General features: G+C 49.7%; 69 protein-coding genes and 1 tRNA gene (2 of these 70 running past the window's edge). 42 read left to right on the top strand and 28 right to left on the bottom strand.

Going from position 1 to position 115,343, the window contains the following annotated elements:
• Nucleotides 1-1,236, top strand: the 3' portion of a protein-coding gene (locus tag GmarT_RS25405; protein ID WP_002647205.1) for a Gfo/Idh/MocA family protein. The gene continues 135 nt to the left of window position 1, outside the view; 1,236 of the gene's 1,371 nt are visible here — the last part of the coding sequence; its start codon lies beyond the left edge, outside the window; the stop codon is at nucleotides 1,234-1,236.
• Between the two features lie 621 nt (nucleotides 1,237-1,857).
• Here GmarT_RS25405 and GmarT_RS25400 read toward each other — a convergent pair.
• A complete protein-coding gene (locus tag GmarT_RS25400; protein ID WP_002647206.1) occupies nucleotides 1,858-25,380 on the bottom strand; it encodes a Calx-beta domain-containing protein in 23,523 nt (7,840 codons plus the stop codon).
• A gap of 623 nt (nucleotides 25,381-26,003) precedes the next feature.
• Complete coding sequence (locus tag GmarT_RS25395; protein ID WP_002647207.1) at nucleotides 26,004-27,182, bottom strand: zinc-binding metallopeptidase family protein; 1,179 nt, start codon at nucleotides 27,180-27,182, stop codon at nucleotides 26,004-26,006.
• Nucleotides 27,183-27,498: 316 nt separating this feature from the next.
• Here GmarT_RS25395 and GmarT_RS25390 point away from each other — a divergent pair, with 316 nt between their 5' ends.
• The 11 genes from GmarT_RS25390 (at nucleotide 27,499) to GmarT_RS25335 (ending at nucleotide 46,551) form a co-directional block, all read left to right on the top strand.
• Nucleotides 27,499-28,830, top strand: a complete 1,332-nt coding sequence (locus GmarT_RS25390; RefSeq protein WP_002647208.1) for a peptidase MATCAP family protein — start codon at nucleotides 27,499-27,501, stop codon at nucleotides 28,828-28,830.
• Between the two features lie 1,180 nt (nucleotides 28,831-30,010).
• On the top strand, nucleotides 30,011-31,039 hold the full coding sequence (locus GmarT_RS25380; RefSeq protein WP_002647210.1) for an AAA family ATPase: 1,029 nt from the start codon (nucleotides 30,011-30,013) through the stop codon (nucleotides 31,037-31,039).
• A gap of 100 nt (nucleotides 31,040-31,139) precedes the next feature.
• Nucleotides 31,140-32,015, top strand: coding sequence for a DUF58 domain-containing protein (locus GmarT_RS25375; protein ID WP_002647211.1), 876 nt, complete (start codon nucleotides 31,140-31,142; stop codon nucleotides 32,013-32,015).
• Nucleotides 32,012-33,064 carry a hypothetical protein gene (locus tag GmarT_RS25370; RefSeq protein ID WP_149303405.1) on the top strand — a complete coding sequence of 351 codons (1,053 nt, stop codon included), beginning with the start codon at nucleotides 32,012-32,014 and terminating at the stop codon, nucleotides 33,062-33,064. The genes GmarT_RS25375 and GmarT_RS25370 overlap by 4 nt, the downstream gene beginning before the upstream one ends.
• Complete coding sequence (locus GmarT_RS25365; RefSeq protein ID WP_002647213.1) at nucleotides 33,064-34,134, top strand: vWA domain-containing protein; 1,071 nt, start codon at nucleotides 33,064-33,066, stop codon at nucleotides 34,132-34,134. The genes GmarT_RS25370 and GmarT_RS25365 overlap by 1 nt, the downstream gene beginning before the upstream one ends.
• A gap of 40 nt (nucleotides 34,135-34,174) precedes the next feature.
• Nucleotides 34,175-36,571 (top strand): VWA domain-containing protein, encoded by a 2,397-nt coding sequence (locus GmarT_RS25360; RefSeq protein WP_002647214.1) that lies wholly within the window; start codon nucleotides 34,175-34,177, stop codon nucleotides 36,569-36,571.
• Between the two features lie 25 nt (nucleotides 36,572-36,596).
• A complete protein-coding gene (locus GmarT_RS25355; RefSeq protein WP_002647215.1) occupies nucleotides 36,597-39,401 on the top strand; it encodes a BatD family protein in 2,805 nt (934 codons plus the stop codon).
• Between the two features lie 64 nt (nucleotides 39,402-39,465).
• Nucleotides 39,466-40,941, top strand: a complete 1,476-nt coding sequence (locus GmarT_RS25350) for a sensor histidine kinase (RefSeq protein WP_002647217.1) — start codon at nucleotides 39,466-39,468, stop codon at nucleotides 40,939-40,941.
• Nucleotides 40,938-42,311, top strand: a complete 1,374-nt coding sequence (locus GmarT_RS25345) for a sigma-54-dependent transcriptional regulator (protein ID WP_002647218.1) — start codon at nucleotides 40,938-40,940, stop codon at nucleotides 42,309-42,311. The genes GmarT_RS25350 and GmarT_RS25345 overlap by 4 nt, the downstream gene beginning before the upstream one ends.
• A gap of 434 nt (nucleotides 42,312-42,745) precedes the next feature.
• A complete protein-coding gene (locus GmarT_RS25340; RefSeq protein WP_044238579.1) occupies nucleotides 42,746-44,029 on the top strand; it encodes a DUF1552 domain-containing protein in 1,284 nt (427 codons plus the stop codon).
• Nucleotides 44,030-44,031: 2 nt separating this feature from the next.
• On the top strand, nucleotides 44,032-46,551 hold the full coding sequence (locus GmarT_RS25335; protein ID WP_002647220.1) for a DUF1592 domain-containing protein: 2,520 nt from the start codon (nucleotides 44,032-44,034) through the stop codon (nucleotides 46,549-46,551).
• A gap of 141 nt (nucleotides 46,552-46,692) precedes the next feature.
• Here the strand turns inward: GmarT_RS25335 and GmarT_RS25330 are convergent, their stop codons facing one another.
• Nucleotides 46,693-46,905 carry a hypothetical protein gene (locus GmarT_RS25330; protein WP_002647221.1) on the bottom strand — a complete coding sequence of 71 codons (213 nt, stop codon included), beginning with the start codon at nucleotides 46,903-46,905 and terminating at the stop codon, nucleotides 46,693-46,695.
• A gap of 381 nt (nucleotides 46,906-47,286) precedes the next feature.
• Between GmarT_RS25330 and GmarT_RS25325 the strand changes: the two genes are divergently transcribed.
• Nucleotides 47,287-48,285: a DUF1559 domain-containing protein gene (locus GmarT_RS25325; RefSeq protein ID WP_002647222.1), complete on the top strand. Its 999-nt coding sequence runs from the start codon at nucleotides 47,287-47,289 to the stop codon at nucleotides 48,283-48,285.
• A 74-nt stretch (nucleotides 48,286-48,359) separates the two neighbouring features.
• Nucleotides 48,360-49,739, top strand: coding sequence for a PepSY-associated TM helix domain-containing protein (locus tag GmarT_RS25320; RefSeq protein WP_002647223.1), 1,380 nt, complete (start codon nucleotides 48,360-48,362; stop codon nucleotides 49,737-49,739).
• A 124-nt stretch (nucleotides 49,740-49,863) separates the two neighbouring features.
• On the opposite strand, the gene GmarT_RS25315 is transcribed toward GmarT_RS25320, so the two are convergent.
• The 5 genes from GmarT_RS25315 to GmarT_RS25295 all read right to left on the bottom strand — a co-directional run bounded on the left by GmarT_RS25315 (nucleotide 49,864) and on the right by GmarT_RS25295 (nucleotide 58,221).
• On the bottom strand, nucleotides 49,864-52,641 hold the full coding sequence (locus GmarT_RS25315) for an ABC transporter permease (RefSeq protein ID WP_198139424.1): 2,778 nt from the start codon (nucleotides 52,639-52,641) through the stop codon (nucleotides 49,864-49,866).
• Nucleotides 52,638-53,408 (bottom strand): ABC transporter ATP-binding protein, encoded by a 771-nt coding sequence (locus tag GmarT_RS25310; RefSeq protein ID WP_002647225.1) that lies wholly within the window; start codon nucleotides 53,406-53,408, stop codon nucleotides 52,638-52,640. Before GmarT_RS25310 ends, GmarT_RS25315 begins: the two co-directional genes overlap by 4 nt.
• A 53-nt stretch (nucleotides 53,409-53,461) precedes the next feature.
• Nucleotides 53,462-56,353, bottom strand: a complete 2,892-nt coding sequence (locus GmarT_RS25305; protein ID WP_002647226.1) for an ABC transporter permease — start codon at nucleotides 56,351-56,353, stop codon at nucleotides 53,462-53,464.
• Nucleotides 56,350-57,147: an ABC transporter ATP-binding protein gene (locus tag GmarT_RS25300; protein ID WP_002647227.1), complete on the bottom strand. Its 798-nt coding sequence runs from the start codon at nucleotides 57,145-57,147 to the stop codon at nucleotides 56,350-56,352. Before GmarT_RS25300 ends, GmarT_RS25305 begins: the two co-directional genes overlap by 4 nt.
• A gap of 87 nt (nucleotides 57,148-57,234) precedes the next feature.
• On the bottom strand, nucleotides 57,235-58,221 hold the full coding sequence (locus GmarT_RS25295) for a DUF1559 domain-containing protein (RefSeq protein WP_002647228.1): 987 nt from the start codon (nucleotides 58,219-58,221) through the stop codon (nucleotides 57,235-57,237).
• A 450-nt stretch (nucleotides 58,222-58,671) separates the two neighbouring features.
• Here GmarT_RS25295 and GmarT_RS25290 point away from each other — a divergent pair, with 450 nt between their 5' ends.
• Together GmarT_RS25290 and GmarT_RS29620 are read left to right on the top strand one after the other, a co-directional pair.
• On the top strand, nucleotides 58,672-59,466 hold the full coding sequence (locus tag GmarT_RS25290) for a ZIP family metal transporter (RefSeq protein WP_002647230.1): 795 nt from the start codon (nucleotides 58,672-58,674) through the stop codon (nucleotides 59,464-59,466).
• Between the two features lie 237 nt (nucleotides 59,467-59,703).
• Complete coding sequence (locus GmarT_RS29620) at nucleotides 59,704-59,850, top strand: hypothetical protein (RefSeq protein WP_002647231.1); 147 nt, start codon at nucleotides 59,704-59,706, stop codon at nucleotides 59,848-59,850.
• A gap of 140 nt (nucleotides 59,851-59,990) precedes the next feature.
• Here GmarT_RS29620 and GmarT_RS25285 read toward each other — a convergent pair.
• A tRNA-Ser gene (locus GmarT_RS25285) sits at nucleotides 59,991-60,075 on the bottom strand.
• A 507-nt stretch (nucleotides 60,076-60,582) separates the two neighbouring features.
• Between GmarT_RS25285 and GmarT_RS25280 the strand changes: the two genes are divergently transcribed.
• From GmarT_RS25280 to GmarT_RS25245, 8 genes are all read left to right on the top strand, one after another.
• The gene (locus GmarT_RS25280; RefSeq protein WP_002647232.1) at nucleotides 60,583-64,233 is read left to right on the top strand and encodes a tetratricopeptide repeat protein; all 3,651 of its coding nucleotides are present in this window, start codon (nucleotides 60,583-60,585) and stop codon (nucleotides 64,231-64,233) included.
• A gap of 78 nt (nucleotides 64,234-64,311) precedes the next feature.
• Complete coding sequence (locus GmarT_RS25275) at nucleotides 64,312-65,358, top strand: tetratricopeptide repeat protein (protein WP_002647233.1); 1,047 nt, start codon at nucleotides 64,312-64,314, stop codon at nucleotides 65,356-65,358.
• 126 nt (nucleotides 65,359-65,484) lie between these two features.
• Nucleotides 65,485-66,417: a MotA/TolQ/ExbB proton channel family protein gene (locus GmarT_RS25270; protein ID WP_230682413.1), complete on the top strand. Its 933-nt coding sequence runs from the start codon at nucleotides 65,485-65,487 to the stop codon at nucleotides 66,415-66,417.
• A gap of 72 nt (nucleotides 66,418-66,489) precedes the next feature.
• Nucleotides 66,490-66,960, top strand: a complete 471-nt coding sequence (locus GmarT_RS25265) for an ExbD/TolR family protein (protein WP_002647235.1) — start codon at nucleotides 66,490-66,492, stop codon at nucleotides 66,958-66,960.
• Between the two features lie 58 nt (nucleotides 66,961-67,018).
• Nucleotides 67,019-67,531 (top strand): ExbD/TolR family protein, encoded by a 513-nt coding sequence (locus tag GmarT_RS25260; protein WP_002647236.1) that lies wholly within the window; start codon nucleotides 67,019-67,021, stop codon nucleotides 67,529-67,531.
• A gap of 737 nt (nucleotides 67,532-68,268) precedes the next feature.
• Nucleotides 68,269-69,282, top strand: coding sequence for a PIN/TRAM domain-containing protein (locus GmarT_RS25255; protein ID WP_002647238.1), 1,014 nt, complete (start codon nucleotides 68,269-68,271; stop codon nucleotides 69,280-69,282).
• A gap of 38 nt (nucleotides 69,283-69,320) precedes the next feature.
• The gene (locus tag GmarT_RS25250) at nucleotides 69,321-69,731 is read left to right on the top strand and encodes a (deoxy)nucleoside triphosphate pyrophosphohydrolase (protein WP_002647239.1); all 411 of its coding nucleotides are present in this window, start codon (nucleotides 69,321-69,323) and stop codon (nucleotides 69,729-69,731) included.
• A 168-nt stretch (nucleotides 69,732-69,899) separates the two neighbouring features.
• On the top strand, nucleotides 69,900-70,961 hold the full coding sequence (locus GmarT_RS25245; protein WP_002647240.1) for a GNAT family protein: 1,062 nt from the start codon (nucleotides 69,900-69,902) through the stop codon (nucleotides 70,959-70,961).
• A 32-nt stretch (nucleotides 70,962-70,993) separates the two neighbouring features.
• Here GmarT_RS25245 and GmarT_RS25240 read toward each other — a convergent pair whose 3' ends face one another.
• Together GmarT_RS25240 and GmarT_RS25235 are read right to left on the bottom strand one after the other, a co-directional pair.
• On the bottom strand, nucleotides 70,994-71,389 hold the full coding sequence (locus GmarT_RS25240) for an outer membrane protein assembly factor BamB family protein (protein WP_002647241.1): 396 nt from the start codon (nucleotides 71,387-71,389) through the stop codon (nucleotides 70,994-70,996).
• Between the two features lie 82 nt (nucleotides 71,390-71,471).
• Nucleotides 71,472-72,929, bottom strand: a complete 1,458-nt coding sequence (locus GmarT_RS25235) for a tetratricopeptide repeat protein (RefSeq protein WP_002647242.1) — start codon at nucleotides 72,927-72,929, stop codon at nucleotides 71,472-71,474.
• A 207-nt stretch (nucleotides 72,930-73,136) separates the two neighbouring features.
• On the opposite strand from GmarT_RS25235, the gene ispG reads away from it, so the two are divergent.
• Nucleotides 73,137-74,282, top strand: coding sequence for a (E)-4-hydroxy-3-methylbut-2-enyl-diphosphate synthase (gene ispG / locus GmarT_RS25230; RefSeq protein ID WP_044238582.1), 1,146 nt, complete (start codon nucleotides 73,137-73,139; stop codon nucleotides 74,280-74,282).
• 66 nt (nucleotides 74,283-74,348) lie between these two features.
• A complete protein-coding gene (gene zwf, locus GmarT_RS25225; protein ID WP_002647244.1) occupies nucleotides 74,349-75,908 on the top strand; it encodes a glucose-6-phosphate dehydrogenase in 1,560 nt (519 codons plus the stop codon).
• 29 nt (nucleotides 75,909-75,937) lie between these two features.
• Here zwf and GmarT_RS25220 read toward each other — a convergent pair whose 3' ends face one another.
• From GmarT_RS25220 to GmarT_RS25210, 3 genes are all read right to left on the bottom strand, one after another.
• Entirely contained in the window at nucleotides 75,938-76,348 is a 411-nt protein-coding gene (locus GmarT_RS25220; RefSeq protein ID WP_002647245.1) for a VanZ family protein, read from the bottom strand.
• A gap of 53 nt (nucleotides 76,349-76,401) precedes the next feature.
• Entirely contained in the window at nucleotides 76,402-77,670 is a 1,269-nt protein-coding gene (locus GmarT_RS25215; RefSeq protein ID WP_002647246.1) for a pyridoxal phosphate-dependent aminotransferase, read from the bottom strand.
• Between the two features lie 150 nt (nucleotides 77,671-77,820).
• A complete protein-coding gene (locus GmarT_RS25210) occupies nucleotides 77,821-78,438 on the bottom strand; it encodes a hypothetical protein (protein ID WP_230682414.1) in 618 nt (205 codons plus the stop codon).
• Nucleotides 78,439-78,663: 225 nt separating this feature from the next.
• Between GmarT_RS25210 and GmarT_RS25205 the strand changes: the two genes are divergently transcribed.
• Nucleotides 78,664-79,269: a methylated-DNA--[protein]-cysteine S-methyltransferase gene (locus GmarT_RS25205; protein ID WP_002647248.1), complete on the top strand. Its 606-nt coding sequence runs from the start codon at nucleotides 78,664-78,666 to the stop codon at nucleotides 79,267-79,269.
• A gap of 26 nt (nucleotides 79,270-79,295) precedes the next feature.
• Here the strand turns inward: GmarT_RS25205 and GmarT_RS25200 are convergent, their stop codons facing one another.
• Entirely contained in the window at nucleotides 79,296-80,132 is an 837-nt protein-coding gene (locus tag GmarT_RS25200; protein ID WP_149303403.1) for a hypothetical protein, read from the bottom strand.
• 347 nt (nucleotides 80,133-80,479) lie between these two features.
• Here GmarT_RS25200 and GmarT_RS25195 point away from each other — a divergent pair, with 347 nt between their 5' ends.
• Nucleotides 80,480-81,376 carry a YHS domain-containing protein gene (locus GmarT_RS25195; RefSeq protein WP_157158986.1) on the top strand — a complete coding sequence of 299 codons (897 nt, stop codon included), beginning with the start codon at nucleotides 80,480-80,482 and terminating at the stop codon, nucleotides 81,374-81,376.
• 143 nt (nucleotides 81,377-81,519) lie between these two features.
• Here GmarT_RS25195 and GmarT_RS25190 read toward each other — a convergent pair whose 3' ends face one another.
• Nucleotides 81,520-82,332, bottom strand: a complete 813-nt coding sequence (locus GmarT_RS25190; protein ID WP_002648423.1) for a DUF255 domain-containing protein — start codon at nucleotides 82,330-82,332, stop codon at nucleotides 81,520-81,522.
• Nucleotides 82,333-83,348: 1,016 nt separating this feature from the next.
• On the opposite strand from GmarT_RS25190, the gene GmarT_RS25185 reads away from it, so the two are divergent.
• The 10 genes from GmarT_RS25185 to GmarT_RS25140 all read left to right on the top strand — a co-directional run bounded on the left by GmarT_RS25185 (nucleotide 83,349) and on the right by GmarT_RS25140 (nucleotide 92,843).
• Complete coding sequence (locus GmarT_RS25185) at nucleotides 83,349-83,879, top strand: hypothetical protein (protein WP_002648424.1); 531 nt, start codon at nucleotides 83,349-83,351, stop codon at nucleotides 83,877-83,879.
• Between the two features lie 120 nt (nucleotides 83,880-83,999).
• Nucleotides 84,000-84,929: an MNIO family bufferin maturase gene (gene bufB, locus GmarT_RS25180; RefSeq protein ID WP_002648425.1), complete on the top strand. Its 930-nt coding sequence runs from the start codon at nucleotides 84,000-84,002 to the stop codon at nucleotides 84,927-84,929.
• Nucleotides 84,926-85,828 (top strand): HvfC/BufC N-terminal domain-containing protein, encoded by a 903-nt coding sequence (locus GmarT_RS25175; RefSeq protein ID WP_002648426.1) that lies wholly within the window; start codon nucleotides 84,926-84,928, stop codon nucleotides 85,826-85,828. The genes bufB and GmarT_RS25175 overlap by 4 nt, the downstream gene beginning before the upstream one ends.
• Before the next feature lie 399 nt (nucleotides 85,829-86,227).
• A complete protein-coding gene (locus GmarT_RS25170; RefSeq protein WP_149303401.1) occupies nucleotides 86,228-86,977 on the top strand; it encodes a peptidoglycan recognition protein family protein in 750 nt (249 codons plus the stop codon).
• 62 nt (nucleotides 86,978-87,039) lie between these two features.
• On the top strand, nucleotides 87,040-87,816 hold the full coding sequence (locus tag GmarT_RS25165) for an alpha/beta hydrolase (protein ID WP_002648429.1): 777 nt from the start codon (nucleotides 87,040-87,042) through the stop codon (nucleotides 87,814-87,816).
• A gap of 219 nt (nucleotides 87,817-88,035) precedes the next feature.
• Nucleotides 88,036-88,341: a hypothetical protein gene (locus GmarT_RS25160; RefSeq protein ID WP_002648430.1), complete on the top strand. Its 306-nt coding sequence runs from the start codon at nucleotides 88,036-88,038 to the stop codon at nucleotides 88,339-88,341.
• 339 nt (nucleotides 88,342-88,680) lie between these two features.
• On the top strand, nucleotides 88,681-89,427 hold the full coding sequence (gene recO, locus GmarT_RS25155) for a DNA repair protein RecO (RefSeq protein WP_002648431.1): 747 nt from the start codon (nucleotides 88,681-88,683) through the stop codon (nucleotides 89,425-89,427).
• A gap of 37 nt (nucleotides 89,428-89,464) precedes the next feature.
• On the top strand, nucleotides 89,465-90,913 hold the full coding sequence (bamD, locus tag GmarT_RS25150; protein WP_044239622.1) for an outer membrane protein assembly factor BamD: 1,449 nt from the start codon (nucleotides 89,465-89,467) through the stop codon (nucleotides 90,911-90,913).
• A gap of 47 nt (nucleotides 90,914-90,960) precedes the next feature.
• Nucleotides 90,961-91,482: an LPS assembly lipoprotein LptE gene (lptE, locus tag GmarT_RS25145; RefSeq protein WP_002648433.1), complete on the top strand. Its 522-nt coding sequence runs from the start codon at nucleotides 90,961-90,963 to the stop codon at nucleotides 91,480-91,482.
• Nucleotides 91,483-91,712: 230 nt separating this feature from the next.
• Nucleotides 91,713-92,843, top strand: coding sequence for a PASTA domain-containing protein (locus GmarT_RS25140; protein WP_002648434.1), 1,131 nt, complete (start codon nucleotides 91,713-91,715; stop codon nucleotides 92,841-92,843).
• A 54-nt stretch (nucleotides 92,844-92,897) separates the two neighbouring features.
• On the opposite strand, the gene smpB is transcribed toward GmarT_RS25140, so the two are convergent.
• Both smpB and GmarT_RS25130 read right to left on the bottom strand, forming a co-directional pair.
• A complete protein-coding gene (gene smpB, locus GmarT_RS25135) occupies nucleotides 92,898-93,392 on the bottom strand; it encodes an SsrA-binding protein SmpB (RefSeq protein ID WP_002648435.1) in 495 nt (164 codons plus the stop codon).
• Nucleotides 93,393-93,529: 137 nt separating this feature from the next.
• Complete coding sequence (locus tag GmarT_RS25130; RefSeq protein WP_002648436.1) at nucleotides 93,530-94,267, bottom strand: hypothetical protein; 738 nt, start codon at nucleotides 94,265-94,267, stop codon at nucleotides 93,530-93,532.
• A gap of 461 nt (nucleotides 94,268-94,728) precedes the next feature.
• On the opposite strand from GmarT_RS25130, the gene GmarT_RS25125 reads away from it, so the two are divergent.
• From GmarT_RS25125 to trhP, 4 genes are all read left to right on the top strand, one after another.
• Complete coding sequence (locus GmarT_RS25125; RefSeq protein ID WP_002648437.1) at nucleotides 94,729-98,016, top strand: PSD1 and planctomycete cytochrome C domain-containing protein; 3,288 nt, start codon at nucleotides 94,729-94,731, stop codon at nucleotides 98,014-98,016.
• Nucleotides 98,017-98,025: 9 nt separating this feature from the next.
• Nucleotides 98,026-99,474 (top strand): DUF1501 domain-containing protein, encoded by a 1,449-nt coding sequence (locus tag GmarT_RS25120; RefSeq protein WP_002648438.1) that lies wholly within the window; start codon nucleotides 98,026-98,028, stop codon nucleotides 99,472-99,474.
• A gap of 108 nt (nucleotides 99,475-99,582) precedes the next feature.
• Complete coding sequence (locus GmarT_RS25115; RefSeq protein ID WP_149303399.1) at nucleotides 99,583-100,512, top strand: sialate O-acetylesterase; 930 nt, start codon at nucleotides 99,583-99,585, stop codon at nucleotides 100,510-100,512.
• Between the two features lie 71 nt (nucleotides 100,513-100,583).
• On the top strand, nucleotides 100,584-101,951 hold the full coding sequence (trhP, locus tag GmarT_RS25110) for a prephenate-dependent tRNA uridine(34) hydroxylase TrhP (protein ID WP_002648440.1): 1,368 nt from the start codon (nucleotides 100,584-100,586) through the stop codon (nucleotides 101,949-101,951).
• Nucleotides 101,952-101,956: 5 nt separating this feature from the next.
• Here trhP and GmarT_RS25105 read toward each other — a convergent pair whose 3' ends face one another.
• The 10 genes from GmarT_RS25105 to GmarT_RS25060 all read right to left on the bottom strand — a co-directional run.
• On the bottom strand, nucleotides 101,957-102,682 hold the full coding sequence (locus GmarT_RS25105) for a BON domain-containing protein (RefSeq protein ID WP_149303397.1): 726 nt from the start codon (nucleotides 102,680-102,682) through the stop codon (nucleotides 101,957-101,959).
• A gap of 98 nt (nucleotides 102,683-102,780) precedes the next feature.
• On the bottom strand, nucleotides 102,781-103,677 hold the full coding sequence (locus GmarT_RS25100) for a hypothetical protein (RefSeq protein WP_002648442.1): 897 nt from the start codon (nucleotides 103,675-103,677) through the stop codon (nucleotides 102,781-102,783).
• 3 nt (nucleotides 103,678-103,680) lie between these two features.
• On the bottom strand, nucleotides 103,681-107,607 hold the full coding sequence (locus tag GmarT_RS25095; RefSeq protein WP_149303395.1) for a secretin N-terminal domain-containing protein: 3,927 nt from the start codon (nucleotides 107,605-107,607) through the stop codon (nucleotides 103,681-103,683).
• 365 nt (nucleotides 107,608-107,972) lie between these two features.
• Complete coding sequence (locus tag GmarT_RS25090; RefSeq protein ID WP_002648444.1) at nucleotides 107,973-109,871, bottom strand: cadherin repeat domain-containing protein; 1,899 nt, start codon at nucleotides 109,869-109,871, stop codon at nucleotides 107,973-107,975.
• A 54-nt stretch (nucleotides 109,872-109,925) separates the two neighbouring features.
• Nucleotides 109,926-111,413 carry a type IV pilus biogenesis protein PilM gene (locus GmarT_RS25085; protein ID WP_002648445.1) on the bottom strand — a complete coding sequence of 496 codons (1,488 nt, stop codon included), beginning with the start codon at nucleotides 111,411-111,413 and terminating at the stop codon, nucleotides 109,926-109,928.
• A 69-nt stretch (nucleotides 111,414-111,482) separates the two neighbouring features.
• On the bottom strand, nucleotides 111,483-113,174 hold the full coding sequence (locus GmarT_RS25080) for a type II secretion system minor pseudopilin (RefSeq protein ID WP_002648446.1): 1,692 nt from the start codon (nucleotides 113,172-113,174) through the stop codon (nucleotides 111,483-111,485).
• A 21-nt stretch (nucleotides 113,175-113,195) separates the two neighbouring features.
• Nucleotides 113,196-114,107 carry a hypothetical protein gene (locus GmarT_RS25075; protein ID WP_002648447.1) on the bottom strand — a complete coding sequence of 304 codons (912 nt, stop codon included), beginning with the start codon at nucleotides 114,105-114,107 and terminating at the stop codon, nucleotides 113,196-113,198.
• Nucleotides 114,104-114,571, bottom strand: a complete 468-nt coding sequence (locus tag GmarT_RS25070) for a type IV pilus modification PilV family protein (RefSeq protein WP_002648448.1) — start codon at nucleotides 114,569-114,571, stop codon at nucleotides 114,104-114,106. Before GmarT_RS25070 ends, GmarT_RS25075 begins: the two co-directional genes overlap by 4 nt.
• On the bottom strand, nucleotides 114,568-115,188 hold the full coding sequence (locus GmarT_RS25065) for a prepilin-type N-terminal cleavage/methylation domain-containing protein (RefSeq protein WP_044239625.1): 621 nt from the start codon (nucleotides 115,186-115,188) through the stop codon (nucleotides 114,568-114,570). Before GmarT_RS25065 ends, GmarT_RS25070 begins: the two co-directional genes overlap by 4 nt.
• Nucleotides 115,189-115,237: 49 nt before the next feature.
• Nucleotides 115,238-115,343: the final stretch of a type II secretion system protein GspG gene (locus GmarT_RS25060; RefSeq protein ID WP_002648450.1), read on the bottom strand. It continues 347 nt past the right edge of the window; the window shows 106 of its 453 coding nt (coding positions 348-453); its start codon lies off the right edge, out of view; it ends in the stop codon at nucleotides 115,238-115,240.

Below are 115,343 nucleotides of genomic sequence, written 5' to 3'. Positions count from 1 at the left end.
ACGATCGGGCTGCGGAACCAGGGGTGGGCGATTACCTCGAAGTCATTCAAATTTGCCGATTTTGCAGCACTCGCAGACGTGGACGCCAACGTACTTGGCGCGAATGTCGAAAAAACAGAAAAGAAACAGGGTAAGAAACCAGACGCTTACAAAGACTATCGCAAAGTTCTGGATCGCAAAGACATCGACGCAGTCATGATCGCGACACCCGATCACTGGCATACCAAAATCGCAGTGGAAGCGATGTACGCCGGGAAAGACGTCTACTGTGAAAAACCTTTGACACTCACGATTGATGAAGGCAAATTGATTGAAAAAGTCGTTAAAGAAACAGGCCGCGTCTTCCAGGTAGGTACCATGCAGCGTTCGGAATCAGGACAGCGGTTCCTGCAGGCGATCGCGTTAATCAGGGATGGTCGTATCGGTACGGTGAAAAAAGTAACCTGTGGCATCAATGGAATGGAAGGCTCTCCTGTCATTCCTGTGGCTTCTGTTCCTGAAGAACTGGATTACGAGTTCTGGCTGGGACCGGCTCCCAAGGTTGATTACCGTGCACTCCCCGAAATGCGCGAAGGATATGGCGGAGGCGTTCCGCTTTACAGTAACTGTCACTACTCCTTCCGAAACTGGCATGAATATTCTGGCGGGAAGTTGACCGACTGGGGCGCACATCATGTCGACATCGCCTGCTGGGCACTGGGCGCGAGCGATACCGGTCCCAGCAAAGTATCGCCGGTTGAGTATAAACTGCCTGTCGAATACAAGGATGGTTTCCCGACGGTGAACGATCAGTACAATGCTGCCACGGAATTCAAAATCAAGGTTGATATGCCCAACGATGTGGAAATGATTATCACCAGTGAAGGTGATAATGGTATTCTCTTCGAAGGTACAGAAGGCCGGTTCTTCGTCAACCGTGGCAAGATCGTCGGGGCACCTGTCGAAGCGTTGAAAGACAATCCGCTGCCGGAAGACGCGATCGAAAAAGTTTATGGCGGAAAGGTCAGCGCGAACCACACTGCCAACTTCATTGAAGCCATGAATTCACGCAAGCAGCCGATCTCCGATGTCTGGTCGCATAACCGCATGCTGGAAATCTGCCACCTCTCTAATATCTCCATGCGTCTGGGGCGTGACCTCAAATGGGATCCCAAAAAACGGGAAATCATCGACGACGCACAGGCAAACTCGTTCCTCTCGCGTGAAAACCGCAAGGGTTACGAAATCAACATGTGATTTGCAAAATAACGGAAGACAAAATCCACTGAAACCGGAATGGCCATCACAGGGACTCCATTCCGGTTTCAGTTGTCTTTCTCCGCGTCACCAGGGGAGATCAGGCCGTCATGGTTCTGGTCGAGTCGATCAAAGACGACAGGCCAACCGGTAAATTACCGGCGTGAAACATCTCCAGCCCTGTTACGATCCATCAGACGAAATCATTCGACTTCTGATGTGAAAGCTCTGGCAAGACTTTCTGGATATCCCCGGCTTACCACGAACAGTACCACATTGGGAATCCGGTCGAGTTGAACACGCTTTCCCGAAGTGTATGAGGCAGAATTCAATGACTTCCGGACGCTCCTCAGTTCTCGAACAGAGAGACCGTCGAAATTCTTTCTGGCGGTCAGTCTGGGCACGATGGCTGTTCTCCTGCTGTAAAAATTCAGGTGTATTCAATTGGTAACCCTTTTTATACAACAGTTGTGCCAGATCAATCACATGCAAATTCATACTGCATACTGATGGTTAACAGAAAAGACTCATCGAGATGAGCGCTGAAATTAACACCGCCCGAGTCGGGATTTACGATATATAAGGGAGAGGATGTGCTCGACAGACTTCGATGACGGTGCTTTACAGAACAATCAGGTCAATGTCTTCCGTCATATCCGAGAAGAAATCATCGATCTCATTTTCGGGCTGCTGAGAAGATTCATTCAGAGTTTCCAGGAACCCGGGCAGTTTACGAATGCCGGGATCCAGAGTATTCTGCATCACGCCTTCAGCTGCGTGGTCTACTCCGAGAATGTGACCGAGCTCGTGCATGATTACGGTCCAGAGATCAACCTGGTTCGCAGCCGGGCCGTCTTCCAGTGCAATGAGTGTTAAATCACTGGTATAAACAAATTCGGAGTGATCGAAAGGAGTCGTGTCGATAAACCAGCCATATCCTGCAGCATTCGCGTCAATATAAATCGTATTGGAAATAACATGCCCGAGCGCATCTCCCTGCAAATCGACGACCTGAATACTGACCTGTGCCAGTGAATTCTGTTGAACAGGATCAAGTTCTGGCTGAATTTGTTTCACAATCGAGGTCAGCGTATTTTCAGCAGCTGACTGGGTGACTGTTTCAGGATCCGGCTTTGCTTCTGTCAGGGTATTGACGAGTAAATGTTGATTCCAGACCTCGGGATAGTTGGCAGGGTAGGTGATAGTGCGATTGTCGGCTTTATTTTTTCCGTAGTTACCGACGAGTAGAATTAAATCCCGATAATTCACCTTGTTGTCCTGATTCAGATCAGAGATCCAGCTGTTTTGTGAATCAGACTCACTGGGGATATCACTATAATCGCCTGCTAAAAGAATCAGATCCCGGTAGTTGATTTTGTCATCATCATTGAAGTCAAACGGGTTGGCCCAGATATGCGTCTGAGAGAAGTTTGACACTGATGTATAGACGGGAACATCTCCACTCAGGGAGACCTGCTGGGAGGTGATATCAAACCCCAGGTGATAGGGGCCGATACTTTTGCCGTCCATATCGACGACAACCTGATCTGTTGCCAGCGGTTCAAACTTCAGTCGGGCAAAGAGCAGGAAACGGGATTCACCCAGATGATCTGTACTCGTTTCCGCATAAAGATCCGAGACGGTTCCCGCCTGATCATCGACGGTCCCTGACTGGTTCGTGTCAAAACCAGCTCCGTATTCAATTTCTGTAGCGGAAGTGAAAGCTGTATCGTAATGGAAATCCAACCCTGCCGAGAAGACGCCCTGGTTTACAGGTATGCTGGTATCAATCCAGAATTCTACCCAGTAGGTATCCCATTCACTGACATTGTTCAGATGTGTGGGTAAAGTATCAGATTCGCCGGAGAGTTCGGTAATCGTAGGAGTATCTACGACGCGAAGTTGAATCTCAGCCGACCCGCTTGCCTCATCCACGATGGTAACTTCCCCCAGATCATCTTCCAGCACGACATTTAATCCATTTGCCTGGAGCTGAGAGAGTTGTACCTGGAAGATTTCATCATTTTCAAAAATATCAGTGTCGGTAATGGAAATGCTGATGGTTTTTGTCTGGTCCCCAGGCAGAAAGGTTAATGTGCCTGAAGTATCGGTGTAATCGGAAGAACTGAGGGCTGTCAGATCGTTTAATGCGTAATTGACACTGATTGTTTGTGTAACGGGCATGTCGAGTGTGACGGTTACCAACGCGGTACCCACATCTTCAGAGACAGAGATATCATTGATGGAGATTGCCGCCTGGTCATCATCGTGAATGGTGATGACTGCCTGAGCATCTCCGAGTTCCACGTTTCTTCCATTTGACTGGAGTCCCGAGAGATTGACGAGGAATGTTTCGTCCCACTCCACCAGATCAGTGTCGGTAATGGGAATGACAATGGTTTGTAACTGATCCCCGGGGCTGAAAGTCAATGTGCCAGTCGTAGTGGTGTAGTCGTTGGCAGAGTTCGCGGTCTGGTCTGCCGTGGCATAATCCACACTGATGCTCGTATCGATGGGGTGGTCGAGAGATACCGTGATTGAGACGCTGCCGGCGTCTTCGTCGATGGTTGCATCGTTGATGGAGATTGCCGCCTGGTCATCATCATGAATGGTGATGACTGCCTGAGCGTCTCCGAGTACCACGTTTCTTCCATTCGTCTGGAGTCCCGAGAGATTGACGAGGAATGTTTCGTCCCACTCCACCAGATCTGTGTCGGTGATGGCAATGACAATGGTTTGCGACTGAATTTCGGGGCTGAAAGTCAATGTGCCAGTCGTAGTGGTGTAGTCGTTGGCAGAGTTCGCCGTCTGGTCTGCCGTGGCATAATCCACACTGATGCTCGTATCGATGGGATGGTCGAGAGATACCGTGATTGAGACGCTGCCGGCGTCTTCGTCGATGATCGCATCGTTGATGGAGATCGTCGCCTGGTCATCATTTTCTATAGTGATAGTCGCTTCCGAATCGGCGATGCGGGCATGGCCTGTGACATTCAGTAACTTGATGCCGAACGTTTCGTCGGTTTCCAGCAGAGTATCGCCATAAATGCGAATGGAAATGGTCTGGGTTTGACTGGAGGCATTCGGATCACTTTCAAAAGTAATGGTGCCTGTCGTGTTTTCGTAATCGCCGTCTGCGATGGTGGCGGTGCCATCGATGGTGCTGAAATCGACGGTTGCCTCAAAAATCAGTTCTCCAGGTTTTGTGGCGGTGCGTGTGACATTCGCGATGATCATGGTGGAGCCATCGTCTGCTTCAGTGATGCTGACGTCGTCGATTGTGATGGCCGGATTTTGTGGAAGTCCGTAGAGATAGAGCGAACCGGTATTGAAGGCGACATCGTCATCATAGCGAGCGCTGATCAGTAGCATGTCGTTTGCGGCAACAAAGCTCGCTCCATAAAAATCACTGGGATCAGCATCCGGGGAACTGAATTTCTGCTGTTCAACCCAGGCCTGATTTACCTGCTCAAAACGGTAGACCGCTCCGTTCACATCGACTCCTGTCGGATCAGAGCTTGCGGAAACGAAAATCTGCTCATTATGGATTTCCACATAATTTCCGAAGTGGGAATTAAATGCAGCGTCTGATGCAACCAGATTCTGTAAAGGCGACCATAACCCATTTTCGGGGTTGCGCTGGTAAAGAACGGCTTTTCCTGCACTATGAGAATAATTCAGATAGGATGGTGCACCAATTAGGAGCAGATCACCTTCCAGGCTGACTGAATTACCAAATCTCCCATACGTGCCAGGGGTAGAATCTTTCAGCTTCTGAGATTGTGTCCAGACGCCATCCTGCTCGGTAAAAATATAAACGGCTCCACTCCTTGGATACGTTTCAGATTCATACATCGCTCCAACGACAATGGTAGAATTCTCAATATCTATTGTATTGGCGAAATTCATCTCTTCTTCAGCATCATCAGCCACCAGTTTCGCTGTCTCGGTCCAGACTCCATCAACTCGCGTAAAGACATACGCGGAGCCAGTGTTGTTGTTTTCGACTCTTGCCCCGACAACGATCGTGTCGCCTTCGATAGTGACAATGCTGCCAAAAAAACTGTTAAACTTGGCATCGGAAGCATTCAGTTCCTGCTGGAAGGTCCAGACGCCGTTCGAGCGTGTGTAGACGTATGCAGATCCTATATTATCTATAGTTCCGTCGCCCTGGGGAGCCCCCACAACGGCGGTATCTCCACTGATATCCACCGACCAGCCATAATTGTCTGAATATGTGTCGGCATCAGAAGCAAATAACGTTGACTGATAGTCCCAGGTATCATCACCGGAATAGTCAGGAGTGCCCTGGTCATTCCTGACATAGATGAAGGCGCCGCCATAGCTGAGGAAGGGGCCTTCCGGGCCATTATGAATATGATCCCAACCCGGTGAACCGGAAATCAGCGTGTCACCATCGACGGCGTTATTATAGCCGAAGACATCAGCGGGATGAACGGTTCCCTCGGCATACAGTTTGGACTTCCATTCATAATCGCCGAGATCGTCATCTTTAATGGTGATGGTAGCCCGGTCGTCAGCGAAGACGAAATTCAAACCATCAGACTGGATATTGCTGAGTTGCACATCAAATGTTTCCAGGAGTTCTACCTGGGCACTGTCAACCAGATCAATTTCGATCGTCTGGTGTTTTGTTCCCGAAGCGAACGTGAGAATGCCGGATTGACTGACATAATCCTCGGGGGATGTGGCACTCTGATCGATGGTGGTGAAATTCAAGGTGACATTTGAGTCAACCGATTTGTCGAGCAAGACTGTAAGGATCGCTTTTCCGGCGGTTTCACTGACGATCACATCCTGCAGAGAAATCGTAGCCTGATCTTCGTCGTGGATCGTGATCAGCCCCTGATTGTCAAGAATGATGACATCGGCACTGGACTGGAGCTGGCTCAGGTTCACTAACAGGTTTTCGTCTGTTTCCAACTGATCATTGTCAACCAGATTGACGGTAATAAATTTTGTCGTTTCACCTGAATAGAAAGTGAGAGTGCCGCTGGTCTGCAGATAGTCAGAGAGTGCAACGGCGGTCTGGTCAGCTGTGGCATACTCAACCAGCACCGTTGATTCTACTGGCTGACTCAGTGAGACGGTCAGTTGAGCAGTGCCTGAATTTTCATCGACAGTGATATCGTCGATTGAGAGCGTAGCCTGATCATCATCCAGAATGCTGATTTCTCCAACAGGATCGGACAGGCTGACCAGATAGTCTGCTGCCTGCAGGTTGGTGAGTTGCACCTGCAGTGTTTCGGTGAGCTCGACGTTGTCTGAATCCACAATGGAAACGTCGATGGTTTTCGTCACGTCTCCCGGATTGAAAGTCAGAGTGCCGCTGTTGGTGAGATAGTCAGAGTTAACTTCAGCGGTGCCGTCGATCGTAAGGAAGTCTACTGAAAAAGCAGTCGTCAGCGTCCGGTCAAGAGAAACAGTCAGAGTGGCAGTCCCGAGATCTTCATTGACCTCGATATCATTTATAGAGAGTTTTGCCAGATCGTTATCCAGGATCGTGATTTCCGCCAGATCGTTGACAAGATCGACGGGGGAGCCGTTCTGCTCCAGGCTGGAGAGCTTGACGAAAAATGACTCTGCTGGTTCCTGCAGGTCGTCATCCAGGATTGTCAAGCTGATGGTTTGTGTTGTGATCCCTGTGTTAAAGATCAGTGTACCAGATGTTGAAGTAAAATCTGAATTGGCCAGAGCGGTGCCGTTGAGTGTTTCAAAATCGATCGCGATGCTGGTCAGCAGCGGCTGATCAAGAGAAACTGTCAGGAGGGTAGTACCGATATCTTCATCGACGGTGAGGTTCTGGATTGAGAGTATTGCCCGGTCGTCATCTTTTATGGTGACCTGCCCTCGGTCATCGGCGAGGCTGACATCCAGACCGGGAGCCTGCAGATTCGACAAGTTCACATAGAATGATTCAGCGGTTTCAATCAGATCAGAGTCAATCAATGGGATTGAGATGGTAAGGCTTGTATCTCCCGGGTTAAAGGTCAGGGTGCCGGATGTAGACTGATAATCGGAACCGCTGACAGCCGAACCATCAGCGGTGGCATAGTTGACGGAAATAGCAGTGTTTGCTTCCCGATCAAGTGATACGGTGACGAGCGCAGTTCCTGCACCTTCATCCACGGTAATGTCATTGATGGAGATACTGCCAGGATCATTATCCTGAATGGTGACAACTGCCTGAGGGACGGCCAGAGTCGGCTGGTAAACGCTGGATTGTGGATTGCTTAAGTTGACCAGGAACGTTTCATCTACTTCTGTGCTGTCAGTGTCGATGAGCGGGATCTGGATGATTATGGAAGTATCTCCCGGGTTAAAGACCAGGGTGCCGGAGGCAGCCTGGTAGTCACTGCCACTGGTGGCTGTCTGGTCTGATGTTGAGAAATCGACCGTAACGATGGACGTCAGTGGCTGATCGAGGGTGACCGTAACATTCGCGGTTCCAGTGCCTTCATTAACTGTGATATCGTTTATGGAAAACGCTGGCTGATCGGTGTCGGTGATAGTGACATTTGTCTGAGTCACTCCCAGAACGACATCGCGTCCGTTTGGCTGAAGGTTACTCAGGTTCACCAGGAAGTATTCCTCGTCTTCCACGAGGTCCGTATTGATCAATGGAATGGTAATGGTTTGAGTCTGCTGATTCGGGTTGAAAGTCAGCGTGCCGGTCGTGGACTGATAATCGCTGCCGCTGATTGCTGTACCGTCAGCCGTACTGTAATCGAGAGAGATGCTGGTATCGACCGGATGATCAAGTGAGACCGTGAGTGTGGCGGAGCCGGTCTCTTCATTGACGGTCAGTTCATCGATGGTAACTGTTGCCCGGTCATCATCGCGGATTGTGACCTCTCCCTGGGGATCAGCAATACTGACTGCCAGTCCCTGCGTCTGCAGGTTGAATATGTTGATCAGGAATACTTCGTCAAGTTCCACCAGTTCTGAATTCACCAGAGGGACAGAGATCGTCTGAGTCAGATTATTGGGGTTAAATGTCAGCGTTCCTGAGGTAGCCAGATAGTCAGTACCACTGACCGCGACCTGATCTGCCGTCGCAAAATCAACGGTAAGGACTCCCTCGACCTTTTGATCGAGAGAAACAGTGATCAAAGCGGTTCCGGTATTTTCATCGACAGCGATGTCATCAATCGAAAGAGTACTCTGATCATCATCGTGAATCGTCACAACCGCCTGATTGTCGGTCAGCGTAGGCTGGAAAATACTGGATTGCGGATTGAGCAGGTTCACCAGAAATGTTTCGTCTGCTTCGGTGGAGTCAGAGTTAAGAATGATAATCTCAATGGTTTTAGTCGTCTCACCGGGATTGAACGTCAGGGTTCCGGACTGTTGCTGGTAATCGGAAATGCTGTTCGCGTCCTGATCCGCAGTGGCGAAATCGACCGTGATCACAGAGGTGAGGGGCTGATCCAGGGTTACTGTAAGAGTTGCAGTTCCAGCATCTTCATTGACTGTGATGTCGTCGATGGAAAACGATGGTTGATCGGAGTCCGTGATGGTAACTTCAGCCTGAGTATCCGCAAGGATGACATCGAGGCCGTTTGCCTGGAGGTTACTCAGGTTGACCAGGAAGGTTTCATCGGCTTCGATGAGGTTCGTATTGATGATGGGGATGGTGATCGTCTTTGACTGCTCACCGGGATTGAAAGTCACGGTGCCGGTGGTACTTTCATAGTCTTCACCGCTGAGTGCAGTTCCATCTACGGTGGAGTAATCGAGGGAGACATTCGATTCAACGGTCTGGTCGAGCGAGACTGTCAGCGTGGCAAAACCGGCTTCCTCGTCAATGGTCAGGTCACTTATGGATACCTTTGCCTGATCATCGTCGATGATGGTGACCCAGTATACTGGATCCGGTATTGTGATATCTGTAGATCCGGAAACCAGACTGAACAGGCTGACTACAAACTTTTCGTCTCCTTCCACCTCTTCAGAGTTGATCAGCGGAACCGTGATCATTTTCGTCTGTTCTCCGGGATTGAAAATCAGAGTACCAGAGGTCGACTGAAAGTCAGTACCTGTGGTCGCGGACTGTCCTGTTGTCCTGTAACTCACTCTGACTTCCTCGGAGACAGGATGACTTAATCGGACAGTGATTTCAGCCGACTGTTCGGATTCATTCACTGTCAAGTCGCTGGCAGAGATCGTGATACGATCGTCGTTCGTGATGGTCACAGTCGCTGTAGTCTGGATGAGGCGGGCCATACCAATTGCATTCGACAATTCAACATAAAATTCTTCATCATCCTCCAACCGGATATCACCCTGGATATAAATTGAAATTGTCCGGGTTTGTGACAGGGCGTCGGCGTCACCCTCGAAGGCAAGCGTCCCTGATTTTTCAAAATAGTCACCATCAAGTGTTGTAGCCGTACCGTTGAGAGTGGTGAATTCCATCAAGGCAGGGATGCTCAAGTCGCCTTTCTTATTCCCCTTCCGCGTTACCTGAACTGTGACCAGTTGAGAGCCATTATCGCCTTCCGTGATGGTGACATCCTCAATTGTTACGAGAGGCAGATTATAAAGAGATCTTACATAAATGACTCCTGCATTTGATGCTTGTTCATCGTTACTGACGTCACTGATGAGAATGGTATTTCCGCTTATTCCAAAATTATAACCAAAGGCTCCGTTGTCGACCGGGTCTGATCCGGAAAATTTCTCTTGCAAGGTCCAGTTGTGATTCTGCTCAGAATAGACATGCAGGGTCCTGCTTGAGTCGGGATAGGGCAAGGCATTGAATGATTGAACGACGATCATTCCGTTTTCGATTTCCACCTTATCCCCGAAATAGACTTCCTGATAAGTTTCCGACTCCAGAATCTGCTGTTCACTCCAGTCCCCGTAAAAGTTCCTGGTAAAGACATAAGCTGCACCCGTGCGATAGTAAATTCGCGTATCCGGATCCCATTTCTGATAGGAACCAGCTCCGACGACAAGTGTGTCACCTTCTATGCTGACTGATTCACCAAAATGCTGCCCCTCATAATCCCGACTGGGAGTTAATTTCTGAGTCTGATTCCAGACTTTCGAGATTGAAGTGGTGCGTTCGAAAACATAGACGGCGCCATTTCCGGAATCAGGGATCTGGGGACCTGCTAATCCATCCCGGGGAGCACCGACCAGAATGGTGTTTCCATCCAACGCCAGACTAATTCCAAAAGATTTCCCTGCTTGAGGATCATCAGCCACCAGTTTGGCATTTTCGACCCAGTCGTCGATTTCCTGGTTGAAGACATAGACTGCTCCGGAATTCTCCAGGATTACGTCTCCATTACTATTGCGCAGATCGGCGCTATAGGCACCGACAACGATCGTGTTGTTCTCAATGGCCACCTCATCACCAAAATAGTCATGGCTGCCACCATCGGAGGCGACCAGTTTCTGATCCAGGGACCAGGTTTGACCTGAGCGGCGAAAGACATAAACCGCACCACTGTCTTCACCGTTTGTAATGTCGTGTGTGTCACCAACGACGATGATACCCCCACTGATGGCTACCGCACCGCCGAAAACCCAGGTTCCGCCACCTGATGGAGTCAGTTTCGCCTGGAATTCCCAGGTGTCATCTGATTCGATTCCAGTTGTTCCCTGGTCATTACGAGTATAGACATAAACGGCTGGTTCAAGGGTCGGATGGCTAGAGAAAAAATAAGAACCGACAACCAGGGTATCACCATCTACTGCCATCGCCCGGCCGAAATAGCCATCCGTTGCAATCTCCGAGGAGAAGATTTTCGAATCGAATTCAGCAAATTGCGACTGATCGTCATCCAGGATTTCGACAATTCCCGTATTGTCAGCAATCGTCACACTCCGCCCATAAGAGTTGAGTTGACTCAGAATGACTTCAAATGTTTCGGTCAGTTCAAACAATTCGTCGTTGGTTAAAGTGATATCAATGGTCTGGGTATAATCGTACTGACTAAATTCGAGTACCCATGAATAGGAGCGATAATCCTCTGAATCGACGGCACTTTGATCAACCGTTGCAAAATTGATTGTAATTCCAGAATCCACCCGATGGTCCAGGGAGACTGTCAGTGTGGCTTTGCCGTCATCTTCGTGAACGGTAATATCATTGATAGAAACAGTGGCAGTGTCCTCATCGATGATGGTCACTTGAGCTTGAGAATCGATCAGGAAGATATCAGCGCGGTCAGACTGGATATTGGATAATTTGACCAGAAACGTTTCTGCCAGTTCAACCCAGTTCGTTTCCCTGATATCGATGGTAATGGTCTTGGTCTGTTCTCCGGCGGCGAAGGTCAGGGTGCCTGAACTCTCCTGGTAATCATTTCGATCCGCAGTCTGGGATTGCGTAGCAAAGTCAATACTGATCTCGGTATCGAGAGGCTGGTTGAGGGAGACCGTCAGAGTCACTGTCTCATCTGATTCTGATACGACCTTATCATCTATCGAGATCAGTACCGGATTTTCAAAAACATCTATGGGAGTACTGACTGCCTCGGGGAGGAAGACATCTCCCGATAAATTATACATCCCCAGGACAAGTGGATTTTCCAGATCCAGGTTGACAGTGTTGTTGACAGAAAAATGGAAGATCTGGGTTTGTGAAACCGCGTTCGGATCCCCGGTGAACTCGAACGTGCCGGTGATGGACTGAAATGTACTGCTGGAAATTCCCAGATTAAACGTACTGAATTCGACGGAACCTTCAGCACTCAAATCACCAGGACTGGAACCACTACGTGTGACTTCCAGGATGAGTTCCTTCGAGCCATCTTCTTTCACAGCCAGTCTGGCACTATCAATGGAGACGATGGGGGGATGGGCCGGTCCGTAGATGTGGATGGCGCCTGTATTTCTGGGGTCTGTATCGTCAGGGGCACCGATCAGAATAGTGCCATCGGAAATCCCGATCGAGTGTGCAAATATGATATCCTTGTCTTCGTCTGTAGTGAGAATCTCTCCCTGTCTTTGAACGTCTGAACCCTGAAACTGAAAGATATGGATTTTTGAATTATTGTCGGCATCACCGCGGAAATCATTGCCACTGACCAGTAGCAGACCGTCCTGAAGTAATACCTGTTTGCCAAAACGGGTGTTGTTGGCAATATAGGAATCAGAGAGATATGAGGGACCAGTCCATTCACCATTTTCCAGTCTGTAAATCAGAACTCTACCCCGACTGGTATAGCCCCCTGAGAGAGTAGCATAATCGGGAGCTCCGACCACTATTATATTGTCTTCGATATCAACACTGGAACCATAACCTAAATCGGAATTCTCCAGTTTCTGTGTCACACTCCAGACGTTGTTGACTTTCTCTACGATGGCTACCGTGCTGATATGATTGTATCCACTCTCCGTATTAGAGCCGATGACAATCGTAGAATTATCGATGGCCAGACTGGAAACATAATTTACTGTATCCAGACTAATATTGCCGGATACTTCTGCCTCTTCCGACCAGACGCCGTTCTCGCGCGAAAAGATATAGACTCTCCCGATCTGCTCTGCACTACTCGCGACCAGAAGGTCACCTTCGATGGCGACGATTGAGCCGAAATTACCATTACCAAATTGAGAAGCGGTGATTTTCTGTTGAAGGTTCCAGTCGGAACCATTTCTGGTATAGATAAAAACTGCGCCTGTCAGATCTGTACTGCCTTCTGCATGCGCTTCGTTTGCGCCGATGACGATCGTATCACCACTGATGGCAATAGAAGCACCAAAGTTTGAGTCAGACGCTCCCTCGGGGGCCTGAATCAAGGCCTGGATATCCCAGGTATCGTCGAATAAATAAGCGGGGGTTCCCTGCTGGTTACGCACATAGACGGTCACCCCCTCAGGCGAAGAGGAGATCAGAGTATTGTTATCAACAGAGAGCTGATCACCGAAATGAGAATCGACTTGTGGGTTTTCGGTTGCATATAGTTTCGAATTAAATTCGTATTCCGATACGGAATTATTGTTTTCTAAAACGACCGTCGCGTAGCTGTTGATGGGAGTCACATACAGGCCACTGTTTTTTAAATTAAACAGATTTACGGCAAACGATTTATCGGGTTCCTGCCAGTCGGGGGTATTGTTGTAGGTGACAATGCTGATTGTTTTCGATTGTTCTCCCGGTCCGAAAGTAATGATATTTGATGTCGGTTCATAATCGATGCCGGGAAGTGCGGTGCCTGCCACGGTTTCAAAATCAATTGAAACCAGTCCGGCCTCCTCAACCGGATTGGTGAGAGTCACTGTCAGCAGTGCTCTGCCGGCGGCTTTATCCACGGTGACGTCGTTAATGAGAAGTTGAGATGAATCGTCGTTGTTGATGGTGCCTGTTCCAGCTTCCTCAAGGAGTGTTGACTGACTGGCTGTATTTGACAGCAGGACCAGGAAAGTTTCAGCAAGCTCGGTATAAGTATCTCCGTAAATCTGGACTTCGACGGTGGCTGTCTGGATCAGCGCTGTGGCATCTGCTGCAAAGTTGATCGATCCCTGAGTCGCAATGTAATCCCGTCCGGCGATGGCAGTGCCGTCTTGAGTGGTGAAATCAATTTGCTCACTAAAATCCAGTCCCCCCGGATTTTTCCCGGATCGGGTAATTGTGAAGACAGCGTTGTTAGTGCCGCTGTCTGTTTCCTGAATTGTGACATTGTCGATGGAAATCGTCGGTTTCTCGTCATCGACGATGGTAACCTCAGCCTGTGCATCTGCGAAAATCACATTGATTCCGCTTGATTGAATATTGAACAGGCTGACCAGGAAGGTTTCATCAAATTCAAGAGGACCGTCGTCCACGAGCGGTACGTTTATCGTTTGTGTGAGCTGCCCCAGATTAAAGGTCAGAGTGCCTGCAGTACTGAGATAATCAGTGGTCTGTTTGGCAGTCTGATCAGAAGTCGCAAAGTCAACAGTAAAAGTGTTCGCCACAGCCTGATCGAGGGTGACAGTCAAAGTTGCGTTTCCGGCGTTTTCATTAACGGTGATGTCATCGATCGAAATTTCTGGCGTTTCATCTTCAATAGTGACGGTGGCCTGGTCATCGGCGAAAATGACGTTATATCCATTCGACTGAATCTGGGTCAGGTTGACCAGGAACGTCTCATCTCCTTCAATAGCCAGCGAGTCAAAGATGGAAATGGTAAATGTTTTCGACTGTTCCTGTGGATCAAATGTAATCGTACCGGTCTGGCTCAGGTAATCGTCCGGACTGGTGGCGCTCTGGTCGCCGGTGGCATAGTTGACAGAGATGCTGGAATCAACGGGCGTGTCGAGTGAAACTGTCAGTGTAACGGTGCCTGCAGCTTCATCTGCAGTTACATCGTCGATTGAAATCCGAGCCTGGTCGTTGTCGGTGATGGTAACCTGAGCCTGATCGTCGGCAAAAGTGACTGGTAATGTGTCGGCTTGCAGGTTCAGCAGGTTCACCAGAAAAGTCTCGTCCGATTCAACCAGATCGCTATCATTGATCGGAATTGAGATGGATTTAGTCTGTTCTCCGACATTAAAGATCAGACTGCCCGAGGTGGGCTGATAGTCTTCAGATGCCGTTGCTGTCTGACTGGCTGTCTGGTAATCCAGTTCGATCGTTGAGAGAACGGGGCGATCGAGCGAAACAGTCAGCGTGGCACTGCCTGCCGATTCATCTACAGAAACATCATCGATCGAAATCAGGGCCCGATCATCGGGCTGGATCGTGACGGTCGAATTGCTGGAGGAAGTGAACCGGACGTCGCCTACCCAGTACAACAGCTCGATATTGAACAGTTCTGCAGGTTCAATATCGGTATCGCCGTGAATGTCTATTGTAATTTCACGAGTTTGTAAAATGGCAGAGGGATCACCGGTAAAGTCAAGCATGCCACTCTGTGCGCTATAGTCACCATCAAGAACTGTCGCAGTTCCATCGCTGGTTGTGAATGCAACCGAAGCCGGGAGACTCAAATCACCGGGTTTTGTGCCCTGGCGCGCCACCAGTACGGTAACCTGTTGCGTGCCCTGATCGCCTTCCGTCACCTCCGCTTTGATGACTGAGACTTCAGGAGGTCGGTTGGGCCCGAAATAATGAATCGATCCGCTGTTCTCGACAGATTCATCATCAGTGGGGGAGGCGAAGAAAACTTCTCCCTCGGAAGAGATTGCAACTTGATTTGCATACCTGGCATTGGCAGGAGATGTCACGACTGCCTGTTTGACCCATTCGTTGTTGATCTTTTTATAAATTGTCTGGGGACTGAAACGCGTCGTAGGTGTTATCACTGCCTGAGGGCTGGGATAAGCACTGGAAAAAATCAGGGATGTTGAGCCGACAACGATTGTGTCACCCTTGACCGTGACATGATCTCCCAGGGGAATATTTTCTTCGCGGCCAGTGGCAACAAGTATATCTGTCAGGTTGAATCCATCATCTTCGGAAGTTCGATCGTATACAACAGCGGCATTGCCTGAGACCGTGGTGTGTTGACTTTGAGAATAGCTGTCATGCTTCTCGACTCCGATGACGAGTCGATTACCGTCCAGATCAACGCTTTTCCCAAAATGCCCTCCTGTAGTGGGGTTGCTGTCTACCAGCGTCTGGCTCAGAATCCAGTTTGAATTATACTTCCTGTAAACAAAGACAGCCCCTGCTTCATCGACAGTTCCCGAATAAGTAGGGGCTCCCACGACAAGCGTGTCATCTTCGTAAGCGAGAATGGAGCCAAAACCAGTAATATTCCGAGACTCAGGAGGTACGATTGTTGCTATTTTATCCCATTCCCCATAAGTCCTGGCCTGGTATTCGTAAATATAGATGGCCCCTTCACCTTCGACTGAGCCATCTTTTCCCGGTACTCCGAAAACAACTCTTTCGCCGGAACGTGCATTATAAACGCCGATGTTTGTTCCCGAATAAAATTGATCACCGTACTCAGGATTAGAAAATGTATTCCAATGAGACCAGATGCCATTTAGTTGCCTGAAAACATAAATGGTTTCAGTATACGTACCGGAGCTCGTTCTACCTACCAAAGAGACGAGTGCAAGATTATCATGGATGTCCACACTCAAGTGACGGTTGCTAACGTTTGGTATACCAGTTCCTCCGACAGACAGTGCAGTCTGGTATTCCCAAGTGTCATCCGAGAAATCTTCAGGTGTGCCCTGGTCATTTCGTTCATAAATGAAGGCGAGAACATTACTGCCGTCCACATTTCGAATGCCTGATGGTGTGGTGATCAATGTGTTTCCATCGATCGCGACCTTGTTTCCGAATCTAAAATCCTGCTCGGGCCCTGCGGGCGACAGGATTTTTGTTTTAAATTCAATCTGCGGCAAGTGGTCAGTATTGGTTATTTCGACCTGACCCACCGAATCGGCAATGCTGACATTCAATCCCCCGGACTGTAATTGAGAAAGTGCCACTTCGAAGGCTTCCGTGAATTCGTAGACTTCATCGTCGACAATCTCAATGGTGATGGTTTGGGTTAATTCTCCCTGATTGAAATAGAGTTGACCTGACTGTTTCAGATAGTCTTCCGGATCAATGGCAGATTGATTCCGTGTGGAAAAGTCGAGGGCAATGCCGCCATCGACTGGCTGATCCAGGGAGACTGTCAGAGTTGCTGTGCCTGCATCCTCGTCGACCAGGACATCATCAATGGAAATGGTGGCCTGGTCATCATCGGTCACAATGACCTCGGCCTGAGAATCACTGAGGTAAACTTTCGTCCCGCCTGACTGGAGATTCGTCAGATCGACCAGGAACGTTTCGCTGTGCTCAACGAGATCTGAGTCAACCAGGGAGACGGTAATGGTTTTCGTCTGCTCCCCCGGATTGAAAGTCAGCGTGCCCGAAGCCTGCAGGTAATCTGCGGAAGCGGTGGCTGTCTGATCTCTGGTGGAGTAATCCACCGACACCGGCGTAGTCAGAGTCTGATTGAGAGAGACAGTAAGAGTGGCTGTGCCAGCAGTTTCCGAAACGGAAATATCATCAACAGTGATCTGGGGAGGATTATCAATAATGGATATCGGACTGATGGTTTGCGGTCGATAGTCGATTCCCGTCCGGGGAGAGAGGCCGATCGCGAAGGTCGCATCCAGATTCAGAGAGGTATCACTGTCAACCTGTAAAATCACGGTTTCCGTTTGAGTTGTGGCGCTGGGATCCCCGGTGAACGAAATCGTCCCTGTAATAGACGGGTACTGTCCGCTGGAATCACCCATGTTAAACGTACCGAAATCCATGATGGTTGGCGAGGACAACAGGCCTGCCTGTCCTGTGGAGCGGGTCACTTCCAGAACCAGCAGTTTCGAACCGTCCGGCTGTGTGAGCAGATCTGCTGAGTCGATAGACAGTTCCGGAAGTAGTGTGGGACGATAGAGCTGAATGGTTCCTTCCCCGCTGTTTTCGTCTCTGGCGCCAATAAAAACAGTGCCATGTGCGATTCCCAGCGAACTGCCGAATTGAATCTGTTCCGAAGCGGCAGGGGCATTAATGGCGCCCTGCGAGACCCAGTCCCCATCAACCAGATGAAACACATGAATAATGTGATTCGCGTCTGGATTGCCCGGTTCCGAGCAGGATGTGATCAGGATCTGGTCATCCTGAATTTCGACATCTGCCCCAAAGGCTGTGTCTGTGACGGATTGATCTGCGTGCAGGGTCTGAGTTAGAATCCAGATGCCGTTATCGAGCGTGAAGACGTAGGCTGCTTCGCTGGTCAGGAAATCCTGTTTGTCATCAACCGTGCCCACCACGAGTGTATTTCCCTGGAGTGCAACCGAGTTGCCGAAATGTTCTTGAGAATGAGGGTGGGGAGACTGCAGTTTCTGAGTCACTGTCCATTCCCCGTTCACCAGAGTGGCGATGTAGACGGCACCGCTCTGAAAACCGAACTCGGTATCGTTTTTCGAACCGATGACAATCGTCTCATTCTCAAATTCCAGGGAGCTGCCGAAATTACTTTCGGGAGCCGGGGTTGTCGCTGTCAGTTTTGCAGTTTGGATCCAGGATCCCCCATGGAGGTCAAATACTTTGGAATACACATAGACGGCACCTCGTTCAGAATCTTCACCGGTCGCGCCTACTACAACTGTCTCACCTTCAATGGCGACGGTCGTTCCAAATGCTCCGTCGGTATCTGTATCCGACCCCGTGATTTCCTGTTTCAGAGACCAGTTACTTCCGACGCGTTCATAGATATACACAGATCCGGTGATGATATTTTCCGGACCGGTTTTTGCGCCGGGTGCACCAATCACGGCAAGATCGCCATCCACAGCAACCGAGGTACCGAAGAAATGATTTACGTTGGCAGCAGGCGGAATTAATTCGGCCTGAAATTCCCAGGTATCATCGTCAAAATCATCGGGCGTTCCCTGATCATTGCGGATAAAGATCTGAACCGCACCTCTGTTGTAATTCCGACTGGTTTCGCCTGTTATAAACGTATTGCCATCGGTTGCAAAATTACTTCCAAAGGAAGTGAATGCAGGGTCGCTTGACTGGGGACTGAGTTTCGTCTCTAAATCGAAGGGCTGATAGGGATAGTTATGCTGAATTGAGACCTGTGCCTGGCTGTCGGCAATTCTGATATCGAGTCCGTTTAACCCAAACTGGGAGAGAACGACATCAAAATTTCTTTCGAATTGATGTGGATCATAGTCAAGCAGGTCGACCGTAATCGTAGTGCTGGTTGAACCGGCGTTGATCGAACCGGTGCCGGTGAGTGGGAGATAATCAGTGCCTGCGACGGCAGTTCCATCCCGGGTTTCATAGTTGAAGGTAAGCGGCTCATCACCGGAAAAAGTACCGGAGAGAGAGACTGTCAGGGTCGCTGTGCCACTGGATTCATCAACGGTGACATCATCAATGGTCAACTCGAGCTGATCATCGTCCTCAATGATGGCTGTCCCGATTGCGTCCGTGATGAGCGAATTACCTGTATTTTCATAGATCAGTACACGAAACGTTTGATCGAGATTGGCGATCACATCAGTTTCGACCTGTACTTCGATCGTTGCCGTCTGGGACAGTGCAGAGGCGTCGGCCACGAAATCGACCGTTCCGTACGTATGAACGTAGTCAAAGTAGCTTTTGGCTGTGCCCTCGACTGTAAAGAATCTGACCGTTTCCGCAAAATCCAGATCGCCCGCAATTTTGCCGGTGCGGGTGACAGTAAATACAGCACTGGTGAGACCATCGTCACCTTCCTGAACGACGATATCATTAATCGTGATCGTGGAGGGCTCGTCGCCCAGAAGTGTGATTTTTGCCTGAGAATCAGCAAAACGGACATCCTCCCCCGTGGACTGGAGATTGCTCAGATCGACTAGAAAGCTTCTGTCTCCCAGTAAACTGCCAGTGTGTTCCAGTATCGTGACCTCAAAAGTTTTCGTAAGTTCTCCCGGATTGAATGTCAGAGTACCCGAGGCACTGAGATAGTCGGAATCAGCCACTGCAGAGTAATTTCTGGTGACATAGTCTACAGTGACCATGTCCGCAACAGCCTGATCAAGGGAGACTGTCACCTGGATGCTGCTCGAGTCATCCCTGACTGACATGTCATCAATCAGGATCGCAGGTATTTCATCTCTGATGGTGGCAACGGCCTGATCGTCTGCCAGGACAACATGACGCCCTCCTGCCTGGAGATTGGAGAGATTGACCAGAAAGGTTTCATCACCTTCCACGATCTGGGAATCGAAAATCGGGACTGTGATGGTTTTTGAAACTTCTCCCGCAGTAAAGTTTAGCGTGGCACTGACACCGGTGTAGTCGAGTGAAGCTGCGGCACTCTGGTCAGCGGTTGCATAGTCGACCGAGATATCGGTATCGACGGGCCGGTCGAGAGTCACGGTCAGCGTTGCTGTGCCGGCAGCTTCGTCTACTGAAATATCATCAATGGTGACATTTGACTGACTGTCGTCGACAATGGTGACTTCGACGACCGTGTCGGCAAGAGTAACCGGATAGACGCCTGACTGGAGCTTGGTCAGATTGACCAGAAAGGTTTCATCAGCTTCCACTCTGTCTGAGTTGAGTAGAGGAATCGTGATGGTCCTGGTCTGCTCTCCCGGGGAGAAAGTCACCGTACCGGAGGTATTCTGGTAGTCTTCAGACTGAAGAGCAGACTGATCCGCTGTCGCAAAGTCAACTGATACCAGGGTGTCTACCGGCTGGTTGAGCGAAACAGTCAGAATCGCATTTCCTGCGTCTTCGTTTACTGAAATATCAGTCACTGAAACAAAGGCCGGGTCGTCGTCAATGATCGTAACCGTGCCCTGGGGCTTGTCGAAGATGACGTCAGCAGTACCTGCTTTCAGATTGCTCAGGTTGACCAGGAATGTTTCATTGATTTCCATCAGGGGAGAATCGATCAAGGCGATGTTGACCGTTTTGGTGAGCTCACCAGGTAGAAATGCCAGGGTACCGGATGTGCTGCGGTAATCGTCTTCTGCGGAGGCAGACTGATCGTCGGTCGTTACGTCTACCGTAATAACCGAATCTACGACCTGATCGAGTGAAACGGTGAGCGTGGCGAGGCCCGTCGCTTCATTGACGGTGACATCATCGATGGAAAGGGTGGCCTGGTCATCGTCCAAAATGGTGACATAAGACTTATCTCTGGCTAGAGTTACAGTTAAGCCAGCAGTCTGAATATTGGTCAGATTGACAAGGAATCTCTCATCCCCTTCCACCAGATCAGAATCGACGATCGACACCGTTATAGTGCTGGAATTATTCTGTGGAGTAAACGTCAATGTTCCTGCAGTGCTCAGATAATCTTCTGTTGCGACAGCAGTCAGGTCGGAAGTGTTATAGTCGACCGAGATATTACTCTCGATATTTCCTTCAAGGGTGACTGTCAGGGTGATCGTCCCCACCGATTCATCCACGGACATGTTACTGATTGTGAGGACTGCCTGTTCATCGTCGGCGATGGTGATAACCGCCTCCTGTTTAGCATAAACCACATCGCGTCCCGTTGCCTGAAGACCAGAGAGACTTACCAGGAAATCCTGATCCGCTTCGACCAGGCTGGAATTAATAAGCGGGATATAAATCGTCTGAGTCTGGACCCCCGCATTGAAAATCAGCGTTCCCGATCGACTCAGGTAATCTTCAGACTGTGTGGCAGTCAGGTCCAGCGTGGTGTAGTTCACGCTGACGGTTGCGTTGACAGGTTTGTCGAGCGAGACGGTGACTGCAGCCACACCTGTGTTTTCATCCACAACAAGATCCTGTACCGAGATCCCGGCCTGGTCATTGTCATTGATGGTCACTTCACCCTGTGAATCAGCAAAGATGACATTTGCACCATTCGTCTGAATGTTAGACAGGTTTACCCGGAACTTTTCCTGCAACTCGACTTCGGGGGCATCGACGAGAGGAATGCTGATTGTCTGTGTCAGGTAACCGGGAGAGATCGTCAGGGAACCAGAAGAACTGATGAAATCGGTTACGGCAGATGCAGAACTGCTGAGTGTTGAGTAGTCGAATGTCACCGCAGTTTCGACAGGCTGATCGAGTGAAACTGTGAGAGTGGCCACGCCTGCATCTTCATCAACCGTCGTATCATTAATGGTGATCAGGGCGCGGTCGTTATCGCTGATCCGCACTTCCGCCTCCTGATTCTCAAAGATTACGTTTCGGCCGTTGGTCTGCAGATTGGACAGGCTCACCAGAAAATTCTCCAGACCTTCGACGAGATCAGAATCGATAATCGGAATAAGGACTGTCTGGCCTTGATCTTCATCCAGCGGTGAGAATACCAGGGTACCGGAGGTTGCCTGGTAATCATCAGGTTGTTTGGCGCTCCCGTCGCTGGTTGCATAATCAACCCTGATTTCGGCATCAACGGGCGCATTGAGATAGACGACCGCCCGGGCATACCCGACCGATTCGTCAAGAGAATAAAAGATGTTATACAAAGAGGCGATAGTTAACCTCAAAGTGGCCTGATCACTGTCATTGATGGTCACTTCCGCCTGATCATCTGCCAGGCTGATGTTCAATCCGTTTGCCTGCAGATTACTCAGCGTGACCAGAAATGATTCCTGGAGTTCCACCATATCCGTATCAATCAGAGGAATCGTGATGGTTTTACTTTCATCTCCAGCATGGAATTCGAGCGTACCAGAGGTGGATTCGAAATCGAGCCCGGGCAGGGCGGAATTACCGGAGGTGGCGAAATCGATGGTCATGTCGGCACCGACCGGCTGCGTAAGCGAGACGGTCAGTACCACGTTCCCCGCTTCTTCAGCAATCGTCACATCTTTGATTGTAATTTGTGCCTGATCATCATCGAGGATCGTGATTTCCGCCTGATCATCGGCAAAAATGACATCGGCGCCCGAGGCCTGGATGTTGCTGAGTTTGACCAGAAAACTCTCATCGAGTTCTACATCGTCCCGGTCTCTGATGTAGATGGAAATGGTCTGGGACTGTTCTCCCGGTGCGAAAGTCAACCTACTCGATTTGTAGGTGTAATCGTTAAGCGATGTTGCAGTGTTTGCAACAGTCAGGTAATCCAATTTGACTTCGGTTTCGACAGGTTGGTCGAGTGAAACCGTGAGTGTAACATAGCCCGTGTCTTCGTTGACAGTGATGTCAGGTCCGATCGAGATGGTTGCCTGATCATCCTCGTTGATAGTCATCTTAGCGCTGGAAGGAATTGAGTCCGCAAGTGCCACGGCACCGGTGGGGTTGGAGAGATTAACCCAGAAATATTCATCGGCTTCGACACGGGTATCTCCTGTAATCTGCACTGTGAAAAACTGGGACTGAGTCAAAGCCGTCGGGTCACCGTAGAAACTGAGGGTTCCTGTAGCAGACTGGTAGTCACCATCGGCGATCTTGGCGGTACCATCACTGGTGGAGAAATCGATGGTTGCCGATTGCGACAGATCTCCCGGGTTGTATCCTTTGCGGGTAACTTCGACGGTCATCCATTGCGAGCCGTTGTCGCCTTCAGTAATCGACGTTTCGGTGATTTCGACTCTGGGTTTCTGGGGACCAAAGTAGAAGACGGAACCGGTCCAGGTACCCACTTCATTCGAGACCGGCGCACTGATAAACAGGCCTCCATCAGCGAGGGCGATCTGGCTGGCAAAACCGATATTCGACTCGAGCAGGGTATAGTAATAGCTGTCGTAAGGTGTCCAGATTTCGTCATAATAAACCCACTCGGAATCGACTTTGGTGTATTGGATGACGGTGCCATTATTGAATGAATCGCCTGCATATATGTCTTCCCAGTACGGATTATTGGTACTCGAAATGAACATCATCCCGTCCTGCAGCAGTACCTGTGATCCAAAATGGGGATTCTGTGAGACTGTATCCGGATAAGGACAATCCAGAGTCTGCTCCAGTTCCCAGAGGTCTGTGTCTGAATTGAAGCGAAACAGGTAAGCGTTACCCAGGTCAGACAATTGATCGTCCTGTCCCGGCTGCCCGATGAGCAGTTCATCATTTTCCAGACTGACTGAAAAACCGAATCGCGCACCGGCTGTCAGATCCGGTGAGGTCAGAGTCTGGACCGACGTCCAATATTCGTCTACCAGTCGATAGATAGAAACTCTACCCGCATCATTATTATAGTTGGGGAAGCCGATGATGAGGGTCTTATTTTCAATAACAAAGCTACAGTCAAATGCTTGTCCCAACTTACCCGGTTGATTGGAATAAGGGATACCAATGGATTGAGAAAAAGACCATGTTCCGTTGGTACGATAAAATACAGAAACATATTCTGGTGAACTGTCATAGTAAGTTGCACCAACAAGAATGGTATCGCCTTCAATCGCGACTTTAGAACCAAAACCATAGTTTGTGTAAATATAAGACTCTGAATCCAGTTTCTGCTGAAGTGACCAGGTTGAGCCTGTCCGGGTAAAGATGTAGACGGCTCCGCGAGGAACTCCGTTAGCATCTTTAGCATTTGGTGCTCCAATCACAGCAGTGTCTCCACTGATCGCTACCGACACGCCGAAATGATCGTATCCCTGGGCGCCAGGCGGAAGTAAGGTCGCCTGATACTCCCAGGTATCATCGGAACGATCCAGTGGGGTTCCCTGATTATTTCGCACATAGACAAAAGCGAGCCCCTGGGTAACCACTCCCTCATAACTCTGATAAGGAGTGGTGGAAATCATGGTGTCGCCATCGGCGGCAAGTGTTAAACCAAAGCGTGAATTATCGTTCGTGGTTTCACTGGGGAGAATTTGTTGTTTATATTCGAAATCGTAGTGCAGGTTTCGGTATTCGCGGTCGTTATCTTCAATGGTCACAACCGCGGTGTCGTCAGCAATGACGGCATCAATATAACCGGACTGCAGATTGCTGAGTTCGACATAGAAGAGAGAATCAAATCCGACTACCTGGTTATCAATAATATTGACATACAGCTCCTTCGAGGTTTCACCAGGCAGAAAAATCAGTGTTCCCGAAGTTTGTTCGAAGTCCTCCGGACTAGAGGCTATCAGACCTCCGGTCGTTGTATAATCCACATTAAGAATATCATCAGCAGGGATATCGAGTGATACGGTAAGTGTGGCATATCCTGATCCCTCGTTGACCGTGACATCATCGATTGTGAGCTGTACCTGATCGTCATTCCTGATGTAGACTTTCCGGCGGTCATTTTCAAAAGTCACATCCGAGTTGTCAGCTTGTATATTATCGAGAATGACCCAGAAGTCTTCGTAGTCCTCTGACAGCTGATCTCCATTAATTTGAACGGTAATGGTCTGCGTCTGGGTGACTGCATCAGCATCGGCTGAAAAAGAGAGTGTGCCGCTGATCGCCAGATAATCGTTGTCTGATGTTGTAGCAGAATTGTCTTGAGTAAAGTAATCCACAGTCACTGAGCTATTCAGATCGCCTGGTGTCGTTCCCGTTCTGGTGACAGTCAGGACAGCATCAACCGTCCCGGAATCACCCTCAGTCACAGTACGGTTGATGTCGATATCGAAAGTGGACGTCAGCAGCGTCCGGTCTTCCAGAACCTCGATCTCTCTCCGAACGCCTCGGCCGGCATATGTGCGGGTTGTCGATGCACGTCGTTGAGCCAGAGGGGACCGGAGACCTGATTTACGTGAACGCGGGGAACGACAACGCTTTGAGATCGACCTAAGCCAGTTCGCCAGGAGCATGATGCAGAAGACCTTATAGCCAGACTGAGCAGGTTCAGTTGTGATTTTCGAATTCAGTAATTTAATTGATTAAGAATTACAGGAATGAATAGTGGGAAAACGAGAGAATCGGATTGGAAGCAGTGTTCGTGTATAGTATCTATACAAAGATACTATTGAACACCACGGTACCAAAGAGATGGTTGGAATTCCAGTTAATTTCTTAAGAAATGACAGGAATTGGTGTTTTGCAAAAAGGGGGATGAATTCGGAGTTTAGGGTTGTTTTGGGAAGGATTTGTGTCTAGTGCAGATCACATATAACGATAGCATCTGTCAATCTGATATTCTCGGTCCCAATGGACCTGAAGTCGCTACCGTAAATCTGGACAGAGACTGGGACAGTGGTCGCTATATTTGTAGAGAGTGCAGCAATGCACAATTGCGGGCTGGTGAATAAAAATGACGTGGTGAATGGCGAGTTGCTGAACAATGCCAGTCGCGCGGCATACAGGGTGATATCTGTATTTTGATGCGTGTCGATTCGCGGTCAAAGGGAGGTGATTCAGCAGTGACTTTTGGATCTCTCGAACTGACGAAGAAGAGCGTCAGACCATTGATGGTCGCGCGTTAATCAGTTTCCAGTCAATGGTGTTCCACCACGGGCGATGTTCCATCACGGGCCTCTTTTACAATCATCTGAATAAAGTGCATTTTGCGAAGTACGGTGCGGGACATGACAAACGGATAGAAATCCTGATGACCCATGCTGCGCGCCAGTTCGTTCAGCACTGTGGTAAGCTGAACCCACGAGTTGACCAGCAGGATCACCCGTTCGGCATCAGGGGCTTTCGGATCATAGAGATCGTTCACAGTGAAGGGTTCGACTGCCTGTTCGACGTCCTCGCCCCGCAATCCAAAACGGAGGGCGGTATCCAGGCTGTCCACCACATGCAGATAATGAGCCCAGCATTCGGCCCAGTCTTCCCACGGGTGAACCGAGGCGTAAGAGGTGATATGCTTTTCAGCCCAGTTCGCAGGAGGTCCCTGCTCATAATTTCGTTTGAGCGCGGCTGCATAGTCTTCCCGCTCATCTCCAAACAGGTCACGGTATTTCTCCAGCCAGGTTTTGTCTACTGCGACGAGTCGGTCCCAGTAATAATGGCCGATTTCGTGTCGTAAATGACCCAGGAGTGTGCGATAGGGCTCATGCATTTCTTTGCGCATTTTCTCTCGAATGGAGTCATCCGCTTCTTCGATATTCAAGATAATCAAACCATCGGAGTGCCCGGTAATCACGCGCGACTTCTGCTCTGTCGATCGTAGAAAGTCGAACATGACTCCGTGTTTGGGGTCCTCACTCACTTTCGATTCAATCGGTAAGCCGAGATTTAATAATTGTGCGACGAGGCGCCGTTTGGCATTTTCAATTTTACGCCACCACAGACGATTATCGGAGTCAGCCAGGTTGGGAATTGTGTGGTTCAACCGGCAGGATCGGCAGAGTGTCTGGTCTTCGTCAGCCTGCACCAGCCAGTTACACCCGGCCGGGGAGTCAAAGTTTTTACAGCGTTTCCAGATGGTCGCCTGTCCGGGATCTCCGTCAAGCACCCAGGTACCCGAATCCGGGCCTGCTGTCATCGAGCGAAGCTGTTGTAATGAAGGTGCATATCCCAGCGGCGCCTGACAGCCCAGGCAGACGCTGTTCTGGAAATAAACAGGACGCCCGCAGCGACAACTGGATGCGCTTCTCTGTCCCGACTGCTCGTCAGACTTCCAGACTTCAACCAGGCGTCTGGTGACCGATTCGAATATGTTAAGCATGTAATGACTTTCTGTGCCCCGTTGCCGTTTACATCGACCTGGTCAGAGTTTACAGCCAGCGTCCGGACGAAGAAATCCACAGCCGGGGAGATGCGCGTCTACTTTATGCAGATCAGCTCCGGCTTGTAAAGGATGGTAAGGCCTTGTTCTCAGTGGAATACTTGTGAAACAGGTCCGTTTCGAGGCTTTGGGGTAACTACGCGACTCATTGCAGGTGTCGGTTTTCTGTATTTCTCTGTGAAATCCCAATGGTCCTGGATAAGATTTTATCCGTCAGTCCCGTATCAGTTTCGAGGGATGGAAAGTGAGTTGACTCATGTCAGAAATCGTAACAGGCGAAGAGGCCGCCGATAAACTGCGAACGCATTCGTTCATACACCCGGCACTGAGATCGCAAATTCAACAACTTGATGAGCGCCTGCTGAAACTGGCAAAGCCAATCCTGGTTCTGAAATATCTAAACTGGCCTGATGCGAGTGAAGCCAGGTTCCTGAAAGACTGGAGAGACGGCTGTCCTGCGTTACCGGAAGTGGAACTGCAGATCCCCGACTGGAAAGATGAGATCGCCGCGTTAGATGCGTTCGTGACTGAAAGCCAGGGGGAAGATCCGATCCTGCAGTTTTTAAGGCGGACAGCAGCCAGTTATGCCGAAGCAGGGCGGATGCTGATGGCGGTCGGAACATCGGAATTTACAGAGCGTTCGATTAATCTTTATGGCCGACCTGATGAAGTCTATGCGACACAGTCGCTGACGGGCGTGAATGCTGCCGCGTTTCTACTGGAAAAAACGGATCATCTCAACCAGGGAACATACATCGCGCCTGTGAATGCTGATCTCCCCGCCGATCAATTTGCTGACAGATTACGGCAGGCGGTCCAGGCGTATTTTACAGATGATGCTGTTACAGTGGTTGTCGATAATCAACTTTCCTCCAAAGCGATTGCTGGCTCAACACGCATCCGAATTCGTGAATCAGCGATGTTTTCCGACCTCGATTTCGATCAGCTCTACAACCATGAGGCACTGATTCATATGGCCACAGCGATTAATGGCAGGCGACAGCTGAATCTGAAAAGCCTTCAACTGGGTGCCCCCCGAACGACCCGTACCCAGGAAGGGATCGCGGTGTTTGCGGAGATCGCGACACGTTCGATGGATATCAACCGATTGCGTCGACTGGCATTACGAATTCAGGTTCTGAAAAATGCACTGGAGGGCGCTGATTTTATAGAATGTTTCAAACAGTTCCTGGAGGCAGGCCAGGATGAGCTGGAAGCTTATAAATCTACGCAGAGAATCTTCCGCGGAGGGGATGTTCGCGGGCATTCTGCCTTTACCAAAGATTGCGCCTACCTCAAGGGGGTGATGGAGACGCACGTGCTGTTGAACGTGGCAATCCGCGATAATCAGCCGCAGGTCATCGAACGCTTATTCGCAGGGAGACTGGCATTAAGTGATGCCATCACCCTGGAACCTTATTTTGAATCAGGCTTCCTGCAGAGTCCACATTATCTCCCGCCCTGGGCACGCGATACCCGTCGCCTGGCAGCGCTGCTTGCCTACTCGTCTTTTATGATGAGTGTTGATCTGGGTGCAGTGACCTTGAATCGATTTGTCGATTTTTCCAATCGAGTAGAATCAGAATGATTGCCGTTGTTCAGATACAACTTCTGTTTCAAATGAGTAGCTGATCAATGTCTTCGCAAGCATGCGCTTGGTGGTGTAGATGGTATCCTTCATGTCCGTCGATTGTGTCGTGGTGCTGCGCAGTCCTGTCCAGCCGGTGCCTTTCGAGACCGGGCAAATCCGGACTCATTTATCTGGAGTGTTAATTGGCTCGGAATGTTCATCTCAGACTGAAGTAGTGCGATCGGTTAGAATGTGTTGGCCGGGCTGGTCGTTGATCATGAAATCAATGCTGCTTACGCGGACGCTGCTGGGCAAGCCAGCCAGGGGATTCTGCAGACTGATATTCCTGCCACGAGAATTACGAAATCACTCGAACGGAGATGGTGTATCAATCTGGTACCTGCTGCATGGAATTCATTCTACTGATTGATTTCTGAGGCTTGTGTAACCGGGTTATCGGGAATCAGGTTTCATTTCATGTTCGAGGGAAATCTTATGGCGTGGCACAGGGAGGTCAAGGGGGGATGAAAAATAAAATGTGGCGATACAGGTTGATACGAGCACGATATTTGGCGTTGCCGGAGCGTTATCGGGACGAAGCTCTGCGAAGTGTGGCGACCCGCAGACTAACATGGGGAACAAGTGCTGATTCAGGCAGTGCAAATCTGGAAAAAACAGGCTTATTTTTAGTGAAGAGTCAAAACAGGTGTCGCGTGTTTCAGTGCACTGTAAACTGCTCACGCGCGCGACACGGTTAGACGCTTATCCTGGGTGAGAGCAGGGGTGAGTCAAGTCGAATATTTTCAGTGGATGATTTCAATGAATGAGTCGCTTTTCACGGAAGGGGGGCAACAGCGAGCGGGTCAGCGGGACTGAGCCCGTTTGGCTGATGTGTCTCCGGGGCCATTGGGGCCGTTTTCATAGATTGAGAGACGCTCTATGGATAACTGCGCTGCTGAAAACGGGCTGGTTCACGACAAGTTTACAACTTTCACTATTGAGGCAAAATGCCCCACCGGGGCAGTCTGTCTCGACAGGAGGGCGGGGAAATGGTGTCTTCAGACTGAAAGTACCTGTCAAAACCAGCAAAATCCTCTGTTTTAAGGAACCCAAGCTATTGGCACGTCAAATGCTACCTCTCAGGTAGTCGCTGACAAGCTGATACGTTTTCCCATTCTAAGACCTGAGGAGTTTGAATATGTCGAGTCCATCCACCACAAACAATCATCATGCCGAGACCAAGGATCGGATCAAACTCTTGACCGGGGAGATTGAAACTCACAGCGAGCCGTTTCGACGGATTGTGGGACAAGTCAATCAGGTACTTGTCGGCCAGGAAAAGCTGGTGCACCGCATGTTGATCGGATTATTGACGCGCGGACATCTCCTGATCGAAGGTGTTCCGGGACTGGCCAAGACCACTGCTGTGGCAAGTCTGGCGCAAGCGATTAATACCGGCTTTCAACGCTTACAGTTTACCCCTGATCTATTGCCAGCCGACCTGATTGGCACACAGGTCTACCGTCCGCAGGATCAAACGTTTGTTGTTCAGAAAGGTCCGATCTTTTCAAACCTGATTCTCGCTGATGAAATCAACCGCGCCCCGGCCAAAGTGCAGAGTGCGTTGCTGGAAGCAATGCAGGAGCGACAGGTTACCATCGGCGGAGAAACGTTTCCACTTGAAGAACCGTTCCTGATCATGGCGACACAGAATCCTGTCGAACAGGAAGGGACTTACCCCCTGCCCGAAGCGCAAAGTGATCGCTTCATGTTGAAGGTGGTGGTCGACTATCCAAATCGGGATGAAGAGTTGCAGATCCTGCGCCGCATGAGTAAAACCGCCACGCACGTCGAGATCGTACCGGTCACCTCACCCGCTGAAATTATGCACGCCCGTAATTTGATTGATGAAATCTATGTCGATTCGAAAATCGAAAACTACATCGTCGATCTGGTCATGGCGACACGCAAACCGGAAGCCTACGGGTTGAACCTGGATGGCTTGATTCAGTTCGGCGGTTCACCCCGCGCTACGATCAATCTGACACTGGCAGCGAAGGCGAATGCTTTCCTGGCTGGGCGCGGATATGTGAAACCGGACGATGTCAAAGAGATCGCTTTGGATGTCCTGCGTCATCGCGTGATGATCACCTATGAAGCAGAAGCGGAAGACCGTACCAGCGAATCGATCGTCAATGAGATCCTGGCACACATTCCTACGCCGTAGCATAAAAAGCAGAACAGTGTAAGTTGTCCGGTAGAGAGCGAGGGGCAGTTCCGTCAAGGGAAGGCCCGCGTTCTGCCCTTATCCAAGAATGGATCGATACATGATTCCACGAGAAGTGATTCAGAAAATTCGTCGCGTGCAGATTCGTACTTCGCATAAAGTCGATGAGATGCTGGCAGGCACATGGCACTCTGCCTTCAAAGGTCGCGGCATTGAATTCGAGGAAGTTCGTCCGTACCAGGTAGGCGACGATGTTCGCACCATTGACTGGAATGTTACTGCCCGCAGCGGCGAACCCTACGTGAAGCTGTTCCGTGAAGAACGCGAGCTTTCGGTGATGTTGCTGATCGATCTGAGTGGGTCACAAAGTTTCGGGACCAATCAACAGACCAAGCGGGAAGTTGTGACAGAGGTAGGGGCAACACTTGCCATGTCTGCCATCAAAAATAATGACAAAGTCGGACTCACGCTCTTTACGGACCATATTGAAAAGAGTGTCCCGGCTCGCAAAGGTTCGCGGCATGTGCTGCGTCTGATTCGAGAGATGCTGTACTGTGAACCGATGGGGACAGGAACCGATATACGACAGGCATTGGAACACCTCAACCGGATTTCGAACCGTAAGTGCGTCCTTTTCCTGATCAGCGATTTCCAGGATGAGAATTATGAATCCACATTGAAGGTCGCCCGTCGACAACATGATATTGTCCCGGTGGTCATTTCTGATCAACGGGAATCCACAATGCCGAATGTCGGCCTGATACGACTGCAAGACGCCGAGAGCGGAGAAATCATCACCCTCGACACAGCCAGCCGCAGCAACCGCGAAGCATATGCCCGCCTGTATCGAGAGCGATCAGAAGCGCGGGATGCGATGTTTCGTCGTCTGCGGTTAGAGCCACTTCATATCGAAACCGGTGTCGATATCGTGGAACCTCTACGTCGATATTTTCATAAACGGGAGAGCCGAACATGAGTTTTCATCGAATCATTCTTCGATGCTCGGGCAGCAACAGTTGCTGCTCATCGCACAGTTATTACCCCTGGGTACTCAAGATGATCGTGTCAGGAGTACTGGTCTTTCTGATCACAGGTTTTGCGCAGGCGGATCCTTACAAAACGTCATACAATCAGCAGGGAGTTAAAGTTTCGATCAGTATGTCGGCAACCAGCGTTCGCGTTGCGGAACCATTCACGGTGACCTACGAACTGATCTCGCCAGCGGAGAAAAGTCTGGTCTGGCCGGCCGTTACGGATCAACTTGGCCCGTTTGATGTCATTGATTCGAAAGACCTGTTCGAAATCCCGGTTGATTCGGGACGAATGTGGAGACGCACACTGACATTGGAAAGTATTCATTCCGGTGATCTGGAAGTCCCGGAGTTGAGCGTAAATCTCTTGTCGACCGATTCAAAGAGCGTTCAGGCAGAACCGGTCGAAGTCATCAACCTGGCGGCACAACCTGTCACCATTACCAGTGTTCTGGAAGGACGCGCGGACCCCACACAGTTTCGCGATATCCAGTCCGTTGTTGATGTGGAAGTGCCTGTTCAGGAAACTTCTCAATGGACAACCTGGGGTATAACCGGTCTCGGCGGCTTGTCACTGGCTTGTCTGGCGCTTGTGATCATGGCTGTCCGAAATCGTTCGATCACACCCGCGAACTGGGTATTGCAACAACTGGATAATCTCTGGGAAAGAGTCAGGGAGAATCCCGCCGAGAACCAACAACACGTTACTGAACTGACAGATATAACGAAGCATTATCTGGCACTGCAGTTTGATATTCCCGCCAGTCAACAGACAACGCACGAACTGCTACAGCTGTTGGCAGAACAGAACATTGGCTCCTCAATGGTGCGAGACGATTTAAGCAATGTTTTGTCTCTCGCAGATGAAGTAAAGTTCGCTGGTCTTAATTTGAGCGTGGACGAACTGCAGGCCGCGATTCACACGGTCCGTCAAAGTGTGTCTGAATTATCAAAACCGTTAGTCCCTGCGACAGCAGATTCGGAGGTATCCTGATGTTTGACTCTCCCTGGTATTTTTTACTGCTGCTCGTATTACCCTACCTGGCATGGCGTTTGTTTACGCCACAAAGAAAATCAGCGGTTCCATTCAGTTCTCTGGAAATGGCGAAAGATCTTTCGCCGACAGTGCGGCAACGCCTCAACTGGTTGCCTCGCCTGCTGACGCTGGGGGCTATCCTGTTCATGATTCTGGGACTGGCCAGACCACGTGAAGGACGCGAGCAACAGGTCACGACGAGTGAAGGAATTGCCATCGAAATGGTTGTTGACCGCAGCGGCAGCATGCAGGCCATGGATTTCAAAATCGATGGTGAGCACGTTGATCGTCTGACTGCCATTAAAAATGTGGCTGGGAAGTTTGTAGAGGGAAAAGAGGAACTGGAGGGGCGGTTCAACGATCTGGTGGGGCTGATGACATTCGCAGGTTATGCCGATGGTATCACGCCGCCAACTTTGGATCATCCCTATCTTGTCTCGCAATTAAACAATATCCAAATCGTTACCAATCGCAGTGAAGATGGTACAGCCATCGGCGATGCGATTTCGCTGGCAGTAGAGAAACTGAATGCACTCGATGCACGACGTGATGAGAAAGTAAAAAGTAAGGTGATCATCTTACTCACGGACGGCGAAAACAACGCTGGTGAAGTCGAACCAATTCAGGCAGCCGAACTGGCAGAGACCCTGGGGATCAAAGTCTACACCATCGGCGTCGGGACCAAAGGTGAGGCGCCAGTGCCGGTGACAGACCCGTTCAGCGGCAAGCAAGTCGTACAGTGGATGCCAGTCAACATCGATGAAGCCACACTTCAGAAAGTGGCAGATCTGACACACGGGAAATATTTTCGAGCGACTGATACTGACTCGCTGGAAAAAATATACCATGAGATCGATGCCCTGGAAAAGACAAAAGTGGAAGCCCAACACTATACCGATTACCGCGAACTCGCAGTACAGCCGTACCGGGCGGGTCTCATCAATGTGCCTCCACTGTTATTGATTGCTTTCGGACTGTTATTGGTACGGTTTGTGCTTGAACAGACATGGTTACGAGAGTTGAACTGAACATCGCGGAACAGCCCAGGATCAAGAGGAAAAATATATCATGGACATTCAATTCGGCAATCCAACGAACATCTTTCTGCTGATTGTAGCAGCGTGCAGCCTGTTACTTGCTGGCTATGCGGCTGTGGCAAAATACCGCGCCGCGAGACAATTTGCCTCAGCGAATATGACTGACAAACTGTTTTTAGCACCGCGTTTTCAAAAACACTGGATCTCATCGATTCTGATTGTCAGCAGCTTGTCTTTACTGGCAGTTGCGCTGATCGACATTCGTTGGGGAAAGACTGAACGCGAAGTTCCTCAAAAAGGAATTGAAGTGATGTTTCTACTCGATGTATCGCGCAGTATGCTCGCAGAAGATGTTTCGCCCAGCCGACTCGATCGTGCCAAACAACAGATCAAAGACATGGTCGATGAAATGTCCGGCGACCGCGTCGGCCTGGTTGTTTTCGCGGGTGAGACACGGCAATCAGTTCCGCTGACCAGTCATTATGAAGACTTCAAACAGTCACTGGATGCGGTCGGTCCTCACAGTGTCCGACGTGGCGGTTCATTGCTCGGCGATGCGATCCGGTCGGCTACCGCAGGGTTTATTGATAAAACGAACGACCATAAAGCCATTGTCGTCTTTACAGATGGTGAAGACCAGGAGAGTAAACCTGTTGAAGCTGCGAAAGAGGCATTCACAAAGAATGGTATCCGCATCTTCACGGTCGGCCTGGGAGACATGGATCAGGGGGCACGTATCCCGGAAACCGAACAGGGGGGGCAGGCATTCGTTGAGTACCAGGGGCAGCCAGTCTGGTCAAAAATGAATGGAACCATTCTCAGCCAGATCGCCACTGATACCAATGGGGCTTACATCCCCGCCGGCACCAAGCGAGTCGACATGGCTACTGTCTACCACAACTACGTGGCAAACATCGAGCAGGCAGAGTTTGAGACGGCAACGATCAATACTTACATACCACGCTTCCAGTGGTTCGCACTGCCAGCCTGTCTTCTCCTGATACTGGAAGTCCTTATTTCGACAGCCCGGAATAAAAAGAAAACGTCAACCCCAATGGCAACTCAAGTAGCAAAGAAAAACTCGACAACGGAAAAGGCTTCCGTTCCCAGGAGTGCAGTCGCAGCCCTCCTTATACTGGTCACTTTGTCGATGTCAACAAAGTCTCTCAGCGCTGCTGAGACCGATGCGCCTGCTAAACAGGTCAGTGCGGAGCAGATTAACCTGGCAAATCAGTTTGTGAGAGAGGGGAAGTATGCTGAAGCGTTAGAGCGATATCAGCAGGTCAAACCAACTCCCGACGATCAGGCTGAGTTGAACTACAACGAGGCTGTCACAATGTATCGCCAGGGTGACAAGCAGCAGGCGGCAGAGATGTTTACCTCTGTCGCAGGTGACGGCGAAACCAGTATTGCAGCCCGCGCCCGGTATAACCTCGGGAACTGTCATTACTCCACTGGAATGGAACTCGCCGAACAGGATAAAGCCGCAGCGATTGAACAATTTCAAACCGCAATCGAACACTACCGCGGTGCCTTGCGGGGTAACCCGAACAACGCTGATGCTCGCGCCAATATCGAGCTCGCCGTTCAGTTCATCAAAGAATTGCAGGAACAACAGAAAGAAGAACAACAGAAAGAAGAACAACAGAAGGAACAACAACAGAAGGAACAACAGAAGGAACAACAGCAGAAAGAACAGCAGAAAGAACAGCAACAGGAGCAGCAACAGGAGCAGCAGCAGGATCAGAAGCAGGATCAGAAGCAGGATCAGAAGCAGGATCAGAAGCAGGATCAGAAGCAGGATCAGAAGCAGGATCAGAAGCAGGATCAGAAGCAGGATCAGAAGCAGTCAGACGACCAACAGAAATCTGATGAACAGCAGAAGTCTGATGAGGAACAGAAATCTAATGAGGAACAGAAGTCTGATGAGCAACAGAATCAGGACCAGCAATCAGATCAGGATCAAAAAGACTCTGAACAGACTGCAGAACAGAATTCGGAATCCAAACAACAGCAAGGATCAAAGGGAGAGTCTCAAGAGGAACCACAAGAGCCACAACCTGGTAAAGAAGAATCTCAATCAGAGCAATCCGGTTCTGAAAACAAACAGAGGCAGCCTCAGTCCCAGCCATCGAAACAGGACGAACAGTCGCAGCAACCCTCTGAACCAAAAGAGACTGAAGACAACATGGAGCCGGGGGACAAGCCGATTCCCTCTGGAGAGCTTACAACTGATCAAGTTCAGCCACCAGATGAGAATACGAAAAATGAATACGGGATCGCTGACCCCAAAGCACAGCCCGGTTTAATGAATAAAGAAGAAGCCCTGAAATTGCTGCAATCGGTACGCGACCGCAACATGCTGCGTCGATTACGACAACAGCAACTCGAAAGCGCACGACAAGTCCACGTTGACCGTAACTGGTAATATTCGAACTGTAACTGGAAGAATCATGGATCATACAAAAAATTATATTCGCGCCATACTGACCATACTCACTGTTGGGATTGCAGGCAGTTCTGCGTTTGCCGGTGATGTATCAATGAGCCTCTCATCTCGCGAAGCCTATGTTGGCTCTCCGATTCAGATGCAGATCGCCATCAAGAATGCGAAGGATTATGAACAGCCCGCTTTACCACAAATCGACGGAATCGAAATACGTTCTGCCGGATCGCCATCGCAAAGTTCTCAGGTAACGATTATCAACGGCCGCCGCAGTGAAAGCCGTAGTGTGATTCTGAATTACCTGATCACGCCGCGTCGCGCAGGCACATTCGAGATCCCTCCGCTGAAATTTAAAGTGGATGGAAAAGACGTCGAAACCGAAGCGATCAGGATCATCGCTACAAAAAGTGAAACCGGTGACCTGTTATTTGTAGAGCTTGAAGGGAAAAAAGAGAAGGTGTTTGTGGGACAGCCACTGGAAATGGTTCTGAGGATTTACATCAAGCCATATCGCGACCAGGATCACGAGTTGACCCTCTCAGAAGGTGATATGTGGAATATGATCTCCGATCAGACGGCATGGGGCAGTTTCCAGAAACGCATTGAAGAAATGGCAAACAGCCGTCAGCGTCCTGGCGGAAAAGAAGTATTGCACGATAACGGTCAAGGCGAAGAACGTGCCTATTACATGTATGAGATTACTGCGAAGGTCTACCCGACCAAGGCTGGCAAAATATCTGGCGATGATCTGCAGATCGTGGTGAACTATCCCACAGCATTGGGACGCTCACGAGATCCGTTCGATCGTTTCTTCGAAGACAGTCCCTTCGGTGGAGGTTTTATGTCCTCCCCATTCAGTAATCGGTTATCAGTTGCATCTTCAAGGCCAGTGGTAGCAGGGGCCACAGTTGATGCCACCGAAGTGATACCGGTACCAACGGAAGGTCGCCCTGCAGATTATCGCGGCGCGGTCGGACAGTACAATATCGTTACCCAGGCATCACCCGTTAATGTGCATGCAGGCGATTCGATTACCTTGAATCTGGGTATCGTCGGTACTGGTCCGATGGAACTGGTACAGGCTCCGCCTTTGTCTGAGTTACCCGAGTTGAAAGAATTCAAGGTTTCGAATCAGCCCCTGGCAGGCTATGTCAAAGATGACAGTAAAGTCTTCTCGACAACAATTCGTCCACGTCAGGCAGGTATCACGGAGATCCCTGCGATCCCATTCAGTTTCTTCAATCCGGAAACCGAACAGTTTGAAACCGTACACTCATCCCCGATCAAGATTACCGTGGAAAAAGCAGATTCGCTCGCATTGGACTCTATTGTGGGCGCTAAAAGCACGAATTCGAAACAACAGAACGCAACACAAAATGCAATTTCGCTTACACCGAGTTTCATCAATTTCGATGCACCCAGTGTACTCATTTCTCAACAGCCACAGTCTGCCTGGAACTGGTGGTGGCTGGCAGTTGTTGTGCCACCGGTGATGTGGGTCATCACTTTGATCACCAGGTATCGACACTGGATTGCAGAACATCTGCCGTCACTGCGATCACCACAGGCTCGCTGCTTCACACAAATCTCAAATGCGAAGGATCAGACAGTGATTGCTCATGCATTACTGCAATACATACAGAAAATGTTTCCTGCGAGAAAGTCCGCGGCAGTCGCTGAGAATCTCGATGAGACTTCTTCAACCATCGGAGCGATACGTGCTGCGGGATTCTACGAACTGGCAGCGGAAGCAGAAGCGCTGCTCGAGCAGCTCAGTCACAGTAATATCAGCTATGGAGCCCCGGTTGACCTGGAAGAACAAAGATCGACAGCGCTCGAATTTCTGAGCCGGTTAGCCGACCAGATCAATTCACAGTCGAGTCGCCGTATTCGTCGCTCACAGAAATCGAAGGACAAACTGAAGAAACACGCCAGGTTCTCACAACCCGCCGCTATGCTGCTGGGGCTGGTGCTGGCATCTGCTGCATCGACAGCGATGGCAAACGATATCACTGCGACGGGACTGTCGTCTGAGCCGCACGTTCAGCTTGATCAGTCACAGCGGGAAGTTATTCTCAATGATGCGAGCGAGTCATATCGGAACGGGCTCTCTCTTGCAGAGACAAACGCGGCCGATGCAAAAGATCTGTTTCTGCGTGCAGCAAAAAAATATCAGTTGCTGGTTGACTCTGGAATTTCGAATGCTGACCTGTACTTCAACCTGGGTAATGCATATCTGCAATCCAATCAACTGGGTCGCGCAATTGCGAATTACAATCGGGCATTGAAGATCGAACCGGACAATCGGCAGTTTCAGGTGAATCTCAACGCAGCACAAGGCATGGTGAAAACAGCAGATACGCCGCAAAAACTCTCTGGTCCTGACGAGAGTCTGCTGTTAAAATTGAAAAACGGGAATGCGGACTTAATCAAGCTGGTTGGTCAGCAGACCGTTATCGCTGTGCTGGTTATTTCATCTCTCGCGTTTTGGGGACTCCTGATTTTACGGACCATGGATCATAAACTGTCATTATGGAAATTCGGCACTCTGCCCGGCTTACTCTTATTGGTGTCCCTGGTTTCCATATACCTGCATACTGGTAACACTGCTCCGCAGGGAAATGCGGTCATTGTTGAACAACATTTGAAATTACATGCCGGAGACGGAGAACAATTCGCAGAAGTCGCTGTTTTGGATTCTGCCGAAGGACATCGAGTACAAACACTGGCGCACCGGGGAACCTGGACGCAAATTGAAACCGCACAAGGCCAGACAGGATGGGTTCCTGATCGTGTGCTCGAACTGCTATGATGTCTGCAGAAACCGCTGATCTTTCAGCCCCTCCCGTCAACGCCTCCCTCCAGGAATTACATGAATGAAACTGGCAGCTAAACTGATTCTGATATTCATGGTGGGAGTTCTGGGGATTGTCGCCTTGTTCTCCTGGCAGACCGTCAGGCAGCAACGCGCATGGTCGCAACAATCGAATGAAGACAGTGCCGTCGATCTGGTGCATGCTCTCAAACCTACCATAGAACAGGCTTATCGCGACGGCGGTACGGTGCGGATTCAGCAGGCAATAGAGGTGACACGCCGCACGACTTCAGGACCTGCGATGCGTTGGATCGCTCCGGAGAAATCAGATGATGCCCAAGAAGGCTCAGACAATCTCTCCTCTGATACGGAAACGCTTTCTCGCAGCATTTCAAGCATATCGATTTCCGATAAAGACGGAAAAACGAAACAGTTAACTTATGTACCACTCACCCTTTCCGGAGACGTTCCAGGCGCAGTCGAAGTCGCAACGCCGCTGTTGAATTCCGAGGCGAATGTTCGCCGTTCGTTTCAAGCCTCGATCTTATCCTTATTCGGCGTGACACTTCTTTCCGGTTTCGTGATCTACTGGGGGGGACTCAAGCTCGTCGCCAGTCCATTACGCAAGCTGATGAAACAGGTTGAACAGATTGGCAAGGGAGAATTCGGTCAACCTCCGGCGATTTCTTCAAATGACGAATTTGGTCAACTTGCATTCGCAATCAGTGAGATGAGTTATCGTTTGCAGGAACAGCGGGCGACAATTGAAGCGGAAACCGAAACCAGACTGCAGACACAGCAGCAACTTCGCCACATCGATCGACTGGGAACGGTCGGTACACTGGCGGCCGGCGTCGCGCATGAACTGGGCACACCATTAAATGTAGTTTCGGGGCGGGCAGGTTTAATTTCCAGTGGACAGCTTTCTGAAGCGGATGTCCGTTCCAGCGCACAGACCATTCAGAAAGAAACCGAACGCATGACGGCCATTATCCGTCAGTTGCTCGATTTTGCCCGCCGCACAGGAACCGAGCAGGCGTCGATTGATCTCATACGCCTGGCTCAACAGACGTGCGAACTGATGCAGCCACTGGCAATGAAAGCACATGTGGAATTAATAGTCAGTGCGAATGAAAACTTACCAGTCAACACAGTCGGGGATCCCGGGCAGTTGCAACAGGTCATCACCAACCTGATCAGTAACGCGATCCAGGCAATTCCCGACGGTGGAAAAATCAGGATTACAGTGCATTCAGAAGATATTCAGCCACCGGCGATGATTGAATCAGAATTAAATCGCTTTGCCTGCCTGGAAGTGATCGATACCGGAACCGGTATGACTAATATCGAAACAGAGCATGTATTTGAGCCATTCTATACGACAAAAGATGTCGGCGAAGGAACGGGTTTGGGACTTTCCATTGCTTATGGAATTGTCCGTGAGCATGGCGGCTGGATTGATGTTGCAAGTGAGAAAGATCAGGGAACAACCTTTCGTGTGTGGTTGCCGTTAGACAATCAGAAAGATGAGCAATGAACGAAAACTCTGATCATCCGCGAATTCTGGTGATTGATGATGAGCAGTCAATGTGTGAACTTATCGAAATCGATTTGCGATTGCGGGGTCTGCAGGTCGACTGGTTCACAGATGCCACACAGGCTATTTCTGCGATCGACCATAATAACTATGATGTTGTATTAACCGATATCCGCATGCCGGGAACGACGGGCTTACAACTTTGTCAACAACTCACCGAATTTCGCCCTGACATACCAGTCGTCCTGATGACAGCCTTTGGAAGTCTGGAAACCGCAGTCTCTGCAATGCGGGCAGGAGCTTATGATTTTATCACCAAGCCAATTGAGATGGATCTGCTGGCAATCACGGTTCGTCGGGCGATTGATCACCATCGGCTCACCGAACAGGTACGGCTGTTAAAAGAATCCGGTCAAGCCGTCCGATCTTTCGGTGACATGATCGGCAGCAGCCCTGCTATGCAGAAATTATACGATCAACTCGAACGGGTTGCCGTTTCCGATGCTGGCGTGTTGATCACCGGCGAAAGTGGTACGGGCAAGGAACTGGTCTCGCGTTCCATACATGCACATTCGCGGCGCGCGGAAAAACCTTTTGTAGCGATCAACTGCGCTGCGCTCTCCGAATCCCTGTTAGAAAGTGAATTGTTCGGACACGTCAAAGGAGCATTCACGGATGCCCGAAGTGAACGCCGCGGTTTATTTCTCGAGGCAGACGGCGGTACGCTGTTGCTCGACGAAATGGGTGAGATGCCAATGTCAATGCAGGTCAAACTGCTGCGTACGTTAGAAGAACGCGTATTGCGACCAGTCGGATCTGATAAGGAATTACCGTTTGATGTCCGGGTCATCTGTGCTACCAATCGCGATCTCGAATCGGCGGTCTCTGACGGAAAGTTTCGGGAAGATCTGTTCTACCGCATTAACGTGATCGGATTGCACTTGCCACCCCTTCGCTCTCGCGGGACCGACGTGTTACGCTTAGCGGAACACTTTCTCAAACAGTTTTCCACTGCTGAAAACAAACATGTTACGGATCTGGCAGAGGGAGTGGCAGAAAAACTGCTCCAGTATCACTGGCCCGGAAACATTCGCGAATTACGAAACGTGATGGAACGTGCGGTTGCATTAACCCGGCACGATAAGATTACCGTTGCCGACTTGCCAGAGAAGATTACGAACTATCAGAGTAATCAAATCCTGATTGACGGACTGGACCCCGAGGAACTTGTCTCACTGGAAGAACTTGAACGCCGCTACATCACCCATGTACTGGAAGCGACCGGCGGCAACCAAAGCCAGGCCGCACGCATCCTCGGCCTCGATAGAAAAACCATCTACCGCAAACTCAAACAGAATGAGTCCGAATAATGCGGCCCTACCGCGAGAACTGATTTTCAAGGTCACCTGTGAAATGGGGTCGGATTAGGGAGAAAGTCAGAACCATCAGTGATAGTTCCTGCCATGGTATCCTGGGTTGTATCGTAAACGTCTTGAATGGCGGTCTTTTTCTCTGGTGAGTTGTCAGTTGCAACCGCAGGCCTGGATAAGTCTCCCAGGGCAGTAAATGCCTGCAATTGTACCGGTTTCACAACGCGGATCAGATGGTTTATTGAATATCTTGTGGTAAATATACATAGCGTTGCATCCCCGTTTCGGGTAAAATCATGTGGTCAGGTTCAGGCACTTGATCAGTCTCTCTGTATATTTTGAAAATACTTTCAGCTGTTTAGGGAAGCGAATTTCAAACGACGAGACTATCAATAGGTTTGTAAGTTCCCTCAGTGATTCAACAGATTGCAGATATGAACAATAAAATCAATCGCCGTCGATTCGTTCTCCGTTCCATTGCCGGATCTCTTGCTCTGCCTGGGCTGCCCTCTCTGATGAGCAGCGCACTCGCGGGGAACTCAGCGATTGCCCAGTCTCGGGGAGCCGGTGCGGGTGCACAACGGTTTGTCGCGGTTGGAAACTTGCTCGGTTTTCAACTGAAGCATTTTTTCCCTGAGAAAACCGGTAAAGAGTTTGAAGAAACCACGTTGCTCAAACCGCTCGCAGCGAATCGCAATCAACTGACCGTTTATCGTGGACTTGATCATGGATTGCGCGGCGGTCACTTTGCCGTGCATACGTTCCTGTCAGGTTTGCTCCATCATGAGTCTAAAAACCGTACAGACGGCAATGTCACAATTGATCAATTCATCGCGGATGAAATCGGTAATCAGACCCGATTTCCGTCACTCACGGTCGGGTCAGAAGGGGGCATCCATGGTGGTTGTCAACTCTCATGGACCAAGTCAGGTGTGCGGGTCCCACCAATTACAGGCCCTGCTGAATTGTTTGACCGACTGTTCGTTGCCGATTCCAAACAGGTCCAGGCAAGGAAAGTAAAAGAGAACTCACTGCAGGAGTCGATTCTGGATTCCATTCACGACGAAGCCCGTTCGCTTTCGAAACGAGTTAACAGCGAAGACAAGGCAAAACTCGATGAATATTTCAGTTCCATTCGCGATGTCGAAAAACGTCTGAAACTCCGCCAGATCTGGTCCGATCAGCCCAAGCCGCAGGCCCCCTTTGACAAGCCCGCCGATAAGAACACCGTCGAAGACCTGCCGATGCTCTACGAGTTGATCGCCCTGGCTCTCCAGACCGATTCCACACGGATTGCCACTCTGGAAATCGGCGGCAGCTTTTTGCCTCAGCACCTGGGTATCAATAAGTCCTACCATGGTCTTTCGCATCATGGTAACAACGATGAGTCGATCGGGTACCTGGTTACTCTTGAACAATATCAGATTGAGCAGTTTGGCAAATTCCTGACTCGTCTGGCGGGAATCCCTGACGGCGAGCAGACCCTGCTTGATTCGACCGCGGTCCTGTTCGGCAGCGGCATGGGAAATGCCAATTCACACACCAACTCAGATCTCCCCATTATTCTGGCAGGAGGCGGGTATGCAACAGGTGAGTTCAGGAAAGTCCCCTCCAAAGGACCAGGCAAGGTCCCGTTGTGCAACCTCTTCCTGGATATCGCCCAGAAAATGGGTGTTGAAAAAGATTCGTTCGGCACGAGTACCGGAAGGTTCTCCTGAAGATGATTACGCAGTTCGTTAAGACTCTCTGCAAACGAGCGTTTCGCGCTGTTTGTGGATTCGTGTTCTGTGTTTCTCTGCTGACGCCTTGCGCTGCAGCGGAACCGCAGCACAAACACAATCCGACCGTCACGCGGCTGTTGAAAAAATACTGTTTTGATTGCCATGACGTCGCGACTGCCGATGGCGAGCGCGAGTTCGAAACGTTTTCACTGCCGATCAAAACACAACAGCAATTGATCACCGCTGACGGGATCATCGACCAGGTCACGCTGCGGAAGATGCCCCCTGAAGAATCGGACCAACCGACCGACAAGGAACGGCTCGCCCTGATCGGTGCCTTACGCGATGGCATTCAGGAAGCACGGAGCCAGTTTGAAAGTACCGGCTCGCGCACGATCATGCGTCGCCTCTCCAATCGGGAATATGAAAATACGTTGGCGACCCTGTTTGATCGTCGTGTCGATACGCTGGGGTTGACGGCAGACTTCCCCAGGGAAGAAACCAGCCAGCATATGGATAACATCGGGGAGTCGCTGGTGACATCCGGATTTCTGCTGGATCAGTATTTCCAGGCCGCCTCCCGACTGGTCGAGACTCGTCTGGGAAAACAGGAGATGAAACCCAAGTCGTGGCACTTTAAAGACAATTTCAAACAGTACGAAGAACTCTCGGGCCCCCATCGAAGTGTATTCAAATATAAGTATCTTTGCCTCTACGAACAGCCCAATACCGACACGCGCCAGGGGGGCTATGGTCATATCGAAGATTTCCTGGCAGGAGTGCCGGCCTCGGGACTGTATGATATTGAAGTCCAGGCCCAGGCGCTGCACCGCGACACGCACTACGATCCCAAGATATTCCGCATCGACTTTTCAGAACCTTTTCAACTGGCGGTTGTTCCCGGCGATGTAACGAAAGGACATATCCATTATCCGCAGGCGATCGAACCGATCCTGGCCAGCACCGTGGTCCCGGATGACAAACCCGAGTGGTTGAAGTTTCGCGTCTGGCTGGATGCAGGACAGACGCCGCGTTTTATTTTTCCGAATGGCCCCTATGAGTCGCGGGCATCTGTCATCTCTCTCAACAAACGCTACAAAGATGAATTTAAGAAGCCGGTGGCAGGTGTCAGTCGAACCACTCTTCTTCGAGAAGGCAAGCTGCCTCATATCAGGATCAGCGAAATCAAAATCCGTGGTCCAATTCCAGAACCAGATGGCAGCAAAGAAGAAGTAGCCGTGTTCGGGAAAGCGGGGTTTCAGCAGGACCATGCTTTGGAACAACTCTTTGCCTTTGCAAAAAAAGCGTATCGACGTCCGCTGAGTGAAGCCGATCAACGGCGGATTAAAACTCTTTACGAACGACGATTATCCGAGCAGGCGACGCCACGTCAGGCGGCCCTCGATACACTGAAAATGATTCTTTGCTCTCCCTCGTTTTTATATCTCAGTGAGATCACACCCGAGGATGAACGCGAATTGCATCCCTATGATCTGGCATCGCGACTTTCCTATGCTCTCTGGACAGCACCGCCTGATGCAGAGTTGCTCGCTACGGCCGCCTCTGGTCGCCTGAAGAAAAAAGAAGAATTACAGAAGCAGATTCGACGTCTTTTGAAAGATTCCCGTTCGGATGAATTCGTCAACGGCTTTCTTGACAGCTGGCTCAATCTTCGGGCCATAGGCGACCAGCCTCCGCCACGCAGAGCTGCCTGGGAATATTACGCTCAAAACCTGCCGGAATCGATGAAACAGGAGGCCCGCCTGTTTTTCCGTTCCCTGCTTGATGAGGATGGATCGGTCGAGAAATTTCTGGACGCTGACTATACCTTCGTTGATAAAAAACTGGCCCATCTCTATCAATTGCCTGAAAAAGATAAACTGCGACTGAAAGATGGCTTCCAACGCGTCAAACTCTCAGGCACAAAACGACGCGGCGGCTTACTCGGTATGGCTGGCGTACTGACAGTCAGCGCCAATGGCGTCGATACATCGCCGGTCACCCGCGGCGTCTATGTGCTCGAAAATCTGCTCGGCTCTCCGCCACCCCCTCCGCCTGACGAAGTGCCTGCCATTGATCCTGATGTCAGTGGAGCAAAGACAATTCGTGAGAGACTGGCAAAACACAGTCAAGACCAGACCTGTTTTGTCTGCCATCGAAACATCGATCCCCACGGTCACGCACTGGAATCATTTGACCCGATCGGTCGCTGGCGCGAAAAGTACCCTCATCCAAAAGGAAAAGGAAGCGGCCCGAAGGTCGATCCCACGGGCAAACTGCCTTCTGGCGAAACATTCAAAGATTTCGAAGACTTTAAGCATGTGCTGCTCGAAAACCGCCTTGATCAGTTCACCCACTGCCTGATTGAAAAACTGCTCACCTACTCAACCGGACGGCAGATGGAACGCGCCGACCAGTACGAGATCGAAGATATCCTGAAACGCGTCAAAACCGAAAACTACGGTCTGCAGTCAATCATGCTCGAAGTCATGACCTCTCGGATCTTTCGATCTCGTTGAACTGGTTCAAGACTTTGAAAACTGGTTGGGGCTTTCAATTCAGATCATCAGCATCTTCGTCTGCATGACGTTGTACGTCAGATCGTTTTTAACCCTGACAGTGTGCTTTCTCGCTTTGAACATGCATTCGCCTCACCTGTCTCAAAAAATGAAAACAGTATTCGTGTGTGCCTCCTGTTGAGGATTGAACGGGCGAGTCATCTGCCCGGCCTGTTTTTTGCCCGGGCCAATTTGGGGCAATCGCTTTCCATTTTCATGGCAGGTGAGGTACCAGACTTTACCGCGGAGATCGCCACGGACTTTGTCAATACGGAATGATGCCTTACGGTTTAGCTTTGATGTTTCTTTCATCATCAGAACTATTCCGAGAACCCCCCGTGCCACAAAACGTCACAAATGGAAAGCTCTGGAGCACATCCAGACGATAGGATTAACAGGTTACAGACGACTCCCTGAGTGAACGGTTACATCAACGCCTTCAACTGTGAAATATTCGATACGTTATGGGAAGCAAAGTGCTGATCGAACGTTGGAGAAGATATCACAGTCCTGCTTCAGTAATTATTTTGTTACTTGCAATCTGTTAGTCTTATAATTATTCTCATCAGTAGTAATTGAGACTCAGTATCAACTATTCCCCGCCGTCGCCCGGAACAGGTTGTGTTTTGTGTTGCCTGAGATTTGTAAATCAACAGGACCACTGAGCCCCACCAAAAACCTTTCCAGGAGACAACCATGTTTTTCTCTGCGCGCGAACAGCGCACCCGGTCTGCTTTCACCCTGATCGAACTCCTTGTGGTTATTGCGATTATCGCAATTCTGATCGCTTTGCTGTTACCTGCTGTGCAACAGGCCCGCGAAGCCGCCCGTCGGACACAGTGTAAAAACAATATGAAACAAATCGGTCTGGCCATGCACAATTATATGAGTACTTGGGCTGAATCGATTCCGAACGCAGGGGGGACACTCTCCGGTTATCCCAATGACCATTCTCCACTGGCCAAACTGCTGCCTTATGCGGATCAGGCCAACCTGCAGAATCTGGTTGATTTCAACATCCAGATGGGGCATCCGGCACTGGGCGATCTGCCTGTTTCCATGCATGAAGTCGCTAAAACAGTTGTGCCGATGTTCCTGTGTCCCAGCGATCCGGCGCCTGCGGTCAACCACATTCCGACTTATCCTGCCGGAACCGTTTATGCGGGTACCAACTATGCCATGAATCAAAGCAGTGGCATTCAGATTCCAGATCCGGGGCAGGTACATCCCATGCGAACCGGCGATGGTCTCTGCTGGGTGGGGGCCAACCTGAAAATGCGAGATATCACCGATGGTACTACCAATACGATCGCCTTTGCTGAATCAACACGTGGAAATGGAACCCGGACGTCCAACACCGAGCCCATTACGAATCCTCTGCTGTATCGACGTATGGTTTCTTCCGATGTTTATACCGGATCACAGACCGACTGGGACAGTGGTCGCCTTACGACCTGGTTACGAGGTACTGTGCCCGAAGGGCCTGTGATGAATGGCTATTATACACCTAACAGTGATACCGCAGACGCCATTAATGGCTCTTCCAAGCTGACTGCGGCCCGCAGCTATCACACTGGCGGAGCGAATGTTGTTCTCTGTGATGGCAGTGTTCGTTTTGTGGGTGACTCCATTGATGTCAACTTGTACCGCGGACTCTGGACTCGCGGTGGAGGAGAAGTTATCGGAGAGTTCTGATCTGAGACCTTTCCATCAAGTATAAATAAATTCATTGCGCCTGGATTCAATACTGTTTCATCTTGAGACTCACTATGTCAGATACAATCACCAACTCGTCAGCGGTAGATGAAAATCAAAAGGAAACCCAGGCTGATACATCAGCGGGGCGCCCGAATGCAAAACCGTCAAAAAGCGGCTTATATACGATCGTTTGGCGCTGGCATTTTTATGCAGGGATCTTGTCTGCTCCGATACTCTGGATGATTACGATCACGGGTGCGATGTATGTTTTCAGTACGGAAATTTCTGAGTGGCGTGATCAGGCATTATTAAAAGTTTCGCCACAAGAGGAAGAACGGGTCAGCTACGATCGTCTCCGCGAGATTGCAGCCAGCCATGCGGCATCAGAAGATCTGGAGGGAATGGTCGTTCGTTCCGATCCGGCGCATTCTGTTTTCTTTCTTGCACACATCGAAGGGGAGCCAGGCAATCGGGCCGACGATCAGCACCAGCGTATTTATCTCAATCCCTATGATGGAAGTTTGCTGGGAACCCGCATTGCAGAACACGATTTCTTTGCAGTCGTACTTGAACTTCATCGCAGTCTGATGCTGGGGACAACGGGGCGTATTCTGTCTGAACTTGTTACCTGCTGGGGGCTGATCCTGCTGGCGAGTGGTTTCTATCTCTGGTGGCCACGAGGCAAAAAGAATGCGGGAGTCTGGCTGCCGCGGATTAAAGGTAAGTTTTATGCCGTGCTCCGCGACTGGCATGCGGTCTCGGGCTTTTACCTGCTGCCTCTCATCGGCATTATTGCTTTTACCGGTCTGTTTTTTACACTGGTTCTGGGGACCGGTTTTAACACAACCGTAAAGAAAATGGGGCACTGGCCACCCGAATGGTTTCTGACAGCGGAAGCACCAGCGCCTTCACCAGAAGCACAACCGATGAAGCTGGACCAGGTCGTCCCATTATTTCTGGAACACAGTCGATCCGGTGAAGACGCTGTCGCCATTCGCTTTGCAGAAAAACCGGAACTGGCTCATAAAGCCTTTTATATGATTGATGATGACAAAAATTCACTGCGTACCGTTTCTGTGAATCAATATACGGGGGAAAAATTCAGTATTCTGGATCCACCCGATCTGCCTTTTTTGTATCGGGTGCGGCTCTGGGCTGTCTCGATTCACATGGGGAAAATATTCGGAATGCCCACTAAGATACTGGCGATGATTGCCAGTCTGGGTTTATTGGGATTATCAGTAACGGGCATCTGGATGTGGTGGAAACGCCGTCCCACCGGACGCAGTGGCTTTCCCCGTGCGCCACTTCCCCAATCACTGCCAGCCTGGGGTTGGGCTCTGATGATTGTGGTAGGAATTCTTCTGCCGGTTGCGGGAGTGTCGATACTTTTGATCTGTTTACTGGACTGGATCTGTTTTTCTCAGCTGCGCAAGAAAAAGGCAGTGTGAAATCACAATAACACAGGTCCCGGAACAGCATGCAAGAACGCATTACCTTTCAGCATTGTGTCTGTCAATCTAAAGTAATCGTTCCCAATGTCTCTGGCGACGCTACATAAAAACTGGACATCATCTAAATCGTTCCCCGACCCTGCTGCAGCAGTGTCAGGGGACGTTTTTTACCGACCGAAACAGCGGGCCAGACCGCAATCAGGACTGAGAATATCAGCATTCCAGCCAGTCCACTTAGAATGGCAAACCAGGGTACGGACAGATCGGGGTGCAGTCCGCCGAAAAAGCTGAAGTATTGTGCAATCCCGGCACCGCACCAGCCTGCCAGCATACCAAATCCAAAGCTGATCAAGCCTGCGACAATGCCGATCAGCAGTCCTTCTGCCAGAACGACCAGCACGAGTGACCAACTGGTGATGCCCAGCGAACGCAGTACACCCATTTCCCAGCGGCGAGATCTAACCGAGGCAAAGATGACATTCAGTACGCCAAATCCTGCGATCAGAATCGTGATCAGTGGAATCTGACTCAGCATCCAGATCCAGCGACTGGCGGCACCGCGGGTAATGGCACGAATATTCTCTACAGGCATCATGCGCAGTCCAGGAGCACCTTCAGATGATGCCAGCGGATCATCATTGGCTGCTATCGCAGGGACCTGCAGTTGTTTTTGGGCAGCCTGTAAGATCTGATCTGGATTGGACTGATTCGAAGCATAATCGAACCAGACATACGAGGCGACCGGTTTGTTGAAGTTCTGGGCGACCGATTCATAGCTGGCGAAGGCCAGCGCGGCTGCCCGATGGGTTCGGGACCGGAAGCCGGTTAACTTTGTCTGCCAGTGCCAGCCTGGTAATCGCACTGCACCAGCAATGGTATATTTTACCGGTTGATCCGGATTCTCGGGTGGGACCAGTGTGAACTGATCTCCTGTCACGAGTCCTGTCTCCTTCAAAAAGTGATCGGGAACCACGCAGGCATTTCCCTGTTGGAGCAGGGAAACAGCTGACTCCGGTGAACCGGCCACCCATTCCAGGTCGAACAGGGGATGCTCTCCCAGAAACGCACCTTCCGGATCGATACCGATGATGACGACATTGTCCTGCCTGGTAACCGAGGCCCGTTCAGCGCTGTTTGTCAGATCGTTCAGCAGGCGCGGCTGTTCGACCACGATCGGTTCACACCGCTCTGGATCGATGCCGGGAACTGCAGCGAGTGCGGCTGCTTCCTCCGGAGGAATCTCAACCTCACGAAAGGCGATCAGCGCATCAGGCGCCCACGGGCCGGGGATGAAAGCTTCCAGCATCGTAAACCCCCAGACCAGAATTCCAATATACAGCCCCGTGCCGATGGCGATGGAGATGGCGGCTCCTACCGTCCGCCACAGATGGTTGGTGATCTGGCTGCGCAGCAGTTTGGGATCGAGTCCGAACAGTCGCGCCAGCACAGGGCTGCCCCAGCGGTCAACCAGTATCACAATTCCCGGTGACAGCAGAACGAAACCGACTGCCAGTGAACCAAAACCAATGATTAATGTGGCCGTCACACCATACGTGTGGTCTGGAAGAAACAGAAATATCAGTAGAGGGTTGATGCAGATCAGAATCAGCCCCAGTCCAACGGTTTTCCAGGGCACTGCCTGCAGCCCGGCAAGTTGCGGACGCGGAGCCATGGCATCAATGGGTTTGACGCTTGTGACCTGCCAGATTGGAATTAGTGCTGCCAGAAATGCACCACCAAAAGTCGCGACTCCCGCAAGTAGAAGACTGAATGGTCCCACGGATGTACCGTGATGCAATAATCCTCCCGACGCCCGAACAGACATCCAGAGCAGCAACTGACCAAGCAGAATTCCCCCCACAAAGCCAATCGCTGCCAGCAATAAACCTTCACAGGCAATCAAGGTGCCGACTTCAAAACGTGTGAAGCCGATCGCACGCAGGATGGCATACTGGCGAATCCGTTCCGTGATTCCCATACTTAAGGTCGAGAAAATGACGAGCATTGCAATCAAAATGGCGATTCCTGTTGCCGCATATGACTGAATCAGGACATTCTGCGCACTGGCTGATTCATCGAGTGCTTCTTCAATATCAATCAATTCCTGAAATTGCACCGGGGTTGAATAGCGACTGAGCCGCGGACCCCAGCCAAAGCGAAAACGGGTCAGATCAGCGTCTGGCTGCAGCGCGACGCCAATCATGCTGATCTCTGCCTGTTTGGCGAAAAGTTTTTCCGCGGCAGCAGTGGAAACAAAAAATTCACCAGAGCCGGGAGTAATGATCTGGATTGCAGCTTCTCCACCCGGACCAATGATGGTGGGGGCATCGACAATTCCGATCACCTGAAACGGCTCTGTCTGATCACCGTCCCCGATGGAAACAGAGTCACCAGTTTCAAGCCCCCATGTGTGGGCAACATCGGCTCTGACAACGATTTCATGTGATCCCTGCCTGGATGGATCCAACCAGCGACCAGCGTGCATGTCGAATGGAGGCTCCCGCGAATCGGTTGTCAGTATCATGGAAATCGGTCGTCGCCGTGAATCCTGATCTGAGGGGGAGTCCGCTTCCTCATTCTTTTGCGCGTGAAGGGGGCGAACTTTCAACATTTCTCCCCAGAAGGGGTCGGCGGCAGCGACCGAGGAATCGTTTCTCAAATCGGACAGCACTTCCGCAGGTACGACCGTTTCGCCATTCAGATCAATGGGAGCAACTGCCAGTTCGTAGCGTCCCAAAACCAGATCTGAATAGATGTCAAAGTTTTTCAAAAGCATATCATATCCACTGGCTACCCAGACCACGATGCAGGTGGCCGCAATGGTTGCCAGTGAAGTGAGCATCACTCGGTGGGGACGTTCTCGTACAAACGAAAGGGAAACTCGAATTACTTTTTTCACGCCATGACTCCCGCGGCCGCATTCAAAACTCCCTGATACTGGCTGGCGATTTTCTGCGGATCGAAATGTCTGCTGGGAGCAAATTCCGCGAGGTGCTTTCCATCTTTAAGAACGACGACCCGGTCGGCCCACATGGCAACATGCGGCTCATGTGTCACAATCACGATCGTTCGTTTCTGCTCGGTGCAAAGTTCCCGCAACAGCCGACAGATTTCCTGACCGGATACGGAATCGAGGCTACCCGTTGGTTCATCTGCCAGCAGGATGGCGGGATTGGTGATCAGGGCACGTGCGATGGCAATCCGCTGCTGTTCGCCCCCCGAGAGGGCGTCCGGCTTGTGAGTTCGTCGGTCTGTCATGTCCAGTCGTTCCAGCAAAGCGTCCACACGTTCTTCAAGCCCCGGTTCCTCCGTGGCAGGCAGGCGGATGTTGTCTTCCGCGGACAGGCTGGGGATGAGGTTAAAAGCCTGAAATACCAGACCGATATTGAGTCCACGAAATTTGGTCAACTGATAGTCCGAGAGTGCAGCCAGATCCTGACCGTCTACACTGACTGTTCCCGCATCGATGTCCGTCAGACCGGTCATGGCATGTAACAGGGTGCTCTTGCCTGATCCAGAGGCGCCCATGATGGCAACCAGTTCTCCGGTTTCAACGGTGAGATTGATGCCATCCAGCGCAGCGATGGCAGTTTTCCCCTGGTGAAAACATTTGACAACGGATTCGACTTTGAGCGGAGGTACAGAGGAATGGTCGAGAGAGTTCATGTTGAATATATTTCAGTCAAGGGGAATCAGTGAGAGACTAGATACGTTCTGCCTTACATCGCAGAGCGGCCTGACTGCAACAGATGCAGCAGTTTCATACGACAGATCGAAAACGCAGGCCACAAAGCAGCAGTCAGGCAGAGGAACAGGGTGATTCCAAATCCCAGTCCGATCTGCTTCCAGGGGATAACCAGGGAAGGGTGCAGCCCGCCAAAAAAACTCACATATTGTGAGATCCCCGCCCCACACCAGCCCGCCATGATTCCAAATCCCAGGCTCAGACAACAGGCGACCAGACCGACCAGCAGGCTTTCGGCCAGAATCAACCGTGCCAATGCAGAGCGGGAGAGTCCCACTGCCCGCATGACACCAATATTCCAGATGCGAGCCCGGATGGAAGCCATGATAGTGTTCAGAACCCCCAGGCCTGCGATCAGCAGCGTCACCAGGGGCAGTTGGCTCATACCCCAGATCATTCCGTCAGCGCGGTTATGAATCAGATCCTGTACTCCCTGTCGGGTACTAATGCGGACAGCTGAACCAAAGTTGGTGGCACCGATCTTCCAGGTTCCCTGGTAATTAGTTGGCTGCGCTTTACCTGAATATGTGGCAGCAATCTTTTGCAGTGAATTCCCCATTTCATCCAGTGAAGCGTGAGCTTCGGTTTGTGTCCAGAAGAAATTGATCTTCTTAAAATCAAAGTCCTGTCGCACGGTGTCGATATCAGCAAAGACCATCGCAGCGGCTCTGTCGCCGCGACGACGCAGCCCTGAAAGTTTTGTCATCCAGTGCCAGCCGGGCAGATCGACGATTCCCGCGACTTCATACCGGAACGCTTTGTTCGGATCTTCCGGCAGGAGGACTTCAAAGGAATCTCCCAGCGTTAAATTTGCTTCTGTAGCAAAGTGATCGGGAATGATACAGGCTCGATTATGTTTCATCTGCTCTGCAGCGGTCTGGGGATCACCTTCCACAAAACGAAGTTTCAACAGCGGGTTGGCAGCATTGATGCCCCGTTCTGGATCGACGCCAATCAGCACGATTGAATCCTGGCGTGAGACGGAAGTACGTTCCTTACTGCCTGTCAGATCTTCCTTGAGCTTTGTCTGTTCCACAGCCAGTGGCAGGCAGGTTTCTGCACGAAATCCGTCGACATGTGCTACTGTTTGAAATGCGTTATCAGGAATGCCTCCCTCTTTGAAATTAACCAGCAGGTCCGGTACCCATTCACCGGGGACAAAAGGTTTCAACATGGAATAGCCCCAGATCTGAGTCGAGACAAACAATCCCAGACCCAGTGTGAGCGCCACACATGTGCCCAGTGTTCGCCAGAGATTGGAAGAAAGCTCTGCTGACAGGAGCCGGGGATCGAGGAATAAAGCTCGTGCCACCAGGAGCCCCAGAACACGCTCAATGATCGTGATCGTAATGGGTGCCAGCAGCACAAATCCGATCGCCATCGTCGAGTAGCCCAGAGCCGCATAAATTGCATATTGTGACTGATGCTGCATCGGCCAGAAGAAAATGAGAATGGGGTTGATCGCTATCATAATCAACCCGATGACGGTCAGTGTCGTCAATAAACCTCGAGAAATACCGGTGGTTGTAGAACGGGCTGACATCGCTTCCAGCGGGCTGACACGCATTGCCTGCCAGGCCGGAAAAACAGAAGCCGCCAGCGCGCCGCCAAATGCGCAGATTCCGGAAAGTATGATGCACCACTGACCCAGACCAGTCTCCTGTGTGAAGAGAGTAGGTTGTGCTGACTGCATCAGTTTCAGAATGCCCCACCCAGCGGCGAGACCTCCCAGCCAGCCAATGGCTCCCAGCAGCAGACTTTCCAGTCCAATTAATAGTCCAATCTGTCCCGGTGTCATGGAGACCGCTCTGAGCACCGCGAACTGCCGGGTCCGCTCGTTGACGCCCATGCTTAATGCAGTAAAGATGATAAACAAGGCCGCCAGTAATGCGATGCCGGTAGCTGACCAGGCCTGACTGCGTGCACCGGAAACGGCGCGACTGTTACTGATATCTTCGGTGATGTCGCTGGTCGACATGAGGGTCAAAGGGGGAGTCTGACTGGACAGGCGTGATTCCCACCCGACTTTGAATTCAGCAGGCTGTGCAGTCTCCTTCAAGCGAATTTGCGAAATAGTGATCGGGGGAGGGGACTTTCCCAGGACAATTTCAGCAACAGAAACCGGAACATAGAGAGCTGACTGTGCTGGCCCACGCGACGGACTCGGTCCACGAAAGCCACCGATCGAACGTACCTGCTCCACAATTCCGACAATGGTCACGTCTAACTCGCGGTTGACCTGCTGGAGATGAACCTGATCGCCTACCGTGACATTAAACGCAGCCGCACTGCCACTTCTGATGACCGCTTCGCGGGCATCGGAGCCGGGCTCAATCCAGCGACCAGTTTTCATGGGGTAGGGGGGATTCACAGCATTGGTTCCTACCAGGGTTGGACTGAGGGGAGGAATGAAGCTCGGGCCGCGACGGCCAGGAGGCCCTTTTGTATCCGGTTTCCTGGTGGCGGCAGACTGTGATTTGCCATCAGGTGAACTGTCTGACTTCGCAGCTGCCCGTTTGCCAGGGGGCACTCTTTTTTTTAATGGTTTCATCTGAATTCGGCTTTGAGATTCAGAAACCAGTTCCGCTACTGATTCATCCTGGGACATTTCCTGTATGATTTCTGCAGGAAGCATGATTTCTGGTTCCGCGCCGACACCTGTCTGAATTTCCGCCTGTGCCAGGACAAACTGATAACGGCCCAGATAGTCATCTGAAAAATCATCAAACTGTGCGGTCAGCGCGTCATAACCACTGACTACCCAGATGACTACACCGGAAGCAGCGACAATGGATAACGCTGTTAGCAGGAAACGGGCGGGATGGCAGTGGATCTGTCCGAAGAGGAGCTTTAAAATCAGCTTCATAGTATCTCGGCTCCTGATCCAGATGAGAGAACTGTTTCCTGGTAAAAAGCAGCCAGTGCCTGGGCATCGGGAAACTGTTTTGTTTCGAACTCTGTCAGTTTCTGACCATCGCGGAGAACAATGACTCGGTCGGCCCACATGGCAACGTCAGGTTCATGGGTCACGACAATCACTGTGCGGCCCAGGTCGTCACGGAGTTCTTTCATCAGGCGACAGATCGTCTGGCTGGTGACCGAATCCAAACTGCCCGTCGGTTCGTCTGCCAGCAGCAGAGCAGGGTCCGAGATCAATGCCCGGGCAATGGCAATTCGCTGTTGTTCCCCTCCACTGAGGGCATCCGGACGGTGGGTCGCCCGATCCTGTAAACCGATTCGTTCCAGTAATTCGTTGACACTCAGTGGTCCCTGTTCTCCTCCTGCGAGAACAGGGAGAAGAATATTATCGCGCGCGGTAAGCGTGGGAATCAGATTAAAGGACTGAAAGACCAGGCCGATTTTTCGGCGGCGGAAGCGGGTCAAAGCGGGATCGCGCAGCGATGTGATCTCAGTCCCATCAATGAGTACCCGTCCCTGATCGGGTTGAGTAATGCCCGCCATCAGATTCAACAGTGTACTTTTTCCTGATCCACTGGCGCCCATGATGGCAACAAACTCAGACTGATTAACCTCAGCAGAGACTCCATTCAAAGCCAGAATTCGTTTATCTCCCTGTGCAAAACTCTTTGTCAGATTTTCAATCAGCAGGGGTTGAGATTCAGCATCACTGGATACGGTGGTAGATTGTAAACTGGGCACGGATTCTTCTCTTCCTGTTATCTGCGCACATAAAGCACAATTAAATACTGAGAAATATACGAATCGTCATCTTCTGGGAGTTCAAGTTTAGAACTCGCCGATGACTTCTCCCCCGGCGCGCGTCCAGAGCCCATGGTAGAGGGTCTGGTCGATAGAGTCCCCCACAAAGCGAACACTGCCATCGCAGAGCACGACATTAGCCCCGCCACTGTGATAGCTGCGGGCGGCAGTCAGCTTGGAAGAACCAGTCACGGCATCGGGAACTTTACTGTTGGGTGTCAGATAACCATTCATGACCGGTCCAAACGGCACGCTGCCACGCAACCAGGAGAGCATGCGTGATCCTTCTGTATTCGGATAAGGAGGCGCAGCTGCAACCTCGACATATCCTCCTTCCATGCGATACATTCTCACATCGTTATTGGTCCCGGTTGTGCTGGTTCCCGGTCCGCGTGTTGATTCGGCAAAAGCGATCGTGTTGGTGGTACCGTCCACGATGTCGCGCATTTTGTTCTTCGCTCCTACCCAGAAGAGTCCATTACCCGGAGCCAGCGGATGAATGGGATCATAGGTACTGCCATTGTCGAAATCCACACCGTCACCCTGGTTGGCTGCATAGTTACAGCCGGCATATTCATACAGATTCTGGTAAGGCTCAATTGCTACCTGGGGACCCGGGTCGCTGGGGCACAGGAACATGGGAATGACCGTCTTCGCCACAGGTTGCATCTCTGCAGGTAAGGGTTGAAATGCTGGGTGTCCCAGATGAAGGTTGAAGTCAATGAGATTATTAAGGTTTGTCTGATCGGAATACGGCAGCAGACGAGCCAGGGGTGAGAAGTCATCGGGGTAGCCACTGGTCAGCGGGTTACCCGCATTGGGAAGCGTCTCACCGTAGGTACTGACATAATTATGCAGGGCCAGTCCGATTTGCTTCATATTGTTTTTGCATTGTGTCCTGCGGGCGGCTTCACGTGCCTGTTGCACAGCAGGTAAAAGTAAAGCAATCAGAATTGCGATAATCGCAATGACTACCAGAAGTTCAATCAGTGTAAACCCACGTTTTATGCGCATGGAAGTACCTTCCTCAATATAAATAACTCATTTGCGAGATTGGCCGATGAGTGGATTGAGAAGGTGATCCTGAGGCTGGCTGCAGCTGGCGAAGTTCATCGGCGTACAAACCGCATTCATACTGCAACAACCATACCAGCGAGTTTTATGAATGACCTCATCGCTTTGCTGCCTGATACCATGCATGTTTCTGAGAGGCAGGTCGATCACCAAATAGTACTGCTGTCAGATAAACCGACAGTAGTGTCGAAGAACTGGCAGTCGAGAGTCGTGGTTTTTGGGGGAACTGATCTGTCTCGGGATTCTTGATTAACGTCGTCAATCAATTGAATCTCAGGTGTATCCAGATAAGATTGATTTCTGTATAGATGAATTTAATTTACGCTGACGTACGAATTCAATCCAGCTTCGACGACCAATCCATCTCAGTTCTCATCGAATCGATGCCCCATGTTAACAGTAATCCAATGGATTCACCTTTTCATTATCTTGTTGATTGCTTTTGCCGGGGGGTATTTTCCATTTACCAAAACAGCACATATCCGCACGAATGGAGGATTCCCGCGAGGTGAAGCGTTTTCTTCAGGTGTTTTTCTTGCTCTTTCATTGACCATGTTACTTCCTGCCTCCTTTCATATTTTTCAAGAAGAGCTTCCAGAACTCAATTATCCAATTGGTTCCGTCATTGCCATTCTTGCTTTTCTGGGCCTGCTTGCGATGGAACATATGACGATGCATTCAATCGAGAGAGAACGAATCAAGATCAAAAATGGGCGGTTGCCAGCGCGTATCCCACTGGTCATGACAACGATGATCGCACTCCCCTCATTCTTTTTAGGAACCACCTTGGGAATGAGTGATAATACCCAGGCTACTTTCATATTTATCGCTATTATTCTCCATAAGGGAACTGCGGCCTTTGCGTTAATGCTCACAATGGTTCGTAGCACACTCTCTCGATCGCAAATAATATTTTTGTTTACTTCTTTTGCACTGAGCACTCCACTGGGAATTATCTTTGGTGGATTTATTCACAATGACCTTTCGCCTTCAGCTGCAATCGTCAAAGCCGTCGTTTTTTCACTGGGAGCCGGCACGTTCCTCTATATGGGTACGTTGCACGAAATGAAACATGCCTCATTAATCGAACACTGTGGTAAAAGAAGTTGCTTTCTGGCGATGGTAACCGGCCTGTTTATCACTGCATTAGTTCGTTTCGTGATGGGCGACGCACATCATTTTTAAATGTTTGCTCAAACAGCCTTAGCAGTTATGTAAGTCACGAAAAACAAGTTCACGGAATTGACGCTGCCCCTTAACCGGAACCAGAACCTGATACACTACTCAGGATTCTGGACCGATTGAGGAGAAGGCAGCATGCCCACCAAACGTCATTCATCCGAATAGATCATTTCGGAAGCACTTGCCAAGAGGATTCCCCCAACTACGGTTCGCAGTTGGGGCGGTCATGTTTCCGAGGAAATGCTGCGGCGGTACACGCACGTACTGGAACAGGACACTCGCGCCAGCATTGAACGGTTTGCTGCTAAGGAGACAGACAGTAGTAAAGAACAGGCAGCTGAAGCATCAGAACAGGCTAAAGACGGTGGCTCAGTCGAGGAATGCTGAGTCCAAAACAAATGCCTGCCGGCTGTAACACAGCGGGCAGGCATCTATCACAATTTTACCACAATTCTAAAAAGGAGCAGAATTATGAAGTTTCAAATTTCTACCAGCACAGCAGTTAAGAACAGTGCCAGTAAAAAAGGCGGAGAGAGGGGGATTCGAACCCCCGGTACCTTGCGGCACACCGGTTTTCGAGACCGGCACATTCGGCCACTCTGTCACCTCTCCGGTGGAATGATCTCGGTTTCAGATCATTATTTACTATTGAACTGACAGCATAGTCAGATCACCAGGCAGCGTCAAATTCGAACAGGCAGAACTTCACAACACTCAAATTGTTATTGCCAGCCTTCGCTGCCAACCATCTTTGCTGTTTTGTCGTAAGAATTTCAGCGTGCCTGCATTTCGGAATCACGGTCGCTATTGTCAGAACCAGTTGAAGGTCTCGAAATGTAAACGATTCCCTGCATCTTTCTTGCAGACTCTCTGTAGTCGGGATATGCTGTTATTTATAGATATTTTTTGTAAAGGTTGGTTCACCATCATCTTTGGAAAATCAACTCACATAGAAAATGACTATCTGACAGCGAACATTTAGTAGATGAAGTAGGTATAATGAGAGCCGAGGTATGTCCATGTTCTGTGTGGCTGCCTTCAAACTCGTGATTTCACAGGTCTAGCGTCCTCTCTTTCACGGCCTCGGTTCATCCGTACATTAGCGATGGAATTTATAATATGCGTCTATTCCATTTTGTATCGATCGTGAGTCTGTTTACGATTTTGACAATGGTCTCTTCTGTTTCCGCAGAAGAGCAATATCTCGAATTTCTCCAGGGATTACGGGATAAAAACTATCACGACACGGCATTGCAGTATCTTGATCAAATTGCCGCCGACAAAACGACTCCCAAGGAAATTCAGGAACTGATTCCCTTTGAGCGGGCGATGACATTGATGATGTTTTCGCGGACTCAAACTCAGCCCGAGGAGCAGGAAGAAACACTGAATCTGGCTCTGGCACAGTTGGCATTGTTCACAAAGCAGTACCCGAATCATCCCATGGCAGGGACTGCGAATACAGAACGCGGGAAAATTATTCTGGAAAAAGCGGAAGTAGAAGGCCGCAAAGCACAGTCGCCTGCGGAACAGAATAACAAAAAAGCCCATCAGGAGGCGGCACGAAAACTGGTGGCCCAGGCCAGGGATATCTTTCAGAAAGCCTATAATCTCCACGAAAAGACCTGGAAGTCATTTCCTGCGACTTTCATCGACAAACAGAAAGAACCGGAAAGATACGAAGCCCGGGCCAAAGCTGAAATCCAATTCATGAGTGCCCAGCTGGATCTGGCACAATGCACTTATGCTGAGGCACAGACCTACGATCCCGGCAGTGCTGATTTCAATCGGCTTCTGAAAAAAGCTGCCGAAGAATATGCCAAAATTCACGAACGTTATCGCAGTCAGGTTGGTGGATTATACGCCCGTATGTGGCAAGGAAAGTGTTTTGAAGAACAGGGTGAACTGGGACAGGCGCTGGGGATCTACAATGAATTACTGGGGCACCCCGGTAAGTCCTCGGCGATCAAAGGTTTGAAAGATAACTGTCTGCAGTTCCGATTGATCTGTCTGAATGATGAGAAGAAAAAAGACTATCAGCTGGTGATTAATGAAGCCGAGGAATGGTTGAAAGATAATCGTTCCCATAGTCGTACTGCCATAGGGCAGGGGATTACCTGGGAACTGGCGCGAGCCCAGGAGGCACTGGCAAATCAGGAAAGTACGAAAAAGGGTGATCAGGATCGGATTCTCAGGCAAGCCCTGGCGAATGCCCGGTTTGTGAATGCGTTCCGGGGTAAATATCGCGATGTTTCCCGGCTGATGGTAGGTCGAATCAATGCGAAGATACAGGGGAATTCAGGCGGAGATCCTCAGGATTTTGCTACTGCGTACGGCCTGGGGCAGGATCGCAATAAACAGACGAAAACGTTAAAAGACAAACTGGCAGCAGCCAAGACACCAGCGGATAAAAAGAAGGCTCAGGTTGAACTGACTCAGTTCATGGAAGAAACTGCCCGTATCCTGAGAATCGCTTTGAAACTGGCAGATAATAAAACGGACCCCAAGGAACTGGATCACGCCCGATTTCTTTTGAGTTACACCTATTACAATCTCAGACGCAGTTATGAATGTGCGATTCTGGCAGAGTTTGTGGCGAAGAGCGATGACAAAGTCAATGGAGGCATGTCATTGGATGCGGCTTACCTGGCGCTGGCTGGTTACCTGCAGGCTTATAACGATTCACCCAAGGATCTGCGTTACGTAGACAATCAGCACATGGAGGCGATCTGTAACCTGATTACCAGCAGATGGCCTGAAAGTGGACGTGCGAATGATGCCCGGATTCAGCTGGGTAATATTTACAGTTCAACTGAAAGACCAGCCGAAGCAGCAAAATGGTTTTCACAGGTTCCACCCGCAGCGCCACAATACACGGATGCTCAAATCAGAGCCGGGCAGGCATATTGGAACAGCTATCTGACAGCGATGTCGCGTCGTTCTGAAACGAAACCAGAAAATGCAAAACAGTGGTCAGAGTTAGCTGAGAAACATCTCCGCACTGGAATCGCGGCGACTTTGAAGTCTCTGCCGCCGGAAGCAAAGACTCCCGAAAATTTGACTGCTGCAAAGACATCACTGGCTCAAATTGCCTTGAATAACGGGAAATATCAGGAAGCGATTGACATTCTGACAAAAGACCCGCATTCGGTTCTGAAGGCCATTCATGTTGCAAAAGGGGCTAAACGGCCTGCGAAGGGAGTACAGAGCAGCGAATTTGCGAATCTGGTCTACCAGCTGCAACTGCGGGGTTATATTGGTTTGCAGCAGATTGATCTGGCACGTAAAGCGATGAAAGAACTGGAAGAATCCGCTTCAGGATCTGGCGGCGAATCGATTACCGAGATGTATCGTCAGCTGGGCGAGAAAATTACGGAAGAGATTGAACGTCTGAAAACTGCCGGGGACACCAAACGAATTAACGATGTACGAAAATCACTGGAAACATTTCTGACAGATATCTTCAAACGAAAAGATCAGACCTATGGTTCGCTGGTCTGGATTGGTGAAACTTATTATGGCATGGGACAGGGGGCCAGTGAGAACCCGACTGTGGCGCGTGGTTATTATGACAAAGCTGCTGCAGCGTTCGAAGAAATACTGAAACGCCAGGATGCGACTGGCGAATTTATTCCGGGTAATTTTCAAGTGGGGATTACACTGCGTCTGATAAACTGTAAGCGGGAGCAGGGTGAGTACGAAGCTGCAATGAAACTGCTCGCTCCCATTGTGAAGGAAAAAGATAATTCACCAGAAGTACAGTTTGAAGCTGCCAGTCTCCTGCAGGCCTGGGCTGCAAGCGGTCAAGGCGATAACAATAAAAAATATCTGGAAGCCATTAACGGGATGGAACTGGAGAACGGTGGGGTGATTCGTGGCTGGAATTATCTGGCCCGGCTTCTCCAAAATTCGCTGGATTCGCCAGGTCGTGAAGATCTGAAGAAAATGTATCTGAAAATGTATTTCGATGCCCAGTATAATAAGGTGGATTCACTGCGAAAATATGCAATCGCAGTGAATGATGCCAGCAGTCTGGAACGCACAAAATCTGAAATCAATGTATTTGGCCAGACCAATGTTGATCTTCCGGATGATGTCTGGGAGCGGTTCAACCAGTTGTATCGTCAGGTCCAGATTGATATGGGAGAAGATCCACAGGATCTGGCGCGACGAATGAGTGCCAGTGAAACTGTAGCAGCGAATGATGCAACTGCTCTGGAGACAGAAACACCGGCGGATACCCGACAGAAAGTGGCACAGCAGCCGACAGAACAGACTGCTGGGGGTTCCAATACCATGATCATTGTGCTGCTTCTGCTGGTAGGAGTTGGTGGTGCAGTCGCGTTCTACTTCTTTGGATTAAAGCCTGGTAAGAAAGCACCGCGTCCCTCTTATCAGTTAGCGACAAATGTCACAATACCTTCCGATATTCCTGCTTCGGCACCTCCGACCCCAAAACCGAGTCGATCAGAACCGTCAAAGTCATCTCTGCCTGATATTGCTGATGGGAAACCTCGCAGCAAATCAGAACCTGAGAAAACCAGAAACAGGCAGCCGACGGAGAAAGCGGATTCCAATAAGAGTGATTCCGGTAACGAAAAACGTAAACTGACACCGGAACAAATTGCTGCCCGTAAAGCAAAATTAGCACAAATGTCGCCCGAAGAAATTGCAGCCCGGAAAGCGGCGATTGCCAAGAAAAAAGCAGCCCAGGCAAAACAACAGAAACAGTCACGACCTCGTCCCGAAAGTGAATCCCAGGACAGCTGATCTTTAAGCTGAAATAATTCTGAATACAGGCATCAACTCGAGATGAGATTTCAATTATCGTTGAGGAGCAATCTACTCATGAAACGTCCGATCTGGTCAAGTTTGATTTTACTGGCAGGAATTTCGATTCTGACAGCGTCAAATGCAACCGCTGCAGATACGATTTATCAATATGATGGCAGCAGTCCTCTGCTGGGAGATGTCAGCGGCTACACGAAGACCGAGCTGACATTAAAACGCGGGGCAACCGATGTTAAAATACCGGCGAATGAAATCGAACGTGTTCGCTGGGAAGGTGAGCCTCCGCAGTTGAATATTGCCCGCAATCAGGAACAGAATGGAAATTATGCAGCCGCTCTGGAAGAGTATAAGAAAGCTGAGGGCTCAGCGAGCCCGAATCTGAAAAAGAGTCTGCAGTACATGATTGCCCGTGCGACTGCCCGCAGTGCCAAATCAAATCCTGCTCAATTAGACAATGCCATTAAACTGCTGGATGATTTTGTCAAAGCCAACGCAGATCATTTCAGTTATTACCCGGCGATGAAACTGCTGGGAGAATCCCAGCTGGCGAAAAAAGATTATGTGGCTGCAAATTCAGCATTTGGCACAGTCGAGCGCTCCCCCTGGAAGGATTACCAGATGGACGCCAAGAATATGAAAGCACGGGTCTTGCTTGCCCAGGGAAACACAAAAGGGGCTCTGGCAGCCTTCGAAACTGTTGCCAAGATGGACGGCAAGACTCCTGGTGAGCTGGCAAATAAACATGCTGCCCAGCTGGGAAGCGCCATCTGTCTGGAGAAAGATGGCAAACCTCAGGATGCGATCAAAGTACTGGATGAAATTATCAAAAATGTCAGCTCCAGTCAGAGTAGTCTGCTGGCGGAGGCTTATCTGAAAAAAGGTGACTGTTACCAGGCATTAGGTGAATCGAAAGAGGCGTTGATAGCTTATCTGCATGTTGATGTTCTGTTTCCTTCAGAACCGGCTGTACATGCAGAGGCTTTATATCACCTGTCGACGCTCTGGGGAAAAGTTCAGAAACCGGAGCGGGGAAATGAAGCCCGGGCGGTTCTGCAGCAGCAGTATCCGGACAGTGAATGGACGCAAAAAGCCACAAAAAGCTGATAAATCGACGTGAAAGTCAGATTGCTGGCAAGATTCATCAGGTCTTCCCTTTACAATGCAATTTTGGACTATAAATAATAGCACACTTGTATTTAAGACGCATTCAGTCCTAACAGCAAGATATCCATGATTAACACTCCTTTCAGTAGACCGGAGACCACAACGATGATGATGGGGAATTCCTTGGAACGGAATCAGACTTCACTGGCTTTTCGTAGCCTGAGCATATTATTACTTCTGGCCGTCGTACTGACGCCGTTCGGTCTGCCAGCGAACAGCTGGGCTTTTCAGGATGAGGCGGCGCCTGCTGCGGGTGAGGCACCAGCTGCAGGTGAAGCTGCCGCTCCGGCTGCTGAGCCAGCGGGTGAAGCACCTGCTGCCGGTGGTGGTGAAGCACCAGCTGCCGCTCCTGCTGGAAATGCGGCACCGGCTACACAAGAAAGTTTCCTGTCCTGGATGATCCGGGCATCAGGCTTTTTTGGTTTTATCCTGCTGTTGCTTTCTTTTCTGATGGTAGCCTTAATTATGGCGAATGTACTTTCCATCCGTCGTGATAACCTCATGCCACCCGATCTGATTGGTGCCTTTGAAGAAAAAATTAATAGCAAAGATTACCAGGGAGCCTACGAGCTGGCAAAAAGCGATGATTCGTTTGTCGCACGTGTGCTGGCAGCTGGTCTGAGTAAGCTGAACCAGGGTTATGCAGAAGCCGTAGAAGGCATGCAGGAGGTTGGTGAGGACGAAAACATGGCCATGGAACACAAACTGAGTTACCTGGCTCTGATCGGTGCGATCGCGCCGATGATCGGACTGATGGGTACTGTTTATGGTATGATTTTGAGTTTCCAGACAATTGCCAACTCGGCAACGTCACCGAAACCGTCTGAGCTGGCGGATGGAATTTCTACTGCGTTGTTTACAACTCTGGAAGGTTTGACCGTGGCGATTCCCGCGATGATTTTCTACAGCCTGCTGCGAAACCGGGTTGCCCGTTTTTCATTGGAAGTCGGCATGATCAGTGAAAGCCTGATGAACCGCTTCTCTTCCAGCAGCAAATAATGATGTCATTGATCAAACAGACAGGATGCATTTTGCATCCTGTCAAACCCTGATTGAGTAAAGAGTGGTTCAATGAAACTTAAAACCAAAAAACCGGCGGTGGCTGACGTCGATATGACGCCGATGATCGACATCGTGTTTCAGCTGATCGCGTTTTTCATGGTGATTACCAACTTCGAACAGATTCAGGCGGATGAACGGGTGAAGCTGCCTTCGGATTCTCTGGCGAAGCCACCAGAAGTGAAAGCCGCTGATGAGCTGGTGTTGAATATCGGTTTTGACCGGAACGCTGCAGGGGAGATTACGGATCCCGAGGCCTATATATTTTATAACGGCGAGCAGATTCCCGTGCTGAAATTCGGACCGAAATTCGAACAGGAAGCACGTATTTACAAGCAGAAAAATCAGGATCCGAAAGACGTGCCTGTCATTCTGAGAGCAGATGCACTGGTGCAGACAGGTCTGGTTCAGGACCTGATTAAACTGGCACAGGAAAACGGCTTCACCAAATTTGCCTTCAAGGCAACCCAAAAAATCGAATGACGACCCTAAATAGAATACTGTTGACGAAACAGTCTTTATTTTTTCAGGATCAATTCCTATGAAACTACGCAGCTCAGGTCGAGAAGCAGAAAAAATCGAGCCACAGATGGCGCCGATGATCGACGTGGTATTTCAGCTTCTGATCTTCTTTATGTTAACGCTGAATATCGTGGAGCCTGAAGGCGACTTTAATGTGAACATGCCTATTACGGACAGCAATGCTCCTGCTGAAGAACCTGTCCTCAAGACTGACATTAAAGTCAGACTGGTTGCAAATGAAGACGGTTCACTCAATACGATTCGGGTAGGTCAAAACAATCTGGGAAACGGTCCCAATGTATTCACTGGCTTGAATCATGAGATTCTGAAAATTATTGGTAGACCAGGAAGTCCGATTACTAAAGATATGGAAGTCGAGCTGGAATCCGATTACAACCTGCATTACGAATATACCCTGAAAGCAGTGAGTGCCTGTACCGGACGTCTGGATCCTTCCGGGAAGCGCATTATCCGTTACATCGAAAAAATCAAGTTTGCACCTCCGGTGGGTGGTCCGAATGCGGGCAGTTAATCGTGAAACGGCAATAATTCATTCGAACAGCTCTCAGGCAGGTCTGTCTGTGAGCTGTTTTCGTTTGTTCTAGTCAATGGAAATATAGACAGATCTCCAGTTCAGGCTTCTGCCGGATGTTTGCGAAATTCGTGTTAGAATCAATGGTTCTGGTTTCCTTTTCAGTAGCAACCGCATATTTGTTTGGCTATAGTGTACGATGATCCTTTACCCGAAACGGGTATTATGGTTTTTAATAACAGCTTTGTTTTTCACGGTTTAACAGACCGGGAAGCAACAGCTGATGTCTGTTGTGTGTTTGGGAGATCACACAATGATTTTGTTTCCTCGCACTCTGTGAAGATCGGGAGGAGTGAAAGTCAGTCGTTAAAACGAATATTCAGTGAAGGAATAGACGAGGTCCCGAATTGAAATCTGGCTGGCTGTCATAATTCAAACTATTTACGGAGTGAACGAAGTACTGTCTGGATATTCCGGATGAGGACTTTTCACAGGGTTGAATGCAGCGCGGGAATGACCCGGCTTGCAGAATGCCTGTTTGAGCTAAAATCAAAATCATTCCCAATCTCTCTGGATGTCTGAGACTTATTTCCGGAGAACAGGGATGCTACTGGATCAGATTCAAGCGATTGAAATCAGCCTGAATCACCTGTTTTTTACGATGAGTTTCAGCATACGAGAATTGATGGGGACAAGTAACTAGAATCTTGCCTTAGACTTAAAGTGACTCATTTGTAATGTTGTTAATCAGTATCCGTGTGCTCTACGCATTTGTTTGCGCTGGCGCTATCGCCACCTTTGTCAGTTCTAACCCGCCCAGTCCCGTCGATCAGTCTCCGCTGATTGCGTTTGTCCTGCTGATGATTCTCACACAGGCAGTAACCTGCCTGGACCTGCTCGTTGGCCGCAAACGGATCGAAGTTATCTCAGCCATTTATTTCGGCCTGCTGGTTGGAGTGCTGCTGAGCTTTTTGCTGAAACTGGCCTTAGATCCGGTAATTTCCAAGACAAATTGGGGTGAGGGAGTGGTCATGATTACGACCCTGACCTTGCCTTATCTGTGTATATCCTTTCTGTTACAGACCAAAGATGACTTTCGGTTTATTGTTCCCTATGTTGAGTTCTCACGAGAACTGAAGGGGGGGCGTCCGCTGGTGCTGGACAGCAGTGCTTTGATTGATGGAAGGATCGCAGATGTCGTAGAAACGAAAATTCTGGATTCCGAAATGGTAGTTCCCGATTTCATTCTGAAAGAAGTACAGGATATCGCTGACAGCAGCGATAAAGTTCGTCGCGTGCGAGGTCGTCGTGGACTGGACATTCTCTCCACGTTGCAGAATAACCCGACCGTCGATATCTCGATGTACGAAGCCAAGGAAACCGACAAGGAAAAGGGGCTCACCGTCGATCAGAGGCTGGTGGTTGCCGCTAAAAAACTGGGTGGAAAAGTTGTCACCAACGATTTCAATCTGAATAAGGTTGCGAGCGTACAGGGAGTCGATGTGATCAACCTGAATGATGTCGCTAACTCATTGAAACCACGCTATCTGCCTGGTGAACACATTCAGTTAAAAATCATCAAAGAAGGAGAATCGCAGGCACAGGGTGTGGGATATCTGGATGATGGTACAATGGTGGTTTGTGAACAGGCCAATCATCTTGTCGGGCGAGATGTGGATGCTGTTGTTACCAGTGTTCTACAGAGTAGCGCGGGTCGCATGATCTTCGGTCGTGTGACTGAGAATCGTTGAGATTGCCCTATCTTTTCCGGCGGAAACGGAGCGCGATCATGAGTAACCGGAAAGTCAGTCATATTGGAATTGCCGTTGTGGAATATCAGCGGCGATTTCTCGTTGGTATTCGAGATGGGGATTCGCCTCTGGCAGGCTATCATGAGTTTCCTGGTGGGAAATGCCATACCGGGGAGCCATCCTCGGCCTGCGCTGTCAGGGAGTGCAGGGAAGAGACCGGTCTGGAAGTGATACCAGTCCATGAACTGCTTTCGGTTCAACATAGTTATGATCATGCTGAACTCGATCTGGATTTCTGGCTCTGTCGGCCCGCGGATGCCTCTGATGAATTATTCAAACAGACCCTGCACGGGTTTCACTGGATACCGGCTGAAGAACTGCCTGATCTGAGTTTCCCAGCGGCGAACTCTGCGATCGTGGACCTGCTGGTTCAACAGTTTGCTTCGTAATACACCAGCTTATAATGCAATGCCATCTGTGATAAAAGTGTTGATGGGAAAACAGATATCAGTCGTTCTGATCCGATTTGACTTTCACCCCGTGTGACCTAGACTTCACCAACATATCGCGCGACTGTTTTCACATTTCAACAGAATGCATTGACAGGTTTCCAGAGCATGGACTATTCAATCACTCAGGCGACCCCGAGTGACGATCAGGAAGAACTGAATTCTCTGATTAATCGGAACTTTAAGAAAACCGACTCTCAGTGGTTTAACTGGTCTCACCATCAGAATCCATTCGGTGAGAACTATTGCTGGCTTGCGCATGAAGAATCTGCGGGAAAGCTGATTGGTTCGACGGGTTTATTAACACGTCGCATGTGTTGTGACGGCAAATCTTTAGCGGTAGGCCAGGCAGAATCAATTAATATCGATGAAGAGCATCGGTCTGCTCAGGCTGCATTAAAATTACAACGCGCTCTCATTGCGCACCTGCCCGATACCGATTTCAATTTTGTATATGGTATGACTGATACTGCGACGGCTGTATTTAAGCGGTGTCGCTATCGACAGGTGGGAACATTCCAGCACTGGGTCAAACCCATTCGTACGGAATACAAATTCAAAGACAGAATCTCATCACCCCTGGTCAGAAAAGGAGTTGCCTGGCTGGCCGATTTGGGTTTACGGCTCTATTCACAGGAGACACGGACATTTTTACCCCATCAGAACAAAATCAATTTTGATGCCCCGATTGATGAACGCTTTGAAACTCTGTTCCGTGAGCATTCTGCAGGCCTGGTGATGGTTGAGCGGACACGCGAGTTTCTGGAATGGCGTTTTCGTCAGGAACCCAGTACCCGGTTTCAGATCATGACTCTGGAAGACCGCAATCAGAGTCTGTTGGGGTACATGGTGTTTGTACTGGGAGAGACGGGGCGCGGTGGTGATTTTGCTGCTGGCATTCAGGATTTTTTCTATCGAGATCTGAAATCATTTCGGCTGATGCTGACGGCTTTCAGCGGTTATTGTCGTCAGATTGGTATGGAGACCATCGTGATGAATTACTTTGGTCGTGAAGAAGTTTCGAAACTGCTGACCAGCTTCGGTTTTTTCCAGAGGCATTCACAGACAAACGTGTTTGTGTATGCCAATCCGGAATTCCAGGATTTTTCGCTTGAACCCCTTCTTGATGAAAATCACTGGCATCTCACCAATGCAGAACTGCTGTCCTGAACCGGTTATGTTTCTGAAGTTTTCTGCTTCAGTTACTGCGCACCACGTTGTTGCCGATTCTGCTCTCGGGCTATTAACTCCGCCGCCGCTGCAGATCCAGTATTGAAATTTGCAGTTGCAAGACTGTGAATTCCATATCCGTAACCCTTAAGGGGATTAAACCAGATTTCACGTCCGGTGAAGGGATCCAGGCAGTAGGTATAGCCATCGATTGAGACGAAGAGCTGTTCTTCATCCACAAGAATCGCGAGATAATTGGAACGACCTTTGGGCGATTTCCAGGACCAGAGCAGCGCTCCTGTATCACGGTTTAACGCGACCACCCGAGAATTGAAACTGACGAATAACAGGTCAGTGATATCCAGTTCGTTCGCCGGCTGAGAAGAATGCTCTGCGTATCCATTTTCATCCAGAAAACCACCGCTCATGAGGACCTGCCTGGTTTGCACTAATATGTAAAATGGAATAGATCTGTGGCGACACTACGAGACAGCAGCCTGCATCAAAGCCTTATTGAATAGGCCGAATCACGGGTTTACCTGCTGTTTTCTCTTTGTCCAGTTTTCCAGGTCCGAGAGAAGGGTCGATGGCAACAGCACGTTCATAGTCTTGGGCTGCTTTTTTATGCTCGCCTTGTTCCTTATAAGATTTAGAACGCATCAAATAGGCTTTGGCGACAATTTCATCGATCCGCTTGGCGCGTTCGAAGTCGCGCAGTGCATGTTCCACATCTCCCTGTTTCATGAATGCATCACCACGCACGGAATATGCTTCCGGTTGAGGCTGGATTTTGATGGCCCGGGAACATTCCTGAATGCAGCGATCCAGCTTGTTTTCCTCTAAGTACAACGCACCGCGGATATAATACCCACGACCCGTGTCCTGCGTGAGTTCGACGATTTTTGCATAATCCTTCATCGCTTTTTCGCGCATTTCCGATGCCAGATAAAACTGGGCACGTTCCAGAATTAGCTCGGTATCATCCGGGGTCTTGGCAAGTCGCTCATTCAGTCCAGCCAGTTTCTGCAGCCAGATGATTTTTTCTTCATCGGCTTTCTGTTTCTCAGGCTGCTCTGCCAGTTGATACACGGTCATTCGTTGCCGGTAAAATTTCAGGCTGTTGGGACTGAGTTCAATGGCTTTCGTAAAATCAGCGATGGCTTTGTCATACTCTTTGCGTCTCTGCCAGACCAGTCCCCGGTTGTCGTAGGCGTTCAGATATTTGGGGTTCAGCTGCAGTACTCTGTTAAGAACTTCTAATGCTTTATCCGTTTCATTCAGATTCATTAATGCGAACCCGAGATTATTCATCGCATCAATACTGTCTGGTTTGATTTCCAGGACCCGTTCGAAATCTGCACGGGCTTGCTTAAGTTTGCCTGTCGTCGCAAACAGGAGTCCCCGATTGTTCAATGCCTGAAGACTGTCTGGCTTGCACTCAATGGCTTTGGTGAAATCTTTCACAGCGAGTTCCGCACCGCCGCGTGTCATGAAAAATAGTGCGCGCGTGTAGTAGTACTGTGCGTTTTTCGGGTCCATCTCGATCGCTTTCGTCAGGTCGACGATGGCACTGGCGTCCTGTTTTAAATCGGCCCAGGCACTGCCTCGATGAAAGTAGTACCGGGAAACCTGGGGATTCAATTTGATCGCCATGGTCAGTTCCTGTGTCGATTCAGCCAGCTTGCCCTGCTTCTGAAACTCCAGGCCTCGCAGGAAGAATTCTTCGGCTTTCTGCAGGGAAGTATCATCGACCTTTGCCTGCGCAGGGGCGGAAGCTGTTAAATTCGGCTTCTGATGCGGAAGCGATTCCTCTGAACTGGTTTCCCGTTTTTTTTCAGTCGTAGTCTGCGCTATTGTTTTAGCAGTGTTCTCTGGTTTAACTGCTTGCTGTGAAGCTGGTTGCGACTCAGAACCACATCCGCTGAACAGTGATAAACCGACTAGCATCCCTGCAATCTGACGATTCATTTTTTATTTCACCTACTTTGTGTATCCGCACTTTTTGCATAAAATGCAATTAATTGACCGAAGGCTTGTAAATCGACATCCAAAATCTGTCAATCCCAATTGATTTTTCGCGTTTTTCATCAATGGACGTTGAGCCCGTGATCTTTTACAATCCGGAAGCCCGTTAAAGGGCCAATCAGCGGTTTTATCTTATAAGGAATAAACAACTTGCAATTACCACGTAATCCAACCAGAGAAGTGAGAATTGGTACAGTGACGATTGGAAACGCTCATCCCATCGCCGTCCAAAGCATGACTGCTACCAAGACCAGCAACATCGACGCGACCGTTGCCCAGATTCACTCGCTCGAACAGGCGGGGGCGGATATCGTGAGAATTGCAGTCGATAATAAGCGGGAAGCGGCAGCGTTAATTGAAATCCGTAAGCAGACCACCGTTCCGCTGACCGTCGATCTGCAGGAAAATTATCGCCTGGCGGAAGTGATTGCCCCATACGTCAACAAACTGCGGTATAACCCGGGGCATCTCTATCACCATGAGCCGGAAAAAGCCTGGCAGGAAAAAGTTCGTTTTATCGCCGAAGTTGCGAAAGACAATGACTGTGCGATGCGGGTGGGAGTGAACTGCGGATCCGTCGATCCGGCCAAGCTGGAAAAGTATGATCCACATGATTCCATTTCGCCGATGCTGGAAAGCGCACTGGATCACTGTGAATTTCTGGAATCCATTGATTTTACGCGGTTCTGTGTTTCATTGAAAGATTCTGATCCAGCGAAAGTGATTGAAGTCAACACCCGGTTTGCCGCGAAACGACCGGATATTCCACTGCACCTGGGCGTCACGGAAGCGGGCCTGCCTCCGGACGGAGTGATTAAAACCCGGATCGCATTCGAACAACTGGTCAGTAAAGGTATCGGTGATACGATTCGTGTATCTCTGACCGTTCCCAATGACCGCAAAGGAGAAGAGATTGAAGCCGGGCATTCCATTCTGAATGATATTGCTGCCGGCCGGGTTCGATCGGTTGTCGATTTTGATCAGAAAGGATTGAATATCATCAGCTGTCCCAGCTGTTCCCGTGTCGAGAATGAAGTCTTCGTGGATCTGGCGGCAGACGTGAAACAGATGACCGCGTATGCCAAAGACCATAAAATTACGATTGCCGTGATGGGTTGCCGGGTCAATGGTCCTGGTGAGACAGACGACGCCGACCTGGGGCTCTGGTGCGGGCCGAATTATGTAAATCTGAAAAAGGGGAGCGAATCACTGGGACGCTATTCTTATGATGATATACTGCCTCGACTCAAAGGCGAACTGGACGCGTTGATTGAACAGCAGTCGGCAAAGATTTAATCACCTGTTCCTGGCGCGCTCAATATTTCCGAAATTCATTTCTCGAAAAAAGCATGGATGTAACTCATGGCCAATTCAAGTTCCGCTAGCGACCTGACCACAGCAACCATCCTGATTTTTGGTGCTTCCGGCGATTTGACTGCGCGTAAGCTGATTCCCGCGTTATATGACCTGTGGAGCGAAGGCTTTCTCTCAGAGGAACTGCCGATTATCGGTCTGGCTCGTCGTTCCAAAACGGACGAACAGTTTCGCAATGAACAGCGTGAATCGGTGGCGCAGTTTACCCGTACTGGAACGGTATCTGATGAGAAGTGGGCTACGTTTTCCAAACGGCTCTACTACCGTGAAGTTGATATTACGGACAAGAGCGACCATGTTTCACTGAAATCCACGATTGAAACTGTGGAACGTGAGACGGTGGGAGATGTAATTTCCAAACGCGTCGCCTACCTGGCGACGGCCCCTTCGTTGTTTTATCCCGCAGTACAGGCACTCTCGCGAGCAGAGATGATCCCCCGCAACACAGACGATCAATGGTTAAGGGTCGTTATTGAAAAGCCGTTTGGCCACGACCTTACTTCGGCACAGAAACTGAGCCAGGAGTTGAGCGAACTTTTATCCGAGGACCAGATCTACCGCATCGATCATTATCTTGGTAAAGAGACTGTCCAGAATATTCTGTTATTCCGTTTGAGTAACTCCATCTTTGAGCCTCTGCTGAATCGTAATCATGTTGATCATGTACAGATCACCGTGGCGGAATCACAGGGAATTGAGCATGGTCGTGGCGGTTATTATGACCGATCTGGCGCCTTGCGGGATGTGCTGCAGAATCACGTGCTGCAGTTGCTGTGTCTGATTGCCATGGAACCACCGGCACTCTTCAGCGGTGAAGAAATCCGTGATGAAAAACTTAAAGTACTCAAAACCCTGACGCCGGGGACAAAAGGTCCCATTTCGGAATGGGCTGTTGCCGGTCAGTATACCGCGGGGCAATCGCAGAATCAGGCGGTTCCCGGTTATCGGGAAGAAGAACGCGTGCCCGCCGACTCACAACGAGAAACGTTTGTTGCGATGGAAGTTCTGGTGGAAAACTGGCGCTGGGAAGGGGTCCCATTTTATCTGCGTACGGGGAAACGCCTGCCCGAACGTGTGAGTGAGATAGCGATTCAGTTCAAACATCCTCCTATGAATCTGTTTACAACCGTGGAATGTGATGGCGATATCTGTTCGATGGTAGAGCGCAAGCCGAATGAGTTGATCTTCCGCATCCAGCCTAAAGAGTCGATTTCAATGAAATTTTCGACGAAGCGACCTGGAATGCAGTATCAGATTCAACCGGTCACGATGGACTTCGCGTTTGAAGATGCGTACCACACAAGTCTGCCTGAAGCCTATGAGCGATTGCTGATGGATGTTCTACGTGGCGATTCAACCTTGTTTACCCGTAGCGATGAGTTAGAAGCCGCCTGGAAGTTTGTGACTCCCGTACTGGAGCAATGGGAGAAGCCCGAGCATACACCAGAACCATATTACGCCGGAACCTGGGGGCCCGCAGGTGCAATTAATCTGCTGGAGAAATCGAAGCGGCGCTGGCGCACTCCTTCCACGAGTAAGAAGTTGTAATTGGAGATGCTGGCCAGTAACTGCACGATTCAATTCGGTTGATCGGATTCCTGCTGGAGACGGTTTCTGATTAACAGCAGCGGTTTGCTTACTAGCAGAAATAGCACAATTCCCAGAAGCGCGCCGGTTGTATCGGCAATCCAGTCTTTGATGCTCGGTTCGCGTTGTAAGACGGGAATGCCTTGCAGCAGTTCGTCAATCACACCAAACAGGCTGACTCCAGCAAAAATCAGTAACAGTCGTTTTATCGTCAGCCTGTCCCATTTCAGTGACAGCCACCATGTCAGTAGAAACGCCAACCCTGCATAAGCGATAAAGTGCAGGGGCACATCGGTCCCCTGCGGGATAGTTCCCTTCTTGAGTGGAACATGAGTCGCCGTGAACAGGAGAATCCAGTAAAGAATCAATCCGCTGCGTATCAGTAGTTGATAACGGTTCATAACGTCCCTGTAAACTGGTCTGACCTTCGGTAGCCGGGCAATATGCTCTCGATTTATTCCGGTGCGGGGTAGGGTGCTTTCAGCCGGGCAGCCGGATGCGATTCCAGATAACTGGCAATGCGGTCTGTTCGCGAGATCGCTTCGGGAATGAAATCAATCGCCTGTTCCAGACGATCATTCGGCTCGGCACAGCTGAACCGTAAAAATCCATGTCCCGCTTCACCGAAACATTCCCCACCCAGGCAGGCAATGCCAAAGTCATCGTCAGCACCTTCCAGCAGGTACAACGCCAGGCCGTGGCTGGTAATCCCGAGTTGATTGCAGACCGGAGCAACATTAACGAAAACATAAAACGTGGCATGTGGATCGAGCGCATGGAAGTGTTCGATTGCGTTGAGCTTGTTCGTCAGTAATACCACTTTCTCGCGGAATTTCAGCATGACTTCGTCACGCTCGACGGAATCGCAGTTAAGCGCAGCGGCACCAGCCAGCTGAACAATCGGTGGTGTGCAGGAAAGTGTGGTGTTGACCATTTTTCCGATCGATGTAGCGACCGCTTCTGATGCCACACAGAAACCCAGCCGCCAGCCACTCATGCTGTAGGATTTACTGAAGGTATATGCAGAGACGCATTGATCCATCATGCCCGGTTGTGCGAGGATCGAGTGATGTTTGCCCTGCCAGACCATGTGGCAGTAAGGCTCGTCGCTGAAGACAGCAATGTTTTTGCCACGAATCAAATCGGCGATCGCTTTCAGATCCTCTTCCTGAATGACGCCACCAGTGGGATTGTGGGGAGAGTTCAGGAAGATGGCTTTGGGGGAAGGATCTTCTTCCAGAAACTTTTTAATGTCGGCGATATCAGGTCGGAATTCGTTTGACTGTTTGAGGTCAGACAACACCATGCGGGCACCGCGACGTTCAATATTTGGCAGATATGTAGGGAAATACGGGCTGAAAACCAGCACTCCATCACCGGGGTTTAAAAATGCTTCGCAGAAGAACTGCTCAAATACTTTGGCACCAGGACCAACCACGATGTTTTCCGGTTTTGCAGAGACATTGAATTCCCGCGAAACAAATTCCGCAGCCGCCTTGCGAAACTCGGGAATACCAGGTGAAGCACAATAGTGGGACTGATTGTTCTGGATCGCTTCAATACCAGTGGATTTGGCAGAAGCGGTACTGTCAAACGGACTGTCGCCTACTTCGAGTTCGACGACATCTTTACCCTCTGCTTTAAGCTGTTTGGCGACGGCCAGTACGCTGAATGCGGTTTCCACGGTAAGAGACTGAGCGAAATCACTTAATGTTAGCGCCACGAAGGTATCCCCTTTAAGTTTGATATTATTCCAGAAGCATTCTCAATCTGAACTATTGTCTCTTCAGACCTGGATAGATAGACGACTATTACTCTATAGCGGGAAAGCCGTTTTTGAAACTGGACCAGCCCCGATTCTGCAAAACTCAGTTTATTTCGTTGATATGGCCTGGGCCAGAGGACGCAGCACCTGATCAATCACATACTCGTTCAGCAGGCGGTCCGACCTGGCTTTCAGATCCAGCATCGTGTCTTCGAGCCTGGTGTCCGCAGTCTGGCTCCCGTACTGCCGGAGAGTAAAGAAAACCGAAATCTGTTCGTCAGGGTATTCCTCGCGTTTGACCTGGTATGCGTTTGTACGAGTTTCGATCAGCAGTCGTGCCTGACAGCGACAGGAATCATCCAGACTCAAAGTGATGGAAGGTTCGTAGTTCAATGCCTGAGAACCGGGAATCTGCAGCAGGCTGTCAACCGCATGATTCGCACCAAGCACTTCAGCTACGAGTGCATCATGATTGCCTCGATAAGAAAAATCGAAACCGACAATATAATCCAGGGCTTCACAATCCAGCGGGCTGACTGACAGCATGTAGGGAACCAGTTCCAGCATCAACCGGTTCTGTTCCAGACAGTCTTCCGGATCTTTTGGATTTAAATAGCCACTGCAGATGCGCTGCGTCTCAAGTGACATCCAGCGTTGTTGACCGACTTCTTCCTTGTCTTCCTCCAGAATGAATCCGCTTTCGCCGCGATTATAGAAATTTCGCATGCTGGGAAAGGATTTCTGGACCCGTTCAAAAAAATTTAAAACTGTATCCCGGGAGGAAGGCAGTGTCATTTCTGTGCACAGGTTTAAGTTGATGAAATAATCATCAGACAGCATGCTGTATGGGTGCATATTCTCTCGATCATCATATAATTGAGACTGACGACTCTGGCCAGAAGATGTCAGTCGAGGTTCGTTAGTGAAACTTATTCTATCGGAGAAATTAAGATGGGTCAAAGAACTGTTTCGCGAAAGAGAGTCGTTCCTGAAATAGAACATTTAACCACTTCTTGTTCCGAAAAAGTCTCATGCTGGTCTCTGTTTCAGACGGAAATCGGCTGGTGTGGTCTGCAGGGGAGGGGTGACACTGTAGAACGATTCCTGATGGGAGTGCCTCACCGCAATGATCTGCTGCAGATGATCGAGTCAGAGTCTGCTGTGAAAGGCCCGTCTTCTGCGAAGAAAGCCATTGAATCGAACTGGTATCCGGAACTGCAGGAACGGCTGCAGGATTATTTTCAGGGTGCTCAAGTGGAATTTCGGGATGTAAAACTGAAATTAACCCAGATGACTCCATTTCAATCTCGTGTGATTCACGCCTTGCAGCAGATTCGGTATGGTGAGCAGATTTCTTACGGCAAGCTCGCGGAGAAGGCAGGTTCGCCGCGGGCGGCGCGTGCGGTGGGTACCGTGATGGCTTCGAATCAAATTCCAATTCTGATTCCCTGTCATCGCGTGATTGCATCGGGGGGGAAACTGGGCGGCTTTTCAGCACCACAGGGTACTTCACTTAAAGAGCATCTGTTGATGCTGGAATCCCGGGCACTGCTCTGATGGCAGTCTGCCTGGCGACAGGCGGTTTAAGCCGATTTACGTGACGTCGGTTCTGCTGTCGCAGGGGTACCAGTTGATGTCGTTCGTCGTCTGCGCTGTTGCGACTGTTGTTGTTCCAGCATCGCCTGTTCAAACAGAAAAATTCGTTTCCCCAGACGATCAATCCGGCGACTGACGGAACTGGTTGTCTGTTCCATGCCTGCAGAAACGAGAGTGATGACTCCCAGGAACAGCAGCATCTGCCCCGCCGTACTGATAAGCCAGCCTGTTGATGCATAGTTTGCGGGGCCGCCATAATAGCCCCACAAGACAAGCGTCGTGCCAATTGTCAAAACAGCAACGCCGCCATAAGCCATCAACTGTCCCACCAGACCCAGCCAGTTGGGTTTCTGATCGTCTTCTTCGATCAGATCCTGAATGTCGCGATATTCAGAATGCAATCGAGGGACAGTCGTTTCTTCAAAATCATCCTCATGCTCGAGTTCGTGAGTTTCGAATGCGTAAGACCGTTCAACAGTAGCATTGGCTTCCTGATTCAAATCGGTAGGCTGATGGGAAGGTACAGGTTCTGGCTCTGATTTTCTTGCCGGTTGTGAAATGGGTTCCGCGCGCGGCGGTTCGGGTTGTTCAAACAGTGAAGCGGAACTTTGCGCGCGAGATTCGGATCGGGTCAAAGGACCATAAGGGTCCATGATTTCACGATTCGACCATCGAGCCAGAAGTTCGCGGGCTTCTTTTGTTTTGTCACTGATGCGCGCAGCAGCCGTTGTTCCCAGATCACTTCCACACGTTGCACATTGCACGCGTTTAGAATCTGACGAAACTTCTGCAGCCACATCGGACTGGCAACTTGTGCACCACATAAGGCACCTGGTTTGTTGTAACTAAAGAATTGGAGAGGACTTGAGAAATGTCTGTGAGTATCTATGAATGGGAGAGAGATCCTGATTATCAATACTTGGCCATTTGATGCAATACCGCTTTCTCTGATGTCTTTTTGCGATCAGCCCGCTGACATCAATTCAAAAAAAATTTGAGACTGTGAGATACACCACAGATAACACCAATGTCAGCAGCAATACTGTTGCTGTTCTGATTCATGAGTCAAGAATCAGTGTGTGTCAGGGAATCTGTTCGATGTTGTCAAACTGGTTGTTCATAACGCAGATTCCCATTGTAGAAAACAGAGTGAATGTTTCAGGAGATGCAGATGAATTTGTTTCGAAACGTAATGACAGCCGCGGTACTGTTATCCATGGTCTATGTCAGTGGTGCTGTGAATGCTGCAGAAAGCAGTCAGAAAAAGGAGGCTCCCGTAGCCCTTGATGGAAACTGTGCGGTCTGCCTGTTAAGCGGCAAAAAAGTAGTTTCCGGGAAGCCGGAGTTTTCTGTTGTCTATGATGGCCAGACCTATCTGTTCCCTTCAGAGGAAGTCAAACAGAAATTTCAAACGGCACCTGAAAAATATGTTCCCGCATTAAAGGGAGACTGCACTGTCTGTTATGCTCATCATGACGGTTTGCGGAACCCGGGCAAGATTGATCATATCAGTTTTTATGAGGGACGTGTCTTTCTGTTTCCGAATGAAAGTATCAAAGCGGTCTTTGATAAATCACCTGCAGAATACGCAGACGTAGATCTGGCCTGCGATGGGAAATGCATCGTCTGTAAAGTAGATGGTGGTAAAGACGTGCCTGGAAAACCGGAATTTACAGCGATCTACCAGGGACTCCGATATCAGTTCCCCAGTCAGGCCGTGATGCAGAAATTCCAGAAAGACTCAGCGAAGTATGTCGCCAGCTTAACTGCAAAAAAGGTATCTACCACTGAAGCGCCAGCTGCATCTGAACTGGTTTCTATCAGCGGCACCACTGGCTGTGCTGCCTGTGAGTATGGAGTACATCCCAAGCAGGATCCAGATGAATTAGGTTTGGCTGTTAAAAGCAACGACGGCAAAATTTATGTGATTGAAGGCGCGCATGCCTCACACCCGGATCTATATAAATCACGATTTCAGAGTTTGAAAGTCAGTGTAAAAGGAAAGCAGATCGCTAACAAAGGAAAATTTGTCTGGCTGAAACCCCAGTCCATTGACACTGCACAGTAAACTATCAGGTGTATTAAAAGGAAAAACAGCCTGTCACCGCAGTCGGTAACAGGCTGTTGATTGAATTTGAAACGACACCTGGCAGCAATTCTGTTCCTCTCCCTTCCAACCAGAGTTGAGGATGGCTGTCAGGTGTTTTGGCATTACTTCCTGATCAGGTAGTAACCCGGGTTCGCAGTAAACTTGTCACGTTCAGATGCTGACGTGAAGAATACCAGTCGCTCGCGATACACGCCCCCTGCGTAAGGATCTCCTTCTACAGACTGGTTGCGTTCCAGTTGAGAGACGCGACACTTGCCTTCGAAGGCGGGCCAGTAGCTTTCTGGTTCTGCATCAAATTTCTGCTTGTGCTCTTTTGATGAGAAGCAGACCGTCTGGCCTCGATAATTCGATGTAAATTCTGGTTTTCCTTCAGTCAGTTCCTGATCGTCCAGCATACTTACCAGGCAGATGCTCTTAAAGGCGAATTCAGGTGCGACCTGTTTCTGGCTCATTTTCTGGATGGGTTGCTGTTTACGGGCAGGCGCTGCCTGTTCGTGATTCACCAGACAGATTTTGCTGAGATGCCCCTGCATTTCGGGTGCTGCCACATAGCCGGAAATCTTTTTTACAATTTTCAGTTCTGGAGTGATGATAACTGTGGTCGGCAATCCGGCAACGCCAATCGCTTCGACCAACTCTGAGTTTTCATCCGCATCCACACGAATGGGGACAAAACAGGAGTTAACGTGTTTGATGACTTTGGGGTCTTTATAAGTTTCCCTGTCCATTTTGTGGCAGAAGCCACACCATGAAGCTCCGATCTGAATCAACATGGCCTTGTCATCCGCACGGGCCTGTTGTGCGGCCTGTTTCAGATTGGTTTGCCACTTGATCTCTTCTGCAGATACGGAATCAGAGAATAAGGGAAGGGTAATTAAACTCAGTGAAAATATAATAAAGTGCCCGGCACGCATAATGCTTCCTTATGATAAAAAAACAGAGGTCCTACACGCATTACATATCGGTAATATTTGATTGTCTGTTCAGTTTGCAGGATTATTCTGGTTCAGATTTTTGTAATTGATTTGAGGTTTATGACGATTTCAGACCGCCATCCCGGTGCGGATACATTGCAGCCTGTCTAACTTCTCTGCGTTGACAGAGAAGGGGAGGCAAATGCTGCATTTCTCTGGCAGTAACTACTGCCAGATTGTTAATAGAAGTTCTTCAGATACACCTAAAATTGATCGTGAAAAGAAGCCTTCTCTGGAACAAGAGCGGATCACATTGAACCGTAGCGTCTCTCAATCTACTATCCCCGGTCTAAATGACCCTCAGCTAAGGATCCTGGATTTCATGGCAATAAATCAGGCTAATCCGAAATGTATTTAAGGTAAGTGGCGTTTATGAAAGGGATTATGCAGAAGTTGGAATGTCCGGTGGTCGAGTTTTCTAAAAGCTCATACTTTATACGTCAATTATTTTAGTTTGATTGGATTTTATCATCGATTTTTCTTTTCCTCATCCTGGATGGGACCCCACGAAATGACTGTTATTGCTTCGCATACCTGGCTGCTTTTCTCAGGGAGATCGTACTATTCATTTTGAAATGAGTGTTTCAGTCAACGTAACTGTTTCATCAGAAGCTTTAACTTCAGCTCTCCATATTTCTCGATGAGAATGAGAGGCTCCAGGTATCTGTAAAGAAGATCGAACGTTTCAGGAATTCAATTTGTGAGTTGGATTACATGAGAATGAATCAGACTGGTATTTGAGACTCATCATTGTGGAAATGCAGCGGAAAGGAAGTCGAAAATTTATCATTCCGAGGTGTAAAAGAAGTTCAAAAAATGATTGAAATCCAACTCCCTCAGTTTAATTCTGAGTTGAAATGTGAGATAACTCACAGAACGGACGTCGAACGCTGTTTAGTCTGTAATCTCTGTCTGATATCACATCTTTTCGCCGTATAGAAACTTCGAGGAAATCCATGAAACGTCCAGAAATGAATCGACGCGATTTTAATCGACTGACTTTTGCCGCTTTTGGAGGAGTGGTGGCAGGTTCCATGACGGGCTGTCAGCCTGCTACCCCACCTGCACCTGCAACGCCGCCTGCGGATACAGAAGCCGGTAGTACTACCCAGGGACACGATGATCATGATCATGCTGCTGAAGGGGAAGCCGGAACGAGTGACAAAGATGTCAGCCTGCTGATGAAAGAACCGCATGTCTGCCGAGGTTTGAACACCTGCAAAGGCAAACATGCCGGGGTAGAAAATGAGTGTGCCGGTCTGGGGGCTTGTGCTTCCGTTGCAGAACACAGTTGCTCGGGGGAAAACGAATGTAAAGGGCAAGGCGGCTGTGGCAGCAATCCTGGTATGAATTCGTGTAAAGGTAAAGGAGGCTGCCACATACCTCTGATGCCGGATGCCTGGAAGCTGGCACGTGCTGAATTCGAAAAAGCCATGGAAAAAGCCGGTAAGAAAGTCGGTCCTGCACCAGAACCCAAGAAAAAATAATGAGTCATGTTTGTGACAGGGAAGTCGGGCTCCTTTTCAAAATGATTGATCAGGAGCCCGCTTTTTGTGATGTCCTTCATTCAGGTTCTAATTCATCTCAAGGCACGAAAGTAGAGAAGTATGCGGGCACCACGACTGGGACATGAGAATCTGGGGCTGGGGGTTGGTCTGCGGACGGTTCACTTCTCTCATATTCTGGAACATCAGCCGGAAGTAGACTGGTTCGAAATCATTTCCGAAAACTTTATGGATTCAAACGGCCGTCCTCGAGCCGTGCTGGAACAGATTGCAGAACACTATCCGATCGTCATGCATGGCGTGTCACTGTCGATAGGCAGTACGGATCCGCTGAACCGCGAGTACCTGGAAAAACTGAAACGGCTGGCAGAAGGGATGAACGCACGCTGGATTTCCGACCATGTCTGCTGGACTGGTGTTGCCGGACGCAATTCACATGATCTGCTTCCGATCCCTTATAATGAAGCGACACTTTCGCACCTGGTCGAACGGATTGGTATTGTACAGGACATCCTCGAAAGACCGCTGGTTCTGGAGAACCCCAGCAGCTATCTCGAATTTCAGGATTCCACAATGAGTGAATCTGAGTTCGTCTGTCGCATGGCGGAAGAAGCAGACTGTGGCTTACTGCTGGATGTCAATAACGTCTATGTTTCCAGTGTGAACCATGATTTTGATCCGGTCGCCTATGTGGAAGCAATACCTGCTGAGCGGGTTGTGCAGTGTCATCTTGCCGGACACACCAATTGTGGAACACATCTGATTGATACCCACGACGGGCATGTGATTGATCCGGTCTGGAATCTGTTTCGATTACTGCATCAGCGTACCGGGGGAGTGGCGACGCTGCTGGAATGGGACGCAGAGATCCCCCCGTTCCCAGTCGTACATCAGGAGGTATTAAAAGCCAGGCAGTACATGGATGAAAATCTCCCAATGCAGAAAGAAGTGAAAACGGAGATAGAGTCTGTCCACGTTGATTCTCGGGCCATTCCTCATCCAGCATCGTTTATTGTGGCAGAAGTCGAATGAACCGGCAGGAACGTCAACTGGATCAGATACAACGCTGGATGCAGACTGTAATCAGCGCGCCTGGTGGAGTCGAATCAGGGATTGCCTCGGAAGCTGCACAACGTGAGATCCCGCTGACAGACGATCAACTGGAATCGGTGATTACCCGATCCAGTCAGCAGACGAGTTATGAACGCATCGGCATTTATGCCAATGCTTATTATGCACGGCTGCTGGAGTGTCTCAGTGAAGAATATGCAGCTCTGGTGACAGCGATGGGAACAGCAGCCTTTGGTGCGTTCAGTATGGAATATCTGCAAAAATATCATCCTGCCAGTTATACACTCGGAGAACTGGGGGCCCGGTTTCCTCAGTTTTTACAGGAGAGTCGACCAGAACCGGAATCGAATGCAGGCACACCCGAGTGGACTGATTTTCTGATCGAACTGGCGACACTGGAACGCGTTTATAGTGAAGTATTTGATGGGCCCGGAATCGAAAAGCAGGAACTGCTGACAGCGGAGACTCTGAATACGATCCCTCCAGAATTGTGGCCCGAGCTGTCCTTGCAGATGGCCCCCTGTTTTCGGCTGATGAAGTTTCAGTTCCCTGTGCAGGAATATATTTCCAGTACAAAACGTGGAGAAAGTCCTGCTATTCCGGATCCCACTAACACATACCTGGCGATCACACGCCGGAATTATATTGTGCGTCGTGCTGCGATTTCAGAGGCAGAGTTTTTCCTGCTTTCCCGTCTGCAGCAGGGACTGAAAATCGGTGAGGCGATCTACGAATTCGCAGACGCAGGGCTCATGGATTCAGAGAAACTGGCTGGGCAGCTGCATGTCTGGTTTAAGCACTGGACCGAGTCAGCCTATTTCATTGACGTCAATCCCGGCAGCCATGGAATGACACGGTAAGGCCTGTCATCCCTGATAGTTACAGTGGCAATGTCGCGATCCTTTGCATGGCCTCTCGGCTGCATGAGAGGCCCGATTAAGTGATAAGCTCCTGAACTTGATTTTTTGCTCAAAATCGTGTCTGTTGCGCAAAATAGATAAGATGGTTTAAACGGGTTGAGGTTGCGTCCCGTGTTTAGGGGAAATAAGGAGTATTTTCTAATTTCTGAGTGATCGGATTCAAGTTTTTGACATTCTGTTTGCTTACCGCTCAAAGCACCAGTACTCCCCGCATTGACAGAAAATGGGCTCGGAATTACAGTCCCGACTTAAAGTCGCTATCATCCAGATTTAAATTATTACGTTTCCATTTTTTCAAATGAGTTGATCTGCAGGTTCGCTGTCAGGGAGGGCAGCAATATGAAGGGCATCATAATGTGTTGCGTCGCGTTGTTGCCGGCCATTGAAATCTCAGGATGCACTCAGCGGAACTCCTTACCTCCCGTGGCGATTAATTCTCCTACGCCGGCCCCCCAGTACTCGCCCCAGGTTGCGAAACCTGTGCCCGGTGCACCATTATTTACCACACCTCCTACTATTGCTGTTGAGCCATTGGCGATTGATCCACCAAACCCCTGGAAGCCAGAAGCGGAAGTTCGCGACTGGGAATACATTGTGATTCATCATACCGCCTCCTCGACGGGAAGTGTGGAAAGTATCCATGAGTTGCACAGTAAGAAAAAAGACAAATCGGGTAACTCCTGGCTGGGCATTGGTTATCACTTTGTGATCGGGAACGGGAACGGCATGCCTGACGGTGCGATCGAATCCACGTTCCGTTGGCGCGAGCAAATGCATGGTGCCCATGCTGGAAATAACAAATATAACCAGCACGGTATTGGTATCTGCCTGGTTGGTAACTTCGAAAATGAACCCCCTTCCGAGGCGCAGCTGGCTGCTGTAAAAAAACTGGTGGGTGTTCTCAAAGCGGAATACAACATTAACAGTGATCACGTACAGGGGCACCGCGATGTCAAAGCGACTGCCTGCCCGGGTAAATACTTCCCGATGAGCGAAGTGGCTTCAGCCATTGACCTTCCCGTTTATGGTGCAACCAGCCCGAACGGTAAAAGTCCTGCCTCAAAAATGGAACTGGCCGCCCAGAAATAAAACCGTAACGTCCCCCACATTTAAGACTACCCCCTGATTGACTCTTCGAAAGCAGACTGACAATGGATTTTACGCAGCGTCTTAAATGGATTGAACAGGTAATGAATGCAGAGAAAACCGATTATCTGCAGTCACCGTCTGAAAATCGGATCCTGGGTATGCAGGACAGTACCGAATCACAGGTACAACTGCCTCTCAAACATATTTCACTGTTTCGCCCCGAGCATTATGAGCCGGGTTATGCCTATCCCCTGGTGATCTGGCTGCATACTGAAGGGGGTTCCGAGCATGATCTGCATCAAATCATGCCTCAAATCAGCATGCGGAATTACCTGGGGCTCTCCTTTCGTGCTCCTGCGATCGATCCTGCAGCACCGGAAAACGGATATCACTGGCCCGACAGTCATCTGTTTGCCGCCCGGTTCATGGAAAGTATTCAGAAAACAGTCCTGGAACTGAGTAAGGTACTGAATATTCATGAAGATCGAATCTATCTGGCGGGGACGGGAAATGGCTGTTCCATCGCCACGAAACTGTTATTGAAAGCACCTCATTTTTTCGCCGGCGCCGCACTGTTGAACGGTAGTTTCAGTGATAAAGATTTCCAGAAAGCATCCGGCGCCAGTCTGAAGGGAAATCGGGTATTACTTGACCGTCGCTCTTCCAGTCATTCAGACAGCAAGCATTCTGCACAATGGTTGAGCCGCATGTGGGAAACCACGGGGGCAGGCATTCAAACGGTCAATTCTCTGAAATCAGAAGCGACACAGGATTCAGCACTGTTCAATATTCTGGACCGCTGGATCATGGAAGGTATCTCAACGGCCTGGCTCGTTTAGGACCGAATGAACGATAAATCGTAATCCTGATACGCGTGATCAGGTTGAATTACGACGATTAATCCGTTTATGCAGAAGTTTCCTGTTGTGACGCCGCTCTCCAGGCCGATGAATACAGTGGAGTCCTGTTACTTCAGGAATTCCCTCTGTTGATTTTCTAAGGACAGTCCAGTCTGGACTGATCGCTTTATTCTACTGACTGGCAAGGAGAGAACTATGATGGTGCGGCGTCTCATGCTCGCAGGGTTGTTCCTGTTTGTGGTTGGGTTGGCCACGTCTACTTTTTCGCCTTCCGACGCTTTGGCGGCTGGTCGTGGACAACCAACTGACTGGAATCGTTTTTACCACTACCCTTACGTGTATTATCCCCAGAACTTCCAGAGACCACAGGGTAGCTACGATAACCTCTACTACCGCTATCCGGAAAACAGGAGAATTCCTGTCTACAACAAAGACTGGCATAATTTCTATCCCAGTGATCGTCCTTATCATAAAGGCAATCACTTTTATCTGGATGTCTTTTAAGAAATACCAGCAGGCTTATCCTGGCCTGCCTGAGATAAAGGATCTCGCATAGGATCCTTTCGGGCCTCCTGAATGTATACACGCTTTTAATCGAAACGTGTGTCTCCAATTGAGCGCTGGTTGCCTTCGTGCAACAATTCAGCCTGCGAATTCTTTCGCAGGCTATTTTTATTTCCCCTTTGCCTGCCTGAAATACTCCCGATTCTCCTTTTCAGAACGCCGGGTTACTTCCTAAAATTCATTCTTTCCCTGAATTCAACTCCAGGCAGGTTTCTGATTCCATTACCGGGACAGAACAAGCCACGAGTTGGACTCACATCGTGTAATCTGGTCCCATCCATGTCCAATGAAAAAACCGAAGGTGTTGTGATCCGACTGGCTGATTTCAGCGAATCCAGTAAAGTGATCACCTGGTTTACCCGGGATTTTGGGAAGACTGCAGCGTTGGCAAAAGGTGCGAAAAGGCTGAAAAGCTCATTCGAGGCTGCTATTGACTTGTTAGCCACATGTCGGATAGTCTTCATCCGAAAATCTTCCGGCGGGCTCGATATTTTGACCGAAGCACAGCTGGTAAATCGTTTTCGACCTTACCCTGGAAGTCTATCCAACCTGTATGTGGGGTATTACATTGCTGAATTACTGGATGCTTTGACTGAGGAATATGATCCTCATCCAGAGCTCTATGATGCGGCTTGTGAAGTTTTACGGCACCTGCAGGAACATGATGATTTTCAGAAATCGTTGATAAAATTTGAGTTAACCATATTAGAAGAAATCGGTCAGTTACCTCAGTTCGAATACTGTGCAGGATGCAGTCGAGAACTGGGGCCATCAGAATCGTATCTGTATGATGCTGGTAATGGTGGGCTGTACTGTCAGGATTGTGAACAGCAACGTCACGGCAACGTACGCGTTTCCCGTGGCACGATAACGATCTTGCAGAAGCTGTCTGACGAGAATACATTACTTTCCCAGCGATTAAACCTGTCCCTTCAGCAGCAACGAGAAATTCGACAACTACTGTCAACTACCATGTCTCATATCCTGGGCCGCCGCCCTAAAATGGCGCCCTACCTTCAACTATAATCACATCATTTCCGCCAGGTGGAAGTCAGGGATGACCATGTCCACTTCAGACTTACAATATCAAAAATCCAAACGGCCTCGATTCATTCAGCTCAGCTCAGCACTGATGATCTGTGGTCTGGTTTCGGGTTGCGCCATGTTTGGTGATCGTGCTTCTGACTTCTCCGCAATGAAACCGCCCTGGTCCAAAAAGAGCGAAACCGATGATCCGTCGATCGAAGGAGTGCGGGGGCCTATGCAGCGGATCATGCAGACCGCGATGTGGGAAAAAAAGAAAGACGCCAACTTCATAGAACCCTCTATCGGTGCCGCCGAATATCAGAAGGCCAATGCAACATTCAAAGCGCAGGATTACAAAAAGGCTGAGAAGGAATTCAAGGCGATCGTCAAGAAATTTAAAAACGATCCCATCAAAGAAGATGCCCAGTTCATGGTGGCAGAGTCTCAATTTGCACAAAAGAAATATTCCTGGGCACAAGACAGCTATGACCAGCTGCTGGTCGATTTCCCTTCGTCGCGGCATCTGGATCAGACAACCAAAAGACTGTTTATGATAGCCCGCTACTGGCTGCAGGAACCGTCCATCGTCAAAGGCGGTGATATTCAGCAGGTTAATCTGGAAGATCCTGGCTCTGAGACTCCTGAGATTCCCACTGACGGCAAAGATCGAAAATCACGCTGGGCTCTGGTACCGAATCTGTTTGACCGCAGCCGCCCCGTGTTTGACACCGAAAACAGAGCACTGGAAGCACTCAAATCGATCTGGCTGCACGATCCGACCGGCCCGCTGGCGGATGATGCTCTGATGCTGACCGCCAGTCACTATCTGAAAAAAGGTCGTTATATGGATGCCGACCGGACATTCAGTCTGTTGCGGGAAGAATACCCCAAAAGCCCGCATCTGAAAGATGCTTTCATGCTGGGAACACATGTGAAACTGATGTCCTATCAGGGCCCCGCCTATGACGCCACCGTGCTGAAGGACGCGGGAGAATTGAAAGAGACGACACTCAGACTGTTCCCCGAAGCCCAGCAGGCACGGCTAAAGGAAGAACTGAAAAAAATCGAACAGGCCAAAGCAAAGCGTGAATGGGAAACGGTCCAATACTGGATGCGTCGCGGTAAACCCAAATCGGCAGCGATTTACTGTAACTTGCTGATCGAACATTATCCCACATCACCGTTTGCCAATCAGGCTCGAGAACTGCTGGCAGAACTGGGGAGAGAGAATACCAGCCACCTCTGGGCGAATTATGCGACTCCCAAAAAACAGGTTGCCGAACAGCCTGAACCATCGAGGTCAATTCTACCTGGTCTGCCTGGATTTGGTAAAACCGAACCTGCTCCTGTGAAAGCACCTGCCAATGCTGCCCCGGCACCTCGCGAACTGGAACCACCGGCGCGCCTGCAACTGGAAGGTTTAGGTGAGCCGATCAGAAAGATTCCTCTGGAGGAAGAGGCAGAGCCAGCTCGAATCAAACTATAACAGCGGTCTCTGCAGTTCAGATTCTCCGTGATCTGTTGAATAAATTTATGGAACGTTTTGTGGTTAAAATGTTGTTACTGGTTCTACTGTCTTTTGATATGACAGGCTGCGGGTACACCGTAGGCAATTCCTATCAGACAGACGTGCAGACCGTTTATGTACCCATCTTTGAAAACAATACGTTTCGACGTGGTTATGAATATCAGCTGACCGAAGCGGTCCAGCGAAAAATTCAGTCTCGTACTCCCTTTCGCCTCGCAAAAGGGGATGCAGCAGATACACGTTTAACTGGAACGATAAAACAAATCGATAAAAGCGTTTTAGGAACGACTCAAAATAACGACCCGCGAAACCTGGACCTGAAGTTTGTGGTTGAGGTGACCTGGGAAGATATGCGGACGGGGAGGATTCTCTCTCAGCAGGAAGTGCCCATCTCTGCGGATGTAGTGCAGCTTGTTTCACAGGCTTCATTTGCACCCGAAGTCGGGCAGTCTCTGGCGACAGCTACCCAAACCGCAACCGACAGTCTGGCGAATCAGATTGTGCAATTAATGGAATCACCCTGGTAAACACGATTACAAAATTTGGATAGTCAGGATTTTCAAAACCTGATAAAATCGGGCCACTTGTGACCGAAACCCCTGTCTCCTGTCAAAATAGCTGAAATTCACTCCCCACCTCACTCGATGAACCTGTCTTCTTCAATAGCACGGATTGCATTATCATATCGGGCCACCGCCAGTCTCACTGGCACAGAGAACTGCCAGACCTGCAATTCAGGGAAGGATTTGGATAAACAATGAAACTGAAACTTGTCTTACTTCAAAGCGCACTCGTTTTCACCAGTTGTACGGCTGCGGGTCTGCTGTTGTGCAATCAGCTTTCTCAAGCACAGGGACAACAACCCGCTGCCAATCAAGCACCCCAGGTAGAGCAGCAATTACCAGCCGCCCTGGAAGAGATTCTGAAAAAATGGGAGTTAGAGTCATCCAAAATCGAAAAGCTGGAAGGTAAGCATATCCGCATTGAGTACGAAGATGTGTTCAAGGTGGAGAAGCAGTCCGAGGGGATCTTTTATTACGAAAAACCTGATAAAGGTCGTATCGATATTACTGGGATGGATATAAAGAAGGGGGCCAAGGGTAAAAAAATTGATCCTAAAACAGGCCAGCCTTATCAGCTGAGACCAGGCGCGAATGAATGCTGGATCTGTGACGGGAAACGAATCTTTTCCATCAACGAAGATGAAAAGTCCTACGAAGTATTTCCCATTCCCCTTGAGCGACGCGGCGTGAATATCATGGAAGGCCCTCTGCCGTTCCTGTTTGGGATGCCTGCAAAAACGGCAAAAGAACGCTACTTTTTAAAATTAGAAATCAATAACCCACAGCAGATTCTCATTGCTGCAAAACCAAAACGCCGAGCCGATGCAGCAAACTACAGTGAAGCAAAGATCATACTGAATCCAAAAACATATCTGCCCTCAGCTGTCTTACTGATTCACCCTGGCGGAAAACAGTCAACCGTCTACACATTTAAAGATGTGGTTGCCAATAAGAGCCGGGGAATCATTAGAAAGCTTTTTACTGATGATCCTTTCGTTCCTGATCTGGCTGATTATCGGCTGGAAGGAAAAGTGGTTGCAGTTGCAGGAGAAGAAAACGTACAGCGACCAGTTCAACAGGCCGCACCTGTCCAGCAAGCGACCTTTAAAGTTCCCAATATGCTGGGGAGAGACTACAAAACAGCACAGAAACTAATTAAAGATATGGGGTTTGAGTCAAAAGTATATCCTGGAAAGCCTGCTCAGAAGCCGGATCAACGTATCTATCACGTGTATGATCAAAGACCTGTTCCAGGAGAAGCAGTAAAGCCGGGAGCTGTAATCCATTTACAACTTTATACAGATCCCAGTAAACAACAGAATTAAGCGTAAGACATTTGAAGCGCAATCGTTAAGGCCCTTTGAAAATTTCAGAGGGCTTTAATTATTTCGGGCCCGCATTGCCCGCTGGATATCCATGCGGGCGGAGTCTTTCTTGAGCTTTTCGCGTTTGTCGTGCAGCTTGCGGCCTTTGGCGATACCCAGTTTGACCTTCACCAGTCCACGAGTGAAGTACATGCTGAGTGGGATCAGTGTCAGGCTGGAGTTTTCAGACCGCTCCGCAAATTTGCGAATCTCTGCTTTCTTCATCAGCAGTTTCCGTGGCCTGCGGGTCTGGTGGTTCATGGTGTTGGCCTGTGGGTACAGGGCGATATCTACATTGAACAGCCAGACTTCATCATTCTGCATCCGCGCGAAGCCTTCTTCGATCGAAACCTTGTTCGCACGAATGCTTTTGACTTCACTTCCTGCCAGCACGATCCCGCAATCCAGCGTATCCAGAATTTCATAGTTGTGCCGGGCTTTGCGGTTCTGGCAGATGGTACGTGAATTCGGGTCTTCTTTCGAAGCTTTCTTTTTCCCTTTTTTACCCATTGCCAGAATCTCCGACTGCCGCAGACCAGCCTTGTTAAGCGGCAGAATACTACTTGATGTTAATTTTTAATTTGAATCGGGGTGAACCCATTCCTGATCGACACGCGTTCCTCAAAAGAGGTTCAGCGTGATGAGGATCAATTATTGTCCGTCCGCACCTGAACCTGCAGGGCACCCAGCATGCGGGTGATCTGTTTTTCTTTCTTGGAAATGAAAGGCACATTATCCAGTACGATGGCCCGGGGCTCGTTGCGTGGATGCAGTACCAGTCGTCCGGAACGCAGCAGGATATACTCAAAGATATCGCTGATTTCCTTATCGATCTTCAGGTTTGGTGCGGAAAATCGTTCCAGATCGCTCAAGAATCCGTGGTGGTGCAGGAGTTCGTTACCTTTAACCTCCCAGTAATCAAAGCGAACATAAATGCCGACACAGACAAAAATCAGTCCCAGAATGCTGGAAAACAGCCAGTACATTTGGGAATTCGCCCAGGGGCGCAAACCTTTCAACATGTTGGTCAGGGGAGGGATGATATCCGGATTAAATCGCAGGATCATCCAGACCCCCATAAATAAAGCTGCACCCAGAAAGAACAGCGTCAGTGATGTTGTACGCGGAAAATCAAAGGCCAGAACAGTCAGGTTCAAACCGAAGACCCCGAGAAAGATCAACGCCATCACTTCCGCCATATGCTCACTGGGGCCACCAATATGGGCGGACTCTCCTGCGAAAGTCATATAAATCGCGGCAGCAATTGAAACCAGCAGTGTCGGATACAGAAACACGATTTTGGGATACGAAATCAAGTAGATACTATCCTGAGAAAACTCGTTGTGTGTCCCTGATTCTTTACTCAAATTAGCATCATCAGTCATTTTCAAATCCCTTATCTGTACTCGCTGGTTGAATGACGCGGATGTGAACGGATATTATGTCTTGTAGCAGTAAACGTTTCGATTCCCGGATCGGATCAGGAAACTATCGCTCAAATTCTGGTTTACCTGGAATTGAGGGAGCTACTTCCAGCGGCAGAAATACCGATCTGAATTCAGTTTACCGCATTTGTACTTCCTGTATTCCGTGGAGCAATAGTAGACGCGAAATGTTCGGACTTCAAGGCTGGTCAAATCAGAAGCAATAAGTGTCACTACCTGATCCGCTGGTCAGAGGGGACACACATTGCTTCAGCCAGACTCGTTCTGATATTCGCTTTATCCCGATTATGCGTGAAGCCAGCTCTACTTTGTATAAAATATACAAAGAAAAATATATATAATATATAAAAATCAAAAGTAAGCTCTTATCACGGTTTGGGTTCCTTGGTACATATTAATGTATGAGCATACGAGATCATCAACGAATTCATTCTGTTTCTTTTATTATACTGCTGTTCCTGCTGACAGGATCTGCCAGAACAGTTCTGTCTGCTGAAAAAGTAGATTATCTGAAAGAGATCAAGCCGATCTTTGCAGAGAAGTGCTTTGCCTGTCACAGCGCTCTGAAAGAGGAAGCTGAGTTACGTCTTGAGACCCGGGATCTGATGCTGAAGGGGAGTTACTCGGGTGCCGTCATTCATCCAGGTAAGCCGGACGAGAGCATACTGCTCGAGCGGATTCTGGCAAAAGGAGATGAGCAGATGCCACCTCCTGAGGATGGATCGCGGTTGTCTGAGCACGATATTGCTCTCATCAGAACCTGGATCGAACAGGGTGCCGTCACTCCCAAAGAGGAAATTCCAGGCAGCCCGAAAGATCACTGGGCCTTTCAGGCACCCGTGAAAGCGAAAGTTCCCGATGTCGGCTTAAATAATCCGATCGATGCCTTTCTGGAACTCAAACGTAAACAGCAGGGACTGGTGACGGTTCCACCGGCATCGCGGCGTGTTTTGATCCGCCGGCTTTACCTGGATCTGATCGGACTGCCCCCGACTCAGGAGGAGATCGAACAGTTTGTGAACGACTCCTCTGAGGATGCTTACGGGAAGGTTGTACAGAAATTACTGGCGAGCCCGCAATACGGAGAACGCTGGGGACGCCACTGGATGGATATCTGGCGATACACCGACTGGTACGGACTGGGTAAGCAACTGCGTTACAGTCAGAAACATATCTGGCACTGGCGCGACTGGATTATTGATTCATTGAATCGTGACAGCAGTTATGCGGAAATGGTTCAGGATATGCTCGCCGCAGATGAGCTGAAACCCACTGACCACGATGCACTGCGTGCGACCGGTTTTCTGGCGCGTCATTATTATTTGTTTAACCGCACAACCTGGCTGGACAGCACTCTGGAACATACATCCAAAGCGTTTCTCGGACTGACGATGAATTGTGCAAAGTGCCACGATCACAAATACGATCCACTGAGCCATGTCGACTATTATTCGATGAGGGCCATTTTCGAGCCGTATCAGGTGCGGCTGGACCCGCTGCCGGGAGAAACTGATCTGGAACAGGATGGGTTACCGCGGATTTTTGATGCCCACGCAGATACCAAAACTTATTTGCACATCCGTGGCGATGAGAAAAATCCGGATAAGAGCCAGGAGATGCAGCCAGCGCCTCCGGAAATCTTTACATTTGATGAATTTAAGGTCACACCGGTCACTCTCCCTGCAAAAGCACATTATCCAGCCTTGCAGGAGTTTGTCCTGCAGGATCAGCTGAAGGCAGCGAACGAAAAAATAGCGGCAGCCAGGAAAAACGCTAAACAGGCAAAAACGCTACTGGCTCAGTTGGAGCAGGCTGCACAGAACAAAGTTGCCGCAAATGGTTCCGACCAGGCAGTGACATTTCTGGAAGATGATTTTCAGAACGAGAAGCCTGAGATCTGGACACTGGGACCAGGTGAATGGTCGTATCTGGATGGTAAGCTGATCCAGACAAAAACAGGCTATGGTCGTGCTTATCTGAGATCGAAACATAAGCATCCGCATGATTTCAAAGCCCGTTTCAAATTCAAAACGACGGGTGGTGACAAATGGCGTTCTGTCGGTCTGGCATTTGATGTTACAGCAGACCGGGAAAAGATGATCTATCTGAGTGCGGTTCAGCCGGGCTCAAAGTTGCAGATCTCTTACAAAGAGAATGGCAAATCAGTCTATCCCGCAGGAGCACAGCATGCCTGCGAAGTCAAACTGAATCAACCATACGAACTGGAGTTGAAAGTGCGCGACCAACTGGTGAATATCGCCATCAATGGCACGCATACCCTTTCTTATCGTCTTCCTCTCCCACGTGAAAATGGTAAACTGGAACTGCTGGCATTTGACGCATCAGCGGAATTCGAACAGATCAGTGTTCAGACCCTGGCTTCCGATGAGACGTTGATTGAAGGGAAGCAACCTGTGAAGTTGTCACTGGAACTGGCGCAGGCAAGAACAACAAGAGCCCAGGCAAGTTTAAATGCAGCGACTTTGTATCCGGAAACAATACGCACAGCTTACGCTGCAGAAAAAGCCCGCTTGGATGAAGTTTCCAAAAATGAGCTGACTGCCTTAACACAGGCCGCTGCACTGGCAGCTCGAAAATATGAACTCGCCCTGGCAGAGGAAAAGCTGGCCAAAATCAGAGAAAAGTCAGAATTAGCCAGCGGAGAGGCGAAACAGAAACTCGCAAAAGAAATCGCAGTCGCTGAAAAAGCAGTTGAGACAGCAAAAGAGTCTGTCAGTAAACCCGGTGAAAAATACACGCGGATTCGCGCTTCACTCAAGGCACTGGAAGGTCCTGCTGAAAAAGATGACACTCGTCTGCAACCCTATCCCAAAACCAGTACTGGTCGTCGCTCGGCGCTGGCCCACTGGGTCACACATCGAAAAAATCCACTGACGGCGCGTGTCGCCGTGAACCATATCTGGTTGCGCCATTTTGGTGAACCTCTTGTAGAAGATGTGACGGATTTCGGATTACGAGCGAAACGGCCCGTACATCAGGACCTGCTTGACTGGTTGGCGGTCGATTTTATGGAACACAACTGGAGTATGAAGCATCTTCATTCGCTGATGGTGAATTCACAGGCTTACCAGCTCAGTAGTTCAACCCGGTCTGCAGAGCCTCAGAATCTGGCAAAAGATGAAACAAACCGCTACTACTGGAAACGCAATACCGTACGGATGGAATCAGAAGTCATTCGTGACAGTCTGCTGCATCTGGCGGGAGAACTGGATCTGAAGATGGGTGGCCCGACGATTGATCCTGACAAAAATAAGGACAGTAGACGTCGCAGCCTGTATTTCACCTACTCCCGTGATTCGCAGGACAAGTTCATCGGCATGTTTGATGCTGCTGATATCTTTGCCTGTTATCGTCGCAACGAAAGTGTCGTTCCCCAGCAGGCCCTCACACTCGCGAACAGCAAAGTTTCGTTGCAGATGGCACGAAAAATAGTAGAAAAAATACGTGTGCAGCAGTCTGCACTGAGTGATCAGGAATTTATCAGACTGGCTTATGAACGGATTCTATGTGCGGAACCAACGCCTCGTGAATTTGAGATCTGTTCTCAGGCTTTATCTGAAATGCAAACCACTTTAACAGCAGCAAAGCATCAGAATCCGATCTGGCGATCACGCGAAAATCTGGTACACGCCTTACTCAACCATAACGATTTCATTACGATCCGCTGAAGGTGAGTCATGACGAATCATAATCAACAGACTTCATTACCCCGTCGCAATTTTCTCACGAACCTCAGTTCCGGACTGGCAGGGATTTCACTGGCTTCTCTGTTGCAGGATGATGCCCGCGCTGCCGGTGTGCATCAGACTCCAAACGGGCAACCCCATTTCACACCTAAAGCCAAAAGTGTGATCTGGTTGTTTATGCGGGGTGGGGTGAGCCACATGGAGAGCTTCGACCCCAAGCCCATGCTTAACAAGTACGCGGGGAAGTCGATCAGCGAAACGCCCTGGAAATCGGTCCAGCAATCAGAAAAACTGAAGCGTGTACGCGTGGTTGTGGTCAATGATGCCAACGGACAACAACGGAATAAAGTTTATCCGCTACAGGTCGGTTACAAAAAATACGGTGAGAGCGGAATTGAAGTGAGTGACTGGTTCCCCCACCTGGGGGGATGCGTGGATGATCTTTCAATCGTGCGTTCCATGTGGACGACCGATGACAATCACGGCGCACAGGTCCAATTTCACTCCGGCCGGCATATGCTGGATGGTCGTGTGCCGACAATCGGTGCCTGGGTGAACTATGGACTTGGTTCACTCAATCAGAATCTGCCTCAGTTCATTAATATGGGGCCTCGCTTTTTTGATGTACGAGACGGTCATTATCTGGGCCCCGCTTATGATTCTGTCCCCCTCAAAGTCGATCCCAAAAATCCGCTGCCTTATGCCAAACCAGAACTGGATCTCTCAAGTGCCGAGCAGAAAATTGAATTTTCTTTAATCAATCAACTCAATCAGCAGAGTGCTGAAAAGTTTCCCAATGACAGTACACTGCAGGCCCGGATCAAATCTTACGAGCTGGCGTTCCGCATGCAGACGGCGGTGCCGGAAGTGATTCGCTTCGATCAGGAAACCAAAGAGACTCAGGAACTGTATGGGCTGAACCAGCCGGAAACCAAGGCGTTTGGCATGCAGTTGCTGGCGGCTCGACGTTTTGTGGAGAAGGGCGTACGCTTCATCCAGATCATGCACGGCGATGGTGCCGCGGGTGCCTGGGATTCCCATTCGAATCTGAAGTCAGGTCACTCCAAACTGGCCAAACAGGTCGACCAGCCAGCCGCAGGACTGCTGAAAGATTTGAAACGTCGCGGGTTGCTGAAAGATACGATCGTTGTGTTCGCAACGGAGTTCGGGCGGACACCCGGTTCGCAGGGGAGTAATGGCCGCGATCATCACCCGTACGGATTTTCCATCTGGATGGCCGGTGGTGGTATCAAGGGGGGCATCGCTCATGGTACCACTGATGAACTCGGTTTCCATGCGGAAGAGAATCCACATTATGTCACCGATGTGCACGCCACGCTGTTGAAGCAGCTGGGATTAAAAGCACAGCGTCTGGAAGTACCTGGCCATAAACGTCTTGAAATGGATTTTGGCCATCCGATTGACGAGATCATTGCCTGATCCGCCCCGCTACGATTTTCTGGAACCCGCTGCGTCGGTATAATGCAGACCTGCGATATTACATCGCCGCTGATGTCTTCTCTGATGGCTATAGTGAAAGGGTTACCGATGATTCGTTCTCTGTGTCAGGTTTTACTGCTGGCTTTATTTTCTCTGCTTGCAGGATCCGATTCTGCATTTGCCAAAACCTATCAGGTTTACTTCCTGGGGGGCCAGTCCAATATGGATGGGTACGGCTATGCCAAGGACTTGCCCGATGATCTCAAGCAGTCAGTTCCCGGCGTAATGATCTTTCATGCGAATTCAGCGCCGGATGCGGTTCCCGTTGACGGGCGAGGGCTCTGGTCCGAATTGAAGCCCGGGCACGGTGTCGGTTTCAAATCGGATGGCAAAGAGAACACGTATTCAAACCGTTTTGGCGTGGAGCTTTCGTTTGCGAAAACATTGCAGCAACTGGCTCCGGAAGCGAACATTGCGTTGATTAAAATCTCAAGAGGAGGGACATCCATCGCCGTCGAAGCTGCTGGCAATTTCGGGTGCTGGGACCCTGATTTTGAAAAAGGGACCGGAAAAGGGCAGGGGATCAACCAATACGATCATTTTCTGGCAGGCATGAAACGGGCATTACAGACGACCGATATCGATCAGGATGGCGAAGCAGATACTCTGATCCCTGCAGGAATTGTCTGGATGCAGGGGGAAAGTGACGCTGCTTATACAGAGGAAATCGCAAAGGATTATGAAGCCAACCTCAAGCGTCTTATGGACTTAATTCGCGCGACGCTCTACGCCGATGACCTGCCTGTGGTAATTGGCCGGATCTCAGATTCGGGCGATAATCCGGAGGGAAAGGTCTGGAAACATGGTGAGATTGTACGAGCTGCCCAGGCGGCATTTGTGGAGAAAGACAAGCGTGCAGCGCTGGTGACCAGTACGGATGAGTATGGTTATTCTGATCGTTGGCACTATAATTCAGAAGGTTATCTGGATTTAGGCAGGAATTTTGCCCAGGCCCTATGGAAAGTTCCCCGGAACTAATACTATCCTGCCTTGAGCGATGTGCTTTAAACTCTACGTTTTTGAATATGAAAAGTAATACAGGTATCAGAATGAAACCGGAACTTCTTTCACCCGCGGGTACCCGAAAATCTATGCAGTACGCGTATGCTTTTGGAGCAGACGCTGTTTATGCAGGTCAGCCCCGCTACAGTCTGCGTGTCCGGGAAAACGAATTCAACAAACTCGAAGTGATGGCCGAAGCGGTCGAAGAAGCACATCGGCTCGGCAAGAAATTCTATATCGCCAGCAATATTGCCCCTCATAATCTGAAGGTACGAAGTTACCTGAAGAACATGGAGCCGGTAATTGATATGAAACCAGATGCACTGATCATGTCAGATCCAGGTCTGATAATGATGGTGCGGGAACGCTGGCCGGAAGTTCCGATTCATCTTTCGGTCCAGGCGAATGCCGTCAATTATGCAACCGTCAAATTCTGGCAGAAGTTTGGTCTGTCCCGCATTATTCTTTCGCGCGAACTGTCGATTAAAGAAGTCGCAGAGATCCAGGAAGAGTGTCCAGATATGGAACTGGAAGTCTTCGTGCATGGTGCACTCTGTATTGCGTATTCCGGGCGATGTCTGCTTTCGGGATACATGAATCATCGCGATTCGAATCAGGGGAACTGTACCAACGCCTGCCGCTGGGATTATAAAGTCAGTGATGCAGTGCAGACACTGGAAGGGGATATCGTGTTGAAAAATCCTCCTCCGCCACAAAAGCCGCAGCTGCCGATAATTGACCAGGTATTCCTGCTGGAAGAACCGCAGCGTCCGGGCGAATACATGCCTGCTTACGAAGATGAGCATGGCACTTACATTATGAATTCCAAAGACCTCCGTGCCGTCCAGCATGTGAAAACATTCACTGACATGGGAATCAGTTCGCTGAAGATTGAAGGGCGGACCAAGTCCTTCTTTTATGCAGCCCGGACGGCGCAGGTTTATCGTAAATCCATTGATGATGCCGCTGCGGGTGTGGAGTTTAATGAAAATCTGCTGGAAATGCTCGACAGCCTTTCCAATCGTGGTTACACCGAAGGCTTCTTCCAGCGACATGCTTCAGAAAGCATGCAGAATTACGAGCATGGTCGTTCTATGGCGAATAAACAGCAGTTTGTCGGAGATATTATTGACCGCGATGAAGATGGCATCATCGTGGATGTCAAAAACAAGTTTGGTCTGAATGATGAACTGGAACTGATGACACCGACGGGCAATACCGTCTTCAATCTCAATGCGTTGCTGAATCAGAAATCAGATTCCATTGAAGTCGCTCCCGGCAGCGGGCATGTTGTGAAAATTCCCTATGCCGAAAATCATCTGGGTGACCGTGCGGGGCAACTGACAGACCATGATCACCAGTTTGCACTGCTGATGAAGTCCGTCAAAACACCGGCGGAACCTTCACTGGGTTGAAGCGACTATTTGGGCTGGTTAATCTGAGTTGCAGGTGACGGGATTTCCGGTTGAGCAGCGACAGTCAGTTCATTCTTGACCGTTCTGACTCCCGGTTCCAGCATGGCCATAAACTCAACCAGCTTCCTGGCTCCCGCTGATTCGACTTCGCCTCGCAGCGTAACACTGTGATCGGGATTCAAATGGAACTCAACATTTCGTAAGCGTTCGTGGCGTTCCTTAATGCGTGTGAAGGATTCTCCCATCGATGTCTGGACGTTATTCAGGGGAAGGGGTGCTGCGGAGAACGCGACGCGTAACTGAGGTCGGAATTCGGGAACCCTGGGACCAGTCTGTCCTGTGTTATTCAGATTCTGCCTGTTTCCCAATCCACCAGTTGTGGCTCTGTTGAAATTACGGTTCTGTCCGGTATTTGCACCCGTTGTTCCCTGGGGGTTTGTACGGCCGATAAAATTATTCTGTGTATCATCAGATCGCCCTATAAATCCACTTTGGGGATTAAGATTCTGAAAATTCCCCATCGTTGAAAGGCCTGACTGAGCATTGCCACTACCGCCAGCCTGATTCCCGGAATTCAGATTTCCGATTGTTGTTCCTGTGCTGCCGCCATTCTGGGAGGAATTGCTGGAGGACAGAGTCTGAACCTGTGCTTCGCCAGTCGTATTCAGAACAAATGGCAGGCATGCATAAAGCACGGTATATAAAGCACATTGGAAGGTGAAATGTCTCATTGGTTTTTCCGATATCAGGGCGAAAAACAGGAGAAACTCGATCTCCCTCTATTATAACATCGTCTACCTGCCCGCAAAGAAAATAATTTGTTTTCCAGTTATTGTTCTGTGCTGTTCAATCGGAATTGCTGGTAGCGGATCGGTTGCTCAGAGGAAGGCTGCGGGCTGATTGTCTGGTAACTTGCCTGTGTGGACCGATTCTGCTGGTTGAGCAGTTCACCCAACTGTTGTTCCAGGCGATGGATACGCTCATCTCGTTCGTCTACAACCGGTGTAGCAGTCTGGGCACCGACCTGTTGAATCTGACTGCTATCTTCCAGGTCGCGTTTCAGCTTTCTGAGTTTATGCTCTGGTGAAAGTTCCAGTGATTTGCCACTCTCTCGACGGGCGAGTGTGTCAACTTCCACTTTGATTTTCTCTGGTTGTTTTGTGGGTGTTTGTGCAACCGACTCTTGAGTAGCCTGAGGCGTTTTTCCATCCAGCTTAACAGAAATCATCCGCGAGAAAATTTCTGGTGCATCCTTTTGGGTCAGTTGAACACGGAGTGCACATTCCGCCTGATCTCTGCCTTTGCGCACATAGGGGATAAAGACCTGATACGCAGGACCGAGGGTGGATTCGACTGCGTGGACCTGCCAGGCTCCCGAATCGAATTTGTACTGATGAATTGGATTTTTCTGTTCGGTCGCGTTTCCCTGATCATCATATAGATTTACATACACCTCTCCCTTCACATAGACGGGGGAGGTGTTGTTATGCTGGAAGAACAGCAACTGGCCGGCAAAGCCACGCGTCGGCATACCATCTACGCCTTTACCTTCCGCAGGCTCCCAGAGGGCCACGATTTCAATCGCAGGTTTTTTCGCCGTCGCATATTGATGATCTTTTTTCAAACCCCAGTGTGAGAGTGCCAGACTGGTACACCCGGTGAATGAGGTCGCAGCACATAGCATCAAAAACAGGAAAGGTTGAACAGGCATAATCAGGTGTTTCATCACTTAATCTCGCCCCCAATAGGGAAATTTCTTTTGTATCAATGGTTTCTTCTTTGGTTTTTTCGGTTGCTCTGCCTGATGGCTCATCTGTTGAATCACGCCACCCGGCTGCTGATTGTTGATGACATCCGGATTCAAATTATCCTGAGGCATGACTGTGGTGGGGATTGGTTCCAGCAGGCCTTCTCCTTCAGGAATGAATTCCGGTTCTCCTGGTGGTACTGCGAAGATCGGGCCATGCATCTGTTCTGCTTTTTCGACCTGCAGATGAATGCGTTCTGATTCCACCTGTTTGATAAACTCCGAGTCAGCATCGTTACGAATGATGCGTGGCGTCAGGAATACGAGTAGTTCCTTGCGACGTGTCGAACTGTAGTCATAGCGGAAGGGGATTCCTATCAGCGGTATATCCCCCAGCCAGGGGACCTTGCGTTCGATGGTCGTATCCGATTCGGTAATCATCCCACCCAGTACGACTGTCTGTCCGTTGGGAACACTGACTGTTGTTTGCACCTGGGTAATATTTTTGATTGGAGATTCCACGACATTTCCCGTTGTGGCATCGGTGAAGATAGGAACGCTTGAACCATTAAAGTCACTTTTCTCAGCCTGGGTTTCCATCACAATATTTCCATCCGGGCTGATGCGGGGAGTTACGGTCAGGATAATCCCGGCTTCCGACTGTTGAATCACCGGGTTGGCAGAACCGACGGCGGTCACCGAAACACCATTCACCACGGGAACAATCTGGCCGACCTGTATCTGGGCAGTCACATTATCCACAGTACGAATCTGCGGTCGACTTAATACGTGCACATTTCGCTTGGCGGCCAGGGCCCGGATCAGAATGCTGACTGATTCCGAACTGGCGGATAAAACCAGACCGCCAAACCCCAGATCACTATTTCCGCGTTGTAATGAAAAATTACTTAGCGCCTGGCCTGCCGTATTACTGACATTATTAGTGTTGTTAGTTCCCAGCGGATTAATACTGTTAAACAGGAATCCCGGTGTCGCTTCTTGAGATACAATCGTCTGATTGGTTTGCGTGACATTGTTTTGACCGGTGATGGTTTGCTGCACTGTCAGCACGTTATCAATAATACTACGATTAAAGAGCAATGAATCCTGAAGGCCGAGCTCGACCCCAAACTCATCATCGTTATCCAGTTCGACTTCGACAATCAATGCCTGGATAATCACCTGAGGTGCTTCCTTATCCAGCTGTTTTACAAGATTGGAAATCTGTTCAAAATACCGGGGAGTGGCGCTGATGATCAGATTATTGTTGATCGCTTCGGGAACCACGATGACTTCTCGTTCGAGGAGTTCAAAGCTGCTGATCAGGTCAGGGTCCTGGGCGATGAGTGCACGCTGCGTATCCAGAAATTCATTGATCGCAACGGATACATCAGCGACCGGTGTGTTTTTCAGTTGAATTACGGTCGTTTCGCGTTTGCGGCTATCGGCACCATCCAGTTTCAGTAGAATCGCTTCCACGATCTGCAGAGCATCGGCACCACCCTGTGCGACCACTGAATTTGTGCGGCGATCGACAGAAAATTTCAGTGGGATCAGGTTACTGTTAGCGTCGTTCACGCCGGCAATCTGAATCCCGAGATCGGTCTGCTGATTGTCTGCTGAAAAAGTCGACTGTAGTAAAGTGACCATTGATTCGGCGTCCGCATTCTTGAGAGTGAAAACTTTCAGTTCTGCGACGGATGATACGCGTGCATCAAACTGATTGATCAATGCACCAATCAGTTCCAGACTGTCTTTGGGAGCAGTGACAACCAGTGTATTCGCACGAGGATCTGCGATCACACGTATGTCCGCGAGTAAACCAGATCGTAGAACCCGGCTTTGGGTTCCCTCTTGCGAGAGAAACTCGAGTACGACAGAACGGGCTTCCTGTAACTGCTGTGCGGCTTCGCCCCCGGCACCGCCGATGTTGGTTCCCAGGCCGGCTGTCTGAGCGGCAGCAGGGTTCAGAACACTTTGCAATGTAGAATTCAGGGTTTCCGCCAGGTCGGCTGCGATGGCATTTTTTAACGGGAATATTTTCACGCGACTGATTGCCTGTGACTGATCCAGATCGATTTTCTGAATCAGGGCAGCGACTTCCTGCATATCACGGGGTTGTGCCTGCACGATAATTGAGTTGGTGCGAATGTTGGGAGAAACGAGAATACGTGTTCCCAGTCCGCCACGCTCATTATAGAATTCCCGAATCGTCGTAGCCACCTGACTGGCGCTGGCACTCTTAAGCTGGAAGACACCAAACTCGGTCAATGGATTAACAGGTTGATCCAGTTCCTCTGCCAGTTTGAGGATCGATGGCATATCTGTATCCGGTGCCAGAATCAGTAATGCATTCGGTTTGACCAGAGGAATGATTTTGATTTTCTGGATCTGTCCCTGAATGGCCCGCAGTGTAACGAGATCTTCGTAAACTCCATTCAACAGTTCGGCAAGTGCGGTCGAATTCACATGTCGTAAATTCAATAAATGAATATCGGGACGAGTGCCTTCGCTGAGTTTTTCCAGCTCTTTGATGATTTTCATCAACGCATTGACATCTTCATCTTTACCTCGCAGGATCAGGACACCCAGATCCGGGACCGATTCGATATTGACGTTGCCACTCAGATCCTGCAGTAATTCAGGCAGAGAACGCTGTTTTTCGACTTCGGCAGGTTTGTCAGCCGGTTGGGGTTGTTGTGGATTCTGTGCTGCCCCCGGTTGCTGTTCCTGATATGCGATCTGATCCACGCGCTGTCTGAGCTGGTTGATCTGCTGATCGCGGGGAGAGACAAAATTGTCTGAATAAGTTTTAACAGGCAATCGTTGCGGAGCTGTTGAGGTATTGGTCTGCTGATGTAATTTCTGCGCTACCTGACCAATTTGTGGTGATCCGATTACCAGCTGAATGGACTGTGAAAATCCTTTTGCAGCCTGATCCAGTTTTAATGCAGTGGCTTTCAACGCCTGCGCTTTGGAAGGAGAAGCTTCAAAAACCAGCTCATTATTCTGTTTATCAATACCGATGCGAAAATCGATTTGTGTATTGATGATTTTCAGTGGTTCCTGTGTCTGTTCGTCGACCAGGCTCTCTTCCTGGCTGTTGAAGACGACCAGTCCGGGTAATCCATTGGGACCTTCACCCTGTAATTCAGCACGAGTTTCGAAAGCATGGTAGAACTGTCGGAGGATTTCCGTACTGTTTAGAGTGCGCGGTTGAACTGTAAAAGTTGCAACCTGAGGAGTCGCTTCCTTCTGCTGTATTTTGCGCGCACTTTTTTCAAAGCGAGCTGGCACATCTGCCTGAGTGACTGGGTTCTGTGGATTTTCTGTCTGCTCCAGATGTTCAATCTGGCGAATGTCATTCTTACCAGGTCGAGTCCCTTCCGGTGTCCGATCAGCGGACTGCACGGTTGGTCGAATATATTTCGCTTTCGCTTCCCGAAGATCAAGCACAATCAGGAAACTGTCTTTTTGCAGCAGTCGAAAACCCTTGGGTTCAAGCTCCCGGTTTAAAATCTGAAACGTTTCACTCAGGGTATGAGGCCGCTTATCGATTCTTGAAAAGAATCCTTTGGGAACGACGTCCATGACCAGGGTTAACTCACTCTGTTCTGCCACCTGTTTTAATACCTTCGCCCAGGTAGCCTGAACGTGGTTCAGAGAAATCTCAGCGACATCGCTGGCTTTGCGAACCTGTTTTTGAACAGCTTCGACCTGCTGCTTTGAACCAACGACTGCTGCGCCGGCTTCGCTGGTTTGCGTTTCGGCCGGTTTACGCAGACGGTTCCAGAAACCAAATTTGCCTTCGGCGTGTGCAGAAAGTGACGGACTACTCAGGACGAGTACCGCCAGCAGACACCGGAGATGTCTGGAATATTTTCTGGCTTTGAGTTTGTAAGACAACACCGTTTCACCCCGTGCTTATCAGGATTTGATTTCAGGAATTAGAGTCAGGAAGTGTGGACGCATCTCAAATGAGATCGACTCCGATAGAATCCCTACAATCGTTATTATCGGTAAAGTTTGACATTGCGGTTGAGTAAAGGTTGGTGGAAAACCAAAGAAATCAATGGTTTTCTAAGAAAGTGGTGTGGTTGTAAGTGTTAGTTATTAAATGGGATGCGCGTAGTGGCATCCGCTCGCATCAAGAAACGAGTCGACTGGAAAGTGGGAATAGGATGTTTTAGGGGGATTGGTTGAGAGAAAGGTTTGGGAAACAGGCGTTTGAGGAGTATTGACTATTCACCTGTTCGAACAGAGAACGAGAGACGCTAATTTAACACAGGAAGCGAGGTCAGGTTTCGCAGAGATCTGAAATTTTCTCCCAATGAGAGCATCCAGGGTTTTCCATCGACCTCCAGGATCAGGTGCTGGTCTGTAATTGATTTCACCACGCCATGAATGTCTGCGACATCGATTGTGTCTCCTTCTTGAATTTCCCGTTTCTGGTTGGTTGCCCGGTTTCGGATCCAGGCGATTTTTTTACCATCGATTTCGATGCTGCCTGTTAAAAATGTAAAAAATGCATCATCCAGTGAGACTTTCACATTAATCTGCTGAGACGAAGTGACGGGGGGTGTTCCTGAGTCGGACACGGTTACTGTAATCGGATACTCTTTTAATTCTGTTGATGCAGAGGGGGTCCAGGTTAATTCTCCCGTATCAGGATTAATCTGTGCTCCCTCAGGAGTACCTGCAGCTAAACCAAAACGAAGTTTCTGTGTCGGAAGATCGGCGTCGGTTGCTTTGATAAACAGCGAGAGTGGTTGTGTCTGGTATGCGACGGCGGAAGTTACCGTTTCAATCTTCGGAGGTGTATTCTGTTCCAGAAAGTCGAGCTGGAATGTGCGTTCGACTTTCTGCCCTTCCTGAATAACAGTGATAGTGACCGGGTAATTTCCTGGCTTTTGCTCTTTATCAGGTGACCATTTTAATTTGTCAGTCTCTGCGGTCAGGCCGGGAAGAGCTGATTTGACGGTGATCTGAGGATTCGCCAGGGCCGGATTGACACCTTCCAGCGGAATCGTAAGGTTCAGCGAATTACCCCGAACGACGGTCTGTTTTCCGATTTCTTTTAAATCCAGTTTATAGACTTTGTCGGGAACAGGTTTGGCAAACGGACTGGACTGAGCGATCAAGCGGTAATCGTATAATGCCTGCAGATACTGGGGGGCCTGAGTAACAATAGCGCCTTTCGCGTGTGCTACCGGTTTCGTGTTCAGCATGCCCCGCTGGACTCTCCATTCCGTCGGACCACTCTGAATGACATTCAGAAGTTCGTTATCAATTTGAATCAGAAATGTCTGGTCGATGGGAAAATGCGCTGTGCTGAGTACTTTGAGCAGTTCGGCATCCTGAGTCAAAGGCTGCTGCAGGCGTGTGCTGCCTTCAGTGAATTGATTTAACGGCGCCAGCTCCACCGGTATGCCCGGTTCATAGCGTGCGGGAACTGTCAGGTTTGCCCCGCGCACGACGGTCCAGGTATCACCTTCAACTTTTTCAACGGTCAGGAATTCCTGATCCAGGCGGATTCGAAATGGGGTCTGACTGGGAAAGTCGAGTACGTCGTGAACTTTCATTTTTGTCGCGTCAAACTTCAATGTTGAGGCCAGTTTTCCGCGGGGGAACAGCAGTTCTCGCGGCCGGGCTTTGGCTAAAGCGAGTCCCTCCGCAGTCAGTTTGATTTCGAGTCGGTCAGACAGGCGGGTGCCGGTACTGTCCAGTTCCAGGCTGATTATATTCTGTTGCAGATCGGTCTGGTAGAAGTGTAACAGAAACTGACATAACTGAGCATAAGTAGCAGATCCTTCCAATGAAGCCTGAATCGCGATATAGGTTTTTCCTTCCCGCATACGTCGACCGGGAGAGAGTTTGAGGTTGGAAAAACCGGAGAGTTCTGCCAGATCATTCAACCATTCCAGATAGAGTCGTTGCGCATCGTGTTCGTCAGGGGGCAAGCTGTTATCCACCCAGGCACCCAGTTGTTTGGCAGAGCGTAACAGTTCCAGTTCTTTTTGTTCCCGTTGATCAATCTGCTGATTCAAAGCTTTTAACTGATTCCGGCGTGTTTCCACAGGTTCAATGAACGTACTGTTGATCAGAGGCATTCCCAGCCAGATCAAAATGACGGCACCAAAAGCTGCGGCTAATATTTTTTCACGTTTTTTCATTGTCTCGACATTCAACTCAAAAAAGTGGATGAAACAGGTTGATTCCCGACCTGATCAATTCCCATTTTGCTTTACTGGTTCAGCGGGCTGTTGGACTGCAGCGCGGGGGGGAAGTTTTTCTGCATCGATTTCAAAGGGAACCGGATATTCAGAATCAAAAGTTTTGTTTGTACTGCGTTTGGGATGGACTCGAAAGTTGCTTTTGGATAACTGCTGATTGAGGTCCCGGGAATCCAGGTCGTCTTTTGCATTACCAATCGCCCGCAGGCGACTGAGTGAGGTCTGACTTGTTGAACGGTTGACATCGAGTTCGCTGAGGTAAATGCGATCTGTACCCGGCAGAATGGTATCCAGTTCCTGTAGTACTTTCAGCGTTTTAGAATTGGAGTTATCCCATTTTTGAATGAGGGCCACAGATTCTAATGTCGGCTGCCCCCGTTTGAGCAGCTCATCGAGATCGCGCTGGATTTTTTGTCGATCGGCAATTTGCTCATCAAGACTCGAAACACTCTGGTGGGTCATATAGAGAGCCGTCAGCAGAATCAGCACTGTTCCGGCCAGACCCAGTCCAATCTGGAGTTTGCGACGATCCGGCTTTTGATCCGCTTTGTGGGGATGCAGAAAATCTACGACTTCCAGATGCTTCTGCTGTAGAGAATACAGGATACCCAATGGGCCGGCCAGAACGCCGGGGGAAGTCAGATCTTCAGGGGGCTCTTGTGAAAACGTTTCCATCTGCAAGGGATTGATGATTTCGACGTCACACAACTGCCGTTCCTGTAACAGTGCAGCGCATTCCGGTCGACCACCAACCAGTAAAATCTGACTTATTTTTTCACCACTCAGCTGTGAACTGCGCGAGAGGAGAAATCGGTTGATTTCTGACTTGATGGTCTGATCTACAACTGAGGGGTCTGAAGAACCCATTGCTGAGGAACTGGTAAATAATATTTGTCGCTGGTGGACCAGTGTTATCTCGAGGTTTGTCTCAACCAGATTCACGATCAGTGCGGGTGCTTCCATCACAGCAGGTTTGATGTGGCTGATCCAGACGGCTGCGTTGATGGAGCTGATTCCCGTGGCTGCAATTTCCAGACCCATCGATTGAAACGTTTTAATAGCCTGATCATGCGACTGTTTAGCGATACTGGCCACCAGTACTTCGCGCGTTTTTTTTCCTTCGCGGGGGGGCAGTAGCAGATAATCCAGCAATAGCTGATTCAGGGGAACCGAAGATCGGGTGGCTGTCTGCAGGTGGACGATTTCCGGAACTTCTTCAAGTGGAACTTCGGGGATTTCCAGCAGGCGGATTGTTGTGTCGTGCCGGGGAAACGAAATCAGAATCTGTTTCGCGGACAGTTTCAGCCGTCTGAATTCATTTTTTAACCAGCTGCCGGCAGAGACAGGATCTGTTTCCGGATGTAACTGTTCAGGCCAGGTGATCTGAAACGCACGTTTCACGGAGACACCGGATACACCAATGTGTCCTTCCACGCCGGTGAGTCCTGTTTTTTCCCAGTTGATTGCCAGGTAGTCTGCCATAATCTGTTCTCAAAAAACGTCAGTGAAGGATATAACAATTATAGGTTCTGATTCGGGTTGCTGCAGAGGTTATTCTTCCTGCGACATTCCCTGCAGGGTAGAAACGGGATAACCGCTACCCAGGTTACTGATGTCACGAATCGCTATGATGCGTGGCGGAATAAAGGTGCCATCAATCACAGCTTCCATGCGTGTCAGTGGACCTCCCTGTCCGTAATATCCCAGAGACTGCACACGAAAGACATCTCCGCCGCTACAGATGTAAGGGGCCAGTAATCGCATTTGTTCAATTGTGGTAAGCCCTTCAATCACAAGCCATCCTGTTGTCTGGCGCGCCTGACTGATTTCCGTAGGAGGGGCTCCGTTTGTAGCAGTCATCTGGGAATTAACGATCGCATTCGCCAGGTCAGTTTCCATCCCGGGGATGCCCAGCAAGGTTTCCAGACGTGCTTCATCAATCTGGATTCGGCCTTCGATATATTGATTTTTGGACGTGGTCAGCAGGTCATGCAGCACCGGTAATTCCGCGGTCATTGCTCCCGGGTCGGCCAGCCAGGGACTGGAGAGTGTTGTTTTTTTTCCATCAATTTCTGTTTCGACTTCAGACCCAATCAGGTCAAAGAGTGAATTAATGGTAAACGCGCCACCGGGCGAGAGGTCCATGCCACCTCGTGTCACGGTGACTCCTTCTTCTGAAAACATCGCTTTGGCAATACCATTAGCGAGCTCATTCAGAGCCTGTTTTTCACTCATGCTGCCTCCTACGGTAGTCGTCTGCAAACCAGATGACAGATCGCTTTCCGTGACAACCGGACCACTTAAACGATAGGCAACAATGAACCGGGCCTCATCGGGTCCGAGTTCGGTTTCGAGTGCATCGTAAAGTTCCGTCAGCATGGTCTGATTGACGTTGATTTTTTGGGAACCATCGGGGCGGATATTAATTTCACGACTGTGAACGGTAAAGTACTCGCACCAGCCTGCATTGAGAACGCCATCGGCATTGTCATTGGGCAGAGTGGCATCGCCGTCATTTTCATTGAAATCCAGGATCCCGTTGCGGTTGGTGTCTTCGCCGTAGAGCAGTTCCGGGGTAATGTCGCGCACCAGTAACAGTTCATCCAGTGATTCCAGTGGACCATTTTTAGGGAAATAAGGCGTCTCCAATGTCTCGTAGAAATCGCTCTCCGCTCCATAGGTCCGCGTTTCGTCATCATCGTCGATCCAATCCAGAATTGCAGCGGCGATGTCTTCGGTCATGTTGGGGATATTCATCAGGCGTTCGACGGCAGCCCCCTCTTCCTCCTCTTCTTCACTGGCCAGAATATTCAAATTCAACTTACCTGATTCATTGATCAGGCCAAAGCGAATTGTTTTCGAAGCGGCATCTTTAGTGACCGGTGCAACGATGCTGAAATAACCGCTGGCACGCGGTACATCCGAGGGGAGTAAATTGATATTCTGAAACTGATCTGGATTATGATATGAGTTCCAGCCATCAATGTCCGAACGGTCGCCTACATAGGCGGCGGCGAGTTCAATTCCGGACAGAGCCAGCTCGCGTGACTGGATTGAACGGCCATAAATGTTTGTTGCTTCCACCTCGACGATCATTAATTCCGAGAATGTGTAAGCGCCCAGGGTGAGCATGACGACTACCACAAGTACCACGAGCAATGTACTGCCGGCCCGTAACTTCAGCCGGTTTTTCTGATTGGAAAAACCAGCGGATTGTACGAGTTGTGATGTGTGTGTTTTCATACGTTATTCTGCAGTCGTTAATTAAAACGTGGTGGTGTCCTGAGTGGTGGTTTGCAACGTTGACGGCAAAGCCAGCGGGAGCGCAATTACCATGCTGAAGCTGTTTTCATTCCCATTGATTTTATTATTGGCGATTTTTTCGAGACCTTCAATATTTTCATTTTGAAAGCCGATTGTCACTTTGATTGCCTGCGGGACCGTTCCGTATTCGATGCTGTCCCAGACTTCCAGCCAGTCTGTACCATCAAAATACTGAAACTGCAGACTGCTGATTTCCGCTGCCAGCAGTTGTGACTGTTGTGCCAGAACCTGAACATCAGCTGATCCGTCCGCCATGCTCATCGCGAGTCGATCTCCTTCGAGCCGGGCAAGCCCCTGTGTGCTCTGGCCGGTGGTTGTGGTATTGCGATATTGATCTCCGACGGCCCCCTGCAAGCCTTCTGCACCAGCGACCGCCAGAAAGTAAGAGACCGAGAGCAGATCGCTCTGCATCGCTGATGAACTGCCAGTATTCGAGATGAGCAGTGGCTGTCTGCCGGGACGGCTGGTGTGCAGAACCAGTGATTGTGCATCACCAAACACACCGATATTTCCTGAAGTATAGGCATCATCCGGATTCGTGACTTCGATGACCGTTTCTTCGGTTTCCGTTTCGGAAGAGCCGGTGGTGGACTCCTCTTCTTCTACCGCTGTTTCCTGCATGTAGGTAACAGAATGTAAATCCTGTGAGATCTTCTGGAAGACGGCCCGCGCGATCTGTGCCCGTTCCACCTGTTGCTGTCCAAGTGTGGTATATTTCCAATACAGATCAAGAGCGGAATAGATCGCAGCCAGCAGCAGTCCTGTCAGTCCAATCGCCAGAATGACTTCCAGCATTGTAAAACCAGAAGTACGAGCAGAGTTTCTTTTGTGAAGGGCAGTCTGAATTTTCATAGCTGATCCTCCAGCGTGGTGTCGGTCGTGGTTTCGACCGTATTGGCGGCATCAAGGAGCATGGCGGGATCGCGTACCTGTCGGATTAACTGATAACTGGTGGAAACAGTTTCCGAGTCTCCGATATATTGGACGAGCACTGTCAGCTTCAGCATGTTTTCATAGTCACCTGGTTCGACGTTGAGGCTCCATTTCCAGTTTTCACCCTCATCGTCAAATGCAGACATCGCAACTGATTCCATTGGCTGGGCGCCTGCCAGTACCTCTGCCAGTACTGATTGGCATCGGAAAATTGCCTGGGTTCTTAACTGGGTCTGTACTGCGGCCCGGGAGCCGATTCCAATGAGCTGACTGAGCGCCGTTAACGCGGCCAGAAAGATTGAGAGTGAGATCAACACTTCGAGCAGCGTCAGTCCCGCTCGGCGTGATTCGTGATTTGCTGAAATCCTCTGGTGAACCTTCATGGCGATTTCTCCTGTTGGTAAGAAATCGTCGTATTACCGGTCAGGCCGCGCAGTTCGATACGCGCTACTTTTTGCTCTTTTTTCAGGATGTCATGCTGCAGGTCGAGGGCTGCGGTTCCATCGGGATAGAAGGTGATGGGGAACGAGCTTTCAACCCAGCGTAAATCTTTTGCATTGGGAAGGCCGGACAGCCACTCAAACGGAATCATCGATTCGGTGACGGTAGCCGATACCGTTTTGCTGAACTGAAATTCTTCAGGTAACTCGCCGACAATAAAAGCATCGCTGGTACCTGCCGTGGTTGATCCACTCTCATCGGTATTGAGTCCCAGAAGTGACTGGTCAACTGGGACTATCAGATACTGATTTCCTCCCAGTTCCAGATACACGTGATAATTCACGCCATGCTCAATGGCACGAATACGGGCAGCAGCGAAGACCGAATTCACATCCTGCATACTTTGGCGCAGGCGGTTACTGGAACTGATGCGCATGACAGCAGGCCAGACCACGGAAACGAGCACCAGCAGTAATGCCAGTACCAGCAGCATTTCGAACAGCGTAAAGGCTGATCGACGCTGATGCGCGTTTCTGAATATGTGTGGCTGTTTTGTCACGTGCTACATCCTCTGAATTCATCTGCTGCAGGCCTCTGGCTAAGACAGATTATTCATTCAGATCCCAGTTATTGACATCATCGCCTGAGCCATTTTCATCCTGCTGATTTGGTCCGGAAGACCAGATCGCCGGTTTGGTCGATTTGGCTTTGTTG

The organism is Gimesia maris (assembly GCF_008298035.1).
Classification (GTDB): domain Bacteria; phylum Planctomycetota; class Planctomycetia; order Planctomycetales; family Planctomycetaceae; genus Gimesia; species Gimesia maris.
Note: the sequence above shows the minus strand (reverse complement) of the source record. Positions and strands in the feature narration are given on the sequence as shown.

What these genes read in the sequence shown, in the direction of transcription:
- GmarT_RS25090 (WP_002648444.1), bottom strand. Translation starts at nt 109,871, where the DNA reads ATGAAAAAACGTGAAAAAATATTAGCCGCAGCTTTTGGTGCCGTCATT.
- GmarT_RS25210 (WP_230682414.1), bottom strand. Translation starts at nt 78,438, where the DNA reads ATGCGAAATTTCTATAATCGCGGCGAAAGCGGATTCATTCTGGAGGAA.
- bamD (WP_044239622.1), top strand. Translation starts at nt 89,465, where the DNA reads ATGTCCACTTCAGACTTACAATATCAAAAATCCAAACGGCCTCGATTC.
- GmarT_RS25080 (WP_002648446.1), bottom strand. Translation starts at nt 113,174, where the DNA reads ATGAAAACACACACATCACAACTCGTACAATCCGCTGGTTTTTCCAAT.
- GmarT_RS25400 (WP_002647206.1), bottom strand. Translation starts at nt 25,380, where the DNA reads ATGCTCCTGGCGAACTGGCTTAGGTCGATCTCAAAGCGTTGTCGTTCC.
- GmarT_RS25390 (WP_002647208.1), top strand. Translation starts at nt 27,499, where the DNA reads ATGTCAGAAATCGTAACAGGCGAAGAGGCCGCCGATAAACTGCGAACG.
- GmarT_RS25195 (WP_157158986.1), top strand. Translation starts at nt 80,480, where the DNA reads ATGAATTTGTTTCGAAACGTAATGACAGCCGCGGTACTGTTATCCATG.
- GmarT_RS25355 (WP_002647215.1), top strand. Translation starts at nt 36,597, where the DNA reads ATGGATCATACAAAAAATTATATTCGCGCCATACTGACCATACTCACT.
- GmarT_RS25290 (WP_002647230.1), top strand. Translation starts at nt 58,672, where the DNA reads ATGTTAACAGTAATCCAATGGATTCACCTTTTCATTATCTTGTTGATT.
- recO (WP_002648431.1), top strand. Translation starts at nt 88,681, where the DNA reads ATGTCCAATGAAAAAACCGAAGGTGTTGTGATCCGACTGGCTGATTTC.
- GmarT_RS25130 (WP_002648436.1), bottom strand. Translation starts at nt 94,267, where the DNA reads ATGACTGATGATGCTAATTTGAGTAAAGAATCAGGGACACACAACGAG.
- GmarT_RS25375 (WP_002647211.1), top strand. Translation starts at nt 31,140, where the DNA reads ATGATTCCACGAGAAGTGATTCAGAAAATTCGTCGCGTGCAGATTCGT.
- GmarT_RS25365 (WP_002647213.1), top strand. Translation starts at nt 33,064, where the DNA reads ATGTTTGACTCTCCCTGGTATTTTTTACTGCTGCTCGTATTACCCTAC.
- GmarT_RS25200 (WP_149303403.1), bottom strand. Translation starts at nt 80,132, where the DNA reads ATGTGGTGCACAAGTTGCCAGTCCGATGTGGCTGCAGAAGTTTCGTCA.
- GmarT_RS25345 (WP_002647218.1), top strand. Translation starts at nt 40,938, where the DNA reads ATGAACGAAAACTCTGATCATCCGCGAATTCTGGTGATTGATGATGAG.
- GmarT_RS25250 (WP_002647239.1), top strand. Translation starts at nt 69,321, where the DNA reads ATGAGTAACCGGAAAGTCAGTCATATTGGAATTGCCGTTGTGGAATAT.
- GmarT_RS25120 (WP_002648438.1), top strand. Translation starts at nt 98,026, where the DNA reads ATGACGAATCATAATCAACAGACTTCATTACCCCGTCGCAATTTTCTC.
- GmarT_RS25085 (WP_002648445.1), bottom strand. Translation starts at nt 111,413, where the DNA reads ATGGCAGACTACCTGGCAATCAACTGGGAAAAAACAGGACTCACCGGC.
- lptE (WP_002648433.1), top strand. Translation starts at nt 90,961, where the DNA reads ATGGAACGTTTTGTGGTTAAAATGTTGTTACTGGTTCTACTGTCTTTT.
- GmarT_RS25360 (WP_002647214.1), top strand. Translation starts at nt 34,175, where the DNA reads ATGGACATTCAATTCGGCAATCCAACGAACATCTTTCTGCTGATTGTA.
- GmarT_RS25330 (WP_002647221.1), bottom strand. Translation starts at nt 46,905, where the DNA reads ATGATGAAAGAAACATCAAAGCTAAACCGTAAGGCATCATTCCGTATT.
- GmarT_RS25395 (WP_002647207.1), bottom strand. Translation starts at nt 27,182, where the DNA reads ATGCTTAACATATTCGAATCGGTCACCAGACGCCTGGTTGAAGTCTGG.
- GmarT_RS25140 (WP_002648434.1), top strand. Translation starts at nt 91,713, where the DNA reads ATGAAACTGAAACTTGTCTTACTTCAAAGCGCACTCGTTTTCACCAGT.
- GmarT_RS25305 (WP_002647226.1), bottom strand. Translation starts at nt 56,353, where the DNA reads ATGAAGCTGATTTTAAAGCTCCTCTTCGGACAGATCCACTGCCATCCC.
- GmarT_RS25245 (WP_002647240.1), top strand. Translation starts at nt 69,900, where the DNA reads ATGGACTATTCAATCACTCAGGCGACCCCGAGTGACGATCAGGAAGAA.
- GmarT_RS25350 (WP_002647217.1), top strand. Translation starts at nt 39,466, where the DNA reads ATGAAACTGGCAGCTAAACTGATTCTGATATTCATGGTGGGAGTTCTG.
- trhP (WP_002648440.1), top strand. Translation starts at nt 100,584, where the DNA reads ATGAAACCGGAACTTCTTTCACCCGCGGGTACCCGAAAATCTATGCAG.
- GmarT_RS25325 (WP_002647222.1), top strand. Translation starts at nt 47,287, where the DNA reads ATGTTTTTCTCTGCGCGCGAACAGCGCACCCGGTCTGCTTTCACCCTG.
- GmarT_RS25070 (WP_002648448.1), bottom strand. Translation starts at nt 114,571, where the DNA reads ATGAAGGTTCACCAGAGGATTTCAGCAAATCACGAATCACGCCGAGCG.
- GmarT_RS25185 (WP_002648424.1), top strand. Translation starts at nt 83,349, where the DNA reads ATGAAACGTCCAGAAATGAATCGACGCGATTTTAATCGACTGACTTTT.
- GmarT_RS25280 (WP_002647232.1), top strand. Translation starts at nt 60,583, where the DNA reads ATGCGTCTATTCCATTTTGTATCGATCGTGAGTCTGTTTACGATTTTG.
- GmarT_RS25100 (WP_002648442.1), bottom strand. Translation starts at nt 103,677, where the DNA reads ATGAAACACCTGATTATGCCTGTTCAACCTTTCCTGTTTTTGATGCTA.
- GmarT_RS25275 (WP_002647233.1), top strand. Translation starts at nt 64,312, where the DNA reads ATGAAACGTCCGATCTGGTCAAGTTTGATTTTACTGGCAGGAATTTCG.
- GmarT_RS25160 (WP_002648430.1), top strand. Translation starts at nt 88,036, where the DNA reads ATGGTGCGGCGTCTCATGCTCGCAGGGTTGTTCCTGTTTGTGGTTGGG.
- GmarT_RS25310 (WP_002647225.1), bottom strand. Translation starts at nt 53,408, where the DNA reads ATGAACTCTCTCGACCATTCCTCTGTACCTCCGCTCAAAGTCGAATCC.
- GmarT_RS25115 (WP_149303399.1), top strand. Translation starts at nt 99,583, where the DNA reads ATGATTCGTTCTCTGTGTCAGGTTTTACTGCTGGCTTTATTTTCTCTG.
- GmarT_RS25125 (WP_002648437.1), top strand. Translation starts at nt 94,729, where the DNA reads ATGAGCATACGAGATCATCAACGAATTCATTCTGTTTCTTTTATTATA.
- zwf (WP_002647244.1), top strand. Translation starts at nt 74,349, where the DNA reads ATGGCCAATTCAAGTTCCGCTAGCGACCTGACCACAGCAACCATCCTG.
- GmarT_RS25170 (WP_149303401.1), top strand. Translation starts at nt 86,228, where the DNA reads ATGAAGGGCATCATAATGTGTTGCGTCGCGTTGTTGCCGGCCATTGAA.
- GmarT_RS25260 (WP_002647236.1), top strand. Translation starts at nt 67,019, where the DNA reads ATGAAACTACGCAGCTCAGGTCGAGAAGCAGAAAAAATCGAGCCACAG.
- GmarT_RS25205 (WP_002647248.1), top strand. Translation starts at nt 78,664, where the DNA reads ATGGGTCAAAGAACTGTTTCGCGAAAGAGAGTCGTTCCTGAAATAGAA.
- GmarT_RS25255 (WP_002647238.1), top strand. Translation starts at nt 68,269, where the DNA reads ATGTTGTTAATCAGTATCCGTGTGCTCTACGCATTTGTTTGCGCTGGC.
- GmarT_RS25335 (WP_002647220.1), top strand. Translation starts at nt 44,032, where the DNA reads ATGATTACGCAGTTCGTTAAGACTCTCTGCAAACGAGCGTTTCGCGCT.
- GmarT_RS25235 (WP_002647242.1), bottom strand. Translation starts at nt 72,929, where the DNA reads ATGAATCGTCAGATTGCAGGGATGCTAGTCGGTTTATCACTGTTCAGC.
- GmarT_RS25240 (WP_002647241.1), bottom strand. Translation starts at nt 71,389, where the DNA reads ATGAGCGGTGGTTTTCTGGATGAAAATGGATACGCAGAGCATTCTTCT.
- GmarT_RS25370 (WP_149303405.1), top strand. Translation starts at nt 32,012, where the DNA reads ATGAGTTTTCATCGAATCATTCTTCGATGCTCGGGCAGCAACAGTTGC.
- GmarT_RS25220 (WP_002647245.1), bottom strand. Translation starts at nt 76,348, where the DNA reads ATGAACCGTTATCAACTACTGATACGCAGCGGATTGATTCTTTACTGG.
- smpB (WP_002648435.1), bottom strand. Translation starts at nt 93,392, where the DNA reads ATGGGTAAAAAAGGGAAAAAGAAAGCTTCGAAAGAAGACCCGAATTCA.
- GmarT_RS25295 (WP_002647228.1), bottom strand. Translation starts at nt 58,221, where the DNA reads ATGCGCATAAAACGTGGGTTTACACTGATTGAACTTCTGGTAGTCATT.
- bufB (WP_002648425.1), top strand. Translation starts at nt 84,000, where the DNA reads ATGCGGGCACCACGACTGGGACATGAGAATCTGGGGCTGGGGGTTGGT.
- GmarT_RS25270 (WP_230682413.1), top strand. Translation starts at nt 65,485, where the DNA reads ATGATTAACACTCCTTTCAGTAGACCGGAGACCACAACGATGATGATG.
- GmarT_RS25265 (WP_002647235.1), top strand. Translation starts at nt 66,490, where the DNA reads ATGAAACTTAAAACCAAAAAACCGGCGGTGGCTGACGTCGATATGACG.
- GmarT_RS25190 (WP_002648423.1), bottom strand. Translation starts at nt 82,332, where the DNA reads ATGCGTGCCGGGCACTTTATTATATTTTCACTGAGTTTAATTACCCTT.
- GmarT_RS25105 (WP_149303397.1), bottom strand. Translation starts at nt 102,682, where the DNA reads ATGAGACATTTCACCTTCCAATGTGCTTTATATACCGTGCTTTATGCA.
- GmarT_RS25075 (WP_002648447.1), bottom strand. Translation starts at nt 114,107, where the DNA reads ATGAAAATTCAGACTGCCCTTCACAAAAGAAACTCTGCTCGTACTTCT.
- GmarT_RS25320 (WP_002647223.1), top strand. Translation starts at nt 48,360, where the DNA reads ATGTCAGATACAATCACCAACTCGTCAGCGGTAGATGAAAATCAAAAG.
- GmarT_RS25165 (WP_002648429.1), top strand. Translation starts at nt 87,040, where the DNA reads ATGGATTTTACGCAGCGTCTTAAATGGATTGAACAGGTAATGAATGCA.
- GmarT_RS25380 (WP_002647210.1), top strand. Translation starts at nt 30,011, where the DNA reads ATGTCGAGTCCATCCACCACAAACAATCATCATGCCGAGACCAAGGAT.
- GmarT_RS25175 (WP_002648426.1), top strand. Translation starts at nt 84,926, where the DNA reads ATGAACCGGCAGGAACGTCAACTGGATCAGATACAACGCTGGATGCAG.
- GmarT_RS25340 (WP_044238579.1), top strand. Translation starts at nt 42,746, where the DNA reads ATGAACAATAAAATCAATCGCCGTCGATTCGTTCTCCGTTCCATTGCC.
- GmarT_RS29620 (WP_002647231.1), top strand. Translation starts at nt 59,704, where the DNA reads ATGCTGCGGCGGTACACGCACGTACTGGAACAGGACACTCGCGCCAGC.